The organism is Marivivens sp. LCG002, assembly GCF_030264275.1.
Lineage (GTDB): Bacteria > Pseudomonadota > Alphaproteobacteria > Rhodobacterales > Rhodobacteraceae > Marivivens.
Genome location: NZ_CP127165.1, coordinates 416,130 through 528,388, shown reverse-complemented (window position 1 = coordinate 528,388; position 112,259 = coordinate 416,130). Strand labels below are relative to the sequence as shown.

The 112,259-nt window shown below is 59.0% G+C and carries 110 protein-coding genes, 1 tRNA gene and 2 pseudogenes (2 of these 113 cut by a window edge); 52 read left to right on the top strand and 61 right to left on the bottom strand.

Going from position 1 to position 112,259, the window contains the following annotated elements; translation table 11 throughout:
• Both carB and QQG91_RS02705 read left to right on the top strand, forming a co-directional pair.
• Positions 1-2,256: the 3' portion of a carbamoyl-phosphate synthase large subunit gene (gene carB / locus QQG91_RS02710; RefSeq protein WP_285771446.1), read on the top strand. The gene continues 1,077 nt to the left of window position 1, outside the view; 2,256 of the gene's 3,333 nt are visible here — the last part of the coding sequence; its start codon lies beyond the left edge, outside the window; its stop codon occupies positions 2,254-2,256.
• Positions 2,257-2,311: 55 nt separating this feature from the next.
• Positions 2,312-2,896 (top strand): thymidine kinase, encoded by a 585-nt coding sequence (locus QQG91_RS02705; RefSeq protein ID WP_285771445.1) that lies wholly within the window; start codon positions 2,312-2,314, stop codon positions 2,894-2,896.
• Here QQG91_RS02705 and QQG91_RS02700 read toward each other — a convergent pair.
• The 4 genes from QQG91_RS02700 to QQG91_RS02685 are packed head-to-tail and all read right to left on the bottom strand — an operon-like array spanning position 2,893 to position 5,555.
• A complete protein-coding gene (locus QQG91_RS02700) occupies positions 2,893-3,846 on the bottom strand; it encodes a 2-hydroxyacid dehydrogenase (protein WP_285771444.1) in 954 nt (317 codons plus the stop codon). The genes QQG91_RS02705 and QQG91_RS02700 overlap by 4 nt on opposite strands.
• Positions 3,846-4,184 carry a tRNA-binding protein gene (locus tag QQG91_RS02695; RefSeq protein ID WP_285771443.1) on the bottom strand — a complete coding sequence of 113 codons (339 nt, stop codon included), beginning with the start codon at positions 4,182-4,184 and terminating at the stop codon, positions 3,846-3,848. Before QQG91_RS02695 ends, QQG91_RS02700 begins: the two co-directional genes overlap by 1 nt.
• Entirely contained in the window at positions 4,177-4,992 is an 816-nt protein-coding gene (proC, locus tag QQG91_RS02690) for a pyrroline-5-carboxylate reductase (protein ID WP_285771442.1), read from the bottom strand. The genes QQG91_RS02695 and proC overlap by 8 nt, the downstream gene beginning before the upstream one ends.
• A gap of 59 nt (positions 4,993-5,051) precedes the next feature.
• On the bottom strand, positions 5,052-5,555 hold the full coding sequence (locus QQG91_RS02685) for a type III secretion system chaperone family protein (RefSeq protein WP_285771441.1): 504 nt from the start codon (positions 5,553-5,555) through the stop codon (positions 5,052-5,054).
• A gap of 827 nt (positions 5,556-6,382) precedes the next feature.
• On the opposite strand from QQG91_RS02685, the gene QQG91_RS02680 reads away from it, so the two are divergent.
• The 3 genes from QQG91_RS02680 (at position 6,383) to QQG91_RS02670 (ending at position 10,201) form a co-directional block, all read left to right on the top strand.
• Positions 6,383-6,847 (top strand): hypothetical protein, encoded by a 465-nt coding sequence (locus QQG91_RS02680; protein ID WP_285771440.1) that lies wholly within the window; start codon positions 6,383-6,385, stop codon positions 6,845-6,847.
• Positions 6,848-6,991: 144 nt separating this feature from the next.
• Positions 6,992-9,289, top strand: coding sequence for a DEAD/DEAH box helicase (locus tag QQG91_RS02675; protein ID WP_285771439.1), 2,298 nt, complete (start codon positions 6,992-6,994; stop codon positions 9,287-9,289).
• 108 nt (positions 9,290-9,397) lie between these two features.
• Complete coding sequence (locus QQG91_RS02670; protein ID WP_285771438.1) at positions 9,398-10,201, top strand: 3-deoxy-manno-octulosonate cytidylyltransferase; 804 nt, start codon at positions 9,398-9,400, stop codon at positions 10,199-10,201.
• Here the strand turns inward: QQG91_RS02670 and QQG91_RS02665 are convergent.
• On the bottom strand, positions 10,198-12,243 hold the full coding sequence (locus QQG91_RS02665; RefSeq protein WP_285771437.1) for an NADH:flavin oxidoreductase: 2,046 nt from the start codon (positions 12,241-12,243) through the stop codon (positions 10,198-10,200). The genes QQG91_RS02670 and QQG91_RS02665 overlap by 4 nt on opposite strands.
• A gap of 3 nt (positions 12,244-12,246) precedes the next feature.
• A complete protein-coding gene (locus tag QQG91_RS02660) occupies positions 12,247-13,797 on the bottom strand; it encodes a trimethylamine methyltransferase family protein (protein ID WP_285771436.1) in 1,551 nt (516 codons plus the stop codon).
• Between the two features lie 82 nt (positions 13,798-13,879).
• Here QQG91_RS02660 and QQG91_RS02655 point away from each other — a divergent pair, with 82 nt between their 5' ends.
• The gene (locus QQG91_RS02655) at positions 13,880-14,488 is read left to right on the top strand and encodes a TetR/AcrR family transcriptional regulator (RefSeq protein ID WP_285771435.1); all 609 of its coding nucleotides are present in this window, start codon (positions 13,880-13,882) and stop codon (positions 14,486-14,488) included.
• A gap of 72 nt (positions 14,489-14,560) precedes the next feature.
• Entirely contained in the window at positions 14,561-15,046 is a 486-nt protein-coding gene (locus QQG91_RS02650; protein ID WP_285771434.1) for a heme-degrading domain-containing protein, read from the top strand.
• A gap of 42 nt (positions 15,047-15,088) precedes the next feature.
• Here the strand turns inward: QQG91_RS02650 and fdhF are convergent, their stop codons facing one another.
• Positions 15,089-17,854 (bottom strand): formate dehydrogenase subunit alpha, encoded by a 2,766-nt coding sequence (gene fdhF, locus QQG91_RS02645; protein ID WP_285771433.1) that lies wholly within the window; start codon positions 17,852-17,854, stop codon positions 15,089-15,091.
• A gap of 1 nt (position 17,855) precedes the next feature.
• Entirely contained in the window at positions 17,856-19,547 is a 1,692-nt protein-coding gene (locus tag QQG91_RS02640) for an NAD(P)H-dependent oxidoreductase subunit E (RefSeq protein WP_285771432.1), read from the bottom strand.
• A gap of 145 nt (positions 19,548-19,692) precedes the next feature.
• Between QQG91_RS02640 and QQG91_RS02635 the strand changes: the two genes are divergently transcribed.
• Positions 19,693-19,923: a sulfurtransferase TusA family protein gene (locus QQG91_RS02635; protein ID WP_285771431.1), complete on the top strand. Its 231-nt coding sequence runs from the start codon at positions 19,693-19,695 to the stop codon at positions 19,921-19,923.
• Here QQG91_RS02635 and QQG91_RS02630 read toward each other — a convergent pair.
• From QQG91_RS02630 to QQG91_RS02615, 4 genes are read right to left on the bottom strand one after another with little or no spacing between them, the layout of a single operon-like run.
• A complete protein-coding gene (locus tag QQG91_RS02630) occupies positions 19,920-21,521 on the bottom strand; it encodes a molybdopterin-binding protein (protein WP_352232112.1) in 1,602 nt (533 codons plus the stop codon). The two genes, QQG91_RS02635 and QQG91_RS02630, sit on opposite strands and share 4 nt — an antisense overlap.
• Positions 21,518-22,009, bottom strand: a complete 492-nt coding sequence (gene mobB, locus QQG91_RS02625) for a molybdopterin-guanine dinucleotide biosynthesis protein B (RefSeq protein WP_285771430.1) — start codon at positions 22,007-22,009, stop codon at positions 21,518-21,520. Before mobB ends, QQG91_RS02630 begins: the two co-directional genes overlap by 4 nt.
• On the bottom strand, positions 22,006-22,632 hold the full coding sequence (mobA, locus tag QQG91_RS02620) for a molybdenum cofactor guanylyltransferase MobA (RefSeq protein WP_285771429.1): 627 nt from the start codon (positions 22,630-22,632) through the stop codon (positions 22,006-22,008). The genes mobB and mobA overlap by 4 nt, the downstream gene beginning before the upstream one ends.
• Positions 22,629-23,507 (bottom strand): formate dehydrogenase accessory sulfurtransferase FdhD, encoded by an 879-nt coding sequence (locus QQG91_RS02615; protein WP_285771428.1) that lies wholly within the window; start codon positions 23,505-23,507, stop codon positions 22,629-22,631. Before QQG91_RS02615 ends, mobA begins: the two co-directional genes overlap by 4 nt.
• Positions 23,508-23,580: 73 nt before the next feature.
• On the opposite strand from QQG91_RS02615, the gene QQG91_RS02610 reads away from it, so the two are divergent.
• A complete protein-coding gene (locus QQG91_RS02610) occupies positions 23,581-24,096 on the top strand; it encodes a DUF2478 domain-containing protein (RefSeq protein ID WP_285771427.1) in 516 nt (171 codons plus the stop codon).
• A gap of 15 nt (positions 24,097-24,111) precedes the next feature.
• Here the strand turns inward: QQG91_RS02610 and QQG91_RS02605 are convergent, their stop codons facing one another.
• The 8 genes and pseudogenes from QQG91_RS02605 to QQG91_RS02570 all read right to left on the bottom strand — a co-directional run bounded on the left by QQG91_RS02605 (position 24,112) and on the right by QQG91_RS02570 (position 29,920).
• Positions 24,112-24,924: an ABC transporter substrate-binding protein gene (locus QQG91_RS02605; RefSeq protein ID WP_285771426.1), complete on the bottom strand. Its 813-nt coding sequence runs from the start codon at positions 24,922-24,924 to the stop codon at positions 24,112-24,114.
• A complete protein-coding gene (locus tag QQG91_RS02600) occupies positions 24,921-25,631 on the bottom strand; it encodes an ATP-binding cassette domain-containing protein (protein WP_285771425.1) in 711 nt (236 codons plus the stop codon). The genes QQG91_RS02605 and QQG91_RS02600 overlap by 4 nt, the downstream gene beginning before the upstream one ends.
• A complete protein-coding gene (locus QQG91_RS02595) occupies positions 25,631-26,335 on the bottom strand; it encodes an ABC transporter permease (protein ID WP_285771424.1) in 705 nt (234 codons plus the stop codon). The genes QQG91_RS02600 and QQG91_RS02595 overlap by 1 nt, the downstream gene beginning before the upstream one ends.
• A 332-nt stretch (positions 26,336-26,667) precedes the next feature.
• Positions 26,668-26,856 (bottom strand): annotated as a pseudogene (locus QQG91_RS02590) (integrase core domain-containing protein); the annotation flags it as partial.
• Positions 26,857-26,926: 70 nt separating this feature from the next.
• Positions 26,927-27,037: pseudogene (locus QQG91_RS02585) on the bottom strand (hypothetical protein); the annotation flags it as partial.
• Between the two features lie 9 nt (positions 27,038-27,046).
• A complete protein-coding gene (locus tag QQG91_RS02580) occupies positions 27,047-27,766 on the bottom strand; it encodes a DUF1499 domain-containing protein (RefSeq protein ID WP_285771423.1) in 720 nt (239 codons plus the stop codon).
• Entirely contained in the window at positions 27,759-29,069 is a 1,311-nt protein-coding gene (locus QQG91_RS02575) for an MFS transporter (RefSeq protein WP_285771422.1), read from the bottom strand. Before QQG91_RS02575 ends, QQG91_RS02580 begins: the two co-directional genes overlap by 8 nt.
• On the bottom strand, positions 29,066-29,920 hold the full coding sequence (locus QQG91_RS02570; protein WP_285771421.1) for a sterol desaturase family protein: 855 nt from the start codon (positions 29,918-29,920) through the stop codon (positions 29,066-29,068). Before QQG91_RS02570 ends, QQG91_RS02575 begins: the two co-directional genes overlap by 4 nt.
• A gap of 88 nt (positions 29,921-30,008) precedes the next feature.
• On the opposite strand from QQG91_RS02570, the gene QQG91_RS02565 reads away from it, so the two are divergent.
• Positions 30,009-30,671: an ArsR/SmtB family transcription factor gene (locus QQG91_RS02565; protein ID WP_285771420.1), complete on the top strand. Its 663-nt coding sequence runs from the start codon at positions 30,009-30,011 to the stop codon at positions 30,669-30,671.
• Between the two features lie 443 nt (positions 30,672-31,114).
• Here the strand turns inward: QQG91_RS02565 and QQG91_RS02560 are convergent.
• A tRNA-Ser gene (locus QQG91_RS02560) sits at positions 31,115-31,204 on the bottom strand.
• Between the two features lie 85 nt (positions 31,205-31,289).
• On the bottom strand, positions 31,290-32,534 hold the full coding sequence (locus QQG91_RS02555) for an NAD(P)/FAD-dependent oxidoreductase (RefSeq protein WP_285771419.1): 1,245 nt from the start codon (positions 32,532-32,534) through the stop codon (positions 31,290-31,292).
• A 97-nt stretch (positions 32,535-32,631) separates the two neighbouring features.
• Between QQG91_RS02555 and QQG91_RS02550 the strand changes: the two genes are divergently transcribed.
• Positions 32,632-33,300 carry a DUF4130 domain-containing protein gene (locus tag QQG91_RS02550; RefSeq protein WP_285771418.1) on the top strand — a complete coding sequence of 223 codons (669 nt, stop codon included), beginning with the start codon at positions 32,632-32,634 and terminating at the stop codon, positions 33,298-33,300.
• Here the strand turns inward: QQG91_RS02550 and QQG91_RS02545 are convergent.
• From QQG91_RS02545 to QQG91_RS02535, 3 genes are read right to left on the bottom strand one after another with little or no spacing between them, the layout of a single operon-like run.
• Positions 33,243-33,647, bottom strand: a complete 405-nt coding sequence (locus tag QQG91_RS02545) for a DUF4864 domain-containing protein (protein WP_285771417.1) — start codon at positions 33,645-33,647, stop codon at positions 33,243-33,245. The genes QQG91_RS02550 and QQG91_RS02545 overlap by 58 nt on opposite strands.
• A gap of 44 nt (positions 33,648-33,691) precedes the next feature.
• Complete coding sequence (locus QQG91_RS02540) at positions 33,692-34,423, bottom strand: DUF4336 domain-containing protein (RefSeq protein WP_285771416.1); 732 nt, start codon at positions 34,421-34,423, stop codon at positions 33,692-33,694.
• A 40-nt stretch (positions 34,424-34,463) separates the two neighbouring features.
• Positions 34,464-36,113 (bottom strand): lysine--tRNA ligase, encoded by a 1,650-nt coding sequence (locus QQG91_RS02535; RefSeq protein WP_285771415.1) that lies wholly within the window; start codon positions 36,111-36,113, stop codon positions 34,464-34,466.
• A 110-nt stretch (positions 36,114-36,223) separates the two neighbouring features.
• Here QQG91_RS02535 and QQG91_RS02530 point away from each other — a divergent pair, with 110 nt between their 5' ends.
• Positions 36,224-36,643 carry a tellurite resistance TerB family protein gene (locus QQG91_RS02530; protein WP_285771414.1) on the top strand — a complete coding sequence of 140 codons (420 nt, stop codon included), beginning with the start codon at positions 36,224-36,226 and terminating at the stop codon, positions 36,641-36,643.
• Here QQG91_RS02530 and dacB read toward each other — a convergent pair.
• From dacB to mgrA, 3 genes are all read right to left on the bottom strand, one after another.
• A complete protein-coding gene (gene dacB / locus QQG91_RS02525) occupies positions 36,640-38,160 on the bottom strand; it encodes a D-alanyl-D-alanine carboxypeptidase/D-alanyl-D-alanine endopeptidase (RefSeq protein ID WP_285771413.1) in 1,521 nt (506 codons plus the stop codon). The genes QQG91_RS02530 and dacB overlap by 4 nt on opposite strands.
• 4 nt (positions 38,161-38,164) lie before the next feature.
• On the bottom strand, positions 38,165-38,764 hold the full coding sequence (locus QQG91_RS02520; RefSeq protein ID WP_285771412.1) for a nicotinate-nucleotide adenylyltransferase: 600 nt from the start codon (positions 38,762-38,764) through the stop codon (positions 38,165-38,167).
• 66 nt (positions 38,765-38,830) lie between these two features.
• Entirely contained in the window at positions 38,831-39,865 is a 1,035-nt protein-coding gene (mgrA, locus tag QQG91_RS02515) for an L-glyceraldehyde 3-phosphate reductase (RefSeq protein WP_285771411.1), read from the bottom strand.
• 213 nt (positions 39,866-40,078) lie between these two features.
• On the opposite strand from mgrA, the gene ettA reads away from it, so the two are divergent.
• A complete protein-coding gene (ettA, locus tag QQG91_RS02510; protein ID WP_285771410.1) occupies positions 40,079-41,734 on the top strand; it encodes an energy-dependent translational throttle protein EttA in 1,656 nt (551 codons plus the stop codon).
• Between the two features lie 340 nt (positions 41,735-42,074).
• Positions 42,075-42,278, top strand: coding sequence for a hypothetical protein (locus QQG91_RS02505; RefSeq protein WP_285771409.1), 204 nt, complete (start codon positions 42,075-42,077; stop codon positions 42,276-42,278).
• A gap of 31 nt (positions 42,279-42,309) precedes the next feature.
• On the opposite strand, the gene trxC is transcribed toward QQG91_RS02505, so the two are convergent.
• On the bottom strand, positions 42,310-42,735 hold the full coding sequence (gene trxC / locus QQG91_RS02500; RefSeq protein WP_285771408.1) for a thioredoxin TrxC: 426 nt from the start codon (positions 42,733-42,735) through the stop codon (positions 42,310-42,312).
• Positions 42,736-42,798: 63 nt separating this feature from the next.
• On the bottom strand, positions 42,799-43,734 hold the full coding sequence (locus tag QQG91_RS02495; protein WP_285771407.1) for a class I SAM-dependent methyltransferase: 936 nt from the start codon (positions 43,732-43,734) through the stop codon (positions 42,799-42,801).
• 265 nt (positions 43,735-43,999) lie between these two features.
• Between QQG91_RS02495 and QQG91_RS02490 the strand changes: the two genes are divergently transcribed.
• Positions 44,000-44,206, top strand: coding sequence for a cold-shock protein (locus QQG91_RS02490; RefSeq protein ID WP_285771406.1), 207 nt, complete (start codon positions 44,000-44,002; stop codon positions 44,204-44,206).
• Between the two features lie 52 nt (positions 44,207-44,258).
• On the opposite strand, the gene QQG91_RS02485 is transcribed toward QQG91_RS02490, so the two are convergent.
• A complete protein-coding gene (locus QQG91_RS02485; RefSeq protein WP_285771405.1) occupies positions 44,259-44,948 on the bottom strand; it encodes an arylesterase in 690 nt (229 codons plus the stop codon).
• On the opposite strand from QQG91_RS02485, the gene QQG91_RS02480 reads away from it, so the two are divergent.
• Genes QQG91_RS02480 through QQG91_RS02470 form a run of 3 tightly spaced genes read left to right on the top strand, consistent with a single transcriptional unit; the run spans position 44,947 to position 48,688 of the window.
• Positions 44,947-45,636, top strand: coding sequence for an ABC transporter ATP-binding protein (locus QQG91_RS02480; RefSeq protein ID WP_285771404.1), 690 nt, complete (start codon positions 44,947-44,949; stop codon positions 45,634-45,636). The two genes, QQG91_RS02485 and QQG91_RS02480, sit on opposite strands and share 2 nt — an antisense overlap.
• Positions 45,633-48,161 (top strand): ABC transporter permease, encoded by a 2,529-nt coding sequence (locus QQG91_RS02475; protein WP_285771403.1) that lies wholly within the window; start codon positions 45,633-45,635, stop codon positions 48,159-48,161. The genes QQG91_RS02480 and QQG91_RS02475 overlap by 4 nt, the downstream gene beginning before the upstream one ends.
• Positions 48,158-48,688 (top strand): gamma-glutamylcyclotransferase, encoded by a 531-nt coding sequence (locus QQG91_RS02470; protein ID WP_285771402.1) that lies wholly within the window; start codon positions 48,158-48,160, stop codon positions 48,686-48,688. The genes QQG91_RS02475 and QQG91_RS02470 overlap by 4 nt, the downstream gene beginning before the upstream one ends.
• A gap of 51 nt (positions 48,689-48,739) precedes the next feature.
• Here QQG91_RS02470 and gltX read toward each other — a convergent pair whose 3' ends face one another.
• Positions 48,740-50,059, bottom strand: coding sequence for a glutamate--tRNA ligase (gltX, locus tag QQG91_RS02465; protein WP_285771401.1), 1,320 nt, complete (start codon positions 50,057-50,059; stop codon positions 48,740-48,742).
• Between the two features lie 156 nt (positions 50,060-50,215).
• Between gltX and QQG91_RS02460 the strand changes: the two genes are divergently transcribed.
• On the top strand, positions 50,216-51,133 hold the full coding sequence (locus QQG91_RS02460; protein WP_285771400.1) for an MBL fold metallo-hydrolase: 918 nt from the start codon (positions 50,216-50,218) through the stop codon (positions 51,131-51,133).
• Here the strand turns inward: QQG91_RS02460 and QQG91_RS02455 are convergent.
• From QQG91_RS02455 to QQG91_RS02440, 4 genes are all read right to left on the bottom strand, one after another.
• Positions 51,130-51,558 carry a DUF1801 domain-containing protein gene (locus QQG91_RS02455; protein WP_285771399.1) on the bottom strand — a complete coding sequence of 143 codons (429 nt, stop codon included), beginning with the start codon at positions 51,556-51,558 and terminating at the stop codon, positions 51,130-51,132. The two genes, QQG91_RS02460 and QQG91_RS02455, sit on opposite strands and share 4 nt — an antisense overlap.
• A 136-nt stretch (positions 51,559-51,694) precedes the next feature.
• A complete protein-coding gene (locus QQG91_RS02450) occupies positions 51,695-52,288 on the bottom strand; it encodes an NAD(P)H-dependent oxidoreductase (protein WP_285771398.1) in 594 nt (197 codons plus the stop codon).
• Positions 52,289-52,394: 106 nt separating this feature from the next.
• Positions 52,395-52,946 carry a 2OG-Fe(II) oxygenase gene (locus QQG91_RS02445; protein WP_285771397.1) on the bottom strand — a complete coding sequence of 184 codons (552 nt, stop codon included), beginning with the start codon at positions 52,944-52,946 and terminating at the stop codon, positions 52,395-52,397.
• A gap of 169 nt (positions 52,947-53,115) precedes the next feature.
• Positions 53,116-54,780 carry an NAD+ synthase gene (locus tag QQG91_RS02440; RefSeq protein WP_285771396.1) on the bottom strand — a complete coding sequence of 555 codons (1,665 nt, stop codon included), beginning with the start codon at positions 54,778-54,780 and terminating at the stop codon, positions 53,116-53,118.
• A 134-nt stretch (positions 54,781-54,914) separates the two neighbouring features.
• On the opposite strand from QQG91_RS02440, the gene QQG91_RS02435 reads away from it, so the two are divergent.
• Complete coding sequence (locus QQG91_RS02435; RefSeq protein ID WP_285771395.1) at positions 54,915-56,387, top strand: MORN repeat-containing protein; 1,473 nt, start codon at positions 54,915-54,917, stop codon at positions 56,385-56,387.
• Between the two features lies 1 nt (position 56,388).
• On the opposite strand, the gene QQG91_RS02430 is transcribed toward QQG91_RS02435, so the two are convergent.
• On the bottom strand, positions 56,389-57,045 hold the full coding sequence (locus QQG91_RS02430) for an SDR family NAD(P)-dependent oxidoreductase (RefSeq protein WP_285771394.1): 657 nt from the start codon (positions 57,043-57,045) through the stop codon (positions 56,389-56,391).
• Positions 57,046-57,369: 324 nt separating this feature from the next.
• Between QQG91_RS02430 and QQG91_RS02425 the strand changes: the two genes are divergently transcribed.
• The 3 genes from QQG91_RS02425 to QQG91_RS02415 all read left to right on the top strand — a co-directional run bounded on the left by QQG91_RS02425 (position 57,370) and on the right by QQG91_RS02415 (position 60,817).
• Positions 57,370-58,926 (top strand): 2-isopropylmalate synthase, encoded by a 1,557-nt coding sequence (locus QQG91_RS02425; RefSeq protein ID WP_285771393.1) that lies wholly within the window; start codon positions 57,370-57,372, stop codon positions 58,924-58,926.
• A gap of 51 nt (positions 58,927-58,977) precedes the next feature.
• On the top strand, positions 58,978-59,832 hold the full coding sequence (locus QQG91_RS02420; protein WP_285771392.1) for an MBL fold metallo-hydrolase: 855 nt from the start codon (positions 58,978-58,980) through the stop codon (positions 59,830-59,832).
• Positions 59,833-59,950: 118 nt separating this feature from the next.
• Positions 59,951-60,817, top strand: coding sequence for a hypothetical protein (locus QQG91_RS02415; RefSeq protein ID WP_285771391.1), 867 nt, complete (start codon positions 59,951-59,953; stop codon positions 60,815-60,817).
• A 12-nt stretch (positions 60,818-60,829) separates the two neighbouring features.
• Here the strand turns inward: QQG91_RS02415 and QQG91_RS02410 are convergent, their stop codons facing one another.
• The 3 genes from QQG91_RS02410 to flhA form a co-directional block, all read right to left on the bottom strand.
• On the bottom strand, positions 60,830-61,555 hold the full coding sequence (locus tag QQG91_RS02410) for a sigma-70 family RNA polymerase sigma factor (protein ID WP_285771390.1): 726 nt from the start codon (positions 61,553-61,555) through the stop codon (positions 60,830-60,832).
• A gap of 61 nt (positions 61,556-61,616) precedes the next feature.
• Positions 61,617-62,720: a hypothetical protein gene (locus QQG91_RS02405; RefSeq protein ID WP_285771389.1), complete on the bottom strand. Its 1,104-nt coding sequence runs from the start codon at positions 62,718-62,720 to the stop codon at positions 61,617-61,619.
• Between the two features lie 3 nt (positions 62,721-62,723).
• Complete coding sequence (gene flhA, locus QQG91_RS02400; protein WP_285771388.1) at positions 62,724-64,856, bottom strand: flagellar biosynthesis protein FlhA; 2,133 nt, start codon at positions 64,854-64,856, stop codon at positions 62,724-62,726.
• A gap of 200 nt (positions 64,857-65,056) precedes the next feature.
• Between flhA and QQG91_RS02395 the strand changes: the two genes are divergently transcribed.
• The 5 genes from QQG91_RS02395 to QQG91_RS02375 are packed head-to-tail and all read left to right on the top strand — an operon-like array spanning position 65,057 to position 68,161.
• A complete protein-coding gene (locus QQG91_RS02395; protein ID WP_285771387.1) occupies positions 65,057-65,611 on the top strand; it encodes an LPP20 family lipoprotein in 555 nt (184 codons plus the stop codon).
• A complete protein-coding gene (locus QQG91_RS02390; RefSeq protein WP_285771386.1) occupies positions 65,608-66,702 on the top strand; it encodes a flagellar assembly protein T N-terminal domain-containing protein in 1,095 nt (364 codons plus the stop codon). The genes QQG91_RS02395 and QQG91_RS02390 overlap by 4 nt, the downstream gene beginning before the upstream one ends.
• Positions 66,702-67,415, top strand: a complete 714-nt coding sequence (gene flgA, locus QQG91_RS02385; RefSeq protein ID WP_285771385.1) for a flagellar basal body P-ring formation chaperone FlgA — start codon at positions 66,702-66,704, stop codon at positions 67,413-67,415. Before QQG91_RS02390 ends, flgA begins: the two co-directional genes overlap by 1 nt.
• A gap of 36 nt (positions 67,416-67,451) precedes the next feature.
• The gene (flgM, locus tag QQG91_RS02380) at positions 67,452-67,754 is read left to right on the top strand and encodes a flagellar biosynthesis anti-sigma factor FlgM (protein WP_285771384.1); all 303 of its coding nucleotides are present in this window, start codon (positions 67,452-67,454) and stop codon (positions 67,752-67,754) included.
• 26 nt (positions 67,755-67,780) lie between these two features.
• The gene (locus tag QQG91_RS02375; protein ID WP_285771383.1) at positions 67,781-68,161 is read left to right on the top strand and encodes a hypothetical protein; all 381 of its coding nucleotides are present in this window, start codon (positions 67,781-67,783) and stop codon (positions 68,159-68,161) included.
• Between the two features lie 74 nt (positions 68,162-68,235).
• Here the strand turns inward: QQG91_RS02375 and QQG91_RS02370 are convergent, their stop codons facing one another.
• Positions 68,236-68,856, bottom strand: a complete 621-nt coding sequence (locus QQG91_RS02370; protein WP_285771382.1) for an SEL1-like repeat protein — start codon at positions 68,854-68,856, stop codon at positions 68,236-68,238.
• On the bottom strand, positions 68,856-69,332 hold the full coding sequence (locus QQG91_RS02365) for a hypothetical protein (protein ID WP_285771381.1): 477 nt from the start codon (positions 69,330-69,332) through the stop codon (positions 68,856-68,858). The genes QQG91_RS02370 and QQG91_RS02365 overlap by 1 nt, the downstream gene beginning before the upstream one ends.
• 90 nt (positions 69,333-69,422) lie before the next feature.
• Between QQG91_RS02365 and QQG91_RS02360 the strand changes: the two genes are divergently transcribed.
• Together QQG91_RS02360 and QQG91_RS02355 are read left to right on the top strand one after the other, a co-directional pair.
• Positions 69,423-69,881 carry a hypothetical protein gene (locus tag QQG91_RS02360; RefSeq protein ID WP_285771380.1) on the top strand — a complete coding sequence of 153 codons (459 nt, stop codon included), beginning with the start codon at positions 69,423-69,425 and terminating at the stop codon, positions 69,879-69,881.
• A 47-nt stretch (positions 69,882-69,928) separates the two neighbouring features.
• On the top strand, positions 69,929-70,093 hold the full coding sequence (locus QQG91_RS02355; protein WP_285771379.1) for a hypothetical protein: 165 nt from the start codon (positions 69,929-69,931) through the stop codon (positions 70,091-70,093).
• Here the strand turns inward: QQG91_RS02355 and QQG91_RS02350 are convergent.
• The 11 genes from QQG91_RS02350 to QQG91_RS02300 form a co-directional block, all read right to left on the bottom strand.
• The gene (locus QQG91_RS02350; RefSeq protein ID WP_285771378.1) at positions 70,090-70,272 is read right to left on the bottom strand and encodes a hypothetical protein; all 183 of its coding nucleotides are present in this window, start codon (positions 70,270-70,272) and stop codon (positions 70,090-70,092) included. The two genes, QQG91_RS02355 and QQG91_RS02350, sit on opposite strands and share 4 nt — an antisense overlap.
• Before the next feature lie 32 nt (positions 70,273-70,304).
• Positions 70,305-70,610: a hypothetical protein gene (locus QQG91_RS02345; protein ID WP_285771377.1), complete on the bottom strand. Its 306-nt coding sequence runs from the start codon at positions 70,608-70,610 to the stop codon at positions 70,305-70,307.
• Positions 70,611-70,612: 2 nt separating this feature from the next.
• Positions 70,613-70,999: a flagellar export chaperone FliS gene (locus tag QQG91_RS02340; RefSeq protein WP_285771376.1), complete on the bottom strand. Its 387-nt coding sequence runs from the start codon at positions 70,997-70,999 to the stop codon at positions 70,613-70,615.
• Between the two features lie 108 nt (positions 71,000-71,107).
• Positions 71,108-74,308, bottom strand: coding sequence for an Hpt domain-containing protein (locus QQG91_RS02335; RefSeq protein WP_285771375.1), 3,201 nt, complete (start codon positions 74,306-74,308; stop codon positions 71,108-71,110).
• A gap of 53 nt (positions 74,309-74,361) precedes the next feature.
• Positions 74,362-74,769, bottom strand: coding sequence for a response regulator (locus QQG91_RS02330; RefSeq protein WP_285771374.1), 408 nt, complete (start codon positions 74,767-74,769; stop codon positions 74,362-74,364).
• A gap of 52 nt (positions 74,770-74,821) precedes the next feature.
• A complete protein-coding gene (locus tag QQG91_RS02325; protein WP_285771373.1) occupies positions 74,822-77,254 on the bottom strand; it encodes a methyl-accepting chemotaxis protein in 2,433 nt (810 codons plus the stop codon).
• Positions 77,255-77,479: 225 nt separating this feature from the next.
• Positions 77,480-78,019, bottom strand: a complete 540-nt coding sequence (locus QQG91_RS02320) for a chemotaxis protein CheW (RefSeq protein WP_285771372.1) — start codon at positions 78,017-78,019, stop codon at positions 77,480-77,482.
• Positions 78,020-78,035: 16 nt separating this feature from the next.
• Entirely contained in the window at positions 78,036-79,127 is a 1,092-nt protein-coding gene (locus QQG91_RS02315) for a protein-glutamate methylesterase/protein-glutamine glutaminase (RefSeq protein ID WP_285771371.1), read from the bottom strand.
• Positions 79,127-79,933: a CheR family methyltransferase gene (locus QQG91_RS02310; protein WP_285771370.1), complete on the bottom strand. Its 807-nt coding sequence runs from the start codon at positions 79,931-79,933 to the stop codon at positions 79,127-79,129. The genes QQG91_RS02315 and QQG91_RS02310 overlap by 1 nt, the downstream gene beginning before the upstream one ends.
• Positions 79,930-81,135 (bottom strand): chemotaxis protein CheA, encoded by a 1,206-nt coding sequence (locus QQG91_RS02305; protein WP_285771369.1) that lies wholly within the window; start codon positions 81,133-81,135, stop codon positions 79,930-79,932. Before QQG91_RS02305 ends, QQG91_RS02310 begins: the two co-directional genes overlap by 4 nt.
• A gap of 105 nt (positions 81,136-81,240) precedes the next feature.
• Complete coding sequence (locus tag QQG91_RS02300; RefSeq protein WP_285771368.1) at positions 81,241-81,549, bottom strand: hypothetical protein; 309 nt, start codon at positions 81,547-81,549, stop codon at positions 81,241-81,243.
• A 387-nt stretch (positions 81,550-81,936) separates the two neighbouring features.
• Between QQG91_RS02300 and QQG91_RS02295 the strand changes: the two genes are divergently transcribed.
• From QQG91_RS02295 to QQG91_RS02205, 19 genes are read left to right on the top strand one after another with little or no spacing between them, the layout of a single operon-like run.
• Positions 81,937-83,064, top strand: a complete 1,128-nt coding sequence (locus QQG91_RS02295; protein WP_285771367.1) for a sigma-54 interaction domain-containing protein — start codon at positions 81,937-81,939, stop codon at positions 83,062-83,064.
• An 11-nt stretch (positions 83,065-83,075) separates the two neighbouring features.
• Positions 83,076-83,390: a flagellar hook-basal body complex protein FliE gene (gene fliE / locus QQG91_RS02290; protein WP_285771366.1), complete on the top strand. Its 315-nt coding sequence runs from the start codon at positions 83,076-83,078 to the stop codon at positions 83,388-83,390.
• Between the two features lie 23 nt (positions 83,391-83,413).
• Positions 83,414-85,084, top strand: a complete 1,671-nt coding sequence (gene fliF, locus QQG91_RS02285) for a flagellar basal-body MS-ring/collar protein FliF (protein WP_285771365.1) — start codon at positions 83,414-83,416, stop codon at positions 85,082-85,084.
• A gap of 11 nt (positions 85,085-85,095) precedes the next feature.
• Positions 85,096-86,100: a flagellar motor switch protein FliG gene (gene fliG, locus QQG91_RS02280; protein ID WP_285771364.1), complete on the top strand. Its 1,005-nt coding sequence runs from the start codon at positions 85,096-85,098 to the stop codon at positions 86,098-86,100.
• A gap of 3 nt (positions 86,101-86,103) precedes the next feature.
• Complete coding sequence (locus QQG91_RS02275; protein WP_285771363.1) at positions 86,104-86,823, top strand: FliH/SctL family protein; 720 nt, start codon at positions 86,104-86,106, stop codon at positions 86,821-86,823.
• Positions 86,820-88,148: a FliI/YscN family ATPase gene (locus tag QQG91_RS02270; protein WP_285771362.1), complete on the top strand. Its 1,329-nt coding sequence runs from the start codon at positions 86,820-86,822 to the stop codon at positions 88,146-88,148. The genes QQG91_RS02275 and QQG91_RS02270 overlap by 4 nt, the downstream gene beginning before the upstream one ends.
• Positions 88,145-88,555 (top strand): hypothetical protein, encoded by a 411-nt coding sequence (locus tag QQG91_RS02265; protein WP_285771361.1) that lies wholly within the window; start codon positions 88,145-88,147, stop codon positions 88,553-88,555. Before QQG91_RS02270 ends, QQG91_RS02265 begins: the two co-directional genes overlap by 4 nt.
• 57 nt (positions 88,556-88,612) lie before the next feature.
• The gene (locus QQG91_RS02260) at positions 88,613-90,031 is read left to right on the top strand and encodes a flagellar hook-length control protein FliK (protein WP_285771360.1); all 1,419 of its coding nucleotides are present in this window, start codon (positions 88,613-88,615) and stop codon (positions 90,029-90,031) included.
• A gap of 12 nt (positions 90,032-90,043) precedes the next feature.
• Positions 90,044-90,628 (top strand): flagellar basal body-associated FliL family protein, encoded by a 585-nt coding sequence (locus tag QQG91_RS02255; RefSeq protein WP_285771359.1) that lies wholly within the window; start codon positions 90,044-90,046, stop codon positions 90,626-90,628.
• Between the two features lie 14 nt (positions 90,629-90,642).
• Positions 90,643-91,641 (top strand): flagellar motor switch protein FliM, encoded by a 999-nt coding sequence (gene fliM / locus QQG91_RS02250; protein ID WP_285771358.1) that lies wholly within the window; start codon positions 90,643-90,645, stop codon positions 91,639-91,641.
• The gene (fliN, locus tag QQG91_RS02245; RefSeq protein WP_352232111.1) at positions 91,634-91,930 is read left to right on the top strand and encodes a flagellar motor switch protein FliN; all 297 of its coding nucleotides are present in this window, start codon (positions 91,634-91,636) and stop codon (positions 91,928-91,930) included. The genes fliM and fliN overlap by 8 nt, the downstream gene beginning before the upstream one ends.
• A 56-nt stretch (positions 91,931-91,986) precedes the next feature.
• Positions 91,987-92,256 carry a flagellar assembly protein FliO gene (locus tag QQG91_RS02240; protein WP_285771357.1) on the top strand — a complete coding sequence of 90 codons (270 nt, stop codon included), beginning with the start codon at positions 91,987-91,989 and terminating at the stop codon, positions 92,254-92,256.
• Positions 92,253-92,987 (top strand): flagellar type III secretion system pore protein FliP, encoded by a 735-nt coding sequence (gene fliP / locus QQG91_RS02235; RefSeq protein WP_285771356.1) that lies wholly within the window; start codon positions 92,253-92,255, stop codon positions 92,985-92,987. Before QQG91_RS02240 ends, fliP begins: the two co-directional genes overlap by 4 nt.
• A 1-nt stretch (position 92,988) precedes the next feature.
• Complete coding sequence (gene fliQ, locus QQG91_RS02230) at positions 92,989-93,255, top strand: flagellar biosynthesis protein FliQ (protein ID WP_285771355.1); 267 nt, start codon at positions 92,989-92,991, stop codon at positions 93,253-93,255.
• The gene (gene fliR / locus QQG91_RS02225; protein WP_285771354.1) at positions 93,252-94,067 is read left to right on the top strand and encodes a flagellar biosynthetic protein FliR; all 816 of its coding nucleotides are present in this window, start codon (positions 93,252-93,254) and stop codon (positions 94,065-94,067) included. Before fliQ ends, fliR begins: the two co-directional genes overlap by 4 nt.
• Positions 94,060-95,208, top strand: coding sequence for an EscU/YscU/HrcU family type III secretion system export apparatus switch protein (locus QQG91_RS02220; protein ID WP_285771353.1), 1,149 nt, complete (start codon positions 94,060-94,062; stop codon positions 95,206-95,208). The genes fliR and QQG91_RS02220 overlap by 8 nt, the downstream gene beginning before the upstream one ends.
• Positions 95,209-95,415 carry a hypothetical protein gene (locus QQG91_RS02215; protein WP_285771352.1) on the top strand — a complete coding sequence of 69 codons (207 nt, stop codon included), beginning with the start codon at positions 95,209-95,211 and terminating at the stop codon, positions 95,413-95,415. It abuts the gene before it with no gap.
• Positions 95,416-95,466: 51 nt separating this feature from the next.
• Complete coding sequence (locus QQG91_RS02210) at positions 95,467-96,267, top strand: hypothetical protein (protein ID WP_285771351.1); 801 nt, start codon at positions 95,467-95,469, stop codon at positions 96,265-96,267.
• Positions 96,268-96,275: 8 nt separating this feature from the next.
• Complete coding sequence (locus QQG91_RS02205) at positions 96,276-96,980, top strand: hypothetical protein (protein ID WP_285771350.1); 705 nt, start codon at positions 96,276-96,278, stop codon at positions 96,978-96,980.
• Positions 96,981-97,007: 27 nt separating this feature from the next.
• On the opposite strand, the gene rpoN is transcribed toward QQG91_RS02205, so the two are convergent.
• On the bottom strand, positions 97,008-98,348 hold the full coding sequence (gene rpoN / locus QQG91_RS02200; protein WP_285771349.1) for an RNA polymerase factor sigma-54: 1,341 nt from the start codon (positions 98,346-98,348) through the stop codon (positions 97,008-97,010).
• Between the two features lie 183 nt (positions 98,349-98,531).
• Positions 98,532-100,010 carry a flagellin N-terminal helical domain-containing protein gene (locus QQG91_RS02195; protein WP_285771348.1) on the bottom strand — a complete coding sequence of 493 codons (1,479 nt, stop codon included), beginning with the start codon at positions 100,008-100,010 and terminating at the stop codon, positions 98,532-98,534.
• A 203-nt stretch (positions 100,011-100,213) separates the two neighbouring features.
• Here QQG91_RS02195 and QQG91_RS02190 point away from each other — a divergent pair, with 203 nt between their 5' ends.
• The 3 genes from QQG91_RS02190 to fliD are packed head-to-tail and all read left to right on the top strand — an operon-like array spanning position 100,214 to position 103,796.
• A complete protein-coding gene (locus tag QQG91_RS02190; RefSeq protein WP_285771347.1) occupies positions 100,214-100,975 on the top strand; it encodes a motility protein A in 762 nt (253 codons plus the stop codon).
• A 4-nt stretch (positions 100,976-100,979) separates the two neighbouring features.
• Complete coding sequence (locus tag QQG91_RS02185) at positions 100,980-102,158, top strand: OmpA family protein (protein ID WP_285771346.1); 1,179 nt, start codon at positions 100,980-100,982, stop codon at positions 102,156-102,158.
• 9 nt (positions 102,159-102,167) lie between these two features.
• Positions 102,168-103,796 carry a flagellar filament capping protein FliD gene (gene fliD, locus QQG91_RS02180; RefSeq protein ID WP_285771345.1) on the top strand — a complete coding sequence of 543 codons (1,629 nt, stop codon included), beginning with the start codon at positions 102,168-102,170 and terminating at the stop codon, positions 103,794-103,796.
• A gap of 18 nt (positions 103,797-103,814) precedes the next feature.
• Here the strand turns inward: fliD and QQG91_RS02175 are convergent, their stop codons facing one another.
• From QQG91_RS02175 to QQG91_RS02150, 6 genes are all read right to left on the bottom strand, one after another.
• Positions 103,815-104,879, bottom strand: coding sequence for a sigma-54 interaction domain-containing protein (locus QQG91_RS02175; RefSeq protein WP_285771344.1), 1,065 nt, complete (start codon positions 104,877-104,879; stop codon positions 103,815-103,817).
• Between the two features lie 268 nt (positions 104,880-105,147).
• Positions 105,148-105,936, bottom strand: coding sequence for a transglycosylase SLT domain-containing protein (locus tag QQG91_RS02170; protein ID WP_285771343.1), 789 nt, complete (start codon positions 105,934-105,936; stop codon positions 105,148-105,150).
• Positions 105,937-105,965: 29 nt separating this feature from the next.
• Entirely contained in the window at positions 105,966-107,228 is a 1,263-nt protein-coding gene (flgL, locus tag QQG91_RS02165; protein WP_285771342.1) for a flagellar hook-associated protein FlgL, read from the bottom strand.
• 7 nt (positions 107,229-107,235) lie between these two features.
• Positions 107,236-111,345, bottom strand: a complete 4,110-nt coding sequence (locus tag QQG91_RS02160; protein WP_285771341.1) for a FlgK family flagellar hook-associated protein — start codon at positions 111,343-111,345, stop codon at positions 107,236-107,238.
• Positions 111,345-111,650, bottom strand: a complete 306-nt coding sequence (locus QQG91_RS02155) for a rod-binding protein (RefSeq protein WP_285771340.1) — start codon at positions 111,648-111,650, stop codon at positions 111,345-111,347. Before QQG91_RS02155 ends, QQG91_RS02160 begins: the two co-directional genes overlap by 1 nt.
• Positions 111,651-111,658: 8 nt before the next feature.
• Positions 111,659-112,259, bottom strand: partial view of a flagellar basal body P-ring protein FlgI gene (locus QQG91_RS02150; RefSeq protein WP_285772300.1) — the 3' portion only. 518 nt of this gene lie beyond the right edge of the window; only the last 601 of its 1,119 coding nucleotides appear in the window; the start codon falls outside the window, past its right edge; it ends in the stop codon at positions 111,659-111,661.

The window sequence follows — 112,259 nt, the reverse complement described above, 5'->3', positions numbered from 1 at the left end:
TTCGAGCCGACCATCGACTATGTCGTCACCAAGATCCCGCGCTTTGCCTTTGAGAAGTTCCCCGGCTCCAAGCCCGAACTGACCACTGCAATGAAGTCGGTCGGCGAAGCCATGGCCATCGGCCGCACCATCCACGAGTCGATGCAAAAAGCGCTCGCTTCGATGGAAACGGGTCTCACCGGTTTCGACGAGATCGCTATTCCGGGCGCGCCGGACAAGGCGGCCGTTTCCTCGGCGCTGTCCAAAGCGACCCCTGATCGTCTTCGCACCATCGCGCAGGCGATGCGCCACGGCTTTACCAACGACGAGATCATTGCCATCACCTCGTTCGATCCGTGGTTCCTCAACCGTATCCGCGAGATCGTGGAAGCCGAAGCCGACGTGAAAAAGAACGGCCTGCCGCTCGATGAAAAGGGTCTTCGCAAGCTCAAGATGATGGGCTTCACCGATGCCCGCCTTGCCAAGCTTACGGGCCGCACCGAGGACAACGTGCGCCGCGCGCGCCAGAACCTCGGCGTTGTCGCCGTGTTCAAGCGGATCGACACCTGCGCCGCAGAATTCGAAGCACAGACGCCTTATATGTATTCCACCTACGAAGCCCCCGCGATGGGCGACGTGGAATGCGAAGCCCGTCCTTCGGACCGCAAAAAAGTCGTCATCCTCGGTGGTGGCCCGAACCGTATCGGTCAGGGGATCGAATTCGACTATTGCTGCTGTCACGCCTGTTTCGCTCTGACCGATCAGGGTTACGAGACGATCATGATCAACTGCAACCCCGAGACCGTGTCGACCGACTACGACACGTCGGACCGTCTCTATTTCGAACCGCTGACCTTTGAACACGTAATGGAAATCCTGCGCGTGGAGCAGGACAACGGCACGCTTCACGGCGTTATCGTCCAGTTCGGCGGCCAGACCCCTCTCAAGCTGGCAAACGCGCTCGAAGAAGCCGGCATTCCGATCCTCGGCACCTCGCCCGATGCGATCGACCTTGCCGAAGACCGCGAGCGGTTCCAGGATCTCGTGAACCGTCTCGGTCTCAAGCAGCCGGTCAACGGCATTGCTTCGACCGACGCCCAAGCGATCAAGATCGCCGAAGAAATCGGCTTCCCGCTGGTGATCCGTCCGTCCTATGTCCTTGGTGGCCGTGCGATGGAAATCGTGCGCGATATGGCCCAGCTCGAACGCTACATCAACGAAGCCGTGGTTGTGTCGGGCGATAGCCCTGTTCTTCTGGACAGCTATCTTTCGGGCGCAACCGAGGTTGACGTCGACGCGCTTTGTGACGGCGAGAACGTCCACGTAGCTGGCATCATGCAGCACATCGAAGAAGCCGGTGTCCACTCGGGCGACTCGGCCTGCTGTCTGCCGCCGCACACGCTTTCGGCCGAGATCGTGACCGAAATCCGCAAGCAGACCGTGGCTCTGGCCAAGGCGCTCAAGGTGATCGGCCTGATGAACGTCCAGTTCGCTGTCAAGGACGGCGAGGTTTACCTCATCGAAGTGAACCCGCGTGCATCGCGCACCGTGCCCTTCGTCGCCAAGGCCGTGGACTCGGCTATCGCGTCGATCGCGGCACGTCTGATGGCGGGTGAGCCGCTCTCGAACTTCCCGATGCGTGATCCCTATCCGACCGATCTCGATCCGATGGCCACCGTCCCGCAGCCCGATCCGTTTACGCTTGCCGATCCCAAGACCCCTTGGTTCTCGGTCAAGGAAGCCGTGCTTCCCTTTGCCCGCTTCCCCGGTGTCGACACCATCCTCGGGCCGGAAATGCGCTCGACGGGCGAGGTCATGGGTTGGGACCGCTCGTTCGGTCGCGCTTTCCTCAAGGCACAGCTTGGTGCAGGCACGCTCCTTCCGACCGAAGGCAATGTCTTCGTCTCGATCCGCGATGCGGACAAAGGCGCAGATATGCTCGAAGCGGCCAAGATCCTCGTCGATCTCGGCTTTGCAATCGTGGCAACCCGCGGCACCGCAGGCTGGCTCACCGAGAACGGCGTTGTCTGCGAGATCGTGAACAAAGTCTATGAAGGCGGCCGCACCATCGTGGATCGTCTCAAGGACGGCCACATCAGCCTTGTCTTCAACACCACCGAAGGCGCACAGGCCGTAGAGGACAGCCGCGATATCCGCGCGGTCGCCCTTTATGACAAGATCCCCTACTTCACCACTGCCGCCGCTTCGCATGCCGCCGCGCTCGCGATGCAGGCCCGCAGCGAGGGTGACATCGGGGTGCGCAGCCTACAGGGTTAATCACAGAGCGGGCGGAGGAAACTTCGCCCGTTTCTGCCTCTCGGGGGGACGGACCGTGGCCAAGCTCTATTTCAACTATTCCACCATGAACGCAGGTAAATCGACGATCCTGCTTCAGGCCTCGCATAACTATATCGAACGCGGGATGCAGACTTATCTGCTCACTGCCCAGTTCGACAATCGCGCAGGCGAGGGCCGCATCGGAAGCCGCATCGGGATCGGTGCGGATGCGGATACCTTCGGCGTGGGCGAAAACCTCTTTGACAAGATCAAATTCCGACTGGAACAAGGCCCCTGCGCTTGTGTCTTTATCGACGAAGCGCAGTTCCTTGAGGAGGCTCAGGTCTGGCAACTGGCCCGCGCTGTCGATGATCTTCGCGTGCCCGTCATGTGCTATGGTCTGCGCGTGGATTTTCAGGGCAAGCTTTTCCCCGGATCGGCGGCTCTTCTCGCTCTTGCAGACGAAATGCGTGAAGTGCGCACGATCTGTCACTGCGGGAAAAAGGCGACGATGGTGATCCGCAAGGATGCTGAAGGCAATGTCCTCACCAGTGGAGATCAGGTCGCGATCGGCGGCAATGAGCGCTATGTCTCGCTTTGCCGCCGCCACTGGCGCCAAGCAGTCGGCGACCGCGGTTAATTCACACGTTGCGGCATCGCACGGCCTTCGGCAAATGCGATGATGTTATCGAGTGCCATCTGCGCCATCGCGCGGCGCGTCTCGACGGTTGCGCTCCCCAAATGCGGGAGCAGGACACAGTTCTCGAGCGCGGTCAGGCGGGCGGGCACATAGGGTTCTTTTTCGTAAACATCGAGCCCCGCACCGCCGATGGCATTCGCCTCCAGAGCATCAATCAGAGCCTCTTCCTCGACCACTTCGCCGCGGCTGATGTTCACGAAAATCGTATCCTTGCGCATGGCGGCGATCGCGGCGCGGTCGATGAGCCTGACCGTCTCCGCCCCACCCGGAACAGCGACGACGACGATATCCGCAACGCCCAAAAGTTCGTGCATATCCTCGATGCGGCGCGCGTCGAACGGCAACTCTTTGGCCGAGCGGTTGAAATAGACGACAGGCATGTCAAAGCCGAAATGCCCCCGCTTGGCAATCGCCTGACCGATACGGCCCATGCCGATCACGCCAAGCGTTTTACCTGTCACATGGGTGCCGAGCATGCCCTTGGGATCAAAGCCCTTCCACTCGCCCGCCCGAAGCTGACGCTCGCCCTCGCCCGCACGGCGGCAGGTCGAGAGGATCAGCGTCCATGCAATATCCGCCGTCGCATCGGTCAGCACATCGGGCGTGTTGCTGACCGCGATGCCCGCCTTGGCGGCGGCGGCCACGTCGATGTGGTTATAACCAACGCCGAAGTTTCCAATCACTTTGCATCGCGGCTTGCCCGCCGCCTCGATTGCCGCTGCAGTGAACGCATCGCCAAGCGTCGGCAGGATCGCGTCGTATTCGCCCAAAGCCGCAGTGACTTCAGCCGCCGACATCGGAACTTCGCCTGCACGATAAGTCGTCTCGAAGCGTTCCTCTGCCTGCGCCAGAACAAGATCGTCGATGGGACGGGTGATCAAGAGTTTCATCAGCACATTCTCCCGCCGATGGGCACATCCTTGTCCGGCGTCACGAGGACGACGCCACCGTTTTCGTCATATACGCCGAGGACGAGGACTTCGGACATGAACTTGCCGATTTGACGCGGCGGGAAATTCACCACGCCCATCACCTGTTTTCCGACAAGCGTCTCGGGATCGTAATGCGCCGTGATCTGGGCCGAGGTCTTGCGCTCGCCGATTTCGGGACCGAAGTCGATCCACATCTTGATGGCGGGCTTGCGCGCCTCGGGAAAAGGTTCTGCACGTATGACGCGCCCCGCACGGATGTCGACCGCCAGAAAATCGTCGAATGTAATCTCAGCCACGCGACAACTCCTTGGACCTATCGGCGGCCGCTTTGACGGCCTTTTCAAGAAGCGCAGGCATTCCCGCCTCGGCATCCATCAACACCTCGAGCGCGGCTTGGGTGGTGCCGTTGGGCGAGGTCACATTGATACGGAGTTGAGCGGGGCTGTCCTCGGACTCTTCGGCCAATGCACCTGCACCGCCGACGGTGGCCTTGGCCAGCGCCATGCTCAGTTCAGGCGAGAGGCCCTCTTTTACACCTGCGGCTGCAAGCGTCTCGATCAAATGGAAAACATAGGCGGGTCCCGATCCGCTCACCGCCGTGACGGCGTCCATCTGACCCTCGGCTTCGAGGCGGACAACTTGACCAACGGCCCGCAAAAGCGCTTCGCTAAGGGTCATATGCGCCTCGGTCGTCATGGTATTGCCGATGATCGCGGTGATCCCGCGCGCAATCGCAGCAGGGGTGTTGGGCATGGCGCGGACGATCGGGGTTTGTGCGCCAAGGACCTCTTCGAACTTGGAAATCGGAGTGCCTGCGGCCACTGAAATAAAGAGCGTGTCGCGATTGCCCAAAGCCTGCATCGAAGGGAGCGCCTCGCCCATCATCTGGGGTTTGACGGCGATAAGCGCGATGGCGGGGCTTTCGGGGACGCCTTGGTTAATGTGGACGCCCTGCGCTTTGAGCCAGTCACTGGGATGGGGATCAAGCACCCAGACCGAAGCGGCAGGAAGCCCGCCCTTGAGCCAGCCCGCCAGCATGGCGGACCCCATCTTGCCGCATCCCAAAAGCACAAGACCCTTTTGGGCCACCGTCGTCATATCCATGGGAACTCCCCCCTTGTTTCAGAGCGAAGTGTTATGGACCGCAGCGGTCGGATGCAAGATCAGGCGCGCCCGTAAGCCTCGGCAATTGCAACGTTCATCGCATCCTGCGGCGTGCGGTCGGCCCAAGTGACAAGCTGGATCGCAGGATAGAACCGTTCGCAGCTCATCACCGCGGCGCTGATCATCGTGTCGATTTGCTCGGGGCTTGCCATCTGGTCGCCTGCAAGGATCAAACCATAGCGGAAGACCATGAGCTTTTGCTCGTCCCACCACGTGAACCCGCCTGCCCAGCACACATCGTTTGCAAGATTGAGCATTTCGTAGAGCGCGGGCATGCGCTCTTCGGGGGGCTCCATTTCAAAGGTGCAGATCAAACGCAATGTCTGGTCATAAGCCGACCAAGCGAGCGTGATCGAATAGGTGCGCCACTGGCCCTCGACCGCCATCGCGATCTGGTCATCGGCAATCCTGTCGAATTCCCAAGCGTGATGCTCGGCGATATGTTCGACCAAATCGATCGGATGGATATCACCTTCGTCGATGTAACTTTCTGATAGTGACATATGCTCGGCCTCTCTGCTCTTGCGATAGTTCGTTGGCAGCCGACTAACGCTTGGTGCTTATTCAAGAGACGGTGTTCTCCGACACCCCCATACACTACATGGTGAGGGCTTAACCTTTCTGTGTAAAGCAATTTGTTGGGGATAAGTTAGCGTGGGCCACTAATTCTTGCGGGTGGTTCAAAATGTGGCGCAGGTCCGCAGGACGCCGATCGGGCGTTAACTTTCCATTAATGAATCAAAGCTAAGAGAATCATAAGAGGGGCAAGCCCTCAGGTGCCTGTCAAAGTTCGAAGGCACGCTCAGTAGAGATTGTAGCAAGTCGGTTCAATTGCAACTTGCAGTGGGGATCAGAAACCTGTCGCACCAAAAGTATAGCTAAAGCAAGGCGTTGAGCATCAGAAAGTGGCTTGCATGCGGCGAACGCCTGCGCCACCTTTTCGGGAAAATTGCCGCCATCAATCTCTATATGGTGGTCAGACACGTAGAATCGTAACCATAGTAAAAACTGAAGCCCCGCAATCAGCTTGTAAAAAAGGAACACAAATTCAACAGAGCGCGGAACCGCTCTACAATTCAGGATAGATTAAGAAGCATAAGTCTCAACCAGTCAAGATTTATAATTCTTATCTTTTGAGAAAATTTTGGATATGCTCTTAACTTCGACGAGGTCGGACCAAATTGCTTCTGCCCTACTCAAATGCGTTGAGCGAGGGCTACTTAAAAAAGGGGTGTCTGCGCGACGCGCCTCAATAGATGTTGTGGGCCATGATGGTCTCATACGCGATATTAGGGCCGGCCGCATCCCGAGCACCGACCGAGTCATTGCTTTGCTCGAATATCTTGGTGTCTCGGACCAATCGCTTCCGCTCGGGTTTGCCGAGGATGGACCGCCCCCGATTTCGGATGGCGGCTTTATCAAAATTCCCTTTCATCACGAGGTGCCGCAAACTCTCAGCACGCCGCCCGTAAGCTTTTCGCGTGAATGGTTGATGGAAAAGGCAACATCCCTGCGCGATCTAGCCTTGGTCGCAGCTCCCGATGACGCAATGTCGCCGACGATCAACGCCTTCAACATCTGTCTTATCGATAAAAATCAGAGCCTTACGAACCATTCGGAAATCATGGTTCTGATGGATGACAATAAACTCCGCATCGGCCGTGCCACCCGCGATGCTGGGGTCGTCACGATTGCATTCGACAGGATCGGGGCGCAGCCCATCGTCAAAACAGGACGCAACGCGGACAGTGTTCGCCCCCTCGGGCGGGTGATCTGGATTCTCAAATCCCTCTGAACCAGCCCATGCTGCACAGCAGCATTGACGTGACTGCATAAGCGGATCATGCGATTTTACTATACAAGCAACACAAAAGAGCCTATTGCGAGCGCTTAATCGAACTCCGGCCCACTTGATGCGCCGCCATTTGCAAAGCCCCACATGACTGATCCTCTCGCCCTTGCGCTCGAAGAGCGCGGCTATACCACGCTAACTCCCGTCCAGGAGGCTGTTACCGCCTCGGAATTTGCAGGGGGCGATCTTCTCGTTTCCGCACAAACAGGTTCGGGCAAGACAGTCGGCTTTGGTCTGGCAATCGGCCCCACGCTTCTTGGCGGTAATGACCGCCTTGACCGTGCAGGTGCCCCTCTTGCGCTCGTGATTGCGCCGACCCGTGAACTCGCTCTTCAAGTCAAGCGCGAGCTTGAGTGGCTCTATGCCCATGCAGGCGCACGTCTTGCGACCTGTGTCGGCGGGATGGACGCCCGCGATGAACGCCGTGCGCTCGAGCGCGGTGCCCATATCGTCGTCGCCACGCCGGGTCGTCTTCGCGACCACATCGAACGCGGTGCCATCGACCTTACCGACATTCGCGCCGTGGTTCTCGATGAAGCGGACGAAATGCTCGATCTCGGCTTCCGCGAAGATCTCGAATTCATCCTCGGCCAAGCCCCCGAGGAACGCCGCACCCTGATGTTCTCGGCCACCGTGTCGAAATCCATCGAAGCGATCTCTAACCGCTATCTGCGCGACCCGCAGCGTGTATCGACCATGGGCGGCGCAAAACAGCACGCCGATATCGAATACAAAGCGCTCGTGGTTGCCCCGCATGACGTCGAGAAGGCCGTTATCAACCTTCTGCGTTTCCAGGATGCCAAGAACTCGATCGTCTTTTGCAACACCCGCAACATGGTCAGCCACCTGACTGCGCGTCTTGCCAACCGCGGGTTCAGCGTCGTTGCGCTCTCGGGCGAATTGACCCAGACCGAGCGGAGCCATGCGCTTCAGGCAATGCGCGACGGCCGCGCCCGTGTTTGTATCGCGACCGACGTTGCCGCACGCGGCATCGACCTTCCCGGGCTCGAGTTGGTGATCCATGCCGATCTGCCCCAGAACACCGAAGCGCTTCTCCACCGTTCGGGCCGCACGGGTCGTGCAGGCTCCAAAGGTGTGTCCGCGCTGATCGTGCCGAACAAAGCCCGCCGCAAGGCCGAGAACCTTCTCAAATGGGCCAAGATCACCGCTGACTGGACTGTTCCGCCCTCGGCCGACGAGATCAACGCCGCCGATGAAGAGCGTCTTTTGTCCTCTGACGTGTTCAGCGGCGAGGCTGACAGCACCGAAGCCGAATTCGCCACGAAAATGCTCGCGCGTCACAGCGCCGAAGCCATTGCGGTGGCCTATCTGCGTCAGTTCCGTGCAGGGCGCTCCGCGCCCGAGGATCTCCTTCCCGCCGATGCGCAGGCCCCCAAGAAACAGGCTGCCGATTTCGGACCGTCAAAGTGGTTCTCGCTCAGCGTCGGCCGCGAAGATCGCGCCGAGGCTCGTTGGATTCTGCCGCTCTTGTGCCGCGCAGGGAACCTCGACAAGACCGACATCGGTGCCATCCGCATCCGTGACGGTCAGTCCTTTGTCGAGATTGCCGAAAGCGCTGTAAAAGGGTTCCTTTCGTCCGTCGGCGACAAGATGCAGCTTGAAGACGGGATCACGATTGCCCCGTCCGATGCTCCCGAAGAGCGCCCCCGCAAAACGGGCGGCTTCGGCAAGAGCGAACGTCCCGAGCGTGCACCGCGTGAGGATCGTGGTCCGCGTCCCGAGCGTGCGCCGCGAGAAGAACGCGCGCCCCGAGAAGAACGTGCGCCCCGTGCCGAGCGTGCACCTCGCGATGAGACCGCTTACGAGCCCAAACCGCGCAAGGAATACACCCCGCGCGAGGATCGCCCCGCTCGCGAAGAGCGTCCGCGCTTCGAAAAGCCCGCAGCACGCCCCGCGCCCTCCGAGAGCTTCGAGGATGGTGCACCCGCCGAGCGCGAGAAGAAGCCACGCCACAGCAAGCTTCGCGCCGAAGGCAAAATGCCCGCCAAGTCGTTCTCCAAGCCGGCTTCGTCCAAGACCTTCTTCCGTGCAGGTGACAAACCGCGCGAGGATGGTTTCGGGGATCGCCCCCGCAGCGATAAACCGCGTGGCGACAAGCCCTTTGGTGACCGCCCGCGCGGCGATAAGCCCAAGGGCGATTGGGGCAAAGGCGAGCGCAAGTTCGACAAACCGCGCGGCGAGCGTGGGTCCGATGCACCCCGCGGTGGCAAGCCCTTCGGCAAGCCCTCGGGCAAATTCGGCGGCAAACCCGACGGCGCAAGCCCCCACCGCAAGGGCGGCAAGCCTTCTGGCCCTGCGCGCGAGGGCGGGTTCAAAGCCCGCCAGCCACAAGGCTCGGACGCCCGTCCGCGCCGCAAGCCCTAAGACATCCACGCCGCCCTGACCTCGGGGCGGCGCTTTCTTTTGCGCTGCCATAGAAAAGCCTGATAAGGGTTGCACAACCGTTCCGTGCAGCCCGAACCGACAACCGATATGACACCGCAAAAGACCATCATCATCATTCCCGCCCGCTATGCCTCGACCCGATATCCGGGAAAACCGCTGGTCCCGCTGCATGGCGTTTCGGGTCAGGCCAAGACCCTGATCGAAAGAAGCTGGCTGGCGGCCCAAGCCGTGCGCGGTGTGGACGAAGTCTTTGTGGCGACCGATGACGCTCGGATCGAAGCCGAGGCGAAGCGCTTTGGCGCCAAGGTGATCATGACCTCGGGCGACTGCCGCAACGGCACCGAGCGTTGCGCCGATGCTTTGGCCCGTCTGGGGTCATCCGCCGATCTGGTTGTGAACCTCCAAGGGGATGCCCCGCTCACCCCGCCGTGGTTCGTCGAAGCATTGATCGAAGCGATGGACGGAAGCGCCGAAGTCGCAACCCCCGTTCTGCGCTGCGAACCCGATATCCACGCCCGTTTCATGGAAGACCGTCTTCAGGGACGTGTCGGCGGCACCACGGCCGTGATGGATGCCAAGGGCGACGCGCTCTATTTCTCGAAAGAGGTTCTCCCCTTTACAGGGCGGCGCTATCGCAACGACGAGCTTGTGCCCGTGTTCCATCACGTCGGCGTTTATGCCTATACGCCCGCCGCGCTGGAAACCTATCTGTCCAAGGACGAAACCGAGCTTGAGCGGCTCGAGGGCCTCGAGCAGCTCCGCTTTCTCTATCACGGCGTGCCCGTGCGCTGTGTCGAAGTGGAAGCAAGGGGGCGCGAGTTCTGGGAACTCAACCACCCCCTTGATGTTTCCCGCATCGAAGACGTGCTCCGCCGCGAAAAGATCGACTAGATATCTTTCACCAAACGCAAAGCATCATAGATCGCAGCATGGGTATTACGGCTCGACACCGCATCACCGATGCGGAAGAGCTGGAACGTGCCTTCGGGATTGCGCACCACCGTTTGTGCGCAGCCGTTGATAAAGGCCTCGTGGTCAAGCTCGCCATGGTTCGATGACAGCGGTTTGAGATCGAAATAGAGATCCGCAAGCGGCATCGTGCCATAGTTCACCACGACCTGATCGTAATGCTTTTCTTCGGTATAGGCGCTGTAATCCGTGCCGATCGTCGCCTTGAGCTTGTTGCCGTCACGCGTCACACCAAGGAGCCGTTTGACCACGGTAAAGGTCACGTCCTTGTCCTGAAGCGCCCGCATATAGGGCGTCAGGTTCATGCCCATGATGTCGGGGGCAACCGAACGGTCGGGCGTCATCACCTCGACTTCGCAGCCCGCATTGGCGGCAACTTCTGCAGCTTGAAGACCGGGGTTATCGCCGCTCTCGTCATAGATCAGGACCGACCCAGCGGGCTTTACATCCCCCGAGATCAGATCCCATGACGAGACGACAAGCTCGGCCTCCTCGCGCTGTTCGAAAAGCGTCATGTTCGGCATACCGCCCGTCGCGACGATCACCACATCGGGATCGAGCGCGGTCACGTCCTCGGCCTCGGCCCATGTGTTGAAGCGGAACTCCACATCGCGGGCCGCGCATTGCGCCATACGCCAATCGATGATCCCGATCATTTCCTTGCGGCGCGGGTTCTGCGCGGTCAGGCGGATCTGCCCCCCTGCCTCTGCCGCCGCTTCAAAGACCGTCACATCATGCCCGCGCTCGGCGGCCACACGTGCCGCTTCAAGCCCTGCGGGGCCTGCACCGACGATCACCACTTTGCGCGGTGTTTCGGCGGGCGTGATCGTCTGCGGCATCGTCAGCTCACGCCCCGTTGCCGCGTTATGGATACAGAGTGCCTCTCCGCCCTGATAGATACGGTCAAGACAGTAGGTCGCCCCGACACAAGGCCGTATGTCGTCTTCGCGCCCTTCCATGATTTTGCGCACGATATGCGGGTCGGCCATATGGGCGCGGGTCATGCCCACCATATCGAGATGCCCTGCCGCAATTGCGTGACGCGCGGTTGCCACATCGGGAATGCGCGCCGCGTGGAACGTCGGAAGCCCCGAGACCTTTCGCACTTCGCCCGCGAAATCGAGATGCGGCGCACTCTTGTAGCCTTGGAGCGGGATCACATCGGTCATCGCGGCATCGGTGTGGATACGCCCGCGGATGACATTGAGGAAATCGACGTTGCCGCTGTCACGGAGCATCTCGGCAATGCGAAGCCCGTCCGCAGCGCTGGTGCCGCCTTGGGCGACTTCATCGGCGGTGTAACGCACACCGATGAGGAACTCTGGGCCAACACGTTCGCGGATGGCCGAAATCACATCCATGCCGAACTGGAGCCGCGTTTCGAGCGTGGAGCCGCCATAGCGTCCCTCAAGATGGTTGGTGAGCGGAGACCAGAACTGGTCGATCAAATGGCCGTAAGCCTCGAGTTCGATCCCGTCCATGCCGCCTTCTTTCATGCGCTCGGCTGCGTCGGCATAATCCGAAATGATCCGCTCGATATCCCAGTCTTCCATCAGCTTGGGGAACGCACGGTGCGCAGGTTCGCGGTCAGGCCCGGGCGAGACCGAGGGAAGCCAGTTGCCCTTGTTCCAGCCTGTGCGGCGGCCAAGGTGAGTGAGCTGGATCATCGCTGCACAACCATGTTCGTGCAGGGCGTCGGTGAGTTTACGCACCCACGGAACCACCTCGTCCTTATAGGCGAGCACGTTGTTGAAGACAGGCGGGCTGTCCTTGGACACCGCAGCGGAGCCTGCGGTCATGGAAAGCGCCACGCCTGCCTTTGCACGTTCCTCGTGATAGGCGCGATAGCGATCCTTGGGCATCCCGTCCTCGGGATAGGCGGGCTCATGGCTCGTCGTCATGATCCGGTTGCGCAGCGTCAGGTGCTTGAGCTGATAGGGCTGGAGAAGAGGATCGTTGGACATGTCTTAATACCACGCGTCGGGCATAGAGGCCTTTTTCTTTGCAATGAACTCTTTGAGCGCTTCGTCGATACCCTCGTCCATCGGCGGGGCTTCGTAATTGGCAAGCGTCTCTTTCCAGCGGGCATTGGCGCGGGTCGCCGAGTCGATACCGCCCTGCTCGTCCCATGTCTCCCATGGCTGGTTGTCGTCGAGCGCACTGTCGTAATAGGCTGTCTCGTAATGGCGGAGGGTATGGGCCGTGCCAAAGAGATGCTCCCCCGGTCCTTTTTCCGCGAGCGCTTCGAAGGCCAGAGTTTCCTCGCTGACTTCAAGCCCCTTGAGATAGACGTGCAGCGCACCGCAAACATCGGCATCGAGCACGAATTTCTCGTAGGACATCGACAAAAGACCATCGAGGAAGCCTGCGGAGTGGAGGATATAATTCGCCCCGCACTGAACCGCCGAGAGCATCGACATCATGGATTGTTGCATCGCTTGGGCATCGGGCAGCTTGGAGTTCGTAAAGCTTCCCGCGCAGCGGAGCGGAAGGTTCAGACGCCGTGCGAGCTGACCCATGACAAGCGAGCCAAGCGCAGGCTCGGGTGTGCCGAAGGTGGGCGATCCGGACCGTAGCGCCATGGTCGAAAGGAACGAAGCAAAGACCGCAGGCGCACCTGGACGGACAAGCTGGGTCAACGCGCAGCCCACCATCGACTCGGCCATCGACTGGGCCACAGCGCCCGCCATCGTCAGAGGCGACACAGCGCCGCCCAAGAGGAACGGAAGGTGGATCGACCCCTGCCCTGCGGCTGCATAGGCGCGGATCGCCTTGGTCGAAACGCCGTCCCAGACCAAGGGCGAGGTCGAGTTGAAGTTGCCCATGATGACGCAATTCTCGTCGACGTAGTCTTCGCCGAAGAGGATACGACACATCTCGATGCTGTCTTCGGCGCGTTCTGGCGCGGTGATCGACCCGAGGAACGCGCGATCGCTATAGCGCATGTGCGAATAGACCATGTCGAGGTGGCGCTTGTTCACAGGGACATCGGTCGGCTCGCAAATGGTGCCGCCCGAGTGGTGGAGCCAAGGCGAGGACTGCGCAAGTTTGATAAAGTTCTGGAAGTCATCGATCGTGCCGTAACGGCGGCCGCGATCCAGATCCATGACAAAGGGCGAGCCATAAGCCGGCGCAAAGACCATCGCCTCTTCCCCGATCTCAACCGAGTTGAGCGGGTTGCGGGCGTGCTGGGTGAATTTGCTCGGCGCAGTCTTGAGAAGTTCGCGGATCATGCCGGGTTCAAAGCGGACATTATAGGTCTCGCCCGAAATATGGGTGGCTTTCCCCCCTGCGGCGGTGAATAGCCGCACGGTTTCAGGATCGTCGCGGAATTCGATGCCGATCTCGGCAAGGATCTTGTCGGCGGTGGCTTCGATCTGGTCGAGGCTCTCTTCGCCCACAATGTCATAGGTCGGGATACCCCGCACAAGATAGGGCACCTTGAGGTGGGGGTTGTCACCCGCAACATTTGAACGCTGGGGGCGGCGGGAACGGCGGGAACGCGTGGTCGTGCTCATGAATTGATCCTTGGCATGAGTCTTTACTTGACACATCTGTCATGATGACTGACACATGTGTCAAGAGACTTTCGAGAGAGCCATGCACGACACCCCGAAACAGGTCTGGATCGACGCCGCCTATACCGCGCTCACCACAAGTGGGGTCGAATCCGTCAAGGTCATGGAATTGGCCAAGAGCCTTTCGGTCACGCGCACCGCATTTTATTGGCACTTCAAGAGCCGCGAGGCGCTCCTCGAAGAACTGATCCAGATGTGGGAAGACAAGAACACGGGCAACCTTGTGCGCCAGACCGAGGCCTATGCCGAAAATATCTCGGAAGCGGTCTTCAACATCTTTGACCTTTGGATCAGTGACGAGCTGTTCGATTCAAAACTCGACTTGGCCATTCGCTATTGGGCGCGCATCGACGAAGCCCTTCAGCGTCGTCTCGATGACGCGGACAAACGCCGCATCGCCGCGATAAAGGCGATGTTCGAGCGTCACGGCTTTACCCCTGTTCAGGGCGAAACCCGCGCCATGACGATCTATTACACTCAGGTCGGCTACATCGCGATGGAAGTTTCCGAAAGCGTGGATTTCCGTATCGCACGTATGCCCGAATACGTCGGGATCTTTACGGGACGCCCCGTTGATCCAAGCGCCGTGGAGCGCTTCAACGCCCGCCACGGCATCCGGAACAGCGCCTGACGTTCCGCTCTGGAGTGTCGGTTGCGAATGGCATAGCCTCGCGCCTGACTTCCCCGTTTCAGGACAAACCCCATGACCAAGGCACTTATCGAGGCGATTGCCGAACAGGAAAAGCGTTTGGTGCTCCCGACGTTCGACGAAGCAACAGCTTTTGACATCGGCTGCGCTCTTCGAACCCACGCGCTCGGGATACAAGCGCCTGTGACCATCGAAATACGCTCGGTCAATCGACGCTATTTCTTTGCCGCGCTGGCGGGATCGACGCCCGAAAATCAGGACTGGGGACGCCGCAAGATCAACACGGTGCTGCGCAACCACAAATCCTCGATGCGGGTCGGCCTTGAACACGCGCAAGCGGGCGTCGCCCAATGGCCTACGATGGCCATGCCCTTCGAGGACTATGTCACCGCAGGCGGCGCTTTCCCGATCACGGTCAAAGGTGTCGGCGTAGTGGCCGCAATCGGAATCTCAGGGCTCCCGTCAATCGAGGACCACAAGATTTCGACCTCGGTCCTCTCGGCGCATCTGGGGATCGAAGACGTGGTTCTTCCCGAATAACGGTTTCACCCGGCGCTTTGAACCAAGCGCCGGGGTTTATTCTCAGGCTGCCGTCACCTTGACCGCCGAGAACTTGAACTCGGGGATCTTGCCATAGGGATCGAGCGCTGGGTTGGTCAGAATATTGGCTGCAGCTTCGACATAGGCGAACGGCAGGAACACCATATCTGGCGCCACTGCACGGTCCTCGCGCGCCATGACCAACACAGTCCCGCGGCGCGTTTCAAGTCGGAGCATTCCGCCCGGTGCCACCCCGAGTTTGCGCAGCGTCGAGGGGTGAAGCGAGCAGTTCGCCTCCGGCTCGACCGCATCAAGCACGGTCGAACGACGCGTCATCGAACCCGTGTGCCAATGCTCGAGCTGACGCCCTGTGATCAACACCATCGGATACTCTGCATCAGGCTGTTCATTCGGCGGAATGACATCGGCAGGTGTAAAACGGGCCTTGCCGCTTGCGCGCGGGAAACCATCGCCGAACACGATGGGCTGACCCGGATCTTCGGGCGAAAGGCTCGGATAGGTCACTGCGTTTTCGGTATCCAGACGATCCCAAGTGATGTTGTTCAGCGACTTCATCCCTTTTTTCATCTCGGCAAAGACCTGCGAGGGATGGGTATAGTCCCAGTCAAGCCCCAGACGCTTGGCAAGCTCGACCGTGATCGCCCAATCTTCGCGGGCTTCTCCCGGGGGTGTGACCGCCGCGCGGCCGATCTGGACCTGACGGTTGGTGTTCGTCACGGTGCCGTTCTTTTCATAGAATGCCGCTGCGGGAAGGATCACGTCCGCGTAATTTGCCGTCTCGGTCAGGAAGATGTCCTGCACCACAAGGTGTTCGAGATGTGCAAGTGCCTCGCGGGCATGGGTCACATCAGGGTCCGACATTGCGGGGTTTTCACCCAGAATATACATACCCTTGATCTGTCCGTGATGCACCGCATCCAGAATTTCGGTGACGGTCAGACCCTTTTCGTTGCTGAAGTCACCTGAGTTCCAGATTTCGGAGAAAGCGCTGCGCACTCCGTCGTCGGTAACAGTTTGATAATCGGGGAGGAACATCGGGATGAGACCCGCATCCGAAGCGCCTTGCACGTTGTTCTGACCGCGAAGCGGGTGAAGACCTGCACCCGGCTTGCCTACGTTGCCCGTCATGAGAGCAAGACTGATCAGACAGCGCGAATTGTCGGTGCCGTGGATGTGCTGCGACACGCCCATCCCCCAGAAGATCATGCCTGCATCCGCAGTCGCGAAATCACGGGCGACCTGACGCACGACCTCGGCCTTGATGCCTGTCAGATCTTCCATCTTTTCGGGCGCAAACCCTGCAAGATGCGCCTTTTCGGCCTCCCAGTTTTCGGTGTGACGATCGATATAGGCTTGGTCATAGAGACCCTCTTCGGCAATCACATGCATGATCGAATTCAAGAGCGCGACATCGGCACCCGGACGGAACTGGACCATATGAGCCGCGTGCCGCTTCATGGCGGTGCCGCGCGGGTCCATGATGATAAGCTTGCCGCCGCGCTTTGCGAACTGTTTGAAATAGGTCGCGGCAACGGGATGGTTCTCGGTCGGGTTGGAGCCGATAACGATGGCGACATCCGCGTGCTCGATCTGGTTGAAGGTTGCCGTCACGGCCCCTGAACCAACGTTCTCCATCAATGCCGCAACCGAGGACGCGTGGCAGAGGCGGGTGCAGTGGTCGACGTTATTGTGACCGAAGCCCTGACGGATCAGTTTTTGGAAGAGGTAGGCTTCTTCGTTGGTGCATTTTGCACTTCCGAAGCCTGCGACGGCTTTGCCGCCCGATGTCGCGCGAAGATCGGCCAGACCGCCTGCTGCGAAATCAAGCGCCTCTTCCCATGACGCTTCGCGGAAATGGGTAAAGGGGTTCGCAGGATCGACGTTGAGCCCCTTGGGCGCATTTTCAAGTCGGATCAGCGGTTTAGTTAGACGGTGCGGGTGATGGATATAGTCATAGCCGAACCGCCCCTTGACGCAAAGACGACCTTCGTTCGCGGGACCATTGATCCCGTCAACCGACTTGATCTTGCCATCCTTGAGCTTGAGCGAAACCTGACAACCTACGCCGCAGAACGGACAAACCGATTTGACCTCTTCATCAAAGTCACGGCTGTCGCCACGCTGCTCATCATCGAGAACCGTCGCGGGCATAAGCGCGCCCGTCGGGCAGGCTTGGACGCATTCGCCACAAGCCACACAGGACGAAGCCCCCATCGGATCAGCAAGGTCGAATGTCGGATAGGCATCATGTCCGCGCCCCGACATCCCGATGACGTCATTGACCTGAACCTCGCGGCAGGCACGCACACACAAACCACACTGGATACAGGCATCAAGATTGACGCGCATGGCCACATGGCTGTCGTCAAGGAGCGGAATACGATCAGGAGTGAGCGCGGGGAAGCGACTTTCGCCTACCCCGTTCGCCTCTGCCATATCCCAAAGGTGCGATCCCGCATCATGGGCATCTTCACGCTTGGGCTGATCCGCAAGAAGAAGTTCGATGACCATCGCGCGGGCCTTGGTGGCCCGTTCGCTTTCGGTCGAAACCTTCATCCCCTCGCTGGGTGCACGGCAGCAGGATGCAGCCAAGGTGCGCTCTCCATCGATTTCGACGACACAGGCGCGGCAATTGCCATCAGGGCGATAGCCGCTCTGATCCTTGTGGCACAGATGGGGAATATCGGTGCCGTGGCGCTTGGCCACGTCCCAAATGCTTTCGCCATCCATCGCGGTGACGTTTTCGCCGTTCAGAGAGAAAGTGGTTGTCTTGCTACCGTCAGCCATCTCAGACCTCGTCACCAAAATGTTTCATCGTCAGTTTGATTGGGTTCGGAGCCGCCTGCCCCAGACCACAGATCGAAGCATCGGCCATCACCGTGCACAGATCGGTCAACAGCTCGCGATCCCACGTCTCGGATTGCATGAGCTTGACCGCCTTTTCGCACCCAACGCGGCAGGGCGTGCACTGACCGCAGCTTTCGCTTTCGAAAAAGCGGAGCATGTTCAGAGCAGCGTCTTTGACTTTGTCCTTATCCGAGAGCACGACGACCGCCGCCGAGCCGATAAAGGTGCCGTGCGGTTGAAGCGTGTCGAAGTCGAGCGGAATATCGTTCATATGCGCCGGCAAGAGCCCCGAGGAAGGACCGCCGGGTTGATAGGCTTTAAAGCTGTGCCCCTCTGCCATTCCGCCTGCGTGTTCGATGAGTTCGCGGATATTGGTGCCCGCGGGGAGAAGATAAACGCCCGGTTTGGCGACGCGGCCCGAAACCGAATAGCTGCGAAGCCCCTTGCGACCATTGTGCTCGACGCTCGACAGGATCTGCGCACCCTCTCGGTTGATACGCGCGATCCAGTGACAGGTTTCAATGTTGTGCACGAGCGTGGGGCGATCGAAGATCCCCATTTGAGCCACAAACGGCGGACGCAGACGCGGGATGCCGCGCTTGCCTTCGATGGACTCGATCATCGCGCTTTCTTCACCGCAGATATAGGCCCCTGCACCGCGCCGCAGATCGATATAACCCTCGGCGACGATGCCTGCCTCTTCCAGTGCAGCAATCTCGCGGCGCAGGATTTCAAGCACCGCAGGATATTCGTCGCGCATATAGATGAAGCATTTTTCCGCTTCGACGGCCCAAGCTGCGATCAACATCCCTTCAAGCATGAGGTGGGGAGTGCGCTCGAGATAATAGCGGTCTTTGAATGTGCCGGGTTCGCCTTCGTCACCATTGATGGCAACGTAACGCGGTCCTGCATTGGCGCGAACGAACTCCCATTTTTTGCCCGAAGGGAAGCCCGCACCGCCGAGGCCGCGCAAACCCGCCGAAAGAAGCTCGGCCTGAACATCTTTCCAATTTCCGCTCGTGCGAAGCTCGATCAACTTGGCATAGCCGCCATTGGCCTTGTAGGTCGCGAATGTCTCGTATTCGGGGAGATGGGCGTGGAAATCTCCGCTCGCGATGACCTCGGCGATCAGATCGGGCGTTGCATGGTCCACATGGCGGTGGCCGACCTCGACCACAGGCGCAGTGTCACAGCGCCCCATGCATGGCGCTCTGAGCACACGGATTTTTGCAGGATCATGACCGTTTTCAAGTGCCGCCATGAGGGCCTTGGACCCCGCCAGCTCGCAGGACAGCGAGTCGCACACGCGGATGGTCAGATCCGGCGGCGTCGCTTCGCCTTCGCGCACGGGATCGAAATGCGCATAGAAGGTCGCAACCTCCCAGACCTCGGCCATCGACAGGCGCATTTCTTCCGCCAAAGCGCGCAGATGCGGCGCGGACAGATGGCCGTAAGTGTCCTGAATCAAATGCAAAAATTCGATCAAAAGATCGCGGCGGCGCGGACGGTCGCCAAGAAGATCACGCACCTCTTGCCATGCGCTTTCAACGAGCGGGCGGCCTTTGGTATGCGTGCGGCCTTTGTTGCCGCTCCGACCCGAAGTCCAGATCCCTTGTTCTTTGTCGAGCGCCATCGTCTCCACCCTTAAATCTGCTTGTTTGCGACCGAGATGACGCAAATAACTTTGCACATCAATATTGATTTCCCGTTATCCGATAGGAAATTCCTATCAAAAGACGCGATAGACAGCCGCGGGCCAAGGCACTAAATCTGCACTCATGAAATGGGATCAGGAACTCGACGCTGCGGGACTTTTGTGTCCCTTGCCGGTGCTCAAGGCGCGCAAGCGGCTTCAATCGATGAAGGCGGGCCAAGTGCTTCGCCTTGTTGCGACCGATCCCGCTGCGGTGGTCGATGTCCCGTTCTTTTGTCAGGAGTCGGGGCATAGTCTTCTGGCGACTGCCGACGAAGGCGAAACGCAGGTTTATTACCTGCGACACAAGGACTAAATCCCAAACTCCGAATAGGGGACATAGCGCACCATTGTGCCTTGTTCTATGTCGATCGCAGCATCAGGGAGCTCGACCAGCCCCGTGGCCCAAGACAGGCCGCTGATCCGCCCAGACCCTTCGGACCTGAAGACCTCGGCTTCGCCGCGGGAATTGATCCGAGCACGCAGATATTCGCGTCGGCCTGCCTTCTTGCGCTTGTGAAAGGCTGCTGGGACCTGAAATCCTTGGGGGAGGGACCAGCCCTTGCCTGCCATCAACGACAAGGCGGGACGCCCGAAGACAAGCGCACAGACCAAAGCGGCAACAGGATTTCCGGGAAGCCCGAAAACGGGCACACCCTCCCAAACGGCAAGAGCAAGCGGACGTCCGGGTTTGAGCGCAATGCGCCATGAAGACAGCGACCCGCTTTGCGCCAAGAGCTTGGAGACATGATCCTCGTCGCCCGCCGAAGCCCCACCCGAGGTAAAGATAACGTCGGCCTCCTTTGCCCCGAGATCAAGACGCTCCCTGATCAGGGAGGGATCGTCCCGCACATGACCGAGATCAACCGCCTCAAAGCCCCATCCCGCAAAAAGCCCGAGGAGCATCGGACGGTTGGCATCATAAATCTGGTGCGGCAAAGCCTCGGCAAAGGGATCGCAAATGATCTCGTCCCCCGTCGAAAGGACCCCGATACGCAATTTGCGATAGACTTGGACCTCTGCGATGCCGAGTGCCGAGAGCAGGGCGAGATCGGGCGCTCGAAGGGTCTGCCCTTTGGTCAAAGCGGTATCGCCTTCTCTCACGTCCTCGCCCGCTTTGCGGGTGTTGGCAAAGGGCTTGATCGGGCCATCGAAAACAACGGCCGCCCCGTCGATTGCGGTGTCTTCCTCCAAGACAACGGTATCGACGCCTTGGGGCAAGATCGCGCCCGTGAGAATACGGATCGCAGCGCCTTGGGAAACAGCGCCATCAAAGGGCTGGCCCGCAGCGGCACGCCCCTCGACCAACGGGAGACGCTGCACGCCTTCGCCCGTCGCCGCAACGGCAAAGCCATACCCGTCAACCGCAGAATTGGGCCGCGGCGGGTTAGAACGGCGCGCAATGACGTCCGCAGCAAGCACACGGCCAAGCGCTTCACGCAGCCCGATCCGCTCCGCATCCACCAGTGGCGCAAGGATCGAGCGGAGACGCACAAGCGCTTCATCTACGGGAATCCAATCCACCCCCTGCGGCATCGCGAAACAGTCATTCCTGAGGCGTGGCGGTGTCCGTCTTGCAGGAAGTGCAAGGCGAAGCGCAAGCTCCTGCTCTGGCCCGAAGGCATTCTCGGTGCCAAGGACCTCCGCAAGTTCGCCGCGCTGTTCCAAAACCGAAAGTGCCGCCAACAACAGCTCGGCGCGCACCTGTTCGGGATCGCCTTCGGTGGCGGCGACATCCTGAGCCAGAACATTAGAAGGGAGGCGGTGGGCGGCCAAGGGGAGATCCACCGTCGAGATCAAAGTGCCATCGGGCAAAGACAAATCGCGCCTTACCCGTTCAACCGAGCGCCCCGCTCGGGCGAGCCAGATCGCGTCATCCGCCGCAGGTGTGCATACGATGATCCGAGCGTTCAAAGGCCAAGCTCCTCGGAAATGAAGTCGGCAATCCGAGCCGTGTCGTTCAAATCAAGAAGCGGCAAGTCTGTCTCGACGGGGCAGTCGGATGCGATTGCGCGGATCGTGGCGTTCTTTTCGGCCAAGGGCGCTTTGACGGAGACGCTACGATAAGCTTCGATTTTGGGGTGCGCTTCGGATTTGTAACCCTCGACAAGAATGAGGTCGACCGTGCTCATGCGCGCCAAAAGCTCTGACAACGGCGGTTCGGCATCGCCGCGAAGTTCATGCATCAAGGCCCAGCGCTTGGGCGAAGCCAGCATCACCTCTTGCGCGCCCGCAGTGCGGTGGCGGAAACTGTCGCGACCCTCTTGGTCCACATCCGTGTCATGGTGGGCATGTTTGACGGTCGAAACCTTGAGCCCACGCGCGACAAATTCTTGGACCAATCGCTCCATAAGGGTGGTTTTGCCGGCGTTCTTCCAGCCCGTGACGCCGTAAATCTTCATAGCCTGCGCTCCGCTTCGACAAGGTCTTCGGGGGTGTTCACGTTGAAGAACGGATCGGTGTCGGGGTCATCGAACACAACCTCGCGCCCGCCGTGTTTCTCGGTCCACAACACCACCTTTTTCAAACCATCGGACAATGCCTCTCTCAGATCGTGCCGTAATGCCACAGGCCAAAGCCCGAAGGTCGGATGACGAATGAGACCCTTGGTCATCGAACGGGTTTGCTCTTGTCCGCGCGGCGTCGCGGCAAGAACGAGCGGGTGGGTTTGTCCTTGGGCCGCGCCCAGCATGCGCTGTGCCAGATCCTTGGGAAAGAACGGGGTATCGCTTGCAACGGTGATGATCGAGACTGCGCCATGGTCCGCTGCCCAGTCGAGCCCCGCCAAGACACCCGCAAGCGGCCCCGGATAGCCGTCGATACTATCTCCCAGGACGGGGAGACCGTAAGCAGCAAACCGCGCCGCGTCTCCGTTGGCAGAGAGCGCCATCGCGTCGACCTGAGGCGCAAGCCGTTCTACCACATGGTCAAGCATTGGCCGCCCCCCGAGCGGCAAGAGGGCCTTGTCCCCGCCGCCCATGCGTGTCGCAAGACCGCCCGCAAGGATAACCCCGAGAGGCTTCATTCATCCGCCCCTTTGCGCCCGCTTTTGCGGTCTTCGTTCGGGATCGACGAAGGGTCCGCATCCCGCACCAGTCGCTCTTCGCCTGCTAGGCAGACAAACCGTTGTCCTCGCATACGACCGATCAGGGTCAAGCCGACCTGCCGCGCTATCTCGACGCCCCAAGCCGTAAAGCCTGATCGTGATGCAAGCACGGGAATCCCCATCAACGCGGTCTTGATCACCATCTCCGAGGTCAAACGCCCCGTTGTATAAAGGATCTTATCGTGCGCCGTGACGTTGTGATAGAACATGAAGCCCGAGATTTTATCGACGGCATTATGGCGACCTACGTCCTCCATAAAAACGAGCGGTCGATCCTCTTGGCACAGGACCGTTCCGTGGATCGCACCTGCTTCAAGATAGAGAGACGGCGTTGTGTTGATTTCCTTGGCCAGCGCGTAGAGCCAGCTTGTGCGCACCTCGGCTTGGGGAAGAGTGAGCCCCTCCAGTCCTTCCATCATGTCGCCGAAAACCGTGCCCACCGCGCAGCCGCTGGTGCGGGTTTTTTTCTGCACTTTTTCTTCATAGGATGTTTGGCGCTTGGTGCGCACGACAACCGTCTCGATCTCTTCGTCAAAATCGATGGCCGTGACCTCGTCATCGGCGAGAAGCATGCCTTGGTTGCGAAGGAACCCCAAAGCCAGAAGTTCGGGATAATCACCGATCGTCATCGCTGTGACGATCTCCTGACGATTGAGATAAATGGTGAGCGGACGTTCTTCGACAACGGAAATTTCGGCCTCGACGCCCATGTGATCCACCCCGCGAATACGGCGTGTCAAACGGCTGTCGGCGGGATATGGCAAGACAGGATAGTCGGGAGATGGCACAGGCATCACTTTCACCCTGTTACTTTTCTGGTCATGCTCCATATTGTAGACTTTCCGAGGGTGTTTCAAGGAACCGACGATGCTTGGATATGTCATAGGCGGCGGACGCGGTGCAACGGATCGGTTGATCCGCGATATTGCGCAGGACCTTCGCGATAAAGGCCATGTCCTTGCGGGGGCAGTTCAGGTGAACGTGGAAACCGATCCCGCTTATAAATGCCAGATGGATCTTCATATTCTGTCCGGCGAAAAAGTGGTCCGTATCTCGCAGGATCTGGGCGCCTTGTCCCAAGGATGCCGCCTTGATCCTGATGGGCTCGAGAGGGCCGTCGGTCTTGTCGCAGCGGCTCTTGAGGATGGAGCGGATTTTCTGATCTTCAACAAATTCGGCAAACAAGAAGCCGACGGTCGCGGTTTTCGCCCTTTGATCGGCGAGGCACTTGCCCGCGGTATTCCCGTGCTCACTGCCGTGAACAAAGGAAACCTCGAGGCGTTTCTTGCCTATGCCGAAGATATGGCCCAAGAGCTTCCTTCGGACCGTCAAGCCATTCTCGAATGGTGCGCCACGCAGCACGCAGAAGCGGTCATTGCGTGACGCAAACACAAGGCCTTACTCGACGACCGCGTTGAAAACGAAAAGCGGCTCGCCGTTGATCTGATAGCCGTTGATCAGGGTCTTGGCCTTGTCCGACACGAGCCAATCCTCGAGTGCCTCGGCAAGATCGCTCCGAACATGGGAATGAAGGTCAGGGTTCACAGGGAGATAGGCATATTGGTTGAAGAGCGCGGGATCGCCCTCGAACACGATTGCCAGATCACCCTTGTTCCCGAAATTGAGCCAACTTGCGCGATCAGAAAGAATATAAGCGCCAAGACCTGATGCGGTGTTCAGAGCCGCACCCATGCCTGCGCCCACGGCCTTATACCAGTCGCCAAACCCCGCGACATCCAGCTCCGCAGCCTTCCAGAGGTTCAGTTCCATCTTGTGTGTTCCGCTGTCGTCGCCGCGGCTGACAAAGTCCGCCTGCGCAGCGGCAATTTTTTGTAACGCCTGTGCCGCGCTCCCAGCCGTTTCCGCGCCAGCCTCATCGCTCTGAGGTCCGACAAAAACAAAATCGTTATACATGATTTCGCGGCGATGGGTCCCGAACCCCGCTTCAACGAACGCCTCTTCCGCACTGCGTGAATGCACAAGAACGGCATCCACATCCCCGGCTTCCCCGAGTTTGATCGCTTGACCCGTGCCGACGACCAGAAGTTGGACCTCGAGATCCAGATCCGTCAGAATCTCAGGAAGCAAAATCTCGGCCAAGCCCGAGTTCTGGAACGACGTAGTGACCGCCAGTTTCATCACTTCTGCGCTGTGGGCAGAGGACGCGATCACAAGAGATGCAATGCTTGCGAAAACGAAATTGAGTTTCATTCCAGAATATCTCCTCTGAGGAATGCTTGTGCCTCACCTGTCCGAGGCGTTTCAAAAAACTGCTTTGCGGGTGATTGCTCGTGGACCCTTCCTTTGAGCAAGAACACGATGTCATCCGCAAGCCGACGGGCCTGCCCCATATCGTGCGTCGTCATGATAAGAGCGGTGCCGTCCGTCTTGGCCTGACCCAGAATTGTCTCGATTTCCTTGACCGAGCGGCCATCAAGTGCGGCGCAGGGTTCATCAAGGAAGAGAAGTTTGGGTTTCGTGATCAGCGCACGCGCAAGGGCAAGCTTTTGTTGCTCGCCGCCCGAAAGAACCGTTGCCTGACGCTCCAGCATCGGACCGAGCCCGATCCGCGCAGCCCAATCGTGGGCTTGCTGCAGTGCCTCGGAACGGCGCACACCGCGCACAAGAAGCGGATAGGCGATATTATCCATGACGGACCGACGCAACATGACAGGTCGTTGAAACACAAAGGCCATCTCGTGCTGCGCTTCGTCCCGAGAACAGGCCCAGCGGATCTGTCCACCCGTAAGCCGCGCTGCACCATGGAGCAACCGCAAGAGCGACGTCTTGCCCGAGCCGTTGGGGCCGATCACAACGGTCGTTCCACGACCATCAAGGGTCAAGTCCACAGGACCGATCAAGACCTTTCCCTGTCGGGAAGATTGGGCCGCCTCTGCCACGAGTGGGAAAAAGGACATCACCATCTCCCCTCGCGTTCTGTGCGGCTCAGGCTATGGATGAGAAGGTTCACGCCGATCGACAAACCGATCAGCACGAACCCCAAGGCCAGAGCAAGGGCAAACTCTCCCTTGCCTGTCTCTAGCGCGATCGCGGTGGTCAGGACTCGCGTGGCGTGGTCGATATTGCCCCCGACGATCAGAATGGCACCGACTTCGCCTATGCCGCGTCCGAACCCCGCCAAGGCCGCCGTCAAGAGCGCACGCCGTGCATCCCAGATCAGCGTTTTGATTTTTTGCGTTTGCGAGACATTCATCGAGATCAGGAGATCATGATATTCCTGCCAGAGGTCTCTAAGGGATTGATGCGCCACGCTCGCGATCAGGGGGATGATAATGATGGTCTGCGCGATCACCATCGCTGTCGGCGTGAACAAAAGTCCGAGCACCCCCAACGGTCCAGAGCGCGACAGGACGACATAGACGATAAGGCCCACCACAACGGGCGGCAAACCCATCAGTGCGTTGAGCACCGCGATGACGAAACGCCGAAAACGGAACCGACGCACCGCCAGAAACGCAGCGAGGGGCATCGCGATAGCGGACGAGATCACCAAAGCGGTCAACGTGACCTGAAGCGAGCGTAACGATATTTCGACAAGATCGGCATCAAGCGTCACGACAAGCCAAAAGGCATGGATCAAGCCATCAACGATGTCGACCATCCGCTCTGCCCCCTGCCCAATTCAACCCACACCCGAGCCAGTCGCATTTGCGCCCCTGCCCGTATCGTCTCCGCGATACATCCAATTAGGCGAAGATTCACGTGGGCGAGATGCAGGCGCGCGACAAAAACACGACCCTTGCCGACACTTTCGGAAACTTGGGTCGCACTTTGGCATCCGTTTGATGGCGGGCACCCTCGCCCCGTGTCAGCCCAGCGGTGTGAGCTACTCCCCATCTCTTGGACAGAATTTGGCGTAAATTAAGCTGCTCTCTGCTCCTGCTGATCGGTTTGGGCTTTATCATTTCCCGGCCAATAGAGCACGGCCCGAGGCCTACCGCCAAGGGCTGGGCGCGGGCGTTGGTTGTTGTAGAAGGTTATCGATTTCCGGATGCCTACCTTCGCTTCTGACCCGGTCTCCGAGGCATGCAGGTAGACGCACTCGTATTTCAGGGTTCGCTACAGCCGCTCGATGAAGATATTGTCGAGGAAGCGGCCTTTGCCATCCATTGAGATGCGGACGCCGGTCTGTCGCAGTCGATCTGTCCAGCCCCGCCTTGGCGCAGAGCACCGCGTCGGCCATCAGGAAGACGGTGATGTCCGCGTCAGGATCATTCTTGGCCAGCGCATGGGCCATGCGTAGGCCGTTGAAGCTGCGCTCAGTGCCATAAGGCGGGTCGTTAAGCAGGATCAGGTGTTTCATTGTCGATCCTCAGGTCTGGGCGCGCGTTTCGAGATCGGCGAGGAAGGCTTCGATGCGCCGGGCGTTGGCGCCGCGGTCGATCTGGCCCAGCCGCGAGCGCGAGCGCATGTCGATGCGGGTTCCGGTGTCGGTTTCGGTGACACGGATCGCCACCTCGTCCTCGAAGCCGAACAGACGGCTCGTGGCGATGGCCTCGATCTGGCTTTCCACGGGATCGGCCGACAGCACCTCCCAGCCGCGTGCCTCCACGAGGGCGAGGGCCGCCGAAAAGGCGTCGTCAACAGGCATCGAGAGGTCCAGCGGGCGCACATCCGGATAGGCGGCGCGTTGCGGCTCGGCGTTCTGCGCTGGGTAGTCGCTCGGCGTGGCCGTGAACCAGAAGACAGGCGGATCGTCGGTGTCGGTTGAGATGTCGTTGATCGGCGGCGTGGTGCGTGCGGCGATTTCGAAAGCAGCACCAAGCCCCGCGACCGGTAGTGACAGGATCAGCCCCAGCAGGACCGCGCCGGCGCCGCCCTTCCGGTGGCGCAGCCAGACCACAAACCCTGCCAATGCGGCGACGGTTCCGGCGCCCGCCGCCCAGGCGCTCCAGCCGGCAAGGTCATAGGACTGCGGCCAAGGCCAGCCGCCTGCCCTGAAGCCCCAGACCGAGACGGCAAGAAGCCCGAGGGAGGTAAGGCCAAGCAGGATCGCGACTGCGCCAAAGGCACGTGTCAGGGTGTCAGTCATCTGCGATCTCCCGAGGGCTGGCGGGATTCAGCCGCGGTTGGGTTTCTTCGCCGAGCCAGAAGAGCACGGCGCCCGAGACGAACATGGAGGTCGCCACGAACCAAAAGGCGGCTTCGGCCGCACCCGTCAGGCTGGCGGCAAGGCCGAGGCCGAGCGCGCCGATGGCGTAGCCGAGGTCGCGCCAAAAGCGGTAGATGCCGATGGCCGAGCCGCGCCAGGCCGGCGGCGTGATGTCGGCCACGGCCGCGCCGAGGTTCGGGTAAAGGAGCGCCATGCCGAAGCCCGCCACGCCCGCCGAGACCGACCACCACAGCGCGCCGGTGCCCACGACCACCATTGCCACGCCCGCACCGCAGATCCACATTCCCAGCACGTTTGGCCAGAACCGCCCGACCTGGTCCGACAGCCGCCCGGTGAAGAGTTGCGAGCCGCCCCAGACGAAGCCGTAGGTACCGACGATCCAGCCGACCTCGGTCAGGGTCGCGCCCTGCGTCACGAAGAAGACCGGGAACAGCGCCCAGACCAGCGCATCGACGAACTTCTCGACCAGCGCCGCCTGGCTGATCGCGAAGAGGCGGCGATCGCGCCAGCTCATCAGCGCGAAGACCTCGCCCGTCGTGGGATGCTCGGACACGCCCTTAGGGTAGCGCGGCAGCGATTTCGGGGGTGCTGCCTTGTGCGCGGCGGTCTCCGCCTTCGCCCATGGCAGCGTGTCCCTCACCCAGACGACGGTGAGCAGCAGCGCCAGCAGGACCACGGCCATGCCGAAGACGAGCAAGCCGACCCGTGCCCCCAAGGCTTCGGCGGCATAGGCCGTCAGGATGCCTGCGATCGCGACGCCGACATAGCCGGAGAACTCGTTGAGCCCCATGGTGAGCCCGCGTTCCTCGGCCTTGGTGATGTCGAGCTTCGCGGTCTGCGTCATCGACCAGCAGAGGCCCTGGTTGACGCCGAGGAGCACAGTCGCCGCGACAATCCAGTTCCAGTCGGGGGCGTAACAGATCATCACCGGGATCGGCAGTGCTGCGACCCAGCCCCAGAACAGCACCCGCTTGCGTCCGATCCGCTCCGACCAGCGCCCAGCGACGAAGTTCATCACCGCCTTCACGGCACCGAAGGCCACCACGAAGGAGGCGAGCAGCAGGAAGGAGCCGCGCTCGAGCCCGAACTCGCTCTCGGCCAGCGCGGGCACCACCGTGCGCGTCATGCCGATGGCAAAGCCAACCAGCATCACCTGGATCAGCTGATGGGCGACCTGAACCCGGTTCTCGCGGAGGCCGCGCGTGAACTCGCTTGCGGTCATTCGGCAGGCTCCTTTGTGGTGTTCCGGGGATCGAGCGCATGGCCGCTCGCCGGCCCGTGCAGAGGCTGGATCAGCATCCGGTCAAGCCAGAGATCGCGGCGCGTGCGGAATTGCTCGATGCCGATCTCCATCGCCTCATGGCCCCTCGCGGGCTGGGCGATGTAGGTGCCCAGAAGCCGATCCCACCACGGCAGGTTAAAGCCGTAATTGGAGTTGGTCTCGCGCGGGTCACTCGAATGGTGGACGCGGTGCATGTCCGGTGTCACCACGAACACGCGGAGAACACGGTCCACCAGGTGCGGCAGATTGATGTTGGCGTGGTTGAAAAGTGCTGTGGCGTTCAGGATCACCTCGAACAGCAGCACCGCGAGGGCGGGCGGCCCAAGCGCCGCGACCGCCGCCAGCTTGATCCCCATGGAAATGAGGATTTCCACCGGGTGAAAGCGCAATCCGGTCGTGGCGTCGAAATCAAGATCTGCATGGTGCATCCGGTGCAGCCGCCAGAGCCCCGGCACCGCGTGGAACATCACATGCTGAAGGTAGATCGCCAGATCGAGCAGCAGCATCGAGACCACGACCGCGACCCAGAACGGGACGTCGATGTTGTTGAAGAGCCCCCAGCCGCGATCCTCGGCCATCACCGCCAGCCCGACCGCAAGGATCGGGAACGACAGCCGCAAGATGATCGTGTCGACCACGACAAGCGCGAGGTTGTTCGTCCAGCGGATCACGCGCGGGATTTCTCGCCTGCGCCGGGGGGCCGCCACTTCCCACAGCGCGATTGCCGCCAGCACGCCAAGGAAAATCGCAAGGCGAACCGTCGGTTCGGCGGCAAGGATGGTCTCGGACATGGGGCGCTGGCCTTGGGGCTTGTGGGGTGCGAAGGAATCGCTATTATTCAAGTTATCGCTTGAATGATCTAGGGTCAGGAGACACGCCTTGTCAATAAGCCCGAAGCTTGCCCTCTTGGAGGAATACGCACTCGTCGCGCGCGCCTTGTCAGCACCGGCGCGGCTGATGTTGCTGGAACAACTGGCGCAAGGAGAACGCGGGGTGGAGGCCTTGGCCGACAAGACGGGTCTGACCATCGCGAATTGCTCGCAACATCTGCAACAGCTCCGCCGCGCTGCACTCGTCACCAGCCGCCGCGACGGCAAGGCGGTAATCTACCGGCTGACCGATGCTAAGACACTTGCGCTGATGGACCTTCTGCGCATCGTTGCCGAGCGGAACCTCGCGCAGGTCGAACGTATCCTGCGTGGGCTTTCAGGCGGCGAAGATGCCCCCGAGCCGGTGAGCCGGGAAGACCTCGCGGCACGAATTGCCGAGGGTTCGGTGACCGTTCTCGACGTTCGTCCTGCAGATGAATTCGCCGCAGGTCACATTCCGGGCGCGCTCAACACAACACTTGCGGAGATCGAGCGGATCGTCCCGACCCTCGATCCGACCGCAGAAATCGTGGCGTATTGCAGGGGCCCTTATTGCGTCTACGCCCTCCAAGCCGTCGCCGCACTCCGCAAGCTTGGATTGACAGCCCGCCGCCTTGATGGTGGCCTGCCCGAATGGCGCGAAGACGGACGACAGGTGCTCACTGGTGCTTGATATTCTAACGCAGCATTGAAAAATGAGTGGCATAAGGTCTTTGGACCTTTGAGCGGAAACGTTGGAGACGGTCGGAAAAACAGGTGCCACCGAACGTCAGCTATCCGCCCTTTGCGTCAACCAAATGTACGACACAACCTGCGCCGAAATGCCCACCAACCCGCACAACCACGCCGCCTTCTGGTGTCTCTGTTCGCATCGAGAGCAGACGAACCCGCGTCAACTGCGGCGCTGTTCGATTTCGCCAACATACTGAAATCGCGCGATATTTTGAATCCGTCTCGATTTGGGTGAAGGGCGGGTGGAAAGAGACGCAGAACGTTCAGAGACCGATTTCGGCCCTAACACTAGTCTCCGAAAGTCGGATGGCCCCGCTAAACCCCTTTGGCACATAAAGAAAAAGGCCCCGAGAGGGACCTGTTTTCGGGTTTGCACTGTGCAAGTGGCGGAGACGAAGGGATTCGAACCCTCGAGACGGTTACCCGTCTACTCCCTTAGCAGGGGAGCGCCTTCGACCACTCGGCCACGTCTCCGCCGTTGCGTTTATCGGTCGAGCTTGAGGAAAACAAGGCGAAAATTTCGGAAGATGCGAGAATGTTAGCCCCTTAATCGCGGGCCTCAGAAAATCTTGGAAAACCGGTCCGCGGCAAACGGAGCGAGATCGATGGAAGGGGTGCGACCAAGGACAAGATCGGCGACAAGCTCTGACGTGCCGACCGATTGGGTAAGGCCCAAGTGCCCGTGACCAAACGCATAAATCACCAAAGGCGACGAAGGCGACATGGAAATCACGGGTTTGCAGTCAGGGGTCGAGGGGCGAAAACCCATCCACTGCCGTCCGCCCGAAGTGTTAAGATCGGGAAGGAACTTTTTGGCTTTTTGCAGCAGGGCATCGGCGCGTTTCATATTGGCGGGCAGCTCGAGACCTCCAAGCTCGACGGCCCCGCCCACGCGAATGCCAGGCCCCGACCGTCCAACGACGAATCCGTGATCGGCAAAGGTCAGAAAAGTCGTCAGATCAAAGGCACCTTTGGGAAGTGTGGTATTGTAACCGCGTTCCGTTTCGAGCGGGATGTGATCGCCCAAAGTCTTGGCCAAACGATGTGAAAAGGCGCCTGCCGCTAGAACGACGCGATCACACCTATGCTCGGTGCCGCCTGCATGAACCACCGCCCCGTCCTGATCGCTGCGAAGTGCCTCGACAGAAGCGATCTCGATCTTGCCGCCCTGCTGTACAAAGAGTTCGGCAAGGGTCTGGACCCAGATTTTGGGGTCAAAGACGTTGAGCCACGACGGGGTGAAAACCCCGTATTCAAAGCGGGAGGCAAGGCCCGCTTGCCGATCAAGCAACGCATTCCGTCCTTCGAGCCGTTCGTGTTCGACACCGTGACGCGCCGCAAGATCCCAGAAGGCAAGGCTTTCGCGATAGGTTCTCTCGCTGTCATAGACATCGATCTGGCCTTCACGGTGCAGATGGCTTTCAAGGCCGTAGCGCTGGACAAGTGCTTCGAGCGCGCGGCTGGAGTGTGCCATCAGGGCCCCATGTGCGGCAACGGTGGGCTCGAACCTATCACGCCAGCTGGCCCGCCAGAACCGAACAAGCCACGGCGCAAGTTTGAGCGCATAGCGCGGCGGGATCGAAAGAGGGCCAAGCGGGTCAAGGAGCCATTTGGGGGCCTTGAGCACGATCCCCGGCGTTGCAACGGGAATCACCCCCGGAAAAGCGAATGCACCCGCATTGCCTTGGGATGCCCCTGCCGCCACACCTTCGCGGTCGAGGATCGTGACGTCGTGACCCTCGCGGCACAAGGCAAGTGCCGAAGTGATCCCGATAACGCCCGCGCCGATGACAATGACCTTCATCTCGTTCTCCTCTTTTGCGAGGGCAAGATGACTGTTTTACGGGGGCGGTGTCGAGTGCTCTCTTGCATAGCGTAAAGCGAGAACATAAAGTGAACATATGCCTGAAATTCTTTTGCCAAGCATCGGAACTTTGACCCTTTGGCGTCGACACGCCAAACGACTGATCTATGACCGTATTCCGCCAGAAGACGTCGTCTGGAGGCTGGATGATGCACCGGTTGTCGATCTCGATTTGCCCCCTGCCCCTGCAATGTTCCGGCTTCGCGTCAGTGAGAGGTTTCTGGAATTAAGCAGCCGCGCGATCTGGCATTCCTCGCCCCAAAGGTTCGCTTTGCTTTACGATCTTCTTTGGCGGCTGCGGCTGGCGCCGAAATTGGCCTCGGATACCTCCGATCCGACCGTGGCTGCGCTGATAGATATGGAACTGGCGGTCGAGCGGCAAAAGATGATCCTGCGCAAACAGCTTCGGTTCGAGAACTGCGGTGGTGCGCTTGTTGCGCAGGTTGCGCCCAAACATCCCGTTCTCGAAGCCATGGCCCCGAGCCTTGCCCAGCGATACCATTCGTTTGATTGGGTGATCCATGCACCCGAAATCACCCTGCGCCATCGCGACGGCGTTTTGAAACTCGGCGCGGGCGTGGGCGAGATCACGCGGCGCAAACCGATCGCGACACCGATCGATGCCCCGATGCTACCGGGCTTCGAGGATCAGGCCCCGACCTGCGGCGGTTTGAGCAGCTCGACGCCGTTGATCTTCCATCCCTGAGGCAGGCGAACCATCTGATATTCAAGGATATGGAGCGCGCCCGCCTGATCGCGGATCATGACCTTCTGCATGATGACATCGCCGTTCTGGAACTCGCGTTTGTCGAGAAACCGCGTCTCACTGTTGTTCCAGACCATCGGATAACCGAATTCGACCATCTGCCCGAAATTGCTCGGTGACTGGAACATACCTTGGATCATCGGGCTCGCGAAAGAGAACGCTTGATTCACATCACGGGACGTAAAAGCATCAAGCTGTTGTTGGATCACCAAGCTCGGTTCCTCTTGCGCCTGCGCAGCAAACACAGAGGAAAACATCACGAAAAAAGCAGTTATAAAAGCGCGCATAACCGATCCTCCCTGCCGTTCAGGTAGATCGCATCAAGCTCTTGTCAATCCAGAACCGAGGCAAAGGCGCGGCGGAGGTGCGCAACGGCGTCCAGATCAATGATCTTGCCATGCGCGACCACAATCCGATGGGGGCGCCAGTTGATCATCCGCAAAACCGCGTTTCTAAGGAGGCTCTCGTTGCCGCGGAATGTCGCCCGCATGTCAGGGGGCATTTTACCGTTCGGCGCAGCAAGCCCGACGAAACGGACGACCCAGCGCATGAAAAACGGTAATTTGTGGGGTTCGAAATTCTCGATCAGGTCGGTGAGGATGAGCGTCTTGGAGGCCTCATGGAAAAAGACTGCCTCGCGGTGGACCTTGCTTCCTTCGACGATCATTTGCGCAATTTCGCCGCGCCAAGCTGTTTCGGCACCCTGCCCCAGATGCACATCGACCTTGATGTCGAGACCGTGCTTCTTGGCCCGCGCTTCAACCCCCGGAGCGGCATAGATCAAAGCCTCGGGGAACCGCTCTTTCCATTCGTTCACATAGGCGTAGTGGATCCAATTCGGCGCAATGAGCGCAACAACGGGGCCAAGTGCCTCTATTGTCTGGGCAAGCTCTTCGGTGAGACGGATGGGGGAATGCACCCAAACGGACCCGTTTTGGAGCCGCACGATGGTCATTCGGGTCGAAAACGGCAGTTTATAAAAACTGATCGCGGGGCCATCGACGATCCAGATATCCGAACCGATGGGTTTGAGCGTATCAAGAGGCTCGTAGGTAACACACATGGCAGGACCCTAGCCCTGCCATGTTTCAACTTCAAGTGGTTTAGCCGACAAGCTTTCCTGCGAGACCGTCTTCGATCAACTGGATGCTCTCTTCGATGCCGTAGAGCGCGATGAACCCGCCGAAACGCGGACCCTGTTCAGCACCCAAGAGCACTTCGTAAAGGCAAGAGAACCAAGCACGAAGCGGCTCGAACCCGTGGTTTTTGCCGATGGCGAAAACGATGGACTGAAGGAACTCTTCGTCCTGCCAGTCGACGGTCGGCAAAGCCTCGTCCGCATTGCCGGCATCGGCGTTCTTCTTGGCGATGGCTTCAAGAGCGACCTTTTCATCACGCAGCGCCGCGACAAGGTTCTCGAGCGCGCCGCGCTCTTGATCGGTCGGCAGACGGAACTTCTTCGTCGGTTTGACGAAGTCGTTGTAATAGCGCACGGCAAAGCCTGCGGCTTGATCCATGTCGGGATTGCCCTCGGGGGTCGCCTCGGGGGCATAACGCTGGATAAAGCCCCAAAGCTGGTCCTTGTCTTCGGCCGCGGAAACCGACGCAAGGTTGAGGAGCATCGAGAACGGAACCACCATCTTGGACTCGGGCACGTTGCCGTTGTGGATGTGGTAGACGGGGTTCGCGAGCTGTCCTGCGATATCCTGTGTCGGATAGGCCCGAAGCTGCTGGTGATACTCGTCCACCATCTTGGGGATGATATCAAAGTGCAGACGCTTTGCGGTCTTGGGCTTGAGGAACATGAAGTACGACAGGGACTCGGTCGAGGCATAGGTCAGCCATTCGTCGATCGAGATACCGTTGCCCTTGGATTTGGAGATTTTCTCGCCGTTCGCATCAAGGAAAAGCTCATAGGTGAAATGCTCGGGCGCTTTCATCCCGAGGATTTCACAAATACGGTCATAGATCGGCGTATTGGTCGAGTGATCCTTGCCATACATCTCGAAGTCCACGCCAAGAGCCGCCCAGCGCGCGCCGAAGTCGGGCTTCCACTGGAGTTTGACGTTGCCGCCTGTGACTGGGAGCGTCCATTCCTTGCCGTCTTCGTCGTCAAAGGTGATGGTGTAGTCGTCTTTGTTGACCGACTTCATCGGCACATAGAGAACACGGCCCGTTTCGGGATGGATCGGAAGGAAGATCGAATAGGTCGATGCGCGTTCGTCGCGGAGCGATTTCAGCATTACCTTCATGATGTCTTCGTATTTATCGACTGCGCGCTTGAGCACTTCGTCGAACTGGCCGGACTTGTAGAATTCGGTTGCCGAATAGAATTCATACTCGAAACCGAAGGTATCGAGGAAGCGGCGGAGCATGGCGTTGTTGTGATGGCCAAAGCTTTCGAATTCTTCGAACGGATCGGGCACCGAGGTCAGCGGCTTTTGTTCGTTCGCCTTGAGCATCTCTTGGTTCGGAACGTTGCCCGGAACTTTGCGCATCCCGTCAAGGTCATCCGAGAAACAGATCAGACGGGTAGGAATGTCAGAAATCGTCTCGAACGCACGGCGGATCATCGTCGTGCGAAGCACTTCGCCGAAGGTGCCGATATGCGGCAGACCCGAGGGGCCATAGCCCGTTTCGAAAAGGACGTATCCCTTTTCGGGGGGCGCTTTTTCATAACGTTTGAGAACAGCGCGCGCTTCTTCAAAGGGCCAGGCCTTGCTCGTCATCGCTGCGTCACGAAGTTCGGACATTTTGTTCTCTCGCTATGTTGCCGACCGCCCCCATGACGGTCTCAAGCGCACTCCCTATTGCGAGAGGGCTGAGACGTCAATAAATGAAGGGAATAGAAAAGGAGACGACCATGATCGAAGACGCCCCAATGACTGCTCAGGATGCGCTCGTCGCGCTCATGATTGCCGTTTCCGTATCGGATCAGGACATCCGCACCTCGGAACTCATCAAGATCAACAATGCCGTAAACCATTTGCCGATTTTCGCGGAATACGACGAAGAACGTCTCCCCCGCATGTCGGAACTCATCTTTGATCTTTTGGAACAAGAGGACGGACTGGATGCGCTTTTCGGGCTGATCCGCGATGCTCTCCCTGAAAAGCTGTTCGAAACGGCCTATGCACTGTCTTGTGATGTCGCCGCAGCCGATGGCCGGATCGAGGGTCCCGAGGCTCGGATGCTTGAGGAAATCAGGCTCGAGCTTGATATCGACAGGCTACACGCGGCGGCCATCGAGCGGGGCGCACGTGCCCGTCACATGACGCTCTAACGCACCGACCAGCGCCGCAAGAGATCGTGTTGAAGCTGGCGCGCCCTGCCATTCCAGGATGACGCGCCGCTCGGCACCTCGTCTGGCGACCCTTTTGCCGCCGTCCGAGAGGGAAGATCGGCGGCAAAGGTCGCAAAGGCCAGAGGCGTGCCCCCGTCTCTTTCGATATAGCCCGCAAGTGCGGATACGAAATTGAGCGTCCCCGTCTTGGCATTCACCCGCGCAGAGGGGTTCTCGACGGGGCTTCCCTTGGCATCCTTGACGCGCACAGGTTTCAAAAGTGGGCCCATACGGTCATAGACTCCGTTTGAGCCAAGGAACTTCACCATGTCTTCGGCGCTGACCCGTGTCCGGTCGCCAAGACCCGAGTGATCGACAAAGGTCGGACGTATGTCGACGCGCGCACGGATCCAGTCGCGCATCACCTGCCCTGAACCCGCAAGACCCTCGGGACGTGCTCCCGAAACTTTGGTCGACGCTGTCAGACCCATCACCTCGGCGGTGATGTTGGTTGAAAACTTGAGGCAGTCCTGCGCGACCTTGACCAAGGGTTCGGAGCGGTGGACGACAAGTTCGCGTCCCTCGGGACGCTCAGCCACGCGCTGCGGCGCACCGAGCTTGACCCCCATTCCAGCGGCTAGGGCACGAAACGCCTCGCCTGTGTAAAGTTCGGGATAGCGGACAGGGAGCCAGCGGCTCCCCGATGTGCCCAGCGCCCGCTTTGCAACCGACCAGTCATCGCGGTTGTTTGCGTTGGAATAGGTATAGATCGGCAAATCACGCTCGACCACCTGCATGCGGGCGATCTGGACCTCGGGGCGATAAAGCTCGCTTCGGGCATCCATGCTGACTTTGTAGCCGTCCGCCACGGGGGTCCATTCGAAATACACCCGATTGAAATTGAGGTTCAGACCCGAAATAGCAGGGTTATAGCCGAGATAGTCGAGTTGACCCGTGTCTATCTCGTAGACCGACGGCAAAGCGCCGCCCCATACCTTGAACGCGCCATTGACCTCTTTGATGCCCGTGGCGGCAAGCGCCTTGGCCATCTCGGCAAGATCATCCGTCTGAAGCGTCGGGTCCCCGCCTCCGACCAGAGCAAGATCGCCGTTCAACACACCGCCCGTCACCTCTCCCAAGGCGAGAAGTCGGGTTTCAAAGGTGAAATCGGGGCCAAGCACCTCGAGCGCGTAATAGCTGCTGAAAACCTTGGTCACGCTCGCGGGCGGAAGCGGCACATTGGCAAGATGCCCTTCGACAAACGTCCCCGAGACGACATCCGCAAGGGCGATGCCCGTAAGCCCGCCCAAGTCGGCTTGACGGACGGTGTCTTCCAGCGATGGCCGCGCTTGCGGACCGCGCACGACCGAGGGGTCAGGCCGCAGTTGCGGACGTAGCGAGGACAACGGGGCCGCGGCTACGACCGATGCTGCCCCCGACACAAGACCCGAAAGGACAAATCGGCGCGAAAGCGATCCGGTCAGTCTGCTCCCCGTTTTCGCCCTTTGCCGCGTCATCGACCTAGCTCCAGTCTCCACGCGCCCGAATGGCGCTCGATGACATATCGGTCATCGGAATATTGATGAACGCCCAACGCGGGGCCTGTCCATCCGCCAAGCGTCGCGCGTAATAGGGTGAAATGCGGGCATGGGCATAGATGCGCGCAGCCTTGGACAGACGCGCCGCGATGCGCTCTCCCGGCCTTGCGAGAACGCCTACCGGCACGCGCTCCATGATCGAGCGCCAATCCTGCCATTGGTCCAGCTGTGCGAGATTGTCGGCGCCCATCAACCAGACAAATGTCACATTCGGGTAAATACGGGTGAGCTTTGCGAGGGTTTCGGCGGTGTAGCGCGTACCGAGACGGGCCTCGATGTCCGTAATCGTAACGCGCGGATGACGCATGACCTTGCGGGCAAAATCCAGACGGGTCTGCATCGCAGCAGGTCCGCGCGACTTGAGCGGGTTGCCCGGACTGACCAGCCACCAGATACGATCGAGCCCGAAGCGCTTGAGAGCCGCCTTGGTCACATGCACATGCCCCGCATGCGCAGGATCGAAAGATCCGCCCAGCAACCCAATCACCATTCCCGCCTCGGCAGGTGGAAATCCACGCATCATCAGCTCCGCCCTGACTTTGATCGGCACAGAAACCCGCCATGCCGATCAAAGTAAAGGTAAAATCGCTTAACTGTCGAGTTCTGCGGACTTGGCCCAAAGATTGATCTTTTCCTCGTCGGCATATTCGTCGATGAGAGCCAGCTCTTCTTTGGTGAACTCGAGGTTCTTGATCGCGCCGACGCAATCCTCGACTTGCGAAGGTTTGGATGCCCCGATGAGCGCAGTCGTTATCCCGCCCTCGCGAAGCACCCAAGCAATCGCCATCTGCGCCAGGGTCTGACCGCGGCTTTCGGCAATCTCGTTGAGTTTGCGGATGTTCTTGATCGCATTCTCCGAGAGCATGTTCGGGTTGAGGCTCTTGCCTTGGGTCGCGCGGCTCCCTTCGGGCGTGCCGTTGAGATATTTGTTCGTCAGCATTCCCTGTGCCAAAGGCGTAAAGGCGATCGAACCGACACCAAGTTCACGCAGCGTCTCCTTGAGCCCGTCCCGCTCGACCCAACGATTGAGCATATTGTAAGAGGGTTGATGGATCAGGCAGGGCGTGCCGAGATCCTTTAGGATCGCCACAGCCTCGCGGGTGCGCTCGGCGCTATAGGACGAGATACCCGCATAAAGCGCACGGCCCGACCGCACGATATAATCGAGCGCTTGCATCGTCTCTTCGAGAGGGGTGTCGGGGTCGAAGCGGTGGGAATAGAAAATATCGACATACTCGAGCCCCATCCGCTTGAGCGATTGGTCACAGGACGCAACGAGATATTTGCGGCTTCCCCATTCACCATAGGGGCCGTCCCACATCAGATACCCCGCCTTGGACGAAATGATCAGCTCGTCGCGATAGCCCGCGAAATCCTCTTTCAGGATCGAACCAAAGGCATGTTCCGCCGAACCGGGGGGCGGGCCATAGTTGTTGGCAAGATCGAAGTGCGTGATGCCGTTGTCGAAAGCCGTCCGGCAAATGGCGCGTTTGGTTTCGTGCGGCGTGTCATGCCCGAAGTTATGCCAGAGCCCCAGCGAAATAGCAGGAAGCTTTACGCCCGAATTGCCACAACGACGATAAACCATCCGCTCATAGCGGTCACTCGCGGGAACATAAGTCATAATCAATCTCCTCTTTTCGGTCTGCACCACCGATGATAGCGCAAACATCGACCCCAACGCGTGGGGAGTCAAACAGTTCCCCGCGCGTTACCGACCGTCGATCACCGAAACAGGTCATTTTCGCCTGATTTCTCAAGAAAGATAAATTCTAGACGCATTGCCCCCGAAGCCCTCGACCGCTATCTAGGGCCCAATTCAGACAAAGGATCGACCATGGCCAATTACCAGTTCGTCTATTTCATGGACGGCGTGACCAAGACCTACCCCGGCGGGAAGAAGGTCTTCGAGAACATCCGTCTCAACTTCCTCCCCGGTGTAAAGATCGGTGTCGTCGGTGTGAACGGCGCGGGTAAATCCACCCTGCTCAAGATCATGGCAGGCATGGACAAGGATTTCTCGGGCGAAGCCTGGGCCGCCGAAGGCGCACGCGTGGGCTATCTCCCGCAGGAACCGCACCTTGAAGAGAGCCTGAACGTGCGTGAAAACGTCATGCTCGGCGTCGCCGCCAAAAAGGCGATCCTTGATCGCTATAACGAACTGGCTATGAACTATTCGGACGAGACCGCCGACGAGATGGCCCGTCTTCAGGACGAGATCGACAGCCAGAACCTCTGGGACCTCGACAGCCAGATCGACGTCGCAATGGAAGCGCTCCGCTGTCCGCCCGATGATGCCGATGTGACCGTTCTTTCGGGCGGTGAACGTCGCCGCGTTGCGCTCTGCAAGCTGCTTCTCGAAGCACCCGACATGCTGCTCCTCGACGAACCGACCAACCACCTTGATGCGGAAACCATCGCGTGGCTGCAACAGCACCTCATCGACTACAAGGGCACCATCCTTTGCGTCACCCACGACCGTTACTTCCTCGACTCGATCACGGGTTGGATTCTGGAACTCGACCGTGGCCGCGGCATTCCCTACGAAGGCAACTACTCCTCGTGGCTTGACCAGAAAGCCAAGCGTCTCGAGCAGGAAGCCCGCGAAGACAAGGCCAAGCAAAAGACCCTCGAGCGCGAACTTGAATGGATTCGTCAGGGGGCAAAGGCACGTCAGGCCAAGCAAAAGGCCCGTATCAACGCCTATAACGAGCTGGCCGATCAGTCCGAGCGCGAGCGCGTCGGCAAGGCCCAGATCGTTATTCCCAACGGTCCGCGTCTTGGCGGCAAGGTCGTCGAAGTTTCGGGTCTCACCAAAGCCATGGGCGACAAGCTCCTGATTGAAAATCTCGAGTTCTCGATCCCCCCGGGCGGCATCGTGGGTGTGATCGGTCCGAACGGCGCAGGTAAATCGACGCTCTTTCGTATGATCACCGGTCAGGAAACCCCTGATGCCGGCACCATCGAGATCGGCGACACTGTCCAGATGTCCTATGTGGACCAGAGCCGCGACAGCCTCGACGCCAACAAAACCGTTTGGGAAGAGATTTCGGGCGGCGCCGAGCTTATCGCGCTCGGTGACGCGGAAGTGAACTCCCGCGCCTATTGCGGCTCGTTCAACTTCAAGGGCGGCGACCAGCAAAAGAAAGTCGGCCTTCTGTCGGGCGGTGAACGCAACCGCGTCCACATGGCCAAGCTTCTGAAATCGGGCGGCAACCTTCTGCTCCTCGACGAACCGACCAACGACCTCGACGTGGAAACGCTCCGTGCACTCGAAGACGCGCTGACCGATTTTGCTGGCTGCGCGATCGTCATCTCGCACGACCGCTTCTTCCTCGACCGTATCTGCACGCACATTCTCGCCTTTGAAGGCGATGCGCATGTGGAATGGTTCCAAGGCAACTTCGAAGACTATGAAGAAGACAAAAAGCGTCGCCTTGGCCCCGATGCGCTTGAACCCAAGCGCCTCAAGCACAAGAAGTTCACGCGCTGATCAAGCATTGCCCGATCCGTCTCCGAGTCGGATCGGGCAAATGCGCCCCTCTACAGGGCCAATCTAGGTGCGCCGATATCGCACGAGCCCGCAGAAATCTCCTTAAAATCCAATTCAAAGAGAATCGGTTAGAGCCGTTTAGCGTCGATTTCGCCCAAGACTTGCGCTCCCGACCCCCTGAATCCGTTGCAAAACTGCCCCACATTGGCTTAGCGGGCAGATATTTCCTACCGCAAAGGAATAGGCCGCACTTCCAAGTGGATATCCCCTGATCGCGTGAACGCTCCAGCAACCTAGTATCGATAAGGTTCAAAGGTCCTTACCCTTGGGAGTGTGTCGGATGGCCGTCGTTATTATTTTGTTTTCGAGCTTTTTTGCACTTTGCATTTCGGTTGCAGCCGTTGTGCTTGGCGTCGGCGTTGTGCCGGCTTTTTCGCTCTATTTGACTTTGGGAATTGTTGCGCCGCTCTTTTTCGTGTCGCGTCGTAATTCACAGCACAGACGCTCGCTTGCGACGCGCTTTGGTCGCGAAGGCATCGTCTAGAATGAAAAAAGGGGCATCGCTGCCCCTCTTTTTATGTCGTGCTCCATGCGATGATCGCGTTGGCCGGCACAGCGCCTGACTGACGTTTCATCTCGCGCCCGCCTTTGAATTTGACCATCGTCGGAATACCCCTGATCCCGAATTTCGCCCCTGCTTTTTGCTCGGCTTCGGTGTTCACTTTGACCAGCCTCGCCTTGCCTTTGAGCGCGCCTGCGGCTTTCGAAAACTCGGGGGCCATCATGCGGCACGGGCCGCACCAAGGGGCCCAGAAATCCACGACCAGAGGAAGATCGTCCGATCGCGACGCCTTCATCAAAGTATCAAAGGTAATCTCGACAGCCTTTTCCGAGATCAGTTTGGAACCACAGACCGCACACTTCGGCCCTGCGTCCAGTTTGTCTTCGGGGACGCGGTTCACCTGACCGCAATCCAGACAGGTCACTTTCAATCCGCTCATAGCGCCCTCTCAAAATACATTTCAATTCCAATATATATTTAGAAGAGCACGGCGCAAGAGCCGTTACGCGAATTCGAAATCTTCCCCTGCGGAATCGTGGGCGCGCCGAACCCCTTGGGCAATCACGACAAGGCCACGCACATCGGCACCACGATCCTTGCGGAGCGTTGTCGCGCGGATTTCAAACGATCCGAAACCTGCGGCTTCAAGCATCCCCCTCAGATAGACCTCGGAATGCGCGTAGCGGTGGGATTCAAGGAGCGTATATCCCTTTTCGTGCCCCTCTTCGACGGTAAAGGCAAAGATGCCGTTGGGCGCCAAGGCATCCGCAACCCAAGAAATAACGCGCTCCAGCGCCCCGATATAGATGAACACATCCGCCGCAACGATAAGATCAAACCGCTCGTCCGTCAGCTCCAGCGCCAAAAGGTCCTTTTGCTCGAGGCGCTGGTAAATACCTTTGCGCCGCGCCTCGGCGAGCATCCCATTGGAAAGATCATATCCGATGATTTCTGAGAACCGTCCTTCGATCGCTTGCCCCATGAGGCCCGTTCCGCATCCCAAATCAAGCACCTTGCCAAGCTGCTCGGGAAGAACCGAGGCGAGAAGCTCGGGCACACGATATCCCAGCTTTTGCACCAGAGAGGTTTCGAACTTGGCGGCATATTGATCGAAGAGACTTGCCACATGGGCGGCGGGGCTTCGGTCGGTCAGTGATACGGGCCGCAACAGATCAAGCCTGAGCGATGCGCCGAAATGGTCGGCGGGATCGAGCGCGAGCGCCTTTTCGAATGCCTCTTTCGCCAGATCGGACTTTCCCGCTTTGGTTGCGATTTCGCCCAGACGCACCCAGCCTGCAACCCAATCGGGCACGCGGCTCATTGCGTCCTCCAAAATCTCGCATGCGGCACCAAAATCGTTTTCGGCGCACATCAACTCGGCATAGTCCAGCCGTCGATCAACGGAAACGTCACCAGACGAAGTTCTGAGAATACTCATTTGCGAACCAGAAAGAAGGAAGGGCCGAGGGGTGCGATTCAATTTTCGCTTTCTCCTCGGGGTATTTTTCGCCAATGCGCCGCAATCCGCGATCTGTCAAGCACTCTGCGATGCCACTTGAAAAAAACGGGTCACAACGCTATCATATTCACTGCGACTCTACCTTTATCGATACTGTTTCCGTTTCCGGCCCAGTCAAACGATCCTGAGATGACGAGCCGATCCGCTGCATGGTGCGAGCGGGACACTACTTGGAGACACTATCATGGCCACCGGTACCGTTAAGTGGTTCAACACCACCAAAGGCTACGGCTTTATCGCCCCCGAAGGCGGCGCTAAGGACATTTTCGTCCACATTTCTGCAGTTGAGCGTTCGGGCCTTCAGGGTCTGAAAGACAACCAGAAAGTTGAATTCGAGGTTCAGTCCGGCCGCGACGGTCGCGAATCCGCGATCAACCTCGTTCTGATCTAAGTCAGAGCACATCCTATGCAAAAGGCCCGCTTTCGAGCGGGCCTTTTCATTTTCAGCGGCTCGCAGCGCGCTCGGCCAAATCCGCAACCGCAGGCCCGATGGCTTCGACGATAAGAGCGACACCCTCTTTGTTCGGGTGTATCCCGTCGGCCTGGAGAAGTGTTGCGCGCGCTTCGGCCATATCCCGCCCCTCAGTCATTCCCGCGAAAAAGTCGGGGAACAACGGCACGTCGAATTCTTGCGAGAGTGCAGGATACATCCCTTGGAATGCGGCTTGATACTCGGGCCCATAGTTCGACGAGACGGTCAGCCCGACAAGCAGCATCTCGACCCCTGCCGACTGTCCCTTTGCAAGAATGGCCGAAAGGTTGGCTTTGCTGTTTTCGGGGTCAATCCCCCGAAGGAAATCATTGCCGCCGAGCGTCACGATCATCGCATCTACATCGGGGGTCAGCGTCCAATCCGCACGCGACAGCCCCCCTGCGGTCGTATCCCCCGAAACCCCCGCGTTCGAAACAGTCGCATCGACGCCGTTGGCATCGAGCCACGCCTGAAGTTGCGGCACAAAACCGTCCGACTGCGGAAGTCCATACCCTGCGGTCAAACTGTCCCCCAGTGCGGCAATCGTGATCGTTTCGGCCTGAAGCGTGGCGGGAACCAAAAGAAGACCGACGATCAGGTTGCGAAGCGGCGCAATTGCCCCATATGCAAAAGTATTAAGAATTTTCGAGGCAGCCTTCATGACAAACCCGATCCTTTCGCTTTCAAATGCATCCTTGTCCCTCATGGGTAACGCAGGACGCGTAGATATTCTTCATGACATTTCCTTGAACGTGTTAGAAGGCGAAACCCTTGGTCTTATCGGCCCGAGCGGGTCGGGGAAATCATCACTCCTAATGCTCATGGGCGGCCTTGAACAGGCCACAGGCGGCCAGATCACAGCGTTGGGACAAAACCTCACCACGATGAACGAGGACCAGCTTGCTCTCTTCCGTAGGGACAATATGGGGGTGGTGTTCCAATCTTTCCACCTTATCCCGACGATGACCGCGCTCGAGAATGTGGCGACGCCGCTTGAACTTGCGGGGATCGAGAACGCCTTAGAGCGCGCCGAGGCCGAACTCAAGGCTGTCGGGCTTGGCCACCGCGCAGGTCACTATCCAAGCCAGATGTCGGGCGGCGAGCAACAGCGTGTGGCCTTGGCACGCGCCTCTGCGCCGCGCCCGCGCATCCTTCTTGCTGACGAACCGACCGGCAATCTCGACGAAACCAACGGCCGCGCAATCATGGATATGCTGTTCGATCTGCGCGACCGTCATGGCGCGACGCTGATCATGGTCACACATGCCCCCGAGCTTGCCGAGCGCTGTGACCGCGTGGTGCGTCTGCGCGACGGCCGGATCGAAACAGGTGCCGAGGTCGCAGCATGAGCCTTGCCATTGCTGCCCGTTTTGCGCGCCGCGAACTCCGCGGGGGTCTTAGGGGCTTTTACATTTTTCTGGCCTGCCTATCGCTTGGTGTGGCCGCCATCGCAGCCGTCGGCACCGTCCGTTCCTCTATCGGTGCGGGTCTTGCCCGCGAAGGGGCCGCGCTTCTCGGCGGCGATGCGGAGGCGCAATTCACCTATCGCTTTGCCCGCGAGGACGAGCGTGCCTTTCTCGAAAGCATTTCCGAACGCGTCTCGGAGGTCGTCGACTTCCGTTCCATGGCCGTTGTCGGCGAAGGCCAATCGGCCGAGCGAGGCCTAACGCAGGTCCAGGCAGTTGATGACCTTTATCCGCTGATCGGCAGTGTCACGCTTGCACCCGACATGCCTTTGGCCGATGCGCTTGATGGAGACGGCACCCGCCCCGGCGGCGTGATGGAACGTGTGCTAGTGGACCGTCTGGGTCTGAGTGTCGGAGAGACGTTCAAACTCGGCACACAAGAGTTCGTTCTATCCGCCATACTGGAGCGTTACCCCGACAATTCGTCGGCAGGTTTCGGGCTCGGACCGCGCACGATCGTGCGGACAACTGCTCTGGAAAACTCGGGGCTTATTTCGGAAGGCACTCTTTTCGACACCGAATATCGCCTTGATCTTCCTGACGGCGCAGACCTCGACGCCCTTGAAGCGCAGGTTGATACCCAGTTCGAAGGCGAAGGGGTGCGTTGGCGCGATGCGCGGCGCGGCGCGGGCAGCACGGCCCGTTTTGTCGACCGGATCGGATCGTTTCTGATCCTTGTCGGCCTTTCCGGCCTTGCCGTGGGCGGTGTCGGTGTGTCGGCAGCGGTGCGCGCCTATCTCCAAGGCAAGACAGGTGTGATCGCCACGCTCAAGACACTCGGCGCGACGCGGCGGACGGTTTTCCTCACCTATGCGCTCCAGATCGGAGCTTTGACGATCCTCGGCATCGTGATTGGTTTGATCCTCGGCGCCGCTATTCCGCTGATGCTTGCCCCTCTGATTTCGGCGAACTTGCCGATCCCCGCCGAATTCGGCCTTTATCCCGCGCCGCTGATCGAAGCGACGATCTATGGCATTCTGACCGCAGCGATCTTTACCCTTTGGCCGCTGGCCCGCACCGAAGACATCCGCGCGGCGACGCTCTTTCGGGACGCGATGGACAGCGGACGCGCCTTGCCGCGTGTTCCTGCCCTGCTGACAACGGGTGCGCTGATCGCCGTGCTCTTGGCGACTGCGGTTCTCTTTTCGGGCACGGCGCGCCTGACGCTCTGGACTGCCGCAGGGATTGCAGGCGCTTTGGTCGCCTTGATGCTCTCGGCCATTCTTTTGCGCCGCCTCGCCAAATACGCGATGAAGTTCTCGCGCGGGCGCCCTGCCCTACGACTTGCGTTCGGCTCGATCAGTGCCAAGGGAAGCGAGGCGACCTCGATCGTTCTTTCGCTCGGGCTTGGTCTCTCTGTGCTTGCGGCGGTCGGCCAGATCGACGGGAACCTACGACAGGCGTTTGACGACGAGCTACCCGATGTTGCGCCGTCCTATTTCTTTGTCGACATCCAGCCCGATCAGATCGATGGCTTTATGGAGCGCGTCAAAGGCGACCCGCAAGTCAGCAAAGTAGAAAGCGCGCCGATGCTCCGCGCCATGGTGACCCAGATCAACGGTCGCCCCGCAGAAGAGGTCGCAGGCGGCCACTGGGTCGTGCGCGGAGATCGCGGCATCACCTATGCAGACGCCCTCCCCGAGGGAACAATCGTCACACGAGGCGAGTGGTGGCCCGAGGGCTATACAGGCGAGCCGCAGCTTTCATTTTCTGAAGAAGAGGCGTTGGAAATCGGTCTGAACCTCGGCGATACCATCACCGTCAACGTGCTCGGGCGCGAAATCACGGCGACCATCACCAGTTTCCGCAAAGTGGAATTCCAGACAGGCGGCATGGGCTTTGTCATGCTCTTCAACGCCAACGCTCTGGCCGGCGCTCCGCACAGCTGGATTTCAACGGTCTATGCGGAAGAAGAAGCCGAAGCGCAGATCCTTCGGGATCTGGCAAGCGCCTATCCAAATATCACCGCAATCCGCATCCGTGATGCCATCGATCAAGCTATGGTGCTGGTCGAGGGGATCGCATCGGGCGTGCGATACGGTGCTCTTGCCACCCTTGTCACAGGGTTCTTGGTGCTCATCGGTGCAGCCTCGGCGGGTCAACAGGCGCGCACATATGAAAGCGCCGTGCTCAAGACCATCGGCGCAACACGCGCGCGCATTCTCAAGAGCTTTGCCCTTCGGGCTGCGTTGGTCGGTGCTGCTGCGGGACTTGTGGCCTTGGCCGCTGGAACCACGGGGGGATGGGCCGTCACCCATTTCGTGATGGAAAGCGACTATTCCGTCATCTGGTCGAACGCGCTATGGATCATCTTGGGCGGCATTGGTGCCACCCTTCTTGCCAACATCGGTTTTGCCCTCAGAGCCCTGCGTGCAAAACCCGCTCAAGTGCTGCGAGCCCGCGAATGACCCATCCCCGCTTTTTCGGTTACGGAAGCCTCGTCAATCTCTCGACGCATAGCTACCCCGAAGCCCGCAAATCCTCGCTCAAAGGGTGGCGCCGTGTCTGGCGGCACACCCCCCTGCGCGAACAGGCGTTCCTCTCCATCGAACCGCATGAAGCAACGACGCTTCTGGGAGTGACGGCGGATGTGCCGAACGCGGATTGGAACGCTCTTGACGAGCGGGAAGAGGGCTATGCCCGCCACGATGTCACACATCTGGTTGCGGAACCCAGACCCACGGCGGTTTATGTGGTCAAGGACGAGCACTTCAGCACCTATGACCGGAACCACCCGATCTTGCTGAGCTACCTCGACGTGGTCGTCCAAGGCTATCTCCAGCAATTCGGCCCCAAGGGTGCAGAGCATCTCTTTGAAACCACGGAAAACTGGGCGCCCATTTTCGATGATCGGGCGAACCCGCTCTATCCCCGCGCCCAGATGTTGAGCGAAGAAGAGCGCGCGATCGTCGACGATCATCTCAGGCAGCTCTAACAAAAAAGGAGGGCGCGAGGCCCTCCTTTTGCTTGTCTTTCGGCGGTTGGCTCAGAGGCTCGGCTTGACCTGCATCAGCTCCATGACATCCGCCATTTCGGGTCCTTTGGCGCGGCCCGTTACGGCCTTGCGCAGAGGCATAAAGAGCCCCTTGCCTTTGCGACCCGTGGCGTCCTTGACCGCGTTGGTCCAGTCGCCCCAAGTCGCGGCGGTATAGGGCGGCTCGCCCAGCATTGAAAAAGCGGTGGCGATGAACTCCTGATCCTCGGCATCGACATCCGGCGTCGCGCCTTTGGAGAAAAGCTCCCACCACTCGGGCATTTCGGACAGGAAGGTAATGTTCGCGCGGACAACCTCCCAGAAACGCGGTGCGATTTCGGCAGGAACGCCAAGCGCGGCAACCTGATCGGCCACCTCTTCGAATGGCTTGTTTCCGATGATCCGCGCGGTCAGCGGCTCGAGATCGGCAGGATCGAACTTGGTCGGAGCCGCGCCGAATTTCGACACGTCGAAACCGTCGATCACCTCCTGAACGGTTGCGCGCAATTCGACAGGATCAGCCGAGCCGAGACGTGCCATAAGGCTCATCACCGCCATCGGCTCGATCCCGCGCGCACGAAGATCCTTGAGCGCCAGCGTGCCGAGACGCTTGGACAGTGCCTCGCCCTGCGGACCCGTCAAAAGCGAGTGGTGCGCAAATTCGGGCACAGTGCCGCCCAGAGCCTTGATCATCTGGATCTGGGTCGCGGTATTGGTCACATGGTCAGAGCCGCGCACGACGTTGGTGATGCCGAACTCGACATCATCCACGACCGAAGCGAGAGTATAGAGGAACTGACCGCTTTCCTTGATCAAAACAGGATCGGAAACCGAAGCGGCATCAATCGAGATCGGGCCGAGAATACCGTCGGTCCATTCGATCCGCTCGCGGTCCAGTTTGAACCGCCAATGCGAGCCACGCTCGGCACGCAGACGGTCCTTTTCCTCTTCGCTCAGATCAAGCGCCGCGCGGTCATAGACCGGGGGTTTACCCATGTTGAGTTGCTTCTTGCGCTTGAGATCGAGCTCGACCGGAGTTTCGAAGCATTCGTAAAGACGGCCCATGTCGATGAGCTTGGCTTTGGCGGCCTCGTATTGCGCGAGCCGCGCCGACTGATACTCGATCCGGTCCCAAGTGATCCCAAGCCACGTGAGTGCATCCTTGATCCCGTCAACGTATTCGGGCTTGGAGCGCTCTTGATCGGTATCATCGATCCGAAGAATGAACGTCCCGCCGTTTTGTCGGGCAATGGCGAAATTCATCAAAGCAGCGCGAAGGTTGCCGATGTGCATCCAGCCGGTCGGCGAAGGGGCGAAACGGGTCGTTGTCATGATCATCTCCTGTTGAGGGAGCCTCTTTCACATCACGAGCCTTTTGTCCATATGAAGCAGTTTTCCTCAGGAAGTAACTCGATTGTGAAGTGGAATCCCAAGCCAAGCACTAAACCTATAGACATGCGGGCTTTCCGCTTTAGTTGGAGGATTGAAATGAAACTTTCGAGACGACACCTTCTTGCAACCGGACTGGCCTCGCCGTTTTTGGCGACGTCCCTTTTTGCACAACGCGCTTTTGCAGAGGCCCATATGACACCTGCTCTCCCGACCCACCGCAGTTTTGCACTTGGCGAATTCAAAGTGACGACGCTTCTCGCCGGCTCCACCCCGCGCGAGGACCCGCACAGCATCTTCGGCCTCAATGTATCGGATGAGGAGTTCAGCCGCGTGAGCAAAGAGGCGTTCTTGCCCGAGGATATGGCCCAATTTTTCTTCACACCGACCCTTGTGGACACGGGCGAAGAGCGCATCCTCTTCGACACAGGCCTCAACGCAGGCGGCATCACCCATGCTCTTGCCGCTGCGGGATATACGCCTTCGGACATCACCCATGTGGTGCTGACACATATGCACGGCGATCACATCGGCGGGTTGATGCAGGACGGGGCCCCGACGTTTGAGAATGCGGCCTATGTGACGGGTCAGGTCGAATACGACCACTGGGCAGGCGCGGCGAACGACGGTTTCGAAGGAAACGTGCGCCCGCTGGCCGACAAGATGACCTTTTTGTCCGATGGCGGCTCCGTTCGTTCGGGCATCACCGCGATGCTCGCCGCAGGCCATACGCCCGGTCACATGGCCTATATGCTGGAGTCGGGCGGCAAACAGCTCTTGCTGATGGCCGATACCGCCAACCACTATGTCTATTCGCTCGCCCACCCCGATTGGGAAGTCCGTTTCGACATGGACAAAGCCGCGGCGGCCGCGACCCGCAGACGCCTGTTCGACATGGCCTCTGCGGATCAAATCCCGCTGATCGGATATCACATGCCCTTCCCCGGACTGGGTTATGTCGAGACGCGCGGCGAGGGCTATCACTTTGTCCCCCATAGCTATCAATTGATGGGCTAGGTCGGCGTCACCGGCCATTTGGCCCCAAGATCGGCAAGTCCGGTGCGGATCAACGTCTCGAGGACATCAAGGTCAATGTCCTCGAGGTTATTCACATAGAGACAGGACTTGCCCGTCTTATGCTTGCCCAGCAGCGCGAGAATGGCGGAATAGTCCTGATATCCGGGCATGATATAAATCGAGAGGTTCGCCTTGCGAGGCGCAAAGCCGGTGGCAAGGAAATCGCCCTGTCGTCCGCTGTCATAGATGTAATGATAGGACCCATACCCCACCATCGAGGGGCCCCACATCTTGGGTTTGAACCCCGTAACCCGCCGGAAAAGGGCGTCGAGCGCAAAGGCATCGGCGCGGCGCTTGGGGTTCTCGGTCTGCCCGAGAAACTGCACAACCGAAGTGTCCGTGGGTCTCGTCTTGTTTTCTGCCATGCCACACCTCTCATAGGATCAACCTAAGTGAGACTTGGCGGGGCACAAAGACCAATCTGCTGCATCCCCGGATGCAGCGCAAAAGGAATGCGGCCCCGAATGGGGCCGCTCCGTTTGATTATGACACCCGATCAGATCAGGCGATAAGCTTGGCGGTCACTTCGACCAGACGCTTCGCCTGATAGGCAACCGACTTGGCGCCGACTTCCGACAGCTCGCCGGGCTGGGTCGAGAAACCATAGGGGTTGCCGCCGTCTTCGAACTTCACGCCATCGGCATAGCCCGGCACGACAGGGATCATGCCGAAGTGCATGGCCGAGACATAGGTCTGCTGGATCGCACCTTCGGTGCCGCCGTTCTTGTTCTGGGCCGAGGCGGTCACGGTGACGGTCTTGTTCACCAATGCACCTTCCATCCAAAGGCCGCCGAGCGTGTCGAGCCACGCGCGGGTCTGCGAAGCCATACCGCCGTAACGGGTGGGCGAGCTGATGAAGAGACCATCGGCCCACTTGAGGTCATCGGGGCTGATCACTTCGATATCCGAGGCGCGCTCGGCTTGGGCTTTCCATGCGTCCTGACCCTCTACGACCTCTTTTGGGGCGGTTTCGGGAATGCGGCGCAGACGCACTTCGGCGCCCGCTTCTTCAGCCGCCTTGGCCGCAGCCGCAGCGATACCGTGGTTGGTGCCGTAGGTCGAATAGAATGCGATGGTGATTTTCGGCGTTGCCATGTCGTGGACTCCTTTGCGTGTCTTCCAGCAAAGAGTTAGTCACTCGTCATGAACTTGTCCTCGCACATTGGCGCAAACTCTCTGTGCGCCAATGCAAAGGTGTATTTCAGCGGAACACAGGCCCATGCGCCCATTGTGTCATCGAAAAGCGCTCGCCCTTGGTTACGGGGGTGACGCGGTGGAGCATATAGCTCGGGAAAAAGGTGATCGAGCCGCGATCCTTGACCGCCACCCGCGCCTCAGCCGAGGGCCAAAGTTCGAGCAAGCCGCCCTCATAGGCCTCTGGCTCAGAGAGTTGGACCACCATGGTCAGCTTGCGCTTCGCGGCCACCTGACCCTCGCCGATGTCGGAGTGCCAGACAAAGTGCCCCTGACGCTCGGCTCCGTAACGGGCGACTTGCGGACTTTCCGCGATGTCCGAAATGTCGAAATTGAACACCTCGCGGTTCGCAACGCGGACCAGATCCACAATGCGGTCCGTGACCCATTCCGTGCCTTCGACATCATCAAGCCAGACAAGATCGGCGCGGCGGAAATTATGGTTTTCGCGCTGACCGACCAGCCGCGCATCACTCGCGGGTGCAGAGCGGAAAGTCTCGAGAATGCGGTCACATTCAGCAGGCGAAAACGCCTCGGGCACCGAGTAGATGGTCAACATTGGCCGTGGTCCAAAATGTAAGAAAGGTCGGGAAACGATGTTCTCGTTTCCCTTGATGCGCATTAGCGAAAGCGCCCCTACAGGCAAAGCTCGATGCGCAGCGCAGCTTCGATCTGCCTAAACGCTATTGCAGCGATGTCACAGGGCCCCAACCGATGTGGATCGGTCCTCAGACCCCCGAGGCATCCCTGAACCGGTTCGCGATCGGATAGCGACGATCGAGCCAGAACGCCCGCTTGGTCAGCCGCGTTCCGGGCGCGGACTGGAACCGCTTGTATTCGCTGATATAGACAAGATGCTCGACGCGCTTGACAGTGTCGTAATCATAGCCTTTGGCGACACAGTCTTCGACGCTCGCGTCCTGATCCACCAACAAATCAAGGATCGCATCCAGAACGGGATACGGCGGGAGGCTGTCCTCGTCCTTCTGATCGGGACGAAGCTCTGCCGAAGGCGGCTTGTCGATGATCGCGACAGGGATCACTTCGCCCTCGGGGCCATGCATCCAATCGCGATGATTGGCATTGCGCCAGCGGCAGGTTTCGAAGACGCGTGTTTTGTAGAGATCCTTGATCGGATTATAGCCGCCGTTCATGTCCCCATAAATCGTGGCATAGCCGACCGCGACTTCGGACTTATTGCCCGTAGTAAGGAGCATTTCACCGAACTTGTTGGACATCGCCATCAAGAGAAGACCGCGCAAACGGGATTGGATATTTTCCTCGGTAAGGTCGGGTTTCTTTCCCTCGAACAGAGGTCCGAGCGCCTCGGTCACGGCCGCTCGCGGGCCGGAAATCGGCACATAGTCATAGCGGACCCCAAGCCGTTTGGCGATATCCTCCGCGTCGTCCAGCGAGCCTTGGGAGGTATATTCCGAGGGCAGCATGATGCAGCGCACATTATCGCTCCCCAATGCATCCACGGCAATCGTCGCCACCAGCGCCGAGTCGATCCCGCCCGAAAGACCCAAAAGGACCTTTTTGAAGCCCGTCTTTCCAAGGTAATCGCGCAGCGTCATCACCATAGCGCGGTAATCCTGTTCCCATTCGCTGGGATAGAGCGCTTTGGGGCCTTCCTCTGCGACCCAACCCTCTTCGGTGCGGATGAAATCGACATGGGCCAGCATCTCTTCGAATACGGGGAGCTGCACGGCGAGTTTTCCGCCACGATTAAGCACGAAGGACCCGCCATCAAAGGCCTGATCGTCCTGACCGCCGGCCATATTGACATAGACCATAGGCACGTCGTTTTCGACAACGCGGGCCACCATGTGGTTCATGCGGCGGTCGAACTTGCCGCGATAGTAGGGCGAACCATTGGGCACGACGAGCAGCTCGGCGCCGCTTTCGCACATGGCCTCGGCGACATCGGGGAACCACGCATCCTCGCAAATGGGCGAGCCTATGCGCAGCGGACCCGCATCATAGGGGCCTTGGATCGCGCCGCGATTGAACTGGCGCACTTCGTCGAAGACGTTGTAATTGGGTAGGAAATGCTTGAGCTGCCGCGCGACGACTTTGCCACCCTTGCATATATGATAGGCGTTATAGAGCCGGCCCTTGTCAAAAAAGGGCCCACCGATGGCAAGGATCGGCCCATCCGAACATTCCGCCGCCAAAGCCTCGATCCGCGCCATTGCCGCATGGTGGAAAGCGGGTTTCATAACCAAGTCTTGCGTCGAATAACCCGCGATGAACATCTCGGGGAATGCGATCATATCGGCTCCGGCCTCTTTGGCCTCTTGCCATGCGGCACGCGCTTTGGCGGCATTCCCCTCAAGATCCCCCACGGCAGGGTTGAGCTGGGCCAGAGTAATTCGGAAGGTCTCGGTCATCGGTGTCCTACAAACTTGATCGCAAAACCTTTACCAGATTAAAGGGCGAGGAAAAGCCGATTGAATACCTTGGGCGTTGTCTCGGGTCGGCCGGTGCACTAGTCTTGCGCAGCAAATGTATGGAATTTCTGAATATGACTCGTAATCGGGCAGTTTTGGGCAGTCTTACCGCTACTCTGGTTTCAAGTGTGCTGCTGGCATCACCTGCGTCGGCGCAGAGCGTCCAGACCAAGCAATACGAAGACGGCGGCGTCTATGAAGGCGAATTCCTGAACGGCAAACAGCACGGCACGGGCACCTATCGCCTCCCCAACGGCTACGAATATGTCGGCACTTGGGTCGAAGGCGAAATCCGCGGTCAGGGAAAGGCGGTCTTTCCCAACGGGTCCATCTACGAAGGCGACTTCGCCGCGGGCAAACCCAACGGCACGGGCAAGATCACATTCGCCGATGGCGGCACCTACGAAGGGGACTGGCTCGACGGCAACATCACGGGCCAAGGCATTGCGACCTATGCCAACGGGATCACCTACGAAGGCGCATTCCGCAACGCCATGCACCACGGTATCGGCACGATGACGGCCCCTTCGGGCTATGCCTATACGGGGCCTTGGGTCAACGGCGTCAAAGAGGGTCAGGGCAAGATCACCTATCCCGACGGTGCGGTTTATGACGGCATGCTCGCCAATGACGAACGCGAAGGCCAAGGCACTCTGACCATGGCCGACGGGCTGATCTACGAGGGGACTTGGGTCAACGGTCAGATCGAGGGCAAAGGCCGTCTCGTGCAATCGAACGGCGACGTATACGAGGGCGATCTCGTTGCGGGTCGCCGCGAGGGTCTGGGCGTTGTGACCTATGCCAACGGCGACACCTATAGCGGCGGCTTCAAGGATGATCGTCGCCACGGCCAAGGCACATTTACGGGCACCGACGGATATATCTACATCGGCGCATGGACCGAGGGGCGCATCGAAGGTCAAGGCCAAGTCACCTATCCCGACGGATCGGTTTATGCAGGGTCTTTCCTTGATGGTCTCGCCCATGGCTCGGGCAAGATCACCTATCCCGACGGGGCGACCTATGACGGGGAATGGCAAAACGGGGTGATCAACGGTTTCGGCACAGCGATCTATCCCAACGGGCTCACCTATGTGGGCGAGTTCCTGAACGCCAAAAACCACGGCAAAGGCAAAATGACCTATCCTGACGGCTATTCCTATGACGGCTCTTGGGAAAACGGCCAGCGGAGCGGCACAGGCATCGCCACCTATGCTGACGGCACGGTTTACGAGGGAGAATTCCTCGACGGCCAGCGTCACGGCACGGGCACGATGACCATGCCCGACGGCTTTACCTATGTTGGCGCTTGGGAAAACGGTGAGATTTCGGGTCTGGGCAAAGCGACTTATGCGAACGGCGACATCTACGAAGGCCAGTTCCGCTCGGGTCGTCGCCAAGGCAGCGGCACGATGGTCTATGCGTCCGGCGAAACCACTTCGGGCAACTGGGAAGACGGTGCGCTTGTGACGCAGAACGCGACGACGCCCGCAGGTACCACCACCGAGACGGCACAGGATGCCGCCCCCGTGCCGAGCGACCAATAACCTACCAGGGGATCGTCTCGCCCGCGTAATCGTAAAAGCCGCCCGTCATGTCGGGCGTTGCGCCGTCCAGAACCGTCAAAAGGTTCCGCGCAGCAACTTCGGGCGCAACCGTCGGATGGCGACCTGCATAGTCACGCGTGAACTCTGTCGCGACCGTTCCGGGATGGAGCGCGATGAGCACCGCCTGTTTGTGTGTGCGCTGCAATTCGATAGAGGCACAGCGGATAAGCTGGTTCAGAGCGGCTTTGGACGCGCGATAGGAATGCCAGCCCCCGACCCGATTGTCTCCGATGGACCCCACCCTAGCAGAGAGCACGCCGACCACGGCTTTTTGATCCTTGGGAAGCCATCGAGGCAGATGTTTCAGGATCAAAGCAGGGCCGATCGCATTGACGGCGAATGTTTCGGCCATCACCTCGGCTTCGATCGCGGCAAGTGATTTTTCGGGCTTGGCCCCTTGGGGCGCAAGGATACCAAGCGCCACGATGACCCGTGTGAAGGGGCCCTCGATCTGACCGAGCATCGTTTCCGCGGCTTCGGGGTTGCGCACGTCGAAGCCATGGTCTTTGCGCGACAGACGCACAACATCGCCGTCAAGCGACTGTGCCAGTGCCGCACCGATCCCGCCAGAGGCGCCTATGACAAGTGTTCTCTCCATAATTCCCAAGCTAGAACGCATCCGAGATTTATCCAGAGCGCCGAAGTCAGACGCGATTGAGAAAGTGCGCCGCAGACCGGGACAGGCAAAGTGCCACTTTCCCGTCCGCTTATGCAAATGAGGTCTTTTCCTCAGGAGAATCGTGCGTATAGTCGCCGCTATGACCAGTAACGCACATATCACCCCTGTTGCCCGCCCGCGCGGTGCACTGCGTTCGCTTGGTCTACTTCTCCTTAGCCGCCTCTGAGCGTGCCTGTCGGCGCGACCGCTCAGAGGGGTTTCAGCGCCGGACGAACCAGCTAAGGAAAGAAAAGGACTATCCAGATGACCAAAGACCGCGTGTTGATTTTTGACACCACATTGCGTGACGGCGAGCAATCCCCCGGCGCAACCATGACCCATGACGAAAAGCTCGAAATCGCCGAGCTTCTTGACGATATGGGCGTCGATATTATCGAAGCAGGCTTCCCCATCGCCTCCGAAGGGGATTTCCGCGCCGTTCACGAGATCGCCAAGCGCTCCAAGAATTCGACGATCTGCGGACTTGCCCGCGCGAACTTCAAGGACATCGAACGCTGCGCCGAGGCAATCCGCCCCGCAGGCTCGGGCCGTATCCACACCTTTATCGGCACATCGCCTCTTCACCGCGCCATTCCGAACCTTACCATGGACGAGATGGCAGAGCGCATTCACGAGACCGTCACCCATGCCCGCAACCTCTGCGACAACGTCCAGTGGTCGCCGATGGATGCAACGCGGACCGAGTGGGATTACCTCTGCCGCGTAATCGAGATTGCGATCAAAGCAGGTGCGACCACGATCAACATTCCCGACACCGTGGGCTATACCGCGCCGATGGAAAGCGCCGATCTCATCAAGCGCTTGATCGAGACCGTTCCCGGGGCGGATGATGTGATCTTTGCGACCCACTGTCATAACGACCTTGGCATGGCGACCGCCAACGCCCTTGCCGCGGTTGCGGGCGGTGCGCGCCAGATCGAATGCACCGTCAACGGCCTTGGTGAACGCGCAGGCAACACCGCGCTTGAAGAAGTTGTCATGGCGCTCAAGGTGCGCGGCGACATCATGCCGTTCTACACCAATGTTGAAACCACCAAACTCATGAACATCTCGCGGCGCGTGTCCACCGCTTCGGGCTTCCCTGTCCAGTTCAACAAGGCGATCGTCGGCAAAAACGCCTTCTCGCACGAGTCCGGCATCCATCAGGACGGTATGCTCAAGAACAAGGAAACCTTCGAGATCATGCGTCCCGAAGACGTGGGTTTGGCCGGCACGTCGCTCCCCTTGGGCAAACATTCGGGCCGCGCGGCACTCCGCGCCAAGCTCGACAGCCTCGGCCACTCGATGGCCGACAACCAGCTCAACGATCTCTTCGTGCGATTCAAGGATCTCGCCGACCGCAAGAAAGAAGTCTTTGACGACGACATCATCGCGCTCGTGACCCAGAACGAAACCGTCGAAGACCACCTCAAGCTCAAGTCGCTCCGCGTGGTTTGCGGCACCGAAGGTCCGCAGACGGCAGAATTGACGCTCGTTGTGGGCGGCGAGGAAAAGTCGATCAAGTCCAACGGCGACGGCCCTGTCGATGCGACCTTCAACGCGATCAAGGAAATCTTCCCCCATGGCGGCCGCTTGCAGCTTTATCAGGTGCACGCCGTAACCGAAGGCACCGATGCGCAGGCAACCGTTTCGGTGCGCCTTGAGGAACAGGGCCGCATTGCCACGGGCCAGTCTGCTGACACCGATACCGTTGTGGCCTCGGCCAAGGCTTATCTCAATGCGATCAACCGCCTGATTGTGCGCCGCGAAAAATCCGCACCCGGCGAAGACGTCAAAGAGATCAACTACAAAGACATCTAAGCATAAGGGGCCGGCCGATGTGCCGGCCCTTTTTCTTTCAGGCAAACGCAAATGACCCATTCCTCAGTGACATTGCTGGGCACCAAAGGCGGCCCCGCCATTCGCCCCGGCACCCCAATGCCGACGTCGAGCCTCTTGCGGCTCGGCGGCAAGACCATCGTCATCGATGCAGGCTTGGGGGTGACGCGCGGGATTTGTGATGCAGGCGTTCCCCTGACGGGGATCGATGCCATTTTCATCACGCATCTGCACTCCGACCATTATCTGGAACTCGGCCCGCTGATCCACACGGCATGGACCGCAGGGCTCAAGACCCCCATTCCGATCTATGGCCCCGAGGGACTTGGCGCGTATTGGCGCGGGTTTCTGGCGTCGATGGAGGCGGATATCGCCCTGCGTATCGCGGATGAGGGGCGCCCCGATCTCGGCTCTCTCGTAGCCTTGCAAAAGCTGGAGGCCGAAGCGTTCACGCTGTTCGATATCAAGGTGTCCGCGATCCGCAACCAGCACCCGCCCCTTGTGGACAGTTTCGCGCTCCGCTTCGATCATAAAGGGAAATCCGTCACCTTTTCGGGAGATACCGCACCGATCCAAGACATGGTGGGCTTTGCCGCAGGGTCCGACCTCTTGATCCACGAAGCCATGCTGTCCGAAGGGATTGCTGCCCTTTGTGCCCGCGTCGGAAACGGGGATGATCGGTTGCGCATCCATCTGGAGCGCTCGCACTCTTCGGCCCAAGAAGTCGCCAGGATCGCAGCGCGCGCCAAAGTTCCCGCGCTCGCCCTCCACCATCTTATCCCGAGCGACGACCCTGCATTCACCCAAGAGCATTGGATCGAAGAAATCCGTCCGGTTTTTGACGGTATGCTCCATTTGGGACGCGACGGAATGATCATTGAGTTCTAGCCTGTGACCGAAAGGCTAGGCGCGGGGTTCAAAGGTTGAATTCCGCACTTAGTCCTAAACAAAGTGGCAAAACAGAACGTTACACTTTCCGAACCTGTCACAAGGAAAGTATAGCCACATGCAGACTGCTGCCCAAAGTAAAGATAACAGCGCCGCCGCAGCTCCAAGAAAGCTCTACACGGCTGCAGATCTTCTCGATCTCATCTCCGCCGTTCGCGAGCACGATCCGGGTGCGGCCTCGCACGTTCTGGTCGGCCTTTTGCGCATGGCGGCAAATGGTCATGCGACCGCCGTTGAACAAACCTCCATGCGCATTGCGGGTCTTGCCGACCTGCGCGGGAACGAGTTTGTCTTGACCCCTTCGGCCTGCGGAATACTCGATGAGTTCAGCAACGGTGATTATGTGAGTTCCGGCCCGCGCCGAAGTCACGATCCCGCGCACGACGTCGTCGCGCGCACGCCGAGCCCTGCGATTGCCAACAATCTTCCCGAACCGATCGCACGCCTGCGTATCGGCACCCATGACTATGTCATCGGAGAGATCGAAGCGCTCGAAATGCTCGCCTTCCGTCCGCAAGAAGGCGGCGAGTGGATCGAACTGTCCAACACGGTCGAGAACGGCTGGTCCTCCATCGCATCCGAAATCATCAAACTGACTTTCGATACAACACGCGAATATATCCGCATGCACATGATCCAGCGCCGTGATCTGGACATGGGCAAGAACATCGAAGCCTTCGATCTGTATGGCTTCGAATGGTATATCCGACTGGAAGACACCAAGAGCGAAGTGCGTCTGGGCGGCCAGAACTGGTCCCCGTTCGACCGTGGCGATATGGACCCCGTCGAGAAGATCAAATTCATCGCGGTCGAAGGCCTCTTGTCCGTTCTCACCGATCCCCGCTCCATGTTCGGCAAGGACATCGATGCATGGGCGCGCCGTATCGCAGCGGGTGCGTCGGTGATGCCCGCGTTTACGATCTAAAAAGAAGGGGGCCTAAGCGCCCCCTTCTTCCATCTCTGTAATGAATTTACGAAGCCGCTCCACTGCGGCTTTTTTGATTTGCGAGACGCGTCCCGTCGTTACCCCGAGCACTTCTGCAATTTCATAGACGTTCAGCTCTTCCACATAGTAAAGCTGAAGAAGGAGAGCCTCTCGCTCAGGAAGCTGGCCAAGCGCACGCCGCAAAAGCTTTTTCATCTGCATCTGCTGGATATTGTCTTCGGCGGTGCGCGCCATGTTGTCCGAAAACAGATTTGACTGGTCGGTATAAAGTTCGTCGAGCGACTTGACCTGCCCTGCGGCAAAGCGGTTTTCCCAATCCTCGAGTTCGCCCACCGTGATCCCGAGTTCTTTGGCGACTTCTTCCTTTTCGGGCGCGCGCATGAGCTGTTGCTCGAGCTTGGCGGTCGCGGCTTTGGCCTTTTGCTGCATAATGATCGTGCTTCGGCACACGCTGGCGTTATCGCGCAGAAAGTCGACAATAGAACCGCGCACACGAATGGCGGCATAGGACCCGAAAGAGGCGCCCGCTTTGGGTTGATAGCGTCGGCTGGCATCGATCAGTCCCATGTAGCCGACTTGCAAAAGGTCTTCGATTTCCACAAGCCGACCGACGCGGCCGAACATATGCCATGCGATCTTGCGCACGATATGCATATGGTCCTTGACCAGCTTGTCAGGTGACGGGCTCTGCTCGGCATAGCCTTTTGTGAGGATCATTTCCGAGGTCTCCTCTGGTTTGAACCACTGCGCCGAAGCGCTCTTGGGTAACTCATTGCAATCATCGGGCCACCTGCGCGGCGAATGGACCTTGGAGCCAGCTAATTGCCCAAGTCACAATCGTTTCCCGTCCGGCTTGAACGATGGCATCGGGAACGCCCGAACGGCGCGCAACGTGACCAAGTTTGAGACCTGTCGAGGCAATCGCGCAGAGCTCTTCGGGGGATGGGCAGATGGCATCGGTGCGGCTGAGCGCGACGCGCGGCGCAAAGGATTTCCAACGGGCAAGGCTCTGCGCCATCAGTGCGGGATGCATCCCCGAGGGCAGCACAAGTATGACTTCGGTCTTGCCCGCAATGATCAGACCCTGAAGCTCGTCAGGGGTCAGATCCTCGATCTCGGAGAGGTCGAAAATTTGCGGCGCGGCGGTTGGTTTTTGCCACTCTTCGCGCGCGATAAGGTCTTGCAACAGCGGGCGTTCGGTCCTGAGCCCCATCAAGCGCGCCTGCCCTGCAAGGCGATCAGGGAAAAGCTGCACAGTCCGCGATGGCACGATGATCCGCGGCGTCGAAGGTGTCTCGTCACAAAGCCACTCGCCCGCCAGACGCGCCGCCAAGAGGGACTTTCCCCCGCCCGAAGGTCCGATGATCAAGGTGCGCGCGAAACGTCCCGTCGCCTGCTCGCTCTCGCCCAGCACAAGGGCCTTGGCCAGCCGCGCTACAAACCCCATCCCGTCCGCGCAGCCCGTTGCGATCTCGTTCCGCAAATCCGCGAGAAAGTCGGGGGAATAGCCTGACCACCCACCAAAGGGATGATCGAGCGACGGGCCGAGAGTCCCCAGAACATGCGGCACATGGTGCGCGCCAGTCTCTTGGGGCGACTTGTGTTCAAGGCGGTCGATCTCCTTTTGGCGTGCGGCAAGAACATCCGCAAAGGTAAGCTCGGTTTTCTCTTGTGGCATCTCGGCAAGAGGCGGGCTTTCGACCAGCTTGAGCCTTGTCGTTTCCTTTTGCGGCTTCGGCTTTGGCGCTTCGGTCGTCGCTCTGATCTCGACCTGCCCGTTCTTGTTCGTCGTCGACAGGATCAAGGCATTGGGTCCCAACCGACGCATGACTTCATCCATCGCAAGTGCTGAATCCGAGGCTCTGACTACGATTGTGGACATGGCTTACTCCATCACCGGCGAACGTTGCGGGGCGGGCTGTGGTGTTGGGCGCGGAAGCGCCGCTGCGCCGCCGATCACTCCGAGAACCTCGACGCGGCGCGTCTCGGGAAGCTCGTTGATCCCGAGCACGATCGCATCGGGGATATGGGGTCGCAGGAAGGCGGCAAAAGCGCGGCGCAGGGGCTGGGCCACCACGACGACCGCTTGTTTGCCATTGCCCGCTGCGCCTTCGAGCGCTTCGGACAGGCTCGTGATGATCGTGCTGGCCAGCCCGTTTTCGATGATGAGACCTTGATCAACACCGCCGTTCTGACGGGTGCGGATCAATAGCTGTTCAAGTTCGGGATCAAGCGTGACAAGCGGAATAGGCTGGCTGATCGGGCCCATTTGCTGAAGCAAAAGCGGCGAGAGCATCGGGCGCAGATATTCGGCCATCTCCGCAGCAGGAAGATTGCGATCCGCGATTTCCGAAAGTCCTTCGAGGATGCGGCGCATATCGCCCACAGGCATACGCCCTGCCAGAAGGTGACGCAGAACAGCCGTCAGTGTATGGAGCGGGACAAGCTTGGGCACCACCGCTTCGACCAAGGTCGGGCTCACCTGTGCCAGCGTATCCACCAGCACCCGCACGTCGTCGGGGCCGATGAGATCGGCGGCATGCATCGTCACAACCCGCGAAATATGGGTGGCAATCACGGACTCGGGTTCGACAACCACGTGGTCGTCGGCCTCGGCCTCTGCGACCTGATGGGGCAGAATCCAGACGGCATCCATCCCGAAGCTCGGTTCTTTGACTTCGATACCTTTGAGCTTGCGGCTCGACCCACCACCCGGGATCGCGAGTTTGCGGTCGGGATAGATCATGTCTTCGCCGAGGATCGTCTGGCCTATGCGGATGCGATACTGGTTGGGCGCAAGGCTCAGATCGTCGCGAATACGCACGCCGGGCACGACAAAGCCGAGTGCTTTGGAGATATCTTTGCGGATTGCGGTGATCCGCGAAACCAGAGCGCCGCCCCCGTCTCCTGCCATGCCGATGAGCCCATACCCGATCTGGAGCGAGATCGGGGCATGGTCCGTGACATCGGCGGGAGTTACGCCTTCGGCCTGACCTTCGGTTTCTTCGGGCGTTTCCGTTTCAACGGCTTCGGTATCATCCGCGCCGGTGTTGTTGCGATTGAAATAGGCAACAGCCCCCGCACCCGCGGCAGCCACGATAAAGAGCATGTTCGGCATTCCCGGAACAAACCCGAGCAGTGCCATGACGCCCGCGACAGGCACCCAAGCGCGGCTCATGTTCATCTGCTTGCCGATGAGCTTGGTCATATCATGCGACGAGGACACACGCGTCACGATCACAGCGGTCGCAATGGAAAGAAGAAGCGAGGGGATCTGGGCGACCAGACCGTCCCCGATCGACAGTAGCACGTATGTTTCTGCAGCCTCGCCCGCGCTCAGGCCATGCTGTGCCGTGCCGATGATGATCCCGCCGATGACGTTGATCGCAAGGATCAGGATACCCGCCATCGCGTCGCCTTTGACGAACTTCGAGGCACCATCCATCGCACCGTAAAAGTCAGCCTCGGCAGCAACATCCGCGCGGCGGATCTTGGCTTCTTCGGGTGTCATGAGACCTGCGTTAAGGTCGGCATCGATCGCCATCTGTTTGCCCGGCATCGCGTCGAGGGTGAAACGCGCCGACACTTCGGACACACGGCCTGCACCCTTGGTGATCACCACAAGGTTGATGATCACAAGGATCGCAAAGACCAAAAGACCAACGACGAAATTGCCTGCGATGACAAATTCGCCAAAGGCCTGGATCACCTGTCCCGCCGCCGCAGAGCCAGAGTGCCCATCCGTCAGAACGATGCGCGTCGAGGCCACGTTCAGCGCGAGACGCAGAACAGTCGCGATAAGCAAGATGCTGGGAAAGCTGGAAAAATCGAGCGGGCGATAGCTATGGAGCGACACCATCAGCACAAGCAAAGACAACAGGATATTGCCGACAAAGAAGGCATCCAGCAGCGCCACAGGGAGCGGCAGGACCATCATCGCCACAATCGCAAGGATACCCAAGGGCAAGGTAAGATCGCCCAGCCGCCCCGCTATCGTCGGTCGGATCTGCGCTTCCATCACTTCGCCCCCATATTGAAGGGGCGATACGTTTTGCTGCACTCAGGGCACATCTTATTGCCTCGTCCGGTTAGAGATTACCGGCCTCGCTGCAAGTAACGTGCCAGAGGAGGGGTCATTTTAGGGGCAGCCAAAGATAAAGATGGCATGTCGTTTGCAGGTTTCGGGCCAACGAGAGACGCAAACCGTGGAGAAGTGCCTTGCCCTTCCAGACATCCATTAAACTGAACACCGCCCTTGCTGGTGCCGCTGTGGCGCTTTTGCTTACGGGCTGCACCGTCACGACCGCCCAGCAGGCGCTTCCGCCGGATGCGGACGAGCGCACGACCGCCTTGGCCGAGATCAAGGACAATCTCGACACGCTCGAGAGTGGCACCCCTGCTGCGGCTATGTCCCCGATGCCGACGCAGGAAATCGTCGCTCCGACGATGATCACGGGCATAGGATTTGCCCAGATCAACGGCCAACCCGGAAAAACGATCAATGAAAAGCGCCTTCTTGCGCTCAAAGCCGCGCGGATGGACGCCATGCGCGATCTGACCGAACAGATCCACGGCATCCAGATCAACGCGACCACGAACGTGCGCCAGATGGTGACCCGTGACGACAATCTCAATGCGGTTGTCAGCGGAACACTTCGCGGGGCACGCACCCTCAACATCCAGCCCAAGGGCAGTGACGGCTACGAAGTGCAACTTGCCGTCGATAAAGACACCGTCGCCTATATCCTTCGGGCGGCACAGGGCGCGCTATGAAGCGGCTGGGGGCAGTCCTTGCGGCTCTGCTGATCGGCACCGCCGCACCGGCACAAGAAACGCTCTGGATCGAATCCACGGGCGTTGCGATCATCAACGGGCCGAGTGATCAGGACGCAGCGCGCCGCCGCGCCGTGGCGGATGCGCTCTTTAATGCCGCGATGGCGGGTGGTGCAGCGGTTCAGGGCCATACGGTTGTGAATATGACCCGCGTCGAGCGGGATCTAGCCATTGTCCGTCCCGTCGGCCACGTGCTGCGCAACGAGCTTCTGTCCGCCCAGCGGAACGGAGACATGTGGCAAGTCAAGGTGCGCGCCTTGGTCGGGACGGAACGACTTGTCACCTGTCAGGCCGCAGCACGGCTCAATGTGACGGCCTATCGACCCGAGATCCGCGTCTCGCCCTATGCCCCTGCCTGGACCGAACAGCTTGCGGTCGATGTATATGAATCGCTTCTCGGCGTGCTCGACCGCCATCCTGCGACAGGAACCTTTCGCGTCACGGACCGCGAGATGCCGCGTTCGACCCGTGTCCCCGACAGCCAGAATTACAAAATCCTGACCCAGGGATCGGTCGCGCTCGGCGCGGGCGACTATGGTTTCATCCCCGATATCAGGATCGAAAAGGCAAACACAGGCAAGGGCGACGTGCTTCGTCTCGACCTCAACATGCGACTGATCGGGTCCGATGGGTCCGTCTTTGAACAAGCCGTCACCCGTGATGTGAGGCTTGTCGGACCGCAACTTCTCGAAAGCGCGCGGGTCATGAGCCAAGCCACCCGAAGCGAAATGGCTGCACAGCTGACCTCGGGTTTGAGCGATGCTTTCGACACGCTGCTCAGCCAAAAATCCTGCGAACCGATCACCACGCGCCTTGCGCTTTCGGGTGGTCAACTCACTGCTCCGATCGGAAGCCAGCACGGGCTTTCGCGTGCCGCCATCGCCTTTACCGCGGATCGCTCGAATTCGGTCGAAATGCTCGAGGTGGTGCACGTGAGCGGACGCTCGGTCACGCTGCGCCCCATGGACCCGACACGCTCGGCCGCGTCGTTCGACGGCCGCCCGATCCGTTTTGTGGAGGCGCAGTTCTAATGCTCGCTCGGGTGATCTTTTTGTCCTTTGTGCTCGCAAGCGGCACGGCTCTTGCTCAGGACTATGCGGATGGCGTCAGTGGCGCAGAAGCCGAAAGCCTTGTGCTCGAAGCGATGCGCGCCGCCGGTATCAGGGATGGATCACCCATGGGCTCTATTCGCCCGTTTCCAGCCTGTGACACCACCCCGACCGTCGCCCCTCGGGGCGGAGATTGGGGCACTGCCGTGATCCGCTGTGGAGATGAATGGAGCCGCTCGATGCGCACCCGAACAACCTATGCACCCCAGCGTCCCGCTGCACCATTGCGTGCAGCAGAGACCACGGGCGCAATGGTGGTCGTACTCAAGCGGAATATGGAAAGCGGCCAAATGATTTCAGAAGAGGATGTGATGCTTGCCCCAAGCGGTTCACGGAGTAGCCCGGAAACCTTTTCACGCCTCGAAGATGTCATCGGTCGTCGCCTCAAGTCGCGTGTGACCGCTGAACAAATGGTTTTTATGCGTCACCTCGAGACGGATTGGCTAATAGTTCAAGGGCAACCTGTCGTCTTAAAGATCAATGCGAACGGCATCCAGGTTTCCGCCTCGGGAGAGGCCCTCGAAGCAGGGGAATTGGGCGACATTATAAGAGTGAAAAACCTTCAAAGTCAGAAGGTTATCAAAGCAATCGTCGACGGAAAGAATTCTGTATCAATTCGCCCTAACATCGGCTGAATTCCTGCCGTTACTACCTGCGTATGGAGGTCCAAAATGGTTGACTCAATTTCTAAATCGGGCGGGTCGCCGATTACCAAACGCCCAGGAGATGACACGATCTCGCGTTTGCAAGGTGGACAGCCTGCGCAAACCGTCGTCAGCGGCGCGCCTTCTGAAGATACGGCAAGCCTGAGTGCGGCTGCGCAACAGCTCCCCGCCGAGCTCAAGGGATCGGCGCCGATCGATCTTCCGATCGTCACGCGCCTACAAGAAGCGATTGCCTCGGGTGATTACCCAATCGATCTCGATGCGATCACGGAAAGCCTGTTCCAAAGCTACATGGAACTCAATTCGTAACTGCTAGATTATCAGCGGAGACCAGTATGCTGACAGGCATCGAACCGACTTACATTATTGCAGGCGTTGGCTTTTTGGGTCTGGCGCTTGCATTGGCGGCCGCCAAGCGTGCACGCCACAAAGCCGAAACCGCTTTTGCAAACCGAGAGCAGGAGCTCTTGGCCCGCATTGATGCGCGTCTTGCAGAATTCAGCACCCAGTCGGCACGCTCGACAAGCGATGCCATGGAGCGCATCCATTCGGACATCCAGAGCCTGCAAACCGACATGGAATGGCTCGCGGGGGAACGCATGATCGAGCAAGCCATCGAAATGGCGCGCATCGGGCACAGCGCCTCGGAGATTTCGACCGATCTCGGCATGCCGCTCGAGGCTGCAAACACGATCACCAAGTATCGCCGCCATTGACCCCAACACCAGTGTGCGGCTTGCGCCTGTTGCGATAGAGGCCCCCCAGTCCTTCGCAGCAGGCGCAGCTTTTTTCAGCTATTGGAAAAAATGGAACAGACCGAGAGCTTTGCGCCCAGAACAGCGCAAAGCTCGTCGAGTTTCTGGGTGGCCTTTTCTTGGGCCGAGAGACGTTCATCGTCTTCGATCAAGGCAAGGCTGGCATTGCGCAGCTCGACCGCTTCGGTGCGACCAAGCGCGACGGCAAGCGAGTTCCAGACATAGGCTTCGACGAAATCGGCCTCGGGCCGTAGCTCGCGTTCGATCACCGCAATGGCCAGCATCGCGCGGGTATCGGCCTCGAACGCCCGTGGCATCAGTTCGGACTTGAGCTTGTCCGCCAGAGCGTTCTGCGCCTCTTGGGATAACGAAGCTCCGATCTGCGCCAAAAGTGCCTCGGCTTCGACAAGACCGTGCAGCTTGGCGCGCCACGCCCATTCAAAGGCGCGACCATGGTTTTCGGGAACCCCCGCCCCTTTGAAGTAGAGCAAAGCAAGGTTGAACTGCGCCTTCGGGTTTTCTGCAACAGCAAGCTCGTGGAACATCGCAGCCGCATCCCCCGAGCGCCCTTCTGCAAAGGCGGCCATGGCGTCGGCAAGCGTCGCGCCTTGGGCCAGCGTGGGCAGGATCGCCATGAGAAGAGCAGTCTTTTTCATCATCGGCCCGCCATCATCATCAGGCGAAGAAAAATCAGTTTGTTTCTTCTGCCGTATTTGTTTCGTTCATAAACGATGACCTGTGGGCGCGGCGCGCTTTCGGTCTCGAACTCGATGTCGATATAGGTCGGAAGATAGACGTGATAGGCCTCGAGGGTGCCCTTGGGGTCCGCAGCAAAACGATCCTTGAAATGCGGATCGATCCAGACCCGCGCCAGCACACGGCCCAGAATATCGGGAAGATACCTCTCGACGTCCTCGCTGTCGCGCAAATAGGTTTCGCGCTTCACCAGCTCATAGGCTGTGCTATCGGAAGGCTGATCCGACGTCTTCCCCTTGAAAACAGCAGGAAGATTGCGCGTTACGGGAACGAGCGGTTTATAGGTAGGATCGGTCATCGACGCGTGCGCCCTGTCGGTGTTTTCTGTCAGAGACTGAAACGGCGCAACGCCAAAGAGTTTTAGGCCTTTTTCCATCCTTTTTGATACTTTTTATATCCTTTCGAGACAGACATCTCGAAGTTTACGGCACGGTTCGTGAATGCACCTCGGCGAAGGGGTATTTTCATGGACAAAACCAAGCTTTTCATTCTCGGCGGCTTTGCTCTCGTGATCCTGCCGTTTGCCTATGGCGTCACGACACTTCGCACCGAACCCCATCTGCAACCTGCCATCGTGGAAAAGACGCCTCCCCTGCCCGATCCGGTCTATCTGAACCTGCCCGTGGGCGTCGTGACAGAACTTCCCGGCACAGGCCGCGCGGCTGAAGTCGGTTTTACCTTCATGGTGGAGCGCTCTGCCCCCCAGAGGGTCGAAATCGAAGCGATGATCGATAGCGTGGATGAAAAGCTCGACGCCCTCTTGTCCGAGGCGATCCGCCGCGCGGTCGAGGATGGGGCAAGCGGGAGCGATCTGCTGCGCGCTATTTCCCTGCAATCCAGAGAACAGCTCAATATCGCTCTCGGAACCGACGATTACAGCGAACCGATTTTCGAAGTGCTTGTGACCTCGTTCCAGGCGCAATGAACTGGCACGGGATTTGCAGCCACCTCATTATTGATAGGAGAAGCCAAATGTTCTTTCAGCCCCTCAATCCCAAGGTCACTCTTCCCGAGCCCCTTCCCTGCCCCAAATCCGAGCTTCATGATTTCTTGGTAGAAGTGACGGTCTATAAACAGGATGGAACGGTCAAAGCGTCACGCGTGCTCGAGGCCAAGGACCTGATCGAAGATCACTAGATCAGCGTCTTCTTTTTCCACATCAGATATCGCAGCACAAACGCAGGTATCCCGAAGAGCGGCACAACAAGGCCCAGCTCCATCGGCGTAGGTAAACGCCCGAGCAAGGTTTCAGCCACAGACGGCACAAAGCCGATCATGAAGATCAATGCGAAAGCGACGATCAGGTAGATCCGCATGAAGGCGCAGGTTCTGCAACCGCCCCGTCGCATCAGCGCACCATGACTTGGGTGCGCACATAGGCAGGCCGGCCTTTTTCGGCACTGCGTTCGGCACGAAGCTGAAGCGCCATTTTCTCCTGAAGATAAAGCAGCTTGTCTGCGGCTTGCTGTGCTGCATCACGCGCACAAAGAGCGGAGCTGTCGGTGATCTCGCCGGTCAGAGCGCGCAGCTCGCCGATGATCGAGATCGCATCCTCGAACTTGCGCAGATCAATCGCCTCGACCATACGGTCAAGCGCAAGTTCGATCAGAACGGCGGTTTCCGCCGCCGGTCGGTCATACCCCAATCCGGTCATCTTCAAACCTCGGTCGGCTTGATCTGACGCCACGCCGCGAGCAGAGCCGAGATGTTGTCTTTGCAAGATGCAAGCTTGGGATCGGGTTTGCGCGAAAACGCCTCGGACACCTGAAGTCGGCAATATTCGTAAACCTGGAAAAGGTTCGTCGCGACCTCTCCGCCCTTTTCGAAATCAAGGCTGGATTGAAGAATATAGATCGCAGTAAAGGCGCGGTTCAGATGATGCGGCGAATAGGGCGCGCCTGTCTCAGCGGCCTTTGCGAGCACGGCAAGCGACTTTTCAAGCTCGGTCAGGGTCACGACGATGATCTCGTGCGGATCGGCAGCATCGAGATTGGTTGCGTTTTCCGCTCGGCGATACGTGGACCGCGCATTTAAAAAAGTCATTCCCTGCCTCATTCGCTGGATTAAAGCACTATCACTGGTAACAAGAACGGAAATCTGCGGAAAAATTTAGGGGCGGAATGCGGCATTTTTCAACGCCGCATCAATATCTTAGGCCGCGATCTCTTCCACTGCCGACAAAGCGTTTGTCGACAGGACCATACCCACTTCGCCGCCCGCCAAAAGAGCGATCCCGGTGAGGTTCTTGAGGTGGCGAAGGACACCGCGCAACGGACGCAGCAGAACGAGTTGCTGCCCCAAAAGCTCGTCGACGGGGATCGCAAGATTACGGTTGCCCGCATTCAGGATCACATAGACGCGGCGATGCGTGACGCCTTCGGAATCCGAGGTCGCCTTGACCCCGTTCTTCGAGAGATTGTGCACCCCGATGAGCGGCCCATCCTCCAGACGAAGCATCATCTGGCCATTGCCGGCCGAGATCCTGCGAAGAGCATCGGGTTCGGGCTGAACAATCGAGCGAATGGCATCCACAGGGATCACATAGCGGACACCTTCGACGCCAACGACCATTCCTTCGAGAACGACCATCGCGAGCGGCATAGAAATATGGAAGCGCATCCCACCACCCGGAACAGCGAGCTGGCGGAAATCGGAACCGGACTGGGCCAGAAGCGCCTGAAGTTCCTCGGTCTCGATTGCGTTCCGCTCGGACTTGCCGCCATCGTCTTCGAGCGTGACAAGCACACGCTCTTCGTCACGGTGGAACGAAAGATGAAGCGAATTCGGAGCAGCGGTTTCGCCATTGAAACGCGCTGTGATCAGGCTGCGCAGGATCTTGCGGAGGTTCTCCATCAAGGTCACGTCGATGGTCAAATCGCCGCCCGCAGCCGTGAGTTTCGCCTCTTTCTTGGCGCGGCGCGAGATCGTCTCGACCAATGCCTCGAGCGGACGGATCAGGACTTCGACGGGCTTGGAGCGAATGGCGACCGTCTGCTCCTGAAGATGTGCCATCTGCGCGACAAGCTGGCTTTCGACTTGGCAAATCTCCTGAAGACGCGCCGAATGCTCGGCAACCATCTTTCTGATCCCGTCAAAGGCAGAGGCGGGATTGTCCTTTGCATTACGGATCAGGGTTTCGACCGCTTCGCTTAGATCGACTTCGCTCAGGTCCGAAAGCATATGGTTGACCATAGCTTGGCTTGCGGCGACTTCGCTGATGTCCTCGAGCATTTCAGCCGTCAGACCTTGGCCTTGATTGAGACCCTGGTCGATGTCGGGCGTCACGTTGCCCTTCATATCAGCGACGGTTTCGACGTTGTATTCAAGGGTCCGCAGCACGCTGACATCTTTGCCCGAGGGGTCGATCTCGGCGATGCGGGCCACAAAATCTCCTTGTTCGAGGCTCGACGCCAAGAGGAAGTCGAACAGCGTCTCATTGCCACGGAAAACCGTAACGTTGGTGATCGAGTCCACAAGGTCGGAGCTGATCAGCTCGAAGAACTTTTCGGCCAACGCATCGTTGCTGTTGATGTCTGTGCGGACGATATAGAAATGCTGGCCCGCTTCGATTGCAGCAGATGCCGTGCGGACGCTGTCTGGCGACAGAACGCGATGGAATTCCAGCGGGAGGTTCAGCTTGCGCTCGATCGCCGTCGCGGTGAGCAGACCTTCGGAGAGGAAGGCGGCATTGGACGCCTGTTCGAACAGCGCGTCGAGATTTTGGGTATCGGGAATTTCGCCCTGTTCGAGCGCATCAAAGACCAATTCGATCGTATCCACGAAACCGCGGGCGATATGCATCAGGATGCTGTCGGGCCCCGCGCCCGAGGTTTGCACGCGGCTGAAGAGGTCGATGAGCGACATCGCGAGCTGGCCTGCGGTGTCGAGCTTGTGGTGACCGCAGGCGTGGAAGACCAGCCGCATCTGACGCGAGAACCCCGAAAACGCGGCGTCCGAATGGTCACCCGATTTGAAGCGGTCCAGAATAGTGTCGAGCGCCGTGATCGTGTCGAAGGCATGGCCCGCGCACCAATTGCGGAGGAGTTCGCTCGGCCGCACGCGCGAAACGCCGCCGTCTTCGAGCAGGACGCGCTCGACCGCGCTCAGCTCTTCATACATGCGAAGTTCGGCGTCTCGATAGGACTTGGCGTCATCCGCCTTGCAAAGATTGAGTGCCGTTTCAGCGACCCGCACCAAGCCTTCTTCCAAGGCCGCTTCGTTGACCAAAGCTGCGTTTGCCTTGATCAGCTCGGCCGAAGGTTCTTCGCCTGCAGCCCAATCCATGCCCGCTTTTGACAAGACGGCCAGAGCCTCTTCAAGCTTGTCGAAGAAGTTGCCGTCCTTGGGCGCAACAGGAGACTGCGACTGACCGTTCAGGTCGGTTTCTATCGCTTCCTGGATCAACAGAACCAGAGCCGCGATACGTTCCACATCCTCATCGGTATTCGAAGGCGTTTCCTTGAGAAACACACCGAGGAACTCGACCCACCGCGGCAATCCCATCTGCCCCGAAGCGTGGTGCAGATTATCGACCTCTTTGCGCGCTTTGGTGTTCGATGCCGCATAATCCGGCCCCATGGCCCCCATGATCGCCTGAAGCTTGCGCACCGCGTCATTCGCCATTCCGGTGAAGATATCGCGATAGGTCGGATCGTCGATCAAACGCTTTGCCGCACCTGTTGACGGCTTCGCCACCGGCTTAGGTTCAGGGGTAGGCTCGGGCGCTGGTTCGGGCTCGGGCGCGTCTTCCACAACGGCGGCGGCTTCCGGCTCTTCCCCGATCGCTTCCTCGGTCTCTACCGGCACATCCTCGGCGGTTTCGGAGACGGCCACCTCGGATTGTGGTTCGTCATCCACCGTTTCTACAGGCTCCACTTCTGCCTCGGCGACTGTCTCGGGCTCGGGTGCCACGGCCTCTTGCTCGGCAGGGACGCCACCGCCCAATGCCTCTCGGCAACGTGCGATCTTGTCCTTGAGCTGATCAAGAAGATCCTCGGACGCCGCAGGATCGACATCAGCGCGAGCGGTCGAGGTTTCCTCGAGCATTCCGCGCAGCACATCGCCCGCATAGAGAAGGATGTCGAGGATTTCATCATCCATCGGCACGCCTTCGTCACGCACCAGGCCGATCAAGTCTTCGGCGTAATGCGCACGGCTTTCGACGACCCCTAAACCCAGAACACGGCTGTTGCCTTTGAACGTATGAACGGCACGGAAAAGCGCACTGATGTGCTCGGAGTTCTCCCCTTGGGGATCTCCTTGGATTGCAAGAAGCGCAGCTTCCATCGCGTCCAGAGACTGTGTCCCGTCATCGAGATACAGTGCCCAGATTTCGTCCATTTCGTCAGACATGGCAGCCTCGTCAGTCGATTAGTGAATTTGTGTTCGAAACGGTTCGGATGGGCTTAGGCCGCGACCATCAGATCGCGCATCACGCGCGCAAGCTCATCACCCGATTTTTCTTCGAGGTCATGCGAGACCGTTCCCGAGGGCTTGGCGACAACGCCGTCGGCGCCAAGCTCGCGCGCCTTGGCGGCATGGGCCGAACCCGAGACAGCAACAGACGAGAGCATGACGATCTTGGCACGGGTCTTGAGTTTGGCATGGCGCAAGAACTCGAGACCATCCATGACGGGCATTTCGATGTCGAGCAGGATCAGATCGACCGAAGGAAGATCGGCCAGCTTGTCGAGAGCTTCTTGACCGTTGCTTGCCTGAGCCACGACCTTGAAGTCGGGAAGCGTTTTGAGAAAGCTGGCGATGTAGAGGCGCATCATTGCTGCGTCATCGACGATCATAACATTGTGAGGCATTTCTTATTCTCCGTTTGGGGTGCGGGGCCGATAATGACCCCGCCCGTCTCGATCAGAAGTTTCCAAAGCCGCGTTCGTCGCGGTCACTGTTGCGAAGTCCGCTGTTCACAGCTTTCTTCACTGGGGCAGCACCTGCGCTGTTTGCGGCAATCATGTGCTGGATTTGTGCGAGGAGTTCGGGGGAAAGGTTCTCGAACCCCTGCGGGACCGAGGCAGTGCGGCTGATTTGGCGCAGGCGGAAGCGTGCGATCTCGTTGGTCACGCTCTCAGTCGACGCCTGCATCTGGGCCGCGCTTGCCGCGAGCTCATCTGCCTGCTGGCTTGTGACCAGAGCGGATTTGGCGATTTCACTAACCGCGACGTTGATCTGGGCGACACCGCGCGACTGCTCTTCCGAAGCGGTAGCGATATCGTTCACCAGAGTGCGGACCTTTTCGATATCGTCGGCAATCGACGTAAAGGCGTGGCTGGTTTCGTCAGCGATCCGTACACCGACCTGAACACGGCTGGTTGCGCTGTCGATGAGTTCCGACGTCTCACGCGCGGCTTTGGCCGAGCGGCCTGCAAGGTTGCGCACTTCCTGCGCCACGACGGCGAATCCACGGCCATGCTGACCTGCACGTGCTGCTTCGACAGCCGCGTTAAGTGCCAGAAGGTTGGTCTGGAAGGCGATTTCGTCGATGACCTTGATAATCTTGGCGATGTCCTGCGAGGAGGCGCGGATACCGTCCATGGCCTTGACCATTTCTTCGATCTTGCCCTTGCCGTCGGTCGCCATGTCCGACGCGCTTACCACGAGGTCGCGTGCGCTATTGGCAGCGGTTGCATTCGAACGCACTTGGCTTTCGGTTTCTTCGGTCGAAGACGAAACCTCGTCCACCGAGCTCGACTGGATTTGCGAGTTCGAGGCGAGCGACTGCGAGGCCTGGGTCATCTGGCTCACGGTTGCAGCGATCTGGTCGATCTGTGATCGCACAGTTCCGAACGAGCTGTTCAAGCCGGTAAATGCGCTTTCAAATGCGCGCATCACATCACCAAAGGCGCCCGAGTATTTGCCTACGTTGACCTGCGTATCGAGACGACCATCGACGATGGCGTTGGACAGCGTATCAACTTCTTCCACAACCTCGTTCACTGCGGTGATGATGCTGCCCATCGTACGAAGAACGTTAGAGAACGCACCCGAGTAGCGGCTGGGATCAATCTCGATGTCGAGATCACCGACCGCGATCGAGGCCGCGATGGAGTCGATTTCGCCTGTTACACCTTTGAGGTTCGCACGCACGGCTTCCATAGCGTCATTGATAAAGGCTTTTTTGCGCGGGAATTGTTCAAGATGTGCCTCAAGGTTGCCCTTGGCAAGCTCGGTCACGAAAGCGATTGCTTTCTTCTTGGTTTCGATGTGTCCACCGACCATTTCGTTCACGCTGCTCACGACTTCCGAGTATTCTTTGCGGAATACGGACGGATCAGCGAAAACATCGATATCGCCAAGGTCATGAGACTTTGCCATGTCCTTGATGGATTTCATCAGCATCGCAACTTCAGCCGCATCATTGCGAAGGTTGGCACGCACAGCTTCCATGGCTTCGTTGATGAAAGCTTTCTTGCGCGGGAAGGACTCCAGCTCGGCGTCATAATTGCCCTTGGCAAGCTCGGCCGCGAAGTTGATCGCCTTTTTCTTGGTTTCGATGTGCGACTGAACCATGCCGTTGATTGACTCGACGACACCTTTGAACGCGCCTTGGAAATCTTCGGCGTCAATGAAATCGTCTATGTCTCCCGCATCGTGAGCAGTTGACATTTCTTCTAGTCTGCGGAAGAGGCGCTCGCCTTCTTTGATCTGGCGAACGGCGGCAGTGTTATCGAGCCATTCAACGATTACAGCGGTCTTGACGTTGTTCTCGTCGAATACGGGCGTTGCAATCCAGTTGAAATGATAGCCCCCAACGGTAAGGCTGCCATTTGCGCGCTTAGTGAGTTCGGTGATCATACGACGCTGATGCGCGGGATTCTTGTGGAAAATGTCCACATTGGTCCCGACAAGCGAACTAGCCGAAAAAGTCGGAAGATCGGCGCGAATGCGATCCTGAGCTTCCGTGAACATCGCCGTCGCGGCTTCGTTCACGTAGCGGATATTCATATCAGTATCTGCGATGGTAATCGGTGTTCCGAGTGCACGATATGCATCGATCACCCCAAATCCCGGCAGCACCGAAATGTCTTTGGAATTATTCTGGCTAGTCACGTCTTTGGTCCTTTCGAGCATGTCCGTCTCTGGCGAGGCGAGTTCTATGGTTGGTTGAGACTTGCGGGGGCGCCCCGCTCTTCTCTTGGGTTTCTGCTGCTCAGCTTCGCCTTCGGTTCGGGCATCAGGGTCTTGCAAATCTGGGGCCATTTCCGGCGTTTCTTTGACGATCCTGTCGATCGGATCATTTTCGGCTTGGCCACTCGACCCCGCGCGGGGCTTTTGCGGTTTGGGCATTCAATTGGTCCTTCTCTTGGTGTCTTCGGATCGCTTCTTCATTCATCAAGAACGGCAGTTGCGTTCGCTTTGTAATTACCGGCCCAAAAATCTTGGAACGGATCGCGTTTTTTTGGCCTTCCCCGACCGTCAGAACCCGTTCAGTCCAAGAAAAGAGGCAGGTGATCCCACCTGATCCCTGCATTTTCCTGTGCACGGGGTTCGGGTCATGGGCCATTCTCGGCATTAGGCCGCTGCGATATCTTTTGGCAGGTTGATGTCGCTGTCGGAGACCAGCACGCTCGTATCCAGAAGGATCGAGACCCGCTCGCCCGACTTGCCGATCCCCGAGATGACCGACTTACCGCCTTTGCCGAACTGGCTGTTGCTGTCGACATTCGCTGGCGGGATTTCGAGCACTTCGCTCACGCCGTCTACGATCAGACCGATCAGCGCGTCCGCCACATCCATCACGATGACAACGGTGCGGTCGTCATAAGCGCGCTCGGGCATGCCGAAACGCAAACGAGCGTCCATAAGCGGAATGACCTTGCCGCGCAGGTTGATCACGCCTTTGATATAATGGGGCATATCAGGCACGGACATGATCCGCTGCATACCGACGATTTCCGTCACAACGCCGATGCCGACGCCGTATTCTTCGTTGGCGAGCGCAAATGTGAGATACATATCATCGACATTGTCGCTGTCTGCGAACGCGCCATCCATGGCACGGGCAGACGCGCCCTTCATCGTGTCGTCGCTGAATTCTGCTGCTTGAGACATGGTGGTTTCCTCTTGCTTAGGTAAGACTGGGGTTCGAGCGCACGGGCGTTGCCGATATTGCCTCGATCATGGCTTTGGGGATGGAGTCGAGCGGCAGGATGCTCTCTGCCGCGCCGACTTGGGCGGCGGCTTGCGGCATGCCGTAGACCACACAGGTTTTTTCATTCTGGGCAAAAGTGCGCCCACCATTCTGGCGGATGCGGAGCATGCCCTGCGCACCGTCACGGCCCATGCCTGTCAGAATGGCGGCCGAGCAATAGCGGCCCGCTTCCTTGGCAACGGACTCGAACAGCACATCGACAGAGGGGCGCGAATAACAGACGGGATCGCCCGCGACGAGCTGCACGCGATAACCCGTCTGGGTGCGCACGATCTTCATGTGCTTTTCACCACCGGGCGCGATCAGGATTTGACCTTTTTGGACAAGATCCCCATCGCGTGCTTCGTTCACCCGCATCTGGCAAAGCGTGTCGAGACGCGTTGCAAATGAATGGGTGAAGCCCTCGGGCATGTGCTGACAAATCACGATCCCTGGGGACTCTGCGGGAAAGAACGGGAGGATACGGGTCAGTGCCTGAATGCCACCCGTCGAAGAGCCGAGCGCAAAGATCCAAGAATGCGGAATGCGATTGGGAAGCTGGATACCACTCGACGTCGAAGGGGTCACAAGAACCGACGGGCGCGTCGTTCCGGGCTTGGCCGAAGCCGCCTGACGGATGCGCACGCAAATATCCTGCATCATACTCGCAAGACCTGCGGTGGTTCCCGCCGAGGGTTTCGCGATGATGTCCACGGCGCCTGCTTCCATTGCCTGAATGGTGGCGCGGCTGTTGACGTTGGTGGTCGAAGAAATGACCACCGTCGGCACAGGATTCTGCCGCATATAGGTGCGCATGAACGTCAAACCGTCCATGTTCGGCATTTCCAGATCCAGCGTGATGACGTCGGGACGCAAACGGTCCAACATGTCGCGGGCTTGCTCGCCGTTGGTGGCGTAGCCTACGACTTCGAGGCGGTCATCCTGTTGAATACCCATGGCGATAACCCGCCGGATCATGGCCGAGTCATCGACGATCAACACTCTGATCTTGCTGTCGCGCGTCGGCATTACATCGGCCTCCTGCTGATCGAAGTGCCCATATTGGTCCAGCGCGCCGTAAGGTCGCGCACGTTTTCCGTCACCGACGTAATGAGCCACCCGCCGGGTTCGGTGACCTGATAGATCGCGTCGAGCGTCCCTTTTTGATCAGGAATATCAAAGTAGTAGAGAATATTCCGACACAGGGTCACGTGAAACGGATGCTTGAACGGATAGGGCGTCGTCTTGAGGTTCAAGCGACGGAACGTGCACCGATCACGCAAATTCTGGATGACCTGATATTGGTCCATTCCGACAGGGCGGAAGTATTTGGCAATGATCTCTTTGGGGACGTTTTCAAGCTGACGCTGGCTAAAGACCCCTTGCTCAGCGCGTGCAACCACGGGGGCACTGATGTCTGTCCCAAGGATGGAAACACGGCGCAACGCATCAAGACCGAGCGCCTCGGCAATGATGATGGCGATGGTATAGGCTTCGTCGCCTGTGGAGCATGCGGCGCTCCAGATACGGATTTCATCGCGGTTTTTCAAAGTCGGCAGGATGTCATCCCGAAACCGATCGAGTACTTCCATTTCGCGAAAGAAATAGGTGTGGTTGGTCGACGCCGCATGCATGACCGCAAGTTGCAGATCGTGTTCATTGGCATCGCGAAGACGGTTCGCCATATCCGTAAGACGATCGATCCCGAAAGCGCGCTGGACCCGCGAAAGACGCTGCGCCAAAAGATCCTTTTTCTGGTCGGAATAATGGATACCGCAGCGCTGGTTGAGCCAGCTTCGGATTTGCTCGAAGCCGACTTCTTCATAAACGATCATTTGGCCGATCCCTCTGCAAGACGTTCGCAGTCGAGCACCAGCGCGACCTCACCCGTTCCCAAGAGCGCGCAACCAAAGCTCGCACGCACCGAGGAGAGCCGCCCGACGAGCGGCTTCATCACGACCTGCTGGCGGTCGAGCACTTCGTCAACCGGCACAGCAATCGTGCCCGTTGCCGTTTTGAAGACAACGAGGATATTGGGAACCTCACCGTCGTAATGCGGATCGGGTTCATTGAAAAACTTGTCGAGACGGATGATCGGGATCATCTCGCCGCGCAGACGGAACATCTCGCGTTTGCCCTCGGCCGAGATGTTCATCATCTCGTCTGCACTCGGACGCGCGATTTCGTTGACGACATCGATCGGCACCGCAAAGAGATGCCGCCCCATACGCAGGATGATGCAGTCCAGAAACGCCAACGACACCGGAATAAAGAGGCACACTTTGGTGCCCTTGCCCGCTTCGGAGTCGACGGTGATGCGGCCGCGCAGCGCGCTCATGGTCGAATTGAGAACATCCATCCCCACACCGCGCCCCGACAGGTTACTGACGGTTTCGGCGGTCGAGAACCCGGGCTGGAAAATAACGCGCCACAGGGTTGAGGGTTCAGGCTCTTCTTCGGGACCGAAGAGACCGCGCTCACGTGCGCGTTTGAGGATTTTTTCGCGGTTGAGGCCCCGCCCGTCGTCTTCAACGACAATGCGGACCTCGGAGCCGATCTGGGAGGCTGCGAGGCGGATCAATCCGCGTTCATCCTTACCGGCTTCGATCCTTTCAGGCGTGGTTTCGAGCCCGTGGTCTGCAGAATTGCGGATCACGTGAAGCAGCGGGTCATAGAGCCGATCCGCAACCAGTTTATCAATGGCCGTGTCACCACCTTCGATCGTCAATTCGATCTTTTTGCCCGTTTGACGTTCAAGTTCGCGCACCATGCGGCGCAACCGCTTGAACACATCATCCATCGGGACAAGGCGCAATTCGGTCGCAACGTCCTGAACCTCGCGCACAATCATCGTGAGGCGATGGACGGCTGCATCAAAAGACGTCAGATCAAGCCCCTGAAGATCAGGAGAGTGCACCGTCTCGGAAACGCTCAACGACAATTCGCCGACAAGATCCATCAAACGGCTGATTTTGTCGGACGACACACGGACGAGACCGGAATCCGTAGCGCTTGCGGCTTCAGCTTGCGCGCTCATAGACGGCCCCCTTTCCGTTCAAATTGTTTTTGTCGTGTTGCGGCATGCGACACACTTGTCCTCGAATAGTTTTGCTTGGGCAGTGCAAGGAGCGGGCCAACTAAATCAGGCCGCTTCGTCCTCGCCACGTTCGTAATTGTAAATGCAAACACCATCGAAGCCGGTCGACTTGAAGAGGAACGTCTTCTTCATAGAGTCCAGAAAGCCGCCATGTTTTTTCTCGAATGCTTTGAGTTCGGCAATCGCACCGAAAAACACATTGATTGAAACGTCCCCTTCCTTGCTGATCAAAACATTCAAGCCAGAAAGGTTGCAGCTCGGGATCGCATTGCCGAGAGCCTCGATGACGAATGGCGCCGCAATTTGAGCCGCGTCGAGGTCCGGAAACTTTAGGTGGTATGTTTTAGAAAGCATGTTTGCCGTATCCTTTGCTTATCACGCGACTTGGAACGGCTCACTCTTGAGGAATGTGACATATACGAAAGTATGGTTTTAAAAAAACGAGCGCAAAACCCTCTTATCACGCCCGAAATAACCATTTGATTTTCGACGATTTCCTCAGGGAGTAGGCTTATATCCACAGGAAGCAAGCGCCTTCTCGAAAGAGGTGTCAGAAATTCGTTGTCCGACAATGACGAAAGTCCGACAGCGCCGTTTTCCCGACCAGTTCTCCGCTCCTCGTCTGCCTTATCGACATCGGCATCCCTTATTTTAGGGCGCTTCAGAAATATTTTTACGGGGCGCGCAGACTTGGCACGACTCCTGCCTCTCTGATCGTGAATACCAAACGGAGTGACACCGATGCCCCAAGTTCTGATCAACGCTGCCGACTTTGCTGCTGCAAACCTTCTGGCCGACCTTCTCGAACGTCGACGTGTTTCTCTTGCCGCTTCGGGTGAAACCGCCGAGGTCTATGTCGCCTCCGCCGCATATGAACAGGCCTGCGGCGGCGCGCGCCCCTTGCTTGACGCAGCGCGTGCAGCGGGCGCGAAAAGCGTCGCCATCATCACCGAGAACGCCCCCCACGCTGGAAAAAGCCAGGAACTCGGCGGCAAGCTTGTGCGTCTGTCGGTTCCTGCACCCAAAAGCGCGTCGGTCCGTGACGCTTCGGTGGTCATGATGGCAAACGCCGTCGGCGCGCTGGTCGGTGCCATGGCCTGCGGCGACAAATCCACGGGCGCCCTGGTCGACATGGCCAAGCGCGTTGCCCGCACCGATGTCACAGTCTTTATCAACGGTCCCACGGGGTCGGGCAAAGAAGTTCTCGCCCGTCAGGTCCACACCGCCTCGCGCCGCAAAGACGCGCCCTTTATCGCGATCAACTGTGCTGCGATCCCCGAGAACATGCTCGAAGCGATTTTGTTCGGTCATGAAAAAGGCGCTTTCACAGGGGCAGCCGCGAACAACAAAGGGATCATTCGCGCAGCAGACGGCGGCACGCTTCTTCTTGATGAAATCTCGGAAATGCCGATGGGGCTTCAGTCCAAGCTCCTCCGCGTTCTTCAGGAGCGCACCGTCACCCCGATCGGAAGCCAGTCCGAAGTGCCTGTCGACATCCGCATCATCGCAACCTCGAACCGCGACATGCCCAAAGAGGTTCAGGAGCGCCGCTTCCGCGAAGACCTGTTCTATCGTCTGAATGTCTTCCCTCTTGCGACCAAACCGTTGAACGAGCGCAAGGAAGACATCCCCGTTCTCGCTGCGACCTTGATCGAGCGCCACATCGAAAGCGGCCAGCCGATCGTAACCCTGTCCGAAGAAGCACTGGCCGCGCTTATGGCACACAACTGGCCCGGCAACGTGCGCGAACTCGAAAACGTCATGCAGCGGGCGCTCGTGCTCTGTAACGGCACGGAGATTGCAGCAGAAGACTTGATCATCGACGCGGGCGACTGCCTCGCGCTCACGGAACTTGCGGAAGTCGTCTAAGGAATTAGCCCATGTCCATCACGAGTGTTGGAAATATCGGCGCAAGCTATCAGGTCCTGAGCACCCATCAAAAGGAAGCGCCCAAGCCCGAGCTCAAACCCGAAGGTCCCAGTTTCGGCGACCGCATGACCGATGCCGTGCAGGACCTTAACGCATCGCAAGCAAAGGCACGCGAAAGCGCCTTCGCCTATGAAGTCGGTGCTGAGACGGATCTCGCTGCCGTGATGGTGAACCAACAGGTGGCTTCGCTCTCGATGCAACTCGCTCTGAACGTCCGCAACAAGGCACTCGGGGCCTATCGCGACATCATGAACATGCCGGTTTGATGACCGAATAACGCAGGAATACCATGTCAGTTACTTCGACCAACACATCAGGCAAACCGCCCTCGGCGCTCAATCAGGCCACCAACGCCCTAAGTCAGGTGTTCGTGTTCACGCGCCAGCCCGCGTTCCAGCGCGCGCTCCCTGCCGTGCTGATTACCGTGATCTTGGTTCTGGGCTTTTTGGCGTGGAGTTTTCTGGGCGAACCCGCTCGCAAAACGCTCTATCCCGGAATGGCCGAAGCGGAAAAGGCAATGGTCGTCGAGACTTTGACCGCTGCAGGCATCGACGCCGTGATCGACAGTTCGACAGGCGAAGTTGCGGTTGCGAGCAACGATTTCTATAAAGCGCGCATGACGCTTGCCTCTGCGGGCCTGCCTTCCAATGTGCCCGCAGGAAGCGATGTTCTCTCCGAGCTGCAAATGGGAACCTCTCGCTCGGTCGAAGCCGCCCGTCTGAGGCAGGCCCAAGAGATCGACCTTGCGCGGTCGATCACCGAAATTGCCTCGGTTGCTGCCGCACGTGTCCATCTTGCGCTTCCCGAACGGTCCGCTTTTTTGCGCGATACCCAGCCCCCCCGCGCTTCGGTGTTCGTCCAGCTTGCCCAAGGCCGTTCGCTCGACAGTGGGCAGATCGAAGCCATCGTGAACCTCGTATCCTCGTCTGTCAGCGGAATGGCACGGCAGGATGTGACCATCGTCGACCAGATGGGGCGTCTGCTTTCCCGCGGCTCGGATGATGCGGGTATGGTCCTCAATGACCGTGAACTCGAACACCGCGTCACCGTAGAGCGGCTCTATCGCAACCGGATCGAAGCATTGGTCGCGCCGATTGTCGGCCCCGACAACCTTTCGGTTCAGGTCACTGTCGACATGGACTTCACGCGTTCGGAAACCATTCAGGAACTGGTTGATCCCGCGCAGGTCGCTGTTCTCTCCGAAGCCGAGCAACTGTCTGAATCCTCGGCCCAAGGCGCACGCGGCATCCCGGGAGCGATCACCAACACCCCGCCCCCCGATCCCGTCCTTCAGGACGGCACCGCCACCACCACCACGACGGAAACCGCTTCGGGCAACCGCAGCAGCTCGACCACCAAGAACTATGAAGTCAGCCGCACCCGCGTAAACACCCAAGCGCCGACCGCCCAAGTCACCAAGATCAGCGCCGCAATTCTTGTGCGCGCACCACAAGAGGGCGCGGACACAACCGCCCTGACCGACACACTCAAAGAGCTTGCGCAAACCGCCATCGGTTTCGACGACAGCCGCGGCGACAGCGTGACCGTAATGGCCCAGCCCTTTGTCGCCGCCGAGATTGCCGCTCCTTCCGCGATTTCCTCTTGGACATGGCTGCCCGACGTCATCCGTCAGGTCGCAATCGTTCTCGTGCTCGGTGTGATTGCGCTTGGTGTCGTGCGCCCGATCCTTGACCGTGTGCTCGTCCCCGTGAGCCAGACCCTTCAATCCGACCCGGGCTTCAAGCATGCGACAATCGAAGTCGGCGAAGGCGAGAGCCTCAGCGATCTGCAAAAGCGTCTGAACACCCGCAGGGGTGAACTCACCCGCAGTGCGATGGGATCAAACGTCCCGCGTGACGAGAAATTCGCCGTGATCCGTCAGATGGCTGAGGAAGACCCCGCACGGATTGCGAATATCCTCCATCGCATGATGGCGGAAGAACTTGATCAAGTTACCTAATGGCCCAAGCGATGTCCCAGATTCAGATCACAAAAACACAGCGCGCTGCCGTTCTCATGATGCTCTTCGGCGAGAAATCCGCTGCGGAAATCCTTAAAAACCTTGCACCGCGTGAGGTGCAGCATCTCGGGGCCGCCATGTATCAGGTTTCAGGTGTCGACAACGGCACGCTCGATACCATCATCGAGGAATTCCTGAGCGACCTGAACAACGAAACGGGGATCGGGATCGGGGCCTCTTCCTATGTCCGCCAGATCATGACCGATGCGTTGGGCGAGGACAAAGCCCAATCCGTTCTGAGCCGGATCAATCCGGGAAACACCGAAAAGCCGATCGAAATTCTCGACTGGATGGATGCACGCGGGATCGCAGAGCTCGTCGCCGACGAGCATCCCCAGATCATTTCTCTTGTTGTGGCCTGTCTCGACTATGGTCTTGCCGCAGAGGTGCTTTCGCTTCTGCCCGAAGAGATACAGCCCGACATCGTCAACAGGATCGCAAGCCTCAATACGGTCCAGCCCGAGCCGCTCCGCGATCTCGAACAGGTGATGCAGCGCAAGTTCAAACAATCCTCGACCATGCGCGCGAGCCAGATCGGCGGCATCAAGGCCGCTGCTCGTATCCTCAACTTTACCAAACAGGATATGGAACAGCGCATTCAGGCGAACCTGCGCAAGATCGACAAAGATCTCATGCAGTCGATCGAAGACAATATGTTCGTCTTCGACAACCTCATCAAATCCGATGACCGCTCTATGCAGACACTCATGCGCGAAGTGGAAACCGAGCTTCTGGTTCTGGCACTCAAGGGCGCGGAAGAAGCGCTCCGCGACAAGCTCCTTGGATGTATGTCCACTCGGGCCGCCGCGAACATCCGCGACGAGATGGACGCCATGGGCCCCGTCAGGCTGACCGAAGTGCAAGAGGCGCAAAAGCAGATCATCGCAGTGGCCCGCCGTCTGGCCGATGCAGGCACCATCGTGCTCGCCGGTCGCGGCGGCGAACAAATGGTGTAAGTCATGAGAGATCCGAACGCCAAAGCCATCTCACCTGCGGACATCATCGAATTGATCCGCAAGAACACGGACAAAGGTTTCACCGGACGCGACTTCTCGGCCGCGATCCAGTATTCCAATGTCTTTTCGGATAACTCGATCACGCGCGGGGCGACACGCCTCGACCCGGAACCTGCCAATGATGTCCAAGAGCAGGAAGAACCGATCGTTCAGGGCGTGAGCCTTGAAGAACTCGAGGCACAGATCGCTGCCGCGAAAGATGCGGGCTATGCTGCGGGCTATGCGGATGCGACCGTCCAGCTTGACGCCAAGAACGCCGAACTCAACGCAAGTCTGGAACAGGCGCGCAATACTTTCCTGTCGCTTGCGCATCGGCTCCGTGATGTGCACCACGACGAGGGCGCAGCCCTCAGCCATGTGATCGAAACCGCTGTTCTCGCGCTCGTTCGGGATCGCATTTCGGCGCAGATCGAAGAATTTCCGAAAGCCTTTTCCGACCGTGTTTCCGAACTCGCCCGACGCATCACAAGCGGAGTCGAGGATGTGAAAATCCGTCTCAACCCCGATGACCTCGGCTTGATCCAAGAGCAGATCGCGAACAACGACCTTCTCAGCGAAGCGGTGATCAAGGCCGATCCCGAGCTTGGGCGGGGCGATGTGGTGATCAGCTCCGGTTCGCTTCGGATTGAAGACATTCTCACGCTGAAGAAACCGGGCGCATGAACCCGATCCTCGAACATATCGGCCGCGATCTGGCCAATGTAACCGCGCTTCCTGCGCGGATTACGGGGCGTGTTTTGCGCTATGACGGGCTCATCCTTGAAACGTCGGGCTTTCCCGCGACGCCGGGCGCGCTCTGCGAGATCGACACCGAAGACGGCTCGAAGGTCCAAGGCGAAGTCATCGGCTTCGCAGATGGTCGGAACATGCTGTTTCTCGATCAACCCAATGCCCCGATTGTCGCTGGAGCGAACGTCCGCATCCGAAGCGGCGGACGAATGGCGGGCGTGGGAGAGGCTCTTTTAGGCCGCGTGATCGACGCCGAAGGCGGCCCGCTCGACGGTCGCCCGCGCCCGATGACGACGGATGAATGGCCACTTATGGGCAAACCGCTCAATCCTCTTGCGCGACACGCGGTGGACAAGCCGCTCGATGTCGGGGTGCGGATCATCAATGCCGCGTTGACCATCGGTCAGGGCCAACGGGTCGGGATCGTCGCAGGCTCTGGCGTCGGTAAATCGGTGCTCATCGAAATGATGGCCAAAAACACCGAAGCCGAAGTGGTTGTAGTCGGTCTTATCGGCGAACGCGGCCGCGAAGTGGGCGCTTTTGCCCGTTCCATCATGACGGGACCCGCAGCCGAGAAACTCTGTATGGTCGCTGTGCCTGCCGACCGCTCGCCGCTTCTTCGTCTGCGTGCTGCGCGGCGGGCCACCGCGATTGCCGAGTATTTCCGCGACAAGGGCAAGCAGGTTCTGCTCATCATGGACTCGCTCACCCGCGTAGCCCACGCCCAGCGCGAGATCGGACTTGCCTTGGGGGAACAACCTACGGCCAAAGGCTATCCGCCGTCTGTCGTCTCACTCATTCCCAACCTCTTGGAACGCGCAGGTCCGGGCGAAGGTCATCAGGGGGCCATCACCGCTCTTTACACCGTTTTGGCCGATGGCGACGACACCACGAACGATCCCGTTGTCGACACCGCGCGCGCGATCCTCGACGGGCACTTTGTGCTCTCGCGCAGACAAACCCAGATGGGCATCTATCCTGCGATCGATCTTCCCCAATCGGTCAGCCGGGTCATTTCCGACGTGGCCGATCCGAAACACCAGCGTGCCGCAATGCGCCTGCGCCAACTGATTTCTCTCTATATGGACAACCGCGATCTGATGCTCATGGGCGGCTATGTCCAAGGTCAGGACGCAGACCTCGATACAGCGGTCCGTCTTTGGCCGCGCATCACGGCGCTGATCTCGCAATCCGCGAAGGAAGCATCGCCCTTTTCGCAGAGCATCGCCGACCTTTACGGAGCGCTTGAAATCGAATGAGCCGAAAGAAAAGTGACCTCTATCATTTGATGGCGCGCAAAGAGACCGCCCAACGCGCCGGCATCCTGAACGAGACCGCGCGACTGACCCAAGCGCATCTCCAAGCCGAGATGTTGAACGAGAAACTGCGCGAGCTGCTGAATGATCGGATGCCCAAGGGTGTTCTTCTTGCTGCTGATCTTCGGAGCAGTCAGGTTCTCACGGGCAAGATCGCGACCGAAGCTACAAAGTCGCGGGAAAAGGTCGAGAAACTGGCGCAGGACCTCGCCGAGGCCAGAGGCGAATTGGCCAAACGCGAGCACAAGAAACGCATTCTCGAGGATGCTGCGCTTGCCGCAAAGCGTGACGAGGCAGAAGACGCCGAGAAACGCGCAGCAAGTGCCGCCCCACAAATTCGACGCCGATAGGCGGGTTGGCATCCTCTTTGCAGGTGCAAAGCAGACAAGACAAAAAAGAGCGTAACCATGGAACAGATTTCCTCCTCTGACTCCCCGATGGTGCCTGTCCACAAAACGGACAAGGCAGCCAAGGCGTCCAAGGCTGCTCTGAATTCCGGCGCTTTTGATGCGCTCTTTGCGGGAATGGCGGTCAAGGCCAAAGGGGGCGAAGCTCCGGTCAAGGCCGATGCGCTGACGCCCCAAGACGGGCTTTCACCTGATATGCTCGCACATTTGAGTGCGCCCAAAATCAAAGCGAAATTGCTGGCCCCGAAGGACGAAGCCCCCAAAGCGAAAACGGTCGAGCCGACCGAGAGCGAGCCTGTTTTCGCCGAGGTCATGCCTCTGCCTGTGCCGCTCGAAGTCGCCCAGACCCCGAATGTCACGGTTGCAACGCCGCACGAAGGTCCTGTTGGAGAAACCGCCGTGCGTGAGACAGTGGTGCAGGTATCGAAGAACGCAGCCACGGTAGCAACCGTCGCCGAGGCGCTTTCGCCCGAAGCAAGCGAAGCCTTTGACCCCGTAGCCGCAATGCCTGAGGCAACGGTTACGGTTTCCGAGGTCGCTCCCACCCGTAACGCTGAAGCTGCGGACCCGATCGTTCAGGACCAACCGACTGCGCAAGTCCAACCGACCACCGAACAGGCCCAGCCCCGCCCTGTCGCCGAAGCGCCCGCCAAATCGGTGCAACAGACCGCCCCGATCGCAACAATGGTGGTTTCGGAGTTGCGCTCCGCGCGCGCCCAAAAGATCGACGCACCCGCCCCGATGCGCATGGAAAAGGCGGCCCTAAACGTCACCGAAGAGACACCAACGCAAACAAAGCCCAAGGCGCGACCGTCCGAAAGCTTTGGCCCCACGCTAGCCCGCGTGTCCCCGATCGCTCAGCAGGTCGTCGCCCAGCCGCAGTTTGTGATCCCGCAAGAGGCCAAGCCGACCGCGCCTTTGCCCACCGATGCGGGAGCAGCTTCGTTGGCGACACCAAGCGGCGCAACGGTTCAGACCTTTGATACCGACGCCCCCAACGCGAACGCCCAAGACCTTCCCGTTCTTGATACGCGGGCCGAAGACTGGCTCGAGACCCTGAGCGAAATGGTGGATGGCGTTTATCAGGACGGAACCCAAGAGATCGAGCTTGCCCTGACGCCAGAGACACTCGGCGATCTTCGCATCCGCATTGAGATGGATGATGGCGCAGCACAAGTGACGATCATCACTGACAATGCCGAAGCTTCCAAGCTCTTCAACCAGAACGAAACCCAGTTGGCGGATCTTTTGCAGCAGCGCGGTCTCTCGCTCGGCCAGCACGCCGCAGGTGAACGCCGTGAGCAACAACAGCAAGGGCAAACCGCCAACAATCAAGCCAAGGCCGATAAAGTGCCCGAGCAATCGACCGTAAATCAACTCGAGACGCGCCATGACGGCCGCCTGAATATTGTGGCCTAGGGATAAACACCAATGTCTGACGTAAACACCGACGCCCCAAAGAAACCCGGCATCCTGAGCAAAATCATCAAGCTCGTCGTGCGCCTTGTCGTCGCTGCCGTTCTGGTTGGCGCTGGCTTCGGGGGCGGCTATTTCTATTTTGCGAACCCGCTTTCGCCTTCGCAGAGCATGCTGACGCTTTTGGCAGAGGAGCAGGCCGCGAAAGAAGCAGAGGGCGAGGCGACCGAAGGCGAAGTCGGGCCCAAAAAGATTCCCAAAACGCTTCCGGAAACCGAGCTTTTCCAGACAAGCTATTACGAGATGGAAGACGCGCTGACCACGAATCTCAAGGACTCGCGGCGGTTTCTCCAGATCGGGGTCAGCATGTCGACGCAATACGATCAGGCCGTCATCGACAACGTGCAGACGCACAAACTCGCGATCCGCTCGGATATCCTCGGCGTGATCGGCAGCTTTACCGAAGCCGATATCGAAGGCGCGGTCGGCCGCGAGAACCTTGCCCTTGCGATCCGCGACGTGATCAACAAGCGTCTGGAGCAACTCGAAGGCTTTGGCGGCATCGAAGACGTGTTCTTCTCGACCTTTGTTCTGCAATAGGACCCGAATTCAAAATGAAATCGCCTCGCAAACTCTCATCCAACGAAGTCGCCGCACTTGTCGGCGGCCTCATGGATATGGACTTCGACAGCGAGTCCAGCGCAGACGGCATCAAGTATCGTTCCTATTCCTTCGGCTCCGACGACGTATCGCTGCTTGGCGAGTTCTATGCGCTCCGGATGATCAACGACCGCTTTTGCCGCATCGCGCGATCAGTTTTCATGCCCATGCTGAGGGTCCAGCCCCGCATTTCATCCTTCCCGCCCGAAATCCGGACCTTTGACGACTATCGCGACAGCCAAGATGCCTTTCTCAGCCTGACCAACAGCCGCATCGAAGAGCTTCGCGGGAACAAGCTGATCCTCATTCCGCCTTCCTTCATCTCGCTTCTGACCGATAGCTATTACGGCGGAAATATCCGCAACCATCCGGGGCGACGTAGTGAATTCACCGCGACCGAACAACGGGTCATCGAAATTGTGACGGATGGTCTCATCCGTTCGCTCCAACTGGCGTGGCGCGATCTCATGCAGCTCAATTTCACGTTGGTGAGCCGCGAAGAGAACCTCCAGTTCGCCGCCTTTGTGGACGGCGAGGACATGATCGTGAACTGCTCGTTCATGGTCCAATTGCCCGACGCGGAACCAGCCAGTTTCGACATCATTTATCCGCTGCAAACGCTCAAACCTATTTCATCACAGTTGCGCTCGCGGATGCAGTCCGACTTTGTTGCCGATGACAAATCCTGGCGGGAAAGACTAACTCGCGCGATCCTGTCGATCCCGCTTCACGTCACCGCGCAACTGGCGGAACCCGCGATCAACTTGCGGCAGCTCAAGAGCCTGACGGATGGGGACATCGTGCCCGTCCATCTTAATGACCGTGTCGAGCTTCGCGTCGAGGGCATCCCCTTTTGGGAGGCCGCTCCGGGTGAATTGGCGGGTAAATCCGCCGTGAACCTTTCGCGCAAGCTCCACCCCACGCAAAGCCGAGTAGGAAAATCCAATGGATGAAAACGACGACGTCGTTCTGACCCAAAAGAGCGCAGACAGTCTCAAGCTTCTCGAAAGCATCGAGGTCAAGTTGACCGTCGAAGTGGGCCGCACAGAGTTGACCATCCGCGACTTGTTGCGCCTGTCCGAGGGGTCTGTCGTCGAACTTGACCGACTTGCCGGCGATCCGCTCGACGTTCTGGTGAACGGCACCGCAATCGCCAAAGGCGAAGTGGTCGTCGTCGGTGAACGCTTCGGCATTCGTGTGGCCGAAATCATCGACCCCGAGAAACGCGCCGAAAGCATATAAGCAACTGGCATGTTTCATGCACGCAATGGGCAGATTGAACCAAAAGGTTACTGCCCATGGATTTCGTTCACGCGGATCAAATTCTGACACTGGCCCTTTTTCTCGGGCTTCTTTTTGCACTCTGGGGCTTTGCGCGTTTTCGCGGCAAGGGCCTTGCGCGGACGATGCGCGCTGGCAAGCGTATCATTTTGCAAGAAGTGACGGCCCTCTCGCCCTCTGATCGCGGCATGATCGTCGCCGTGGACGGCAAAGAGTTCTTTGTCATCCACTCCAAAGGCAACGCGCCGGTTCTTGTTGCCCTCGACCACAAGGAGGCCGCAGAATGAAGCGCCTCGCTCTCGGTCTTGCGCTGATCCTGCTAAGCTCTCCTGCGGTGGCCCAAGGCCTTCCCGCACTCAATCTGTCCGATGGCCCCGACGGAACGACCTATTCGCTCTCGCTCCAGATTCTGGTGCTGATGACTGCGATCACCGTTCTGCCTTCGCTGGTTTTGGGCATGTCGGCCTTTACGCGGATCATCATCGTACTCTCGATCCTGCGTCAGGCTTTGGGCACCCAGCAAACACCGCCGAACCAGGTGCTCATCGCATTGGCGCTGTTCCTAACGTTCTTCATCATGCAGCCGACCCTTGGAGCACTCTATTCGGACGCTTTGGGTCCCTATTTCGACGGCGCCATGTCGGCGGACCGGGCGCTCGAACTCGGCGGCGGGATCATCAAGGGCTTTCTGGTCGAAAACACGCGTCAGAACGATCTCATGATGTTTGCCGACCTTGCCCAGAGCGGACCATACGAAAGCCCGGACGACGTCCCGTTTTCGGTCCTCCTTCCGTCGTTCATGACGTCGGAACTCAAGACCGCATTCCAGATCGGCTTTCTCCTGTTCTTGCCGTTTCTGGTGATCGACATGGTGATCGCATCGATCCTGATGTCTCTCGGCATGATGATGCTTTCGCCCGTTCTGGTGTCGCTCCCCTTCAAACTTTTGCTCTTTGTGCTCGTCGATGGCTGGGCACTTACCGTCGGCTCGCTTGCCGCCACCTACGGAGGTCTCTGATATGGAATTCGACACCAATATCGAACATTTGCGATTGGCCTACTGGAACATCCTTCTGACCGCGGGTCCCGTCCTGATCGTGGCTTTGATCGTCGGTCTGATCGTCGGCATTCTTCAGGCAGCCACTTCGGTCAACGAACAGACGCTGAGTTTTGTCCCCAAGCTCGGCATCGTCATGCTCACCATGGCCCTTGCCTCTGGGTTCATGCTGACAACCATGACCGATTACTTCGCCTTTGTTTTCGAAACCATCGCGACACTGAGATGATCGAACTGGCGGACAACTCAATCCTTCCCGGAATCGGTGTGACCGAGATCACCGGTTGGATGACCGCATTTTTCTTCCTCAGCCTGAGGATCGGGGCCTTTATCCTTGCCTCTCCGGGGTTCGGCGGACGCTTTGTGCCGCTTCCCGTGCGCATCGTCGCCACGATGGTTCTTGCCGTGGCATTGGTGGGACGGGTCGAGACGCCAAGCTTTACCAGCCTCGCCGACCTGAGCGCCCTGACACTCATTATGAACGAACTGATGCTCGGGCTTGCGGCAGGTCTTGTGATGATGATCCTTTTCGGAGCGGCGCAGCTTGCCGGCGACCGTATTGCCAATACCGCAGGTCTCGGCTTTGCCGCGCAGTTCGACCCGACCGCAGGGGGACAGACACCCGTGCTTGCGCAGCTTTTCGCTCTTTTGCTGCTCATGATCTATATCGGGACCGACAGCCATCTGGCGGCATTCCGCATCGTTTTCGACAGCTACGAGACGATCCCCCTCGGCACATTGGTGTCCCCTGCGCGCTATCTCTGGGCGGGGATCGAAGCGGGCGGCGCTCTCTTTATCCTCGGGATGAAGGTGATGCTCCCTGTCGTGGCGATGCTCCTGCTTTTGAACGTCACTATCGGGGTGATCACCCGCTCTGCACCGCAATTGAACATCTTCTCGTTCGGCTTTCCGCTGACGATGACGGCGACCTTCATCCTTCTCTATCTCACCGTTCCGGGTGCCGCGCGCGCGCTCGAGGCGCTTGTTTTCGAGGCGCTCGACCTCGTCGTCGCGCTCTTTACGGAGGCGGCAAATGGCTGAGAACGAAGACGGTCAGGAAAAAACCGACGAGCCGACCCCGCGGCGCAAGGAACAGGCCCGAGAAGACGGCAAAGTCGTCACCTCCAAAGAAGTTTTCGTTTTTGCGTCGATGGCGGTGGGCACGTTGATGATCGTGATCACCATCCCGTTCCTGACGGACATCGCAGCGGTCTGGGCCAGCTATCTCGATTTCGAAAGAGCCGCTGATCTGGACAGCTTCATGCTTCACCAACTCGGCGAGGCGTGGCGTCACCTTCTTTTGATCGGTCTGGCAAGTGCCTTGCCCATCGGTCTCACGGTTCTGGGCGTTCAGGCTGCTATGGGCGGGCTTCAGTTCGCGCCCAAGGCGCTGGGGTTCAAATTCGAAAAACTGAACCCTGGAAAAGGATTGGCCCGTATGGTCTCCAAACAGGCTTTGGTGGACCTGGGCAAAGCGGTGATCAAAGTGCTCTTGCTCGGCGCTTTGGCATGGTCGGTGTTGCTCGGAATGATGCCACGCATCGACACGCTTTGGGCGGATGGCGCTGGCACGGCGCTCAGCGTGATCTTTTCGGACATCACGTGGCTTCTGGCAGCGATGACCATCGGACTTGCCGCAATCGGCGGGATCGACCTTGTCTGGCAAATCAGAAGCCTGAACGAAAGCCTCATGATGACCAAGCAAGAGGTCAAAGAGGAAATGAAGGACCAGAACGGATCGCCCGAACTCAAGGGTAAAATCCGTCAGAAACAGTTCGAAGCCTCGCAGCGCGGCGCAAAACAGCGCGGTGCGCTCGATCAGGTTCCGCACGCCACCGCCGTCGTGACCAACCCGCAGCACTTTGCCGTCGCGATGCGTTACGTGCATGGGGAAATGGATGCCCCCGTCGTGCTCGCCTCGGGCAAAGGACCGATCGCACAAGAGATCAAGCGAAGAGCCAAAGAAGCCAGGGTCCAGACGATCGAGCTGCCGCCGCTCGCGCGTGCGCTCTATTTCACCACCGAAATCGGGAACGAGGTAGACCCGCGTCTCTATGCAGCGGTCGCCGCGCTCCTGAGCCACGTCTACCTTTTGGATCGCGGCGAGCTGCCCGATCTGCCCGACATTATCCTCCCCGAAGAGCTCCGCTTCGACGAGTTCGGTAACAAGGAGAACCGCTAAATGGTCAAACACAGCCAGCGCCGCTCCACAGGCGATATGATCTCGACGATCTGCTTTGCGGGTATGTCTGCAAAATTCACTTTCGACGCGCTCGGTTGGGAGGGCGGTCCGCTCGGGCTTGTCTTGATCATCGCTTCGGCGGTCGCCTGTTTCCTCGCCGCACTTCGGTTTCGGCTTCAGGCGCTGATTGACGTCTTCAAACGCTGAAATTGGCACAGTTTTTGCCGTTAACGTCTCGATAGAGAATGGGAGCCAGACATGAGCGCCAAACGTGCTCGCAAGAGCGACAAAGACGAACCTGAAATCATCGACGATACCGTGTCCGATCCCGAAGCGGGTGAAGCGACACTTCAGGAATGCATTCAACGGGCGCTCGATGCGGCTCGGATGGCGGATGACGCAGCAGAAGACATCGATGCGATGCGGATCTCGAACGAGGCCGTGATCAAAGCGATGGAAGTCAGCCAGAAGCGCACCTCCTACCTTGCAATCGGTGCAGCAGTCGGCGCGGTCGTTGCAACCGCTCTTTCGGGGCTGGTGTATTTCCGGTCGGTCGGGGACCTTCGCGAAGCGGGCCTGATCCAGGCGGAAACGATGAAAGCGCTGGCCGAGCAAACGCTGGCGCTTCAGGATGTCGTCACGGCGGCAGGCGAAGACAACAAAGCCCTTGCCGACAAGATGGACACGTTCCAGAGCACGATGATGGACGATCTCAATGCGCTGGTCTCTGAATCCGCTTCGATGCAACCGCAAATCGCCTCGGCGATCCAGACCCACACAGAAGAGTCCATTCTGGCACTCAAGGACGAGTTGATCGCAGTTGTGAACGATCTTGATATGTCGCTGACCCAAGTCATGGCCGAAAACATCGCCAGAGCACCAAGCGGCGAAGGTTTGTCGCCCGAACTCATCCAGATCTTGAGCGAGATAAAATCCCAGCTTGCGGCCCGTCCCACGCAGACCGCAGCCTCGGCGTCCACGACCCGCCGCGCCAATACTTCATCGAGCCGTCCTGCATCGCGCCCTGCGGCAGAACCCAATCCCTTTACCTTCCCGTAAGGCGGACCATGGCAGAGGAACAGGCAACAAAGGTCCGGCTTACACTCGCCAATCGCAAGGTGAGCGACGCCGGTCTCGCACTCGGTCTCAAACCGGGTGACATGTTGCTTGCGGTCAACGGGCGCGCCTTTTCCGAAGGTGTGAGAAGCCTCAATCAGCGCTTTGCCGTTGCGCGAGGCCGCAACCTTGTGCTGACGTTCCAGCGTGGTACGGCGGTCTTCATGGTTCTTGCGCGCACCCCTGCTCTGGGCTCTTGGGTCGAAGAAGAAGGCGAGCCGCAGTTCGACGGCGAGCGTCAGGACCCCGAGATGCTCACCAATTGGGACATCCTGATCAACGAAAAGGGCGAATACGACCTTTTCCCCCGCAAGCCGTCGATCCTCGCCATTGCCTGTCCTCCGCTCTGGATGTTGCAAGCCCGACTTTGGGCACCGATGGCTGCGATCACCGCCGCCATCGTGGTCGCAGGCTTGATCTGGCTCCCCTTGGGGGCTGTGGTTTGGGCTTTGGCGGGGCTTTTGCTGCGCCATTCGGGTGCACAGATGGTGCGCGCCGATCGTCTCAGCCTCGGGATGGAGCCAAGCGCGATCGTCGCCGCGATGAACGAGACCCAAGCCCACGAGAGCTATCGTCTGCTCAATCCCGAAGCGCGGTTCATGTTCGCCCCGAAAATGGTCGAAAAAGAAAACGCCGAAGACGAAACTCCGGCGTAATCCAAGATCAAACAGTTTGGCTTAAAATCAGATCGCGCCCGACACCACATGCTGGCGGCGGCGATTGACCGACGACGGAATACCGAGCATTTCGCGGTATTTGGCAACAGTGCGGCGCGCAATCTCGGTGCCTTCTTCGGAGATGATCTTGACAAGCGTATCGTCGCTGAGCGGCTTTTTGGGATCTTCTGCGCCGATCAATTGCTTGATCCGATGGCGCACCGCCGCCGCAGAACCGTTCTCGTTCCCGTCCTTGGCCCCCAAAGCAGCGTTGAAAAACAGCTTGAGAGGCAAAGTGCCTTGCGGGGTCTGGATCATCAGACCCGCCGTTACGCGGCTCACAGTGCTTTCGTGAACGCCGATGGCATCGGCCACTTCGCGCAGGATCATCGGGCGCAAGTGCGTGCTTCCGAATTCAAGAAACGCCTGCTGTCGCTTGACGACCTCTGCCCCGACCTTGAGCGTGGTCATATTGCGGTGCTCGACCGCACGTTGGAGCCAGCGGGCCACTGAGACGCGATCTTCGATAAAGGTCTTCTCCTGCTCTGTCGCCTCGTGTCGACGATCCAGAGCAGAGGCTTTGCTTACCACTACGGTCGGCAAGGTAGAGCGATTGAGGTCGACGTTCCAACCCTCTGCCCCGCGGGTCACGATCAGATCCGGCGGACGCTGGGGCGAAATTTCACCCTCGAAAATCGCACCCGGTTTGGGGTTGAGGGCACGGATCTGGCGCAGGACCGGCTTAATATCATCGAGCGTTGCGTCACAGGCTTTGGCCAACCCCTTGAGATCGGCGCTTGCAAGAAGCGCAAGGTTGTCGAGCACGCTTGCGAACAGCGGCGTCAGGATTTCCAGATCGGCGGCCTGAAGTCTCAGACATTCGGCAAGGTTGCGGGCAAAAAGTCCCGCAGGTTCCACACGATGGAGTTTGGCGAGAAGATCCTCGCTCTCTTCTTTCGACATCGCGCCAGCAATGGCAATCACCTCGAGCGGCTGACCCAGCCACCCCGAAGGCTCCAGAGCATCAAGAAACGCCTCCGCACGACGTCGCTCGACCGCGCTCAGGCCAAGCCGATTGATCTCGGCAGTGGCGTGGGCATAGAGCGATGGGCCGTGATCTTCGGCAAGAGAACCGATGACGTCCCAATCGGCCCCCTTGGAACGCGAAGTCCCGCCATAGGATAGCGTGGGGGACATGGATTGTTTGGGCAGACCGACCTCCAAAAACGGGTTTTCTGCCGCTTGCTCTTCAATGAAATTGGCCAACTCGTGATTGCCGAGTTGAAGCAAATTAATGGCCTGCTGAAGCTGGGCCGTAACGACCAAAGACTGCCGCTGAGAAAGAAATTGGGATGTAGAAATCTGCATTGTTCATGCCTCCTGCCTATCAAGATGACGGGTTCGGCACGATTCTGGAAAAAAACTAAATGACACCCCTAAAATGACGGAAAGCCGGTGTCAGAAATATGGCGTCAAAAAATAAGTTGTTGAAACCAAAGAACCTTCGGCGCCTAAACGCCGAAGGTATAGTTTCAGACTGTCAAGAACCCGTCAGCCGCGGAGGAGCTGGAGAACGCCCTGCTTGGACGAGTTGGCCTGAGCAAGCATCGCGGTTGCCGCCTGGCTGAGGATCTGGCCACGGGCAAGGTTGGTGGATTCCTGAGCGAAGTCGGCATCCATAACCTGCGAACGTGCGGCCTGAACCGAAGTCGAGATGTTGGTTAGGTTCGAGATGGTCGAGTCAAGACGGTTGGACACAGCACCGAGCTCGGAACGTGCCTGCGAGATCTTGGACAGAGCCACGTCGATCACCTTGATTGCATCGGCTGCGCCTTCTGCGGTGGTGAGGTCAACGCGCGAGACCGACTTCAGCTCGGACGCAAAGTGCTTGGTCGAGTTGGAGTTGAGCATCGATTCCGAGGTGCCGGCGACGTCGTCTACCGAAGTTGCAACCGAGAAGGTTGCGGTCGAGGTCATCGTAACCTGACCCTTGAGGTCGACGGTGTTCGACGCAGCAACAGCGGCGTCAAAGGTGTGAGTGGTCGCGCCGACGGTTACATCCATCGTCTCGGTGCCCGCACCGTTCTTGTAGGTGAAGTTGTCGATCGCGATGTCGTCGCCGTCTGCATCGGTCAGTTCGATGTCGCCTGCGTCGGTGATCTTTGCGGTCACACCGGTCTGGGACGAAATCTCGTTGATGGCGTCGCGAAGACCTGCCATGCGGCTCTGGCCACCGATACCGGCAGCAGGAACCGAAACGTCATTCGTCGAAACACCGTTGATTTCGAACGAAACGGTTGCAGCAGCGTTTACGCCTGCGAGCTTCGGACCTTTGAGGGTCGCAGTGGTGGTTGCCGAAGCTTCGACACCGGTGTCGGCGGTGACTGCGTTGATACGTGCAGCAATCGCTTTTGCGGACTCGTTTGCGGTGGTCGTGACGTTTTCCGAACCCGAGTGACCCGAGATAGTGAGCGTTTCAGCATTGAAAGCCGTGGTGCCCGCTTCGGACTTGATCTGGTGTGCGCCGATGTCGGTTGCTTTTGCGCTGTCCACGTCGATGTTGAACGAAGTGCCTGCGTCTGCGCCGATCTGGAGCTGCTTGTTCTTGAACGAACCGTCGAGGATGTTCATGCCGTTGAAGGTCGTGGTTTCAGCAACGCGGTTGATTTCCGCGATAAGCTGGTTGCCTTCTGCCATGAGCGAGCCACGGTCGGATGCGGTGTTGGTGTCGTTTGCCGACTGAACAGCAAGTTCGCGAAGACGCTGGAGCATGTTCGAAACTTCGACGTGCGCGCCTTCGGTGGTGTCCACCAGGTTCTTACCATCTGCAGCGTTGCGGATCGCCTGGTTGAGACCCATTACCTGGGCGGTCATCTTTTCGCCGATAGCCATACCGGCAGCGTCGTCCTTGGCCGCGTTTACGCGCAGACCGGTAGAGAGACGGGTCATCGCAGTGTTGAACTGATCGTTCACACGCGACATGTTCGCTTGGGCGTTGATAGCACCAATGTTCGTGTTGATCGTGGTCATATTAGCCTCCGTTAAGGTCGCGCCGTGCAGCGCTTGTCCTCCTCAACGGCGCACCAGAAATATGTTTAGCTTTGATGTGAATTTTCTTCGCCGAGGCGTTTTTCCGGACTCTTTATATAGGCGGAAAAAATGAGCTGAAAAAAATACTGAAATTGGCACGCGCCTTGCCGTTAACAGAGCCAAGACGTTAACGGAGTTGAAGAATGGACATCGCGTCACTCGTTGGTTTGATCGGTGCAATCGGCATGATTGTCGGGTCGATGGTGGTCGGTGGCGGCATTGGCCCTTTCATCGACGTGCCCTCGATCCTTATTGTTTTTGGCGGCACGTTCTTTGCCGTCATGTATACGGCGCCGATGGGCACTTTCCTGAGCAGCTTTGGTGCAATGGCCAAGGCGTTCAAGCCCAGCACATTCAAAACAGACGAGCTCATCGAAAAGATGGTCGAGCTTTCCAACCTTGCCCGCAAGGACGGCATGATGGCACTCGAAGGCCAGCAGGTCCCAGACAAGTTCTTTGAGAAAGGACTCCAGATGCTTGTCGATGGCGCGGATGAAGCCAAGCTTGTCAAACAGCTCAAGCAAGAGATCAAATCCATGAAGACGCGGCACGAAAGTGCCCAAGGCTGTGTTAAGGCCTGGATCGATATCGGGCCCGCGATGGGCATGATCGGGACGCTTATCGGTCTCGTGCTGATGCTCGGGAACATGGCCGACCCCAAAGCAATCGGCCCTGCCATGGCTGTGGCGCTTTTGACAACTCTTTATGGCGCGTTTCTCGCGAACGTTCTTTTCGGCCCGATGTTGACCAAGCTGGAGGGCTATTCTGCGGACGAAATCCTCTATCGCGAATTGGTCATCGAAGGTTTGCGTTCGATCGCGCGCGGCGAAAGCGGCCGCAATATTCAGGACCAATTGGTCACTGCCCTGCCTCCCAAAGAGCAGGCCAAGTTGATGGCGGCCTAAGACGATGGCAAAAGCAAAAGCAGCACCCCCGCCCCCACCCGTCGAAGAAGAAGACGACGGGGAATGCCCGAAGTGCCCCCCTGTGGGTGCGCCTGCTTGGATGGCGACTTTCGCGGATATGGCAACGCTTCTCATGGCGTTTTTCGTGCTTATTCTGTCTTTTGCCGAGTTCAACCAACCCAAGTTCAAAATGATCGCGGGGTCTTTGAAAGAAGCCTTCGGCGTCCAACGCTTGGTGCCTGTGGTCGAAATGCCCAAGGGCACAACCGTCATCGACATGACCTTCAGCCCTTCGCCCGAACGCTCCGTAACCGAAGAGCAGACCCAAGATACAACCGACACCGAGCGCCGCGAGATCGACACTGACGAGCCGAAAGAGGACAGCCTCGACGACGGGCGCAAGTCCGATGCGGAAATGGAGCAACAGCAGCTTGCCGAGGCGCTTCAAAAAGCGCTCGAGAACTCGCAGCTGACGGTCGAAAAGGACGGCGAGTCCGTGGTGATCAAATTCCCGCAGATGCCCGCCGATGATCCTGCCGAGGCTCTCTCAAAGGCATTGGCCGAAGCAGGTGAAGCGGTCGCTGAAGCCGAAGTCGAAAACAAGGACCAGATCACACTTGGCGGTTTGGCCGACCAATTGAATGCTTTGGCGGAAGCCACCGACCCGAACTCGGGTGCAACGGGGGGCGCCGAAGGAGAAGGTACGGGATCGGGCGCGAATGCCGAACGCCGCGCCGCCATTGCGCAAGCCAAGCTTCAGGTCGCGCTCCAAGAGCAAATCGACCAGGGTCTCGTGAATGTCGAGATGGAAGAGGACAAGGTCTTTGTGACCGTCGGCGCAGGGGGCGCTTTTGCATCGGGTTCCGCCGATCTCACCTTCGAGGCCCGAGAAATCATGGATCGCCTCGCGATGGCCGCTGCGGGTGGTAACAGCGAAATCACGGTCACGGGTCACACCGACAATGTGCCGCTTTCGGGCGGGATGTTCACCGACAACTGGGGCCTTGCCGCAGGGCGCGCCTCCTCTGTGGTGCGTGCGCTGGCCGATAGCGGCCTGATCACCCAAGACCGCATGACGGCCGTTTCGAAGGGCGAAAGCATGCCGATCGCCGACAATTCGACCGACGAAGGTCGCGAACAAAACCGCCGTATCGAAATCGAAATCAATTTCGCGGATCAGTAGGAGACGTAAATGGCTGTCGACTATCTCTCAACACTGAACAAGAACGGCTCGGGCCTGAGCCTGACGTCGCTAGCGACGAACCTTGTGGCCGCGGAATTCATGCCCAAAATGGAGAACGCGCAAAAGAAGATAGACAAGGCCGAGGTCAGCGTCTCGGCCATGGCCACTGTGCGCGCCCAATTCGAACGGCTTGGTAATTCGGTGACCGCGCTTTCGGGGACTTCGGTTCTTTCGGCACGCTCTTCGGCGGGCAACGTTTCGGTCGCCATCGACGATATTAGCGCGGTGTCAGAAGGAGTGACCGAGTTTTCCGTCGGCCAGATCGCGCGGCGACAGGTACTCGAATTCACAGGGTTTGCAAGCCCGCAAGATACCGTGGGAAGCGGAAGTCTGGCGATCGACTTCGGCGTTTGGTTCGATGAAACGGGTTTTGCCCAGAACCCCGACCTCGCGAGCGCGGCTTTGACCATCGGAGAAGGCACCACGCTTGAAGAGCTTGCCACCGCCCTTAATGATATCGAAGGCGTTAACGCTCGCGTTCTGGATCGCGGCGACGGCACTTATACCCTTGGCATCGTCTCCGAGCTTGGCGCGGGCAAGGCGCTGCGCATTACCGCCACAGAAGGCACGGTTCCAGGTCTTGCCGCTTTTGACACCACCCTGACCAACAGCACCCACGAAGTCCAAGCCGCAGCGGACGCAATGATCACCGTGGACGGGATTACGGTCTTTCGCGGTTCGAACACTGTCGACGATGTGATCGAAGGCGTGACCCTCACGCTCACGGGAACGTCGGAGGGCGGCGCAATCACGATCGAGCGGGATCAAGAGCTTGCCAAAGCGATGCTCGACCAGCTTGTGGCGGACATCAACGATACCTTCGACGTGCTCGATAAACTCACGCTCTATGCCACCGAGGATTCAGACGCAGGCGATCTCGCAGGAGACCGCGTTATCCAGAAACTGCGCGCGGATCTCGCCAAACTTATTTCCGAACCGCTCGAAGGACACGGGTCATCCTCTGTGTTCCTTTCCGACCTCGGGGTTGCGACACAGCGGAATGGCAGGGTGACGCTCAACGACACGCTCTTTGACCGCGCCTTCAACGAAAACCCGCGAAAATTCGAAGCGATCTTCTCGAACAGTTACAGCACGAACAAGGCCGAGCTCAAAGTTGGCGGTTTGGCGGGGCCATCAGCAAAGTCGGGCGACTATGCCTTCCGACTTGATACAGCAACGGGGATTGCAACGCTGGATGACACGCCTTTGATGATGACGATCAAAGAAGACGGCTCGCACCAGTATATTGCCCTGAGCGGCGATCTTGCCGGCCTCACGCTTGCAGCCCCGAGCACGCTCACAAGCGGCACCGTCAGCTTTGGCCGAAGCCTGATGTCCAAGCTCGACGGTTTTGTGAAAGAGACAACGCGCTTTTCAGGAACGATCGACAACCGCGAGCGCTATTTTCAGGATATCTCGGCAGAGCAGTCTGATCTTCTCAAGGAACTCGAAGCGAAAAGCACGGTGCTTGAGGAACGCTATCTCAAGAAGTTCTCGGTCATGGAACGGCTTATTACCGAGCTCAAGAGCACGGGCGAATACCTGACGAATATGGTGGATAGCTGGAACAAGGACTGATCCTTGTTCCACAAAGCCTTAGCGGCTCAGGCCGTATTTCTTCATCTTTTCGATAAGCGTCGTGCGGCGCAGACGCAGGCGGTTCGCCGCCTGTGACACACAGCCATCCGTGTGCTCGAGCGCGGATTGGATGAGTGCGATTTCGATGTCACGCAGATAGACACGCATATCGATCGCCGCCTTATCCTCGTCCAGCACAAAGCTTTCAGGACGCGGCATCCCGACGCTTTCGGGCATAACCGCCGCGCTATCGGTGCTCGGTGCGGACAGCGTTCCGTTGAGCAAAGATGCACGTACGATTTCGCCCGTAATCATACGGCCATTAAAGAGCACGGTCGCACGCACAAGCACGTTGCGCAGCTCGCGGACGTTGCCGACCCAAGGATGGGCTGCCAAGGCGCGGATGGCGCTCGGATCGAAATGCGGCGGTGTAGGAAGGTCCATTTCTTCGAGCATACGCTCAAGGATCAGCGGGATGTCCGAGGTGCGTTCCCGAAGCGCTGGGATGTTAATCTGGAAGACCGCAATGCGAAAGAAAAGGTCGTCACGGAAGGGCACATCCTGTGCGCCGGGCGTCAGATTGCGGTGGGTCGCAGAAACGAGGCGGAAGTCGATCGCGCGCTCTTCGCTCCCGCCCACGCGGCGGAGCATCTTCGTTTCGAGAACCCGCAGGAGCTTGACCTGAAGGTCGAGCGGCATATCCCCTATCTCGTCAAGAAAGAGCGTGCCGCCGTCGGCCTGTTCAATTCGGCCGATCTTGCGTTCGGTGGCACCGGTGAAAGAGCCCTTTTCGTGTCCGAAAAGTTCGCTCTCGAGAAGTTCGGCGGGAATAGCGGCGCAGTTCACGGCGACAAATTCGCCCGAGCGGTTGGAGGCGCAGTGAATAGCCTTGGCAGCGAGCTCTTTTCCCGTTCCTGTCTCTCCCTGCACCAAAACGGGCGCATCGGAAGGGGCAACCATCGAAATGTGTTCACGCACGTTCTGAATTGAATTGGTGGCGCCGACCAACGCCCGAAGGGCCTGCGATTTCGTTATCGGGCTTGAGGTGCAATGCTCTCGAGATGCTAAATTTTGATCTAACATTTCTTCACCCTAAATAAATAAATCTGTCTGACTTTTTCCTTCCTCTCGTTAAAGTGAACCATCGACCAGCGGGAAACCTATTCAAAAAGGTGAACAAAGATATCCGAATGGATGGTGCAACAATTTATTGATCTCATTCGTGCAAGTTTGACGTGGATTCAGCCAAATCTCAGATCGATATCGGGCGAAAATCGGGCCTATCACATAGAGAGCGGCACACAAAATATCCTAAAGGATAAGAAAATGAGCCGAAAGAGATGTCACATTTTTAGCGATGAGAATCAAAAAATTGACGGAATTTTTGGATCTCGGCCTCTTTCCACTCTGAATTGAATGAGAACGAGACGGTTTGCGGCCGAGAAACGGATTCCATCGAATCGAAAATCACAGGTCGACCGCGTGGACGGCGCACATTCGAAAGGAGCGCCCGCTCGACATTTTCCTTGATTACAAGGGGAGCGACGGTCCTACGCATGAGAAAACCACGCATCTGTTCAGCACTTGCATCGAGGCTGGCAAATTGATCCACCCCTTGGGCTTCACCCCCCATATCGGCAACCAAGGATTGCACAGACGCCGCATATTGTGGCCCAAGATCGGGTGAAGACGAGTGATAGTGTGCGATGGCCTGCTCCCAAGAGCCCAGTCTTGCATAAAGAGCCGTCAAAAAGTCGGCGGCGTAGGTGATGTTTGCCGAAGGTTCGAACATCTGCGACGGAGAGGCAAAGGCCTCCCTATGCCAGCGATAGTTTATCTGCATACAGCCGATATCGATATTGGTATCGCCACGCGCCAAAGCCCGTTCAAGATAGGCCTCGGCCTCTGGGCGGCTCTCGAAGTAGCTGCTCCGCCCCGCTTCGTTGATCGTCCACGGCCAAGCCTGCGCGATGTCTCCACGCGGAGAATACCCAGACTCTTTGCGCGCGATTGCAGCAAGCACACCATCAGGGAGCCCTTTGGAGGCTCCGATACGGTGCGCAAGGCTCTCGCAGGTCTCGGCAAAAGTGGAGGACCCTGAGAGCATCAAGCCGACGGCGATGGACAATAAGCGTTTCATGCCGTTCAACTGCAAACGGCTTGCCAACCTCAGCGCAGATAATCGAACAATGAAGTTCGCGTGATCTGGACATAAGTTTGCTGCGAGGCTTGCTGCGTCAACATCAGCTGTTGGAGCTTTGTCACCGCCGCCGCCAGATCAAGATCTTCAAGCCCAGAGACGGCCTGTTGAATCTGGATATCCCGCGCGCTCAGGGCTTCTTTGTGTGCATCTATGGTCGCACCCAAGGCACCGACTTTGGCGCGCCCTTCGGCAAAGTGGTCGATCATCGCCTGCGCGCGGTCGAGAACTTTGGCCTTGGACATTTCTTCGGCACGCAGTCCCTGTGGAACGGTCTTGGCATTACCAAGATCATCCAGTGCGACGAACTGGGCGGCAAGCCCGCGGCCACTGCGCTCGTTGGTCAGCTTGTCGACGGTGATCGTGCCCTCGGTCGCCAAAAGGATCGAGTTGCCGTCGGGGCTGAGTTGCGCCGTTACACCCGTATCGTCGCTTGCCGCGTTGATCGCATCGACAAACGGCTGCGGAAGGCCTTCGATAAAGGTCTCTTTGACCTCGATAGAGCCGCGAGGACCACTGAGCACAAAAGAAACCTCTTGCGAGCGGCGATCTCCGAGAATGGTCAGCTGGGCACGATCTTCGGCCTCGATCCGCGTGCCAGCCGCGCCCAAAGGATTGGTAAAAGAAGCGGCCAAATCGTCCATCACCGCAAAAACGCCGCGCAACCCGCTCCCTGCAGGCAGAGACATAAACACTTCCGCCCCGTTGAGAGAGGTCTCGACCGACATGGTTTCGGACACACGCAACGCGGGTTTACCCAAATCGCCGTTGAACTCGACCCCGTCTGCACCCTCGCGGAATGCGGGCGAAGGGGAATACCCGCCGAACAAGGGCTGGCCCATCGGATCGGTTCGGTTTGCGACTTCCATCATCGCGGATTTGAGCTCGAGGATTTGGACGCGCAAACCCTCGCGGGCCTCGGGCGGAAGCGTATCGCTCGCGCCTTGAAGCGCAAGGTCCTGAACCTGACGCGCGATTGTGGCGGCATCGCCGATGGCACGGTCGACCAGAGCAAGCCTTGCTCCGGCGTCATTGGCGTTCGTAGTATACTGGGTAAGCGCCGCCCGCTGTTCGGAAAGCGCCGAAAGCTGCGACGCCCGCAGCGTGTTTACCGAAGGTCTCGGGTCATTCTTGCCCGATGAAATCTGCGACTGAAGATCGGCGATCTTTGACTGGATTTTGCCAAAGCTCTTGTTCGCGAGGTCAGTGAAGTAAGCGGTTCCGATGGTCATCCTTGCCTCACATCGAGTTGATCAAAGTATCGAAGAGTTCGCGCGCCATCGTCATGATCTGCGCCGAGGCCTGATAAGCCTGTTGTTGTTCCACCATCCGCGCGGCTTCGGTGTCGAGATCAACCGCGCCCTTGGACGAATAAATGCGAATGGCGCTGTCCTGCATCGCTGCGGCGGCCTCAAGCCTGGTTTTGGACGATGCGACCTGCGCGCCCTTTTCCGCCTGAAGCGCGGCGAGAATTTCGGCAAAGCCCCCGCGGCCCTCCATCGGGTTGGCGTTGCGCAGCGCTTCGATGGCCTCGAGACTACGCCCGTCCAATCGACCGTTCGTATTGGGCCGCATGCTGAAACTATCACCCGTCACCACGCCGCCGCGCACCGTTATTTCGACACCGTTGATCCGCGCGGTCATATTGGTATCGAGAACCTGACGGGCAATAAGATCGCCCGTTACTGCATCACGCAGATCGACAAGCCGATTGGCGGCATCGGTAACGGTCAAGGTGACGCCTGCCTGATCTGCGACCGGCGCTCCGCCCGTGATCGAACCCGAGAGCCGAAGAGGATCGGTGCCGCCGAGCACGACGATAAGGTCCTCGGCGGGCAAATCCGAGAGCGTCAACCGCTCGGACGCCAACGTTTCGACAGAAAGAGAAAGGTCGATGACCGCGCCATCGAGCGAGGTCAAAGTGACCTCTGATCCCGCAACCGACACCTTGGCCCCAAGGCCCGAGAAGCCCGTCGCCCAGCCCGAGGCTTGCGAGGGAATACGCACATTCGGTGTGCCGACGAAATCAAAGACCACTGCGCCCTCGGGCGAGAGGCTCGCCGTCCCGGGAAACCCGACTGGGAGCGATGCACCGCCCGCAGAAATCGGAACATCAAAGTTTGTGCCGTCGATTTCGAGACGCAACGTGGCAGGAAGCCCCGCAGGGTCGAGAACCGCGCCTGTCAGCGAAGAATGCGCGCCCGATGTGGGACCCAGACCGAACGCGGCAAGCCCTGCCGTTCCGTTCACCACCCGAAGACCCGCGCCATCAAGCGTGCCGCCGTTTGCCGAAAGTTCAAGCCGTCCACTGCCGTCGAATGCGACGGTCAAACGGCCCTGTTCAGGTCCTGTGACCTCGACCTCACCCGCAACCATACGCAGCGTATAAACATCACCCCCCAAGAGGACAGCCGTTTCCGATCCGTCCGCAGGAAGCGGGACAACCCCACCGATCAGCGAGGGCGTCGGCGCCCGCTCCCGAAGCGCGAGAGCGACGCCCTTTGCGATATCTTCCGCGCTTTGTGCTCCGTCAAAAGCGGCGTCATAGACAAAGCTTTGGCCCAAGGCATTGATCGTATAGCGCCCCGAAGCGGCCTGAGCCGTCAGACCGTCAACACTTGCCGCTCCTGCATCAAGGCCAGAGGCAAAATCGAACCGCAGCGTCTGACTCGCGCCGCCCGCCCCTGTCCTCCGCTCGACCAATCCACCCACAAAGGGTGAAACGCCCGAGGAAGTGGTCACGCCGTCGATCCGGAGGGTCAGGGCATCCGTTGCGGCGAACGCGAGACTGCCGCGCAAAGAAACCGCATCAACACCCGCCCCCAAGGTCACAGCACCAGATTGCGCGACGCCCTGCGCGTCGGATTGGGCGACAGAGGCCGTCCCCGCAGCAGAATGGCGGAAATTCGTGAGGGTGATCGTTTCGCCGTCAGCATTGCCGAAAAGAAGCCGCCCGCCATCGGGAGAAACGCTTGCCGAGATGCCTGTCGCGCCCGTCTTTGCGTTGATCGCAGCAGCAACATCATCAAGCCGTCCGCCCGTCACCGTCGCAGAAAAAGCGACAGGACCGATGTTCGCGCCTTCGAGGTGGAAACTGACCGCGCCGTCACCGCTGACCTGAAAAATACCGTGCGTGCTTGCCATGACGCTCACGCCTTCAAGGCTCGCGTTCGCGGTGGCCGCGACCTCGGCGGCGCTTGCACCTGCAGGAACGGTCATTGTGGTGACGTCGCCCGTGCTTTCCGTGACGGTGAGGCTATGGGCGGGAAATTTCGGTGGGACCTGCCCGCTCACCCATGTCAAAGGCGCATCGAGCCCGCTTGTCAAAGCATGTTGGCCCAGAGCGTTCGAGGTTTCCACCGTCATACCGCGATAGCCTTGGCCGCCGTTCACGTCGATGAAATCCGCGACATAGCGCGCGCCTTCAAAAAAACCGTTCGCCTTGGTCAAGAGTTGCGCAGCCGCAGCTTGATCGAGTTTCGGCCCGCTCACCTGCACCCCGTTGCGTGTGAAAACCGATATGGTCGCACCTGCAGCCGATGCCGTGGTGATAGCCGCCGAGGCTCCAACACCCACAACAGAGCCCGCCGTCAATGTGCCGCTTCCCGAGGCAATGCTTAGAGCCCCATCGGAGCCAGATGCAAAGAGGCCAAGTTCGGCAAAGGTTTCCCCCGTGACCGCAACGGCCGCGTCGGAATTCAAGAACGCCGCAAGATCCGAAACGGTCGCAGCACCGGAAGCAAGCGTGGGAAAGCTATAGGCCGTGCCGTCCAGAGTAAGCGTGACGGCGCTTGCAGCACCGACCTGAGCATCCGCAAGCGCAAAGTCGGCGGCGGACTGGCGCCCAAGGCTTGCAAGCTCGACCTGCGAGGTTCCTGCGGGAATATAGCCGACCGCCCCGCTTTGCAAAAATGTTGTCGCGTCCGCGCCGCTTCCCGAAATCGGCAAGAGATCGGACAGCAAGGGCACCGATGGGGGATTGATCGGCACGCTGGTCATCGACATTTCCGCCGTGCCTTTGTTCGTCGGCGCAGGCGCAACAACAAAAGCAGAGGCCGCCGCAATCTGGCGCGGATCAGTCAGATTGAGGCGCATGTCGATCGCGCGCCCCGAGGTTTCGACCAGAGACAAACGATCCCCGTTCTTGAAGTTCCCCGAAAGCGAGAGAGTCAAACCGTTGAGCGAAAGGATCGAACCACCACGCGCCAGCTCGGTCCCGATCGGATCCGAGGCGATCCATTCCTTGGTTCCCAGATCATAAACGATCTCGGTCCCGCTAAGGGATTGCGCAGCCACGGGGTCCGTGACGGAAATATCGGCAAACACGCTCCCCTGATTGAGCGCCGAGGCTTTCACCATCCAGCCACTAAGGGAAAAGACGTCCCCGCCCTGAAGCCCATCGAAATCGAGCCCGTCGACATGCACCGCGTTCACATCGCCCGTGATCCGCCGCGCAAAAGCATCAAGCTGGGAAATGGCGTCATCAACGGCGCTGAGCGCCCGCGCATAGCCCGTCAGGGTCCCCCCTGTGAGCATTGATGTGGTTTTCTGGGTGCCGTCCTTGGTGATGACAAGTTGCATCACAGTATCGGCCTTGACCGAGATCTGCGCTTCGGAGTCGATATCGAGCAGCGTCGGACCGCCCTTGTGATCGCCAAGCCGCACGATGGCGCGCTCGAACGGATCATATTCCACATTGATCCCGAGGTTCTCGGAGATCGTGTCGATCTGTCGGTCGCGCTGGTCGAAAATGGCGTTATTGCCGCCGTAGCGGTCCTGCACGCCCGATGCCATGCGCTCCTGGATATCGGCAAGATCGCGCAGCGCGATATTGACTTCGCCCGCGACGATATTGGCTTGCGCGACCACATTGGCACGCAGACTGATAAGCCCTTGGGCGACATCGCTGATTGCATTGGCCAGCGAGCGCGAGTTCTCAAGCGCGACTGTGCGCAGCGCCATATCGGAGGGTGCAGCGGCCAAACGTCCGAAGGAATCGAAAAAATCATCCATCGCCCCCGCGATCCCGCCACTTCCGGGAAGAAAGGCATCCTCGATCGCGGTCGCGATTTCGGTTTGGGTGGTTGCGGCACCGACGGCGGAGTTGGTGGAATAGACTTGCCCCGCAAGAAACGCGTCAAAGGCACGGCGCACATCTTCGACGATCACACCCTGACCGCCCGAATTCGCGCTCGTCGGTGTCATTTGCCCACCCACGACCGAATTGGTCAGCACATCGCGACGACGAAAACCTTCGGTGCTCACATTGGCGATGTTCTCGCCTGTGATGGTAAGTGCGGTGCGATAGGTGTTGAGCGCTGTTGACGCAATGTCGATCAGGCTGGGCATTATTTCATCCCCTTATAGGTCAAATGACCCGAAAATTGGCGCACGACGGCATCGGCAATACCGAACCCCGTGCGCCCCGACGAAACGCGCGCAATCTCGGCATCGAAAAGATCCTGTGTGGATTTCACAGCGCTCGACCCCGTCAGCTTGTCCTCGACGCCTGTAGAGCGGGCGCTCTTGAGCATGATCCGCAGGAAAAATTCCTCGAACCCCTCGGCTGCTTTGCGAAGGTCCTCCTCCCGTCCTTGGGCAGATTGGTTCGGCGCAAAGGAAATGGGGCCGTTCTGGAGCGCGTTGATATCCATGCTTCACCTCAGATCACGACAAGTTCCGCCCGCAGCGCACCCGCCTCGCGGAGCGCTTCGAGGATAGCGACGAGATCGCCCGGACTGGCACCGACCGCGTTGATCGCGTCGACCAAAGAAGAAAGCGACACGCCCGGATCAAAGAGAAACGCGCGGGCTTCTTGCTGATCCACGGCGATACCGGAGTCGGGGGTAACGGTCGGATCGGTCGGAGCCACGACAGTCGCCCCGTTACCTGTGACAACAGCGGCGCCTTGGTCGACGTTGAAATCTTCGTTCACGCGGACGGTCAGTCCGCCGTGCGTGACGGCGGCTGGCGAGACGAGAACTTCACCGCCGATGACAACGGTTCCCGTGCGAGAGTTTACGACTACGCGGGCAGAGGGACGATCAGGGGTCACTTCGATGTTTTCAAGTAGCCCCATGAAGGTAACACGCTGATCCGCATCGAACGGCGCCCGAACGCGGATCGACGTGCCGTCGAGCGCAAGAGCGACTTCGGGGCCGAAGACGTCGTTGATCGCGCGGGCAACGCTTGCGGCGGTCGAGAAATCACCGCGGTTCAGGTTGAGCATCAGATGGTCGCTTTCCTGGAACGGGCTTTCAACC

What these genes read in the sequence shown, in the direction of transcription:
- QQG91_RS02190 (WP_285771347.1), top strand. Translation starts at nt 100,214, where the DNA reads ATGGACATCGCGTCACTCGTTGGTTTGATCGGTGCAATCGGCATGATT.
- flgM (WP_285771384.1), top strand. Translation starts at nt 67,452, where the DNA reads ATGGTTGACTCAATTTCTAAATCGGGCGGGTCGCCGATTACCAAACGC.
- QQG91_RS02210 (WP_285771351.1), top strand. Translation starts at nt 95,467, where the DNA reads ATGAGCGCCAAACGTGCTCGCAAGAGCGACAAAGACGAACCTGAAATC.
- QQG91_RS02330 (WP_285771374.1), bottom strand. Translation starts at nt 74,769, where the DNA reads ATGCCTCACAATGTTATGATCGTCGATGACGCAGCAATGATGCGCCTC.
- QQG91_RS02170 (WP_285771343.1), bottom strand. Translation starts at nt 105,936, where the DNA reads ATGAAACGCTTATTGTCCATCGCCGTCGGCTTGATGCTCTCAGGGTCC.
- QQG91_RS02495 (WP_285771407.1), bottom strand. Translation starts at nt 43,734, where the DNA reads ATGAGTATTCTCAGAACTTCGTCTGGTGACGTTTCCGTTGATCGACGG.
- QQG91_RS02475 (WP_285771403.1), top strand. Translation starts at nt 45,633, where the DNA reads ATGAGCCTTGCCATTGCTGCCCGTTTTGCGCGCCGCGAACTCCGCGGG.
- QQG91_RS02365 (WP_285771381.1), bottom strand. Translation starts at nt 69,332, where the DNA reads ATGGAAAAAGGCCTAAAACTCTTTGGCGTTGCGCCGTTTCAGTCTCTG.
- QQG91_RS02665 (WP_285771437.1), bottom strand. Translation starts at nt 12,243, where the DNA reads ATGTCCAACGATCCTCTTCTCCAGCCCTATCAGCTCAAGCACCTGACG.
- QQG91_RS02490 (WP_285771406.1), top strand. Translation starts at nt 44,000, where the DNA reads ATGGCCACCGGTACCGTTAAGTGGTTCAACACCACCAAAGGCTACGGC.
- QQG91_RS02220 (WP_285771353.1), top strand. Translation starts at nt 94,060, where the DNA reads ATGGCTGAGAACGAAGACGGTCAGGAAAAAACCGACGAGCCGACCCCG.
- QQG91_RS02555 (WP_285771419.1), bottom strand. Translation starts at nt 32,534, where the DNA reads ATGAAGGTCATTGTCATCGGCGCGGGCGTTATCGGGATCACTTCGGCA.
- QQG91_RS02360 (WP_285771380.1), top strand. Translation starts at nt 69,423, where the DNA reads ATGGACAAAACCAAGCTTTTCATTCTCGGCGGCTTTGCTCTCGTGATC.
- QQG91_RS02535 (WP_285771415.1), bottom strand. Translation starts at nt 36,113, where the DNA reads ATGTCCGAACTTCGTGACGCAGCGATGACGAGCAAGGCCTGGCCCTTT.
- flhA (WP_285771388.1), bottom strand. Translation starts at nt 64,856, where the DNA reads ATGGAAGCGCAGATCCGACCGACGATAGCGGGGCGGCTGGGCGATCTT.
- QQG91_RS02670 (WP_285771438.1), top strand. Translation starts at nt 9,398, where the DNA reads ATGACACCGCAAAAGACCATCATCATCATTCCCGCCCGCTATGCCTCG.
- dacB (WP_285771413.1), bottom strand. Translation starts at nt 38,160, where the DNA reads ATGACGCGGCAAAGGGCGAAAACGGGGAGCAGACTGACCGGATCGCTT.
- QQG91_RS02445 (WP_285771397.1), bottom strand. Translation starts at nt 52,946, where the DNA reads ATGTTGACCATCTACTCGGTGCCCGAGGCGTTTTCGCCTGCTGAATGT.
- mobA (WP_285771429.1), bottom strand. Translation starts at nt 22,632, where the DNA reads ATGAAGCCTCTCGGGGTTATCCTTGCGGGCGGTCTTGCGACACGCATG.
- QQG91_RS02470 (WP_285771402.1), top strand. Translation starts at nt 48,158, where the DNA reads ATGACCCATCCCCGCTTTTTCGGTTACGGAAGCCTCGTCAATCTCTCG.
- QQG91_RS02660 (WP_285771436.1), bottom strand. Translation starts at nt 13,797, where the DNA reads ATGAGCACGACCACGCGTTCCCGCCGTTCCCGCCGCCCCCAGCGTTCA.
- trxC (WP_285771408.1), bottom strand. Translation starts at nt 42,735, where the DNA reads ATGAGCGGATTGAAAGTGACCTGTCTGGATTGCGGTCAGGTGAACCGC.
- QQG91_RS02520 (WP_285771412.1), bottom strand. Translation starts at nt 38,764, where the DNA reads ATGATGCGTGGATTTCCACCTGCCGAGGCGGGAATGGTGATTGGGTTG.
- QQG91_RS02275 (WP_285771363.1), top strand. Translation starts at nt 86,104, where the DNA reads ATGAGAGATCCGAACGCCAAAGCCATCTCACCTGCGGACATCATCGAA.
- QQG91_RS02345 (WP_285771377.1), bottom strand. Translation starts at nt 70,610, where the DNA reads ATGACCGGATTGGGGTATGACCGACCGGCGGCGGAAACCGCCGTTCTG.
- QQG91_RS02595 (WP_285771424.1), bottom strand. Translation starts at nt 26,335, where the DNA reads ATGGTCGACATCGTTGATGGCTTGATCCATGCCTTTTGGCTTGTCGTG.
- QQG91_RS02700 (WP_285771444.1), bottom strand. Translation starts at nt 3,846, where the DNA reads ATGAAACTCTTGATCACCCGTCCCATCGACGATCTTGTTCTGGCGCAG.
- QQG91_RS02480 (WP_285771404.1), top strand. Translation starts at nt 44,947, where the DNA reads ATGACAAACCCGATCCTTTCGCTTTCAAATGCATCCTTGTCCCTCATG.
- QQG91_RS02195 (WP_285771348.1), bottom strand. Translation starts at nt 100,010, where the DNA reads ATGACCACGATCAACACGAACATTGGTGCTATCAACGCCCAAGCGAAC.
- fliR (WP_285771354.1), top strand. Translation starts at nt 93,252, where the DNA reads ATGATCGAACTGGCGGACAACTCAATCCTTCCCGGAATCGGTGTGACC.
- QQG91_RS02175 (WP_285771344.1), bottom strand. Translation starts at nt 104,879, where the DNA reads ATGTTAGATCAAAATTTAGCATCTCGAGAGCATTGCACCTCAAGCCCG.
- QQG91_RS02460 (WP_285771400.1), top strand. Translation starts at nt 50,216, where the DNA reads ATGAAACTTTCGAGACGACACCTTCTTGCAACCGGACTGGCCTCGCCG.
- QQG91_RS02255 (WP_285771359.1), top strand. Translation starts at nt 90,044, where the DNA reads ATGTCTGACGTAAACACCGACGCCCCAAAGAAACCCGGCATCCTGAGC.
- QQG91_RS02410 (WP_285771390.1), bottom strand. Translation starts at nt 61,555, where the DNA reads ATGATCCTCACAAAAGGCTATGCCGAGCAGAGCCCGTCACCTGACAAG.
- QQG91_RS02425 (WP_285771393.1), top strand. Translation starts at nt 57,370, where the DNA reads ATGACCAAAGACCGCGTGTTGATTTTTGACACCACATTGCGTGACGGC.
- fliN (WP_352232111.1), top strand. Translation starts at nt 91,634, where the DNA reads ATGGATGAAAACGACGACGTCGTTCTGACCCAAAAGAGCGCAGACAGT.
- QQG91_RS02430 (WP_285771394.1), bottom strand. Translation starts at nt 57,045, where the DNA reads ATGGAGAGAACACTTGTCATAGGCGCCTCTGGCGGGATCGGTGCGGCA.
- QQG91_RS02315 (WP_285771371.1), bottom strand. Translation starts at nt 79,127, where the DNA reads ATGCCGACGCGCGACAGCAAGATCAGAGTGTTGATCGTCGATGACTCG.
- QQG91_RS02675 (WP_285771439.1), top strand. Translation starts at nt 6,992, where the DNA reads ATGACTGATCCTCTCGCCCTTGCGCTCGAAGAGCGCGGCTATACCACG.
- QQG91_RS02420 (WP_285771392.1), top strand. Translation starts at nt 58,978, where the DNA reads ATGACCCATTCCTCAGTGACATTGCTGGGCACCAAAGGCGGCCCCGCC.
- QQG91_RS02415 (WP_285771391.1), top strand. Translation starts at nt 59,951, where the DNA reads ATGCAGACTGCTGCCCAAAGTAAAGATAACAGCGCCGCCGCAGCTCCA.
- QQG91_RS02440 (WP_285771396.1), bottom strand. Translation starts at nt 54,780, where the DNA reads ATGACCGAGACCTTCCGAATTACTCTGGCCCAGCTCAACCCTGCCGTG.
- QQG91_RS02545 (WP_285771417.1), bottom strand. Translation starts at nt 33,647, where the DNA reads ATGCGCGCTTTTATAACTGCTTTTTTCGTGATGTTTTCCTCTGTGTTT.
- QQG91_RS02265 (WP_285771361.1), top strand. Translation starts at nt 88,145, where the DNA reads ATGAGCCGAAAGAAAAGTGACCTCTATCATTTGATGGCGCGCAAAGAG.
- QQG91_RS02635 (WP_285771431.1), top strand. Translation starts at nt 19,693, where the DNA reads ATGAAATGGGATCAGGAACTCGACGCTGCGGGACTTTTGTGTCCCTTG.
- QQG91_RS02320 (WP_285771372.1), bottom strand. Translation starts at nt 78,019, where the DNA reads ATGTCTCAAGCAGCAGAATTCAGCGACGACACGATGAAGGGCGCGTCT.
- QQG91_RS02455 (WP_285771399.1), bottom strand. Translation starts at nt 51,558, where the DNA reads ATGGCAGAAAACAAGACGAGACCCACGGACACTTCGGTTGTGCAGTTT.
- proC (WP_285771442.1), bottom strand. Translation starts at nt 4,992, where the DNA reads ATGGATATGACGACGGTGGCCCAAAAGGGTCTTGTGCTTTTGGGATGC.
- QQG91_RS02550 (WP_285771418.1), top strand. Translation starts at nt 32,632, where the DNA reads ATGCCTGAAATTCTTTTGCCAAGCATCGGAACTTTGACCCTTTGGCGT.
- QQG91_RS02375 (WP_285771383.1), top strand. Translation starts at nt 67,781, where the DNA reads ATGCTGACAGGCATCGAACCGACTTACATTATTGCAGGCGTTGGCTTT.
- fliG (WP_285771364.1), top strand. Translation starts at nt 85,096, where the DNA reads ATGTCCCAGATTCAGATCACAAAAACACAGCGCGCTGCCGTTCTCATG.
- fliM (WP_285771358.1), top strand. Translation starts at nt 90,643, where the DNA reads ATGAAATCGCCTCGCAAACTCTCATCCAACGAAGTCGCCGCACTTGTC.
- QQG91_RS02570 (WP_285771421.1), bottom strand. Translation starts at nt 29,920, where the DNA reads ATGTCCGAGACCATCCTTGCCGCCGAACCGACGGTTCGCCTTGCGATT.
- gltX (WP_285771401.1), bottom strand. Translation starts at nt 50,059, where the DNA reads ATGACAACGACCCGTTTCGCCCCTTCGCCGACCGGCTGGATGCACATC.
- QQG91_RS02530 (WP_285771414.1), top strand. Translation starts at nt 36,224, where the DNA reads ATGATCGAAGACGCCCCAATGACTGCTCAGGATGCGCTCGTCGCGCTC.
- QQG91_RS02575 (WP_285771422.1), bottom strand. Translation starts at nt 29,069, where the DNA reads ATGACCGCAAGCGAGTTCACGCGCGGCCTCCGCGAGAACCGGGTTCAG.
- QQG91_RS02185 (WP_285771346.1), top strand. Translation starts at nt 100,980, where the DNA reads ATGGCAAAAGCAAAAGCAGCACCCCCGCCCCCACCCGTCGAAGAAGAA.
- QQG91_RS02650 (WP_285771434.1), top strand. Translation starts at nt 14,561, where the DNA reads ATGACCAAGGCACTTATCGAGGCGATTGCCGAACAGGAAAAGCGTTTG.
- QQG91_RS02160 (WP_285771341.1), bottom strand. Translation starts at nt 111,345, where the DNA reads ATGCCCAGCCTGATCGACATTGCGTCAACAGCGCTCAACACCTATCGC.
- QQG91_RS02605 (WP_285771426.1), bottom strand. Translation starts at nt 24,924, where the DNA reads ATGAAACTCAATTTCGTTTTCGCAAGCATTGCATCTCTTGTGATCGCG.
- QQG91_RS02335 (WP_285771375.1), bottom strand. Translation starts at nt 74,308, where the DNA reads ATGTCTGACGAAATGGACGAAATCTGGGCACTGTATCTCGATGACGGG.
- mobB (WP_285771430.1), bottom strand. Translation starts at nt 22,009, where the DNA reads ATGAAGATTTACGGCGTCACGGGCTGGAAGAACGCCGGCAAAACCACC.
- fliF (WP_285771365.1), top strand. Translation starts at nt 83,414, where the DNA reads ATGTCAGTTACTTCGACCAACACATCAGGCAAACCGCCCTCGGCGCTC.
- QQG91_RS02270 (WP_285771362.1), top strand. Translation starts at nt 86,820, where the DNA reads ATGAACCCGATCCTCGAACATATCGGCCGCGATCTGGCCAATGTAACC.
- QQG91_RS02435 (WP_285771395.1), top strand. Translation starts at nt 54,915, where the DNA reads ATGACTCGTAATCGGGCAGTTTTGGGCAGTCTTACCGCTACTCTGGTT.
- flgA (WP_285771385.1), top strand. Translation starts at nt 66,702, where the DNA reads ATGCTCGCTCGGGTGATCTTTTTGTCCTTTGTGCTCGCAAGCGGCACG.
- fliD (WP_285771345.1), top strand. Translation starts at nt 102,168, where the DNA reads ATGGCTGTCGACTATCTCTCAACACTGAACAAGAACGGCTCGGGCCTG.
- QQG91_RS02485 (WP_285771405.1), bottom strand. Translation starts at nt 44,948, where the DNA reads ATGAAGGCTGCCTCGAAAATTCTTAATACTTTTGCATATGGGGCAATT.
- QQG91_RS02580 (WP_285771423.1), bottom strand. Translation starts at nt 27,766, where the DNA reads ATGACTGACACCCTGACACGTGCCTTTGGCGCAGTCGCGATCCTGCTT.
- QQG91_RS02305 (WP_285771369.1), bottom strand. Translation starts at nt 81,135, where the DNA reads ATGAGCGCGCAAGCTGAAGCCGCAAGCGCTACGGATTCCGGTCTCGTC.
- QQG91_RS02610 (WP_285771427.1), top strand. Translation starts at nt 23,581, where the DNA reads ATGCTTGGATATGTCATAGGCGGCGGACGCGGTGCAACGGATCGGTTG.
- mgrA (WP_285771411.1), bottom strand. Translation starts at nt 39,865, where the DNA reads ATGACTTATGTTCCCGCGAGTGACCGCTATGAGCGGATGGTTTATCGT.
- QQG91_RS02350 (WP_285771378.1), bottom strand. Translation starts at nt 70,272, where the DNA reads ATGCGGATCTACCTGATCGTCGCTTTCGCATTGATCTTCATGATCGGC.
- QQG91_RS02155 (WP_285771340.1), bottom strand. Translation starts at nt 111,650, where the DNA reads ATGGATATCAACGCGCTCCAGAACGGCCCCATTTCCTTTGCGCCGAAC.
- QQG91_RS02240 (WP_285771357.1), top strand. Translation starts at nt 91,987, where the DNA reads ATGGATTTCGTTCACGCGGATCAAATTCTGACACTGGCCCTTTTTCTC.
- QQG91_RS02405 (WP_285771389.1), bottom strand. Translation starts at nt 62,720, where the DNA reads ATGTCCACAATCGTAGTCAGAGCCTCGGATTCAGCACTTGCGATGGAT.
- QQG91_RS02325 (WP_285771373.1), bottom strand. Translation starts at nt 77,254, where the DNA reads ATGCCCAAACCGCAAAAGCCCCGCGCGGGGTCGAGTGGCCAAGCCGAA.
- QQG91_RS02600 (WP_285771425.1), bottom strand. Translation starts at nt 25,631, where the DNA reads ATGTCCTTTTTCCCACTCGTGGCAGAGGCGGCCCAATCTTCCCGACAG.
- fdhF (WP_285771433.1), bottom strand. Translation starts at nt 17,854, where the DNA reads ATGGCTGACGGTAGCAAGACAACCACTTTCTCTCTGAACGGCGAAAAC.
- QQG91_RS02505 (WP_285771409.1), top strand. Translation starts at nt 42,075, where the DNA reads ATGGCCGTCGTTATTATTTTGTTTTCGAGCTTTTTTGCACTTTGCATT.
- QQG91_RS02685 (WP_285771441.1), bottom strand. Translation starts at nt 5,555, where the DNA reads ATGTCACTATCAGAAAGTTACATCGACGAAGGTGATATCCATCCGATC.
- QQG91_RS02205 (WP_285771350.1), top strand. Translation starts at nt 96,276, where the DNA reads ATGGCAGAGGAACAGGCAACAAAGGTCCGGCTTACACTCGCCAATCGC.
- QQG91_RS02655 (WP_285771435.1), top strand. Translation starts at nt 13,880, where the DNA reads ATGCACGACACCCCGAAACAGGTCTGGATCGACGCCGCCTATACCGCG.
- QQG91_RS02640 (WP_285771432.1), bottom strand. Translation starts at nt 19,547, where the DNA reads ATGGCGCTCGACAAAGAACAAGGGATCTGGACTTCGGGTCGGAGCGGC.
- rpoN (WP_285771349.1), bottom strand. Translation starts at nt 98,348, where the DNA reads ATGCAGATTTCTACATCCCAATTTCTTTCTCAGCGGCAGTCTTTGGTC.
- QQG91_RS02450 (WP_285771398.1), bottom strand. Translation starts at nt 52,288, where the DNA reads ATGGCAACGCCGAAAATCACCATCGCATTCTATTCGACCTACGGCACC.
- fliE (WP_285771366.1), top strand. Translation starts at nt 83,076, where the DNA reads ATGTCCATCACGAGTGTTGGAAATATCGGCGCAAGCTATCAGGTCCTG.
- QQG91_RS02310 (WP_285771370.1), bottom strand. Translation starts at nt 79,933, where the DNA reads ATGATCGTTTATGAAGAAGTCGGCTTCGAGCAAATCCGAAGCTGGCTC.
- ettA (WP_285771410.1), top strand. Translation starts at nt 40,079, where the DNA reads ATGGCCAATTACCAGTTCGTCTATTTCATGGACGGCGTGACCAAGACC.
- QQG91_RS02215 (WP_285771352.1), top strand. Translation starts at nt 95,209, where the DNA reads ATGGTCAAACACAGCCAGCGCCGCTCCACAGGCGATATGATCTCGACG.
- fliP (WP_285771356.1), top strand. Translation starts at nt 92,253, where the DNA reads ATGAAGCGCCTCGCTCTCGGTCTTGCGCTGATCCTGCTAAGCTCTCCT.
- QQG91_RS02295 (WP_285771367.1), top strand. Translation starts at nt 81,937, where the DNA reads ATGCCCCAAGTTCTGATCAACGCTGCCGACTTTGCTGCTGCAAACCTT.
- QQG91_RS02390 (WP_285771386.1), top strand. Translation starts at nt 65,608, where the DNA reads ATGAAGCGGCTGGGGGCAGTCCTTGCGGCTCTGCTGATCGGCACCGCC.
- flgL (WP_285771342.1), bottom strand. Translation starts at nt 107,228, where the DNA reads ATGACCATCGGAACCGCTTACTTCACTGACCTCGCGAACAAGAGCTTT.
- QQG91_RS02260 (WP_285771360.1), top strand. Translation starts at nt 88,613, where the DNA reads ATGGAACAGATTTCCTCCTCTGACTCCCCGATGGTGCCTGTCCACAAA.
- QQG91_RS02355 (WP_285771379.1), top strand. Translation starts at nt 69,929, where the DNA reads ATGTTCTTTCAGCCCCTCAATCCCAAGGTCACTCTTCCCGAGCCCCTT.
- QQG91_RS02300 (WP_285771368.1), bottom strand. Translation starts at nt 81,549, where the DNA reads ATGCTTTCTAAAACATACCACCTAAAGTTTCCGGACCTCGACGCGGCT.
- QQG91_RS02540 (WP_285771416.1), bottom strand. Translation starts at nt 34,423, where the DNA reads ATGTGTGTTACCTACGAGCCTCTTGATACGCTCAAACCCATCGGTTCG.
- QQG91_RS02615 (WP_285771428.1), bottom strand. Translation starts at nt 23,507, where the DNA reads ATGCCTGTGCCATCTCCCGACTATCCTGTCTTGCCATATCCCGCCGAC.
- QQG91_RS02340 (WP_285771376.1), bottom strand. Translation starts at nt 70,999, where the DNA reads ATGACTTTTTTAAATGCGCGGTCCACGTATCGCCGAGCGGAAAACGCA.
- fliQ (WP_285771355.1), top strand. Translation starts at nt 92,989, where the DNA reads ATGGAATTCGACACCAATATCGAACATTTGCGATTGGCCTACTGGAAC.
- QQG91_RS02370 (WP_285771382.1), bottom strand. Translation starts at nt 68,856, where the DNA reads ATGAAAAAGACTGCTCTTCTCATGGCGATCCTGCCCACGCTGGCCCAA.